General features: G+C 65.2%; 108 protein-coding genes, 3 tRNA genes, 1 other RNA gene and 1 pseudogene (2 of these 113 cut by a window edge). 68 read left to right on the top strand and 45 right to left on the bottom strand.

Annotation, left to right across the window (positions count from 1 at the left end; translation table 11 throughout):
• The 3 genes from lepA to ACTDXD_RS26895 all read left to right on the top strand — a co-directional run.
• A protein-coding gene (gene lepA / locus ACTDXD_RS26905) for a translation elongation factor 4 (RefSeq protein WP_440127820.1) crosses the window boundary here: on the top strand, positions 1-297 show its 3' portion. It extends 1,545 nt beyond the left edge of the window; the window shows 297 of its 1,842 coding nt (coding positions 1,546-1,842); its start codon lies off the left edge, out of view; its stop codon occupies positions 295-297.
• A gap of 22 nt (positions 298-319) precedes the next feature.
• A complete protein-coding gene (locus tag ACTDXD_RS26900) occupies positions 320-1,252 on the top strand; it encodes an NAD(P)H-dependent flavin oxidoreductase (RefSeq protein WP_440125169.1) in 933 nt (310 codons plus the stop codon).
• 66 nt (positions 1,253-1,318) lie between these two features.
• The gene (locus ACTDXD_RS26895) at positions 1,319-2,308 is read left to right on the top strand and encodes an ABC transporter substrate-binding protein (protein ID WP_440125168.1); all 990 of its coding nucleotides are present in this window, start codon (positions 1,319-1,321) and stop codon (positions 2,306-2,308) included.
• Between the two features lie 5 nt (positions 2,309-2,313).
• On the opposite strand, the gene ACTDXD_RS26890 is transcribed toward ACTDXD_RS26895, so the two are convergent.
• A complete protein-coding gene (locus ACTDXD_RS26890; RefSeq protein WP_440125167.1) occupies positions 2,314-4,254 on the bottom strand; it encodes a glycoside hydrolase family 15 protein in 1,941 nt (646 codons plus the stop codon).
• Between the two features lie 67 nt (positions 4,255-4,321).
• Here ACTDXD_RS26890 and ACTDXD_RS26885 point away from each other — a divergent pair, with 67 nt between their 5' ends.
• From ACTDXD_RS26885 to ACTDXD_RS26860, 6 genes are all read left to right on the top strand, one after another.
• The gene (locus ACTDXD_RS26885) at positions 4,322-4,555 is read left to right on the top strand and encodes a hypothetical protein (RefSeq protein WP_440125166.1); all 234 of its coding nucleotides are present in this window, start codon (positions 4,322-4,324) and stop codon (positions 4,553-4,555) included.
• A 139-nt stretch (positions 4,556-4,694) separates the two neighbouring features.
• On the top strand, positions 4,695-4,790 hold the full coding sequence (locus tag ACTDXD_RS26880; RefSeq protein WP_374229841.1) for an Ms4533A family Cys-rich leader peptide: 96 nt from the start codon (positions 4,695-4,697) through the stop codon (positions 4,788-4,790).
• A 235-nt stretch (positions 4,791-5,025) separates the two neighbouring features.
• The gene (locus ACTDXD_RS26875) at positions 5,026-6,060 is read left to right on the top strand and encodes a sulfate ABC transporter substrate-binding protein (protein ID WP_440125165.1); all 1,035 of its coding nucleotides are present in this window, start codon (positions 5,026-5,028) and stop codon (positions 6,058-6,060) included.
• A 24-nt stretch (positions 6,061-6,084) separates the two neighbouring features.
• Positions 6,085-6,936 carry a sulfate ABC transporter permease subunit CysT gene (gene cysT / locus ACTDXD_RS26870; protein ID WP_440125164.1) on the top strand — a complete coding sequence of 284 codons (852 nt, stop codon included), beginning with the start codon at positions 6,085-6,087 and terminating at the stop codon, positions 6,934-6,936.
• Entirely contained in the window at positions 6,933-7,742 is an 810-nt protein-coding gene (cysW, locus tag ACTDXD_RS26865; protein WP_440125163.1) for a sulfate ABC transporter permease subunit CysW, read from the top strand. Before cysT ends, cysW begins: the two co-directional genes overlap by 4 nt.
• Positions 7,739-8,743, top strand: coding sequence for a sulfate/molybdate ABC transporter ATP-binding protein (locus ACTDXD_RS26860; RefSeq protein ID WP_440125162.1), 1,005 nt, complete (start codon positions 7,739-7,741; stop codon positions 8,741-8,743). The genes cysW and ACTDXD_RS26860 overlap by 4 nt, the downstream gene beginning before the upstream one ends.
• Before the next feature lie 9 nt (positions 8,744-8,752).
• Here the strand turns inward: ACTDXD_RS26860 and ACTDXD_RS26855 are convergent, their stop codons facing one another.
• The 7 genes from ACTDXD_RS26855 to ACTDXD_RS26825 form a co-directional block, all read right to left on the bottom strand.
• Positions 8,753-9,610, bottom strand: coding sequence for a universal stress protein (locus ACTDXD_RS26855; protein ID WP_440125161.1), 858 nt, complete (start codon positions 9,608-9,610; stop codon positions 8,753-8,755).
• A 100-nt stretch (positions 9,611-9,710) separates the two neighbouring features.
• Positions 9,711-10,601, bottom strand: coding sequence for a polyphosphate kinase 2 (ppk2, locus tag ACTDXD_RS26850; RefSeq protein WP_440125160.1), 891 nt, complete (start codon positions 10,599-10,601; stop codon positions 9,711-9,713).
• Positions 10,602-10,733: 132 nt separating this feature from the next.
• The gene (locus ACTDXD_RS26845) at positions 10,734-11,480 is read right to left on the bottom strand and encodes a sirohydrochlorin chelatase (protein WP_440125159.1); all 747 of its coding nucleotides are present in this window, start codon (positions 11,478-11,480) and stop codon (positions 10,734-10,736) included.
• Entirely contained in the window at positions 11,477-12,775 is a 1,299-nt protein-coding gene (locus ACTDXD_RS26840; RefSeq protein WP_440125158.1) for a sulfate adenylyltransferase subunit 1, read from the bottom strand. The genes ACTDXD_RS26845 and ACTDXD_RS26840 overlap by 4 nt, the downstream gene beginning before the upstream one ends.
• 2 nt (positions 12,776-12,777) lie before the next feature.
• Positions 12,778-13,722: a sulfate adenylyltransferase subunit CysD gene (cysD, locus tag ACTDXD_RS26835; RefSeq protein ID WP_440125157.1), complete on the bottom strand. Its 945-nt coding sequence runs from the start codon at positions 13,720-13,722 to the stop codon at positions 12,778-12,780.
• The gene (locus ACTDXD_RS26830) at positions 13,719-14,426 is read right to left on the bottom strand and encodes a phosphoadenylyl-sulfate reductase (RefSeq protein WP_440125156.1); all 708 of its coding nucleotides are present in this window, start codon (positions 14,424-14,426) and stop codon (positions 13,719-13,721) included. The genes cysD and ACTDXD_RS26830 overlap by 4 nt, the downstream gene beginning before the upstream one ends.
• The gene (locus ACTDXD_RS26825) at positions 14,423-16,144 is read right to left on the bottom strand and encodes a nitrite/sulfite reductase (protein WP_440125155.1); all 1,722 of its coding nucleotides are present in this window, start codon (positions 16,142-16,144) and stop codon (positions 14,423-14,425) included. The genes ACTDXD_RS26830 and ACTDXD_RS26825 overlap by 4 nt, the downstream gene beginning before the upstream one ends.
• A 381-nt stretch (positions 16,145-16,525) precedes the next feature.
• Here ACTDXD_RS26825 and hemW point away from each other — a divergent pair, with 381 nt between their 5' ends.
• On the top strand, positions 16,526-17,767 hold the full coding sequence (gene hemW / locus ACTDXD_RS26820; RefSeq protein WP_440127819.1) for a radical SAM family heme chaperone HemW: 1,242 nt from the start codon (positions 16,526-16,528) through the stop codon (positions 17,765-17,767).
• Between the two features lies 1 nt (position 17,768).
• On the opposite strand, the gene ACTDXD_RS26815 is transcribed toward hemW, so the two are convergent.
• Complete coding sequence (locus ACTDXD_RS26815) at positions 17,769-18,146, bottom strand: type II toxin-antitoxin system VapB family antitoxin (protein ID WP_440125154.1); 378 nt, start codon at positions 18,144-18,146, stop codon at positions 17,769-17,771.
• Between the two features lie 144 nt (positions 18,147-18,290).
• Here ACTDXD_RS26815 and hrcA point away from each other — a divergent pair, with 144 nt between their 5' ends.
• The 4 genes from hrcA to ACTDXD_RS26795 are packed head-to-tail and all read left to right on the top strand — an operon-like array spanning position 18,291 to position 22,142.
• Entirely contained in the window at positions 18,291-19,334 is a 1,044-nt protein-coding gene (hrcA, locus tag ACTDXD_RS26810) for a heat-inducible transcriptional repressor HrcA (RefSeq protein WP_440125153.1), read from the top strand.
• Between the two features lie 44 nt (positions 19,335-19,378).
• Positions 19,379-20,527, top strand: coding sequence for a molecular chaperone DnaJ (gene dnaJ / locus ACTDXD_RS26805; protein ID WP_440125152.1), 1,149 nt, complete (start codon positions 19,379-19,381; stop codon positions 20,525-20,527).
• Between the two features lie 9 nt (positions 20,528-20,536).
• On the top strand, positions 20,537-21,295 hold the full coding sequence (locus tag ACTDXD_RS26800; protein WP_440125151.1) for a 16S rRNA (uracil(1498)-N(3))-methyltransferase: 759 nt from the start codon (positions 20,537-20,539) through the stop codon (positions 21,293-21,295).
• 46 nt (positions 21,296-21,341) lie between these two features.
• Positions 21,342-22,142 (top strand): alpha/beta hydrolase family protein, encoded by an 801-nt coding sequence (locus tag ACTDXD_RS26795; protein WP_440125150.1) that lies wholly within the window; start codon positions 21,342-21,344, stop codon positions 22,140-22,142.
• 17 nt (positions 22,143-22,159) lie between these two features.
• Here the strand turns inward: ACTDXD_RS26795 and ACTDXD_RS26790 are convergent, their stop codons facing one another.
• On the bottom strand, positions 22,160-23,776 hold the full coding sequence (locus ACTDXD_RS26790; RefSeq protein WP_440125149.1) for an MFS transporter: 1,617 nt from the start codon (positions 23,774-23,776) through the stop codon (positions 22,160-22,162).
• Positions 23,777-23,908: 132 nt separating this feature from the next.
• On the opposite strand from ACTDXD_RS26790, the gene ACTDXD_RS26785 reads away from it, so the two are divergent.
• The 6 genes from ACTDXD_RS26785 (at position 23,909) to ACTDXD_RS26760 (ending at position 29,163) form a co-directional block, all read left to right on the top strand.
• Complete coding sequence (locus tag ACTDXD_RS26785) at positions 23,909-24,532, top strand: TetR/AcrR family transcriptional regulator (protein ID WP_440127818.1); 624 nt, start codon at positions 23,909-23,911, stop codon at positions 24,530-24,532.
• Between the two features lie 138 nt (positions 24,533-24,670).
• A complete protein-coding gene (locus ACTDXD_RS26780; RefSeq protein ID WP_440125148.1) occupies positions 24,671-25,735 on the top strand; it encodes a PhoH family protein in 1,065 nt (354 codons plus the stop codon).
• A 49-nt stretch (positions 25,736-25,784) separates the two neighbouring features.
• Positions 25,785-26,327, top strand: coding sequence for an rRNA maturation RNase YbeY (ybeY, locus tag ACTDXD_RS26775; RefSeq protein ID WP_247273487.1), 543 nt, complete (start codon positions 25,785-25,787; stop codon positions 26,325-26,327).
• Between the two features lie 65 nt (positions 26,328-26,392).
• Positions 26,393-27,712, top strand: coding sequence for a hemolysin family protein (locus ACTDXD_RS26770; RefSeq protein ID WP_440125147.1), 1,320 nt, complete (start codon positions 26,393-26,395; stop codon positions 27,710-27,712).
• Positions 27,713-27,755: 43 nt separating this feature from the next.
• Positions 27,756-28,673, top strand: a complete 918-nt coding sequence (gene era / locus ACTDXD_RS26765; RefSeq protein ID WP_440125146.1) for a GTPase Era — start codon at positions 27,756-27,758, stop codon at positions 28,671-28,673.
• 106 nt (positions 28,674-28,779) lie between these two features.
• Complete coding sequence (locus ACTDXD_RS26760; protein ID WP_440125145.1) at positions 28,780-29,163, top strand: hypothetical protein; 384 nt, start codon at positions 28,780-28,782, stop codon at positions 29,161-29,163.
• Positions 29,164-29,188: 25 nt separating this feature from the next.
• Here ACTDXD_RS26760 and ACTDXD_RS26755 read toward each other — a convergent pair whose 3' ends face one another.
• Both ACTDXD_RS26755 and ACTDXD_RS26750 read right to left on the bottom strand, forming a co-directional pair.
• Positions 29,189-29,746: a TetR/AcrR family transcriptional regulator gene (locus ACTDXD_RS26755; protein ID WP_440125144.1), complete on the bottom strand. Its 558-nt coding sequence runs from the start codon at positions 29,744-29,746 to the stop codon at positions 29,189-29,191.
• 2 nt (positions 29,747-29,748) lie between these two features.
• The gene (locus tag ACTDXD_RS26750) at positions 29,749-31,167 is read right to left on the bottom strand and encodes an amidase (RefSeq protein ID WP_440125143.1); all 1,419 of its coding nucleotides are present in this window, start codon (positions 31,165-31,167) and stop codon (positions 29,749-29,751) included.
• 121 nt (positions 31,168-31,288) lie between these two features.
• On the opposite strand from ACTDXD_RS26750, the gene recO reads away from it, so the two are divergent.
• Genes recO through ACTDXD_RS26735 form a run of 3 tightly spaced genes read left to right on the top strand, consistent with a single transcriptional unit; the run spans position 31,289 to position 33,286 of the window.
• The gene (gene recO / locus ACTDXD_RS26745) at positions 31,289-32,104 is read left to right on the top strand and encodes a DNA repair protein RecO (RefSeq protein WP_440125142.1); all 816 of its coding nucleotides are present in this window, start codon (positions 31,289-31,291) and stop codon (positions 32,102-32,104) included.
• Positions 32,061-32,867 (top strand): isoprenyl transferase, encoded by an 807-nt coding sequence (locus ACTDXD_RS26740; protein ID WP_169686218.1) that lies wholly within the window; start codon positions 32,061-32,063, stop codon positions 32,865-32,867. Before recO ends, ACTDXD_RS26740 begins: the two co-directional genes overlap by 44 nt.
• Positions 32,864-33,286 (top strand): hypothetical protein, encoded by a 423-nt coding sequence (locus ACTDXD_RS26735; protein WP_440125141.1) that lies wholly within the window; start codon positions 32,864-32,866, stop codon positions 33,284-33,286. The genes ACTDXD_RS26740 and ACTDXD_RS26735 overlap by 4 nt, the downstream gene beginning before the upstream one ends.
• A gap of 4 nt (positions 33,287-33,290) precedes the next feature.
• Here ACTDXD_RS26735 and ACTDXD_RS26730 read toward each other — a convergent pair whose 3' ends face one another.
• Together ACTDXD_RS26730 and ACTDXD_RS26725 are read right to left on the bottom strand one after the other, a co-directional pair.
• A complete protein-coding gene (locus ACTDXD_RS26730; RefSeq protein ID WP_440127817.1) occupies positions 33,291-33,707 on the bottom strand; it encodes a Fur family transcriptional regulator in 417 nt (138 codons plus the stop codon).
• Positions 33,708-33,715: 8 nt separating this feature from the next.
• Positions 33,716-34,129 (bottom strand): ArsR/SmtB family transcription factor, encoded by a 414-nt coding sequence (locus tag ACTDXD_RS26725; RefSeq protein WP_440125140.1) that lies wholly within the window; start codon positions 34,127-34,129, stop codon positions 33,716-33,718.
• A gap of 164 nt (positions 34,130-34,293) precedes the next feature.
• Here ACTDXD_RS26725 and ACTDXD_RS26720 point away from each other — a divergent pair, with 164 nt between their 5' ends.
• Positions 34,294-35,685 carry a glycine--tRNA ligase gene (locus ACTDXD_RS26720; protein ID WP_440125139.1) on the top strand — a complete coding sequence of 464 codons (1,392 nt, stop codon included), beginning with the start codon at positions 34,294-34,296 and terminating at the stop codon, positions 35,683-35,685.
• An 84-nt stretch (positions 35,686-35,769) separates the two neighbouring features.
• Here the strand turns inward: ACTDXD_RS26720 and ACTDXD_RS26715 are convergent, their stop codons facing one another.
• Together ACTDXD_RS26715 and ACTDXD_RS26710 are read right to left on the bottom strand one after the other, a co-directional pair.
• Entirely contained in the window at positions 35,770-37,110 is a 1,341-nt protein-coding gene (locus ACTDXD_RS26715) for a cytochrome P450 (protein ID WP_440125138.1), read from the bottom strand.
• Between the two features lie 143 nt (positions 37,111-37,253).
• Positions 37,254-39,254 (bottom strand): TPM domain-containing protein, encoded by a 2,001-nt coding sequence (locus ACTDXD_RS26710; RefSeq protein WP_440125137.1) that lies wholly within the window; start codon positions 39,252-39,254, stop codon positions 37,254-37,256.
• An 88-nt stretch (positions 39,255-39,342) separates the two neighbouring features.
• On the opposite strand from ACTDXD_RS26710, the gene ACTDXD_RS26705 reads away from it, so the two are divergent.
• The 3 genes from ACTDXD_RS26705 to dnaG are packed head-to-tail and all read left to right on the top strand — an operon-like array spanning position 39,343 to position 43,304.
• Positions 39,343-40,035: a YdcF family protein gene (locus ACTDXD_RS26705; RefSeq protein ID WP_440125136.1), complete on the top strand. Its 693-nt coding sequence runs from the start codon at positions 39,343-39,345 to the stop codon at positions 40,033-40,035.
• A 29-nt stretch (positions 40,036-40,064) separates the two neighbouring features.
• Positions 40,065-41,336 carry a deoxyguanosinetriphosphate triphosphohydrolase gene (locus tag ACTDXD_RS26700; protein ID WP_440127816.1) on the top strand — a complete coding sequence of 424 codons (1,272 nt, stop codon included), beginning with the start codon at positions 40,065-40,067 and terminating at the stop codon, positions 41,334-41,336.
• A gap of 48 nt (positions 41,337-41,384) precedes the next feature.
• Positions 41,385-43,304, top strand: coding sequence for a DNA primase (gene dnaG, locus ACTDXD_RS26695; protein ID WP_440125135.1), 1,920 nt, complete (start codon positions 41,385-41,387; stop codon positions 43,302-43,304).
• Between the two features lie 2 nt (positions 43,305-43,306).
• Here the strand turns inward: dnaG and ACTDXD_RS26690 are convergent, their stop codons facing one another.
• A complete protein-coding gene (locus tag ACTDXD_RS26690; RefSeq protein WP_169686231.1) occupies positions 43,307-43,549 on the bottom strand; it encodes a hypothetical protein in 243 nt (80 codons plus the stop codon).
• Between the two features lie 153 nt (positions 43,550-43,702).
• Here ACTDXD_RS26690 and ACTDXD_RS26685 point away from each other — a divergent pair.
• From ACTDXD_RS26685 to ACTDXD_RS26675, 3 genes are all read left to right on the top strand, one after another.
• Positions 43,703-43,775, top strand: a tRNA-Asn gene (locus ACTDXD_RS26685).
• 273 nt (positions 43,776-44,048) lie between these two features.
• Positions 44,049-44,122: transfer RNA gene (locus tag ACTDXD_RS26680), tRNA-Ile, on the top strand.
• A gap of 40 nt (positions 44,123-44,162) precedes the next feature.
• Positions 44,163-45,119 (top strand): endonuclease/exonuclease/phosphatase family protein, encoded by a 957-nt coding sequence (locus tag ACTDXD_RS26675; RefSeq protein ID WP_440125134.1) that lies wholly within the window; start codon positions 44,163-44,165, stop codon positions 45,117-45,119.
• Between the two features lie 10 nt (positions 45,120-45,129).
• On the opposite strand, the gene ACTDXD_RS26670 is transcribed toward ACTDXD_RS26675, so the two are convergent.
• The 5 genes from ACTDXD_RS26670 to ACTDXD_RS26650 all read right to left on the bottom strand — a co-directional run bounded on the left by ACTDXD_RS26670 (position 45,130) and on the right by ACTDXD_RS26650 (position 51,241).
• A complete protein-coding gene (locus ACTDXD_RS26670; RefSeq protein ID WP_440125133.1) occupies positions 45,130-46,710 on the bottom strand; it encodes an ABC transporter substrate-binding protein in 1,581 nt (526 codons plus the stop codon).
• A 67-nt stretch (positions 46,711-46,777) separates the two neighbouring features.
• Positions 46,778-47,548: an SDR family NAD(P)-dependent oxidoreductase gene (locus tag ACTDXD_RS26665; RefSeq protein ID WP_440125132.1), complete on the bottom strand. Its 771-nt coding sequence runs from the start codon at positions 47,546-47,548 to the stop codon at positions 46,778-46,780.
• Between the two features lie 52 nt (positions 47,549-47,600).
• Positions 47,601-48,395 carry an SDR family NAD(P)-dependent oxidoreductase gene (locus tag ACTDXD_RS26660; protein ID WP_440125131.1) on the bottom strand — a complete coding sequence of 265 codons (795 nt, stop codon included), beginning with the start codon at positions 48,393-48,395 and terminating at the stop codon, positions 47,601-47,603.
• A 7-nt stretch (positions 48,396-48,402) separates the two neighbouring features.
• Positions 48,403-49,230, bottom strand: coding sequence for an SDR family NAD(P)-dependent oxidoreductase (locus ACTDXD_RS26655; protein WP_440125130.1), 828 nt, complete (start codon positions 49,228-49,230; stop codon positions 48,403-48,405).
• Between the two features lie 40 nt (positions 49,231-49,270).
• Positions 49,271-51,241 carry a flavin-containing monooxygenase gene (locus ACTDXD_RS26650; protein WP_440125129.1) on the bottom strand — a complete coding sequence of 657 codons (1,971 nt, stop codon included), beginning with the start codon at positions 51,239-51,241 and terminating at the stop codon, positions 49,271-49,273.
• Positions 51,242-51,342: 101 nt separating this feature from the next.
• Between ACTDXD_RS26650 and ACTDXD_RS26645 the strand changes: the two genes are divergently transcribed.
• The 3 genes from ACTDXD_RS26645 (at position 51,343) to ACTDXD_RS26635 (ending at position 54,095) form a co-directional block, all read left to right on the top strand.
• Entirely contained in the window at positions 51,343-52,239 is an 897-nt protein-coding gene (locus ACTDXD_RS26645; RefSeq protein WP_440125128.1) for an IclR family transcriptional regulator, read from the top strand.
• 22 nt (positions 52,240-52,261) lie between these two features.
• The gene (locus ACTDXD_RS26640) at positions 52,262-53,077 is read left to right on the top strand and encodes an alpha/beta hydrolase (RefSeq protein WP_440125127.1); all 816 of its coding nucleotides are present in this window, start codon (positions 52,262-52,264) and stop codon (positions 53,075-53,077) included.
• A gap of 82 nt (positions 53,078-53,159) precedes the next feature.
• On the top strand, positions 53,160-54,095 hold the full coding sequence (locus ACTDXD_RS26635; protein WP_440125126.1) for a cyclase family protein: 936 nt from the start codon (positions 53,160-53,162) through the stop codon (positions 54,093-54,095).
• 127 nt (positions 54,096-54,222) lie between these two features.
• On the opposite strand, the gene ACTDXD_RS26630 is transcribed toward ACTDXD_RS26635, so the two are convergent.
• Positions 54,223-55,371, bottom strand: a complete 1,149-nt coding sequence (locus ACTDXD_RS26630) for a thiolase family protein (protein WP_440125125.1) — start codon at positions 55,369-55,371, stop codon at positions 54,223-54,225.
• 34 nt (positions 55,372-55,405) lie between these two features.
• Positions 55,406-55,825 carry a Zn-ribbon domain-containing OB-fold protein gene (locus tag ACTDXD_RS26625; RefSeq protein WP_440125124.1) on the bottom strand — a complete coding sequence of 140 codons (420 nt, stop codon included), beginning with the start codon at positions 55,823-55,825 and terminating at the stop codon, positions 55,406-55,408.
• A gap of 130 nt (positions 55,826-55,955) precedes the next feature.
• Here ACTDXD_RS26625 and ACTDXD_RS26620 point away from each other — a divergent pair.
• From ACTDXD_RS26620 to ACTDXD_RS26605, 4 genes and pseudogenes are all read left to right on the top strand, one after another.
• Positions 55,956-56,470 (top strand): annotated as a pseudogene (locus ACTDXD_RS26620) (DinB family protein).
• Between the two features lie 90 nt (positions 56,471-56,560).
• Positions 56,561-57,688: an NDMA-dependent alcohol dehydrogenase gene (locus ACTDXD_RS26615; protein ID WP_440125123.1), complete on the top strand. Its 1,128-nt coding sequence runs from the start codon at positions 56,561-56,563 to the stop codon at positions 57,686-57,688.
• 58 nt (positions 57,689-57,746) lie between these two features.
• A complete protein-coding gene (locus tag ACTDXD_RS26610; protein WP_440125122.1) occupies positions 57,747-58,577 on the top strand; it encodes a serine hydrolase domain-containing protein in 831 nt (276 codons plus the stop codon).
• Positions 58,578-58,678: 101 nt separating this feature from the next.
• Positions 58,679-59,185, top strand: coding sequence for a DUF3145 domain-containing protein (locus ACTDXD_RS26605; RefSeq protein WP_440125121.1), 507 nt, complete (start codon positions 58,679-58,681; stop codon positions 59,183-59,185).
• A gap of 76 nt (positions 59,186-59,261) precedes the next feature.
• Here ACTDXD_RS26605 and ACTDXD_RS26600 read toward each other — a convergent pair whose 3' ends face one another.
• The 6 genes from ACTDXD_RS26600 to aceE form a co-directional block, all read right to left on the bottom strand.
• On the bottom strand, positions 59,262-60,695 hold the full coding sequence (locus ACTDXD_RS26600) for an acyl-CoA carboxylase subunit beta (RefSeq protein ID WP_440125120.1): 1,434 nt from the start codon (positions 60,693-60,695) through the stop codon (positions 59,262-59,264).
• A 93-nt stretch (positions 60,696-60,788) separates the two neighbouring features.
• Positions 60,789-62,042: a KasA/KasB family beta-ketoacyl-ACP synthase gene (locus ACTDXD_RS26595; RefSeq protein ID WP_440125119.1), complete on the bottom strand. Its 1,254-nt coding sequence runs from the start codon at positions 62,040-62,042 to the stop codon at positions 60,789-60,791.
• Entirely contained in the window at positions 62,039-62,317 is a 279-nt protein-coding gene (gene acpM / locus ACTDXD_RS26590) for a meromycolate extension acyl carrier protein AcpM (RefSeq protein WP_169686267.1), read from the bottom strand. Before acpM ends, ACTDXD_RS26595 begins: the two co-directional genes overlap by 4 nt.
• 153 nt (positions 62,318-62,470) lie before the next feature.
• On the bottom strand, positions 62,471-63,388 hold the full coding sequence (locus ACTDXD_RS26585; protein WP_169686269.1) for an acyltransferase domain-containing protein: 918 nt from the start codon (positions 63,386-63,388) through the stop codon (positions 62,471-62,473).
• 128 nt (positions 63,389-63,516) lie between these two features.
• Entirely contained in the window at positions 63,517-64,800 is a 1,284-nt protein-coding gene (locus ACTDXD_RS26580; protein WP_440127815.1) for a PucR family transcriptional regulator, read from the bottom strand.
• A 103-nt stretch (positions 64,801-64,903) separates the two neighbouring features.
• Positions 64,904-67,756, bottom strand: coding sequence for a pyruvate dehydrogenase (acetyl-transferring), homodimeric type (aceE, locus tag ACTDXD_RS26575; RefSeq protein ID WP_440125118.1), 2,853 nt, complete (start codon positions 67,754-67,756; stop codon positions 64,904-64,906).
• A 335-nt stretch (positions 67,757-68,091) separates the two neighbouring features.
• Between aceE and ACTDXD_RS26570 the strand changes: the two genes are divergently transcribed.
• From ACTDXD_RS26570 to ACTDXD_RS26560, 3 genes are all read left to right on the top strand, one after another.
• Positions 68,092-68,514: a DUF3052 family protein gene (locus ACTDXD_RS26570; protein ID WP_169686273.1), complete on the top strand. Its 423-nt coding sequence runs from the start codon at positions 68,092-68,094 to the stop codon at positions 68,512-68,514.
• 35 nt (positions 68,515-68,549) lie between these two features.
• Positions 68,550-69,014 carry a peroxiredoxin gene (locus ACTDXD_RS26565; RefSeq protein ID WP_440127814.1) on the top strand — a complete coding sequence of 155 codons (465 nt, stop codon included), beginning with the start codon at positions 68,550-68,552 and terminating at the stop codon, positions 69,012-69,014.
• A 33-nt stretch (positions 69,015-69,047) separates the two neighbouring features.
• A tRNA-Val gene (locus tag ACTDXD_RS26560) sits at positions 69,048-69,122 on the top strand.
• Positions 69,123-69,204: 82 nt separating this feature from the next.
• Here the strand turns inward: ACTDXD_RS26560 and ACTDXD_RS26555 are convergent.
• Positions 69,205-70,563, bottom strand: a complete 1,359-nt coding sequence (locus ACTDXD_RS26555) for a tyrosine-type recombinase/integrase (RefSeq protein ID WP_440125117.1) — start codon at positions 70,561-70,563, stop codon at positions 69,205-69,207.
• Positions 70,564-70,821: 258 nt separating this feature from the next.
• Here ACTDXD_RS26555 and ACTDXD_RS26550 point away from each other — a divergent pair, with 258 nt between their 5' ends.
• The 10 genes from ACTDXD_RS26550 to ACTDXD_RS26505 all read left to right on the top strand — a co-directional run bounded on the left by ACTDXD_RS26550 (position 70,822) and on the right by ACTDXD_RS26505 (position 79,747).
• The gene (locus ACTDXD_RS26550; protein ID WP_440125116.1) at positions 70,822-71,091 is read left to right on the top strand and encodes a hypothetical protein; all 270 of its coding nucleotides are present in this window, start codon (positions 70,822-70,824) and stop codon (positions 71,089-71,091) included.
• Positions 71,092-71,202: 111 nt separating this feature from the next.
• A complete protein-coding gene (locus tag ACTDXD_RS26545; RefSeq protein ID WP_440125115.1) occupies positions 71,203-73,620 on the top strand; it encodes a bifunctional DNA primase/polymerase in 2,418 nt (805 codons plus the stop codon).
• A gap of 251 nt (positions 73,621-73,871) precedes the next feature.
• Positions 73,872-74,663, top strand: a complete 792-nt coding sequence (locus tag ACTDXD_RS26540) for a hypothetical protein (protein WP_440125114.1) — start codon at positions 73,872-73,874, stop codon at positions 74,661-74,663.
• 113 nt (positions 74,664-74,776) lie between these two features.
• Entirely contained in the window at positions 74,777-75,346 is a 570-nt protein-coding gene (locus tag ACTDXD_RS26535) for a hypothetical protein (RefSeq protein WP_440125113.1), read from the top strand.
• Between the two features lie 244 nt (positions 75,347-75,590).
• Entirely contained in the window at positions 75,591-75,887 is a 297-nt protein-coding gene (locus tag ACTDXD_RS26530; protein ID WP_440125112.1) for a BRO family protein, read from the top strand.
• A 260-nt stretch (positions 75,888-76,147) separates the two neighbouring features.
• Positions 76,148-76,513 carry a hypothetical protein gene (locus tag ACTDXD_RS26525; RefSeq protein ID WP_440125111.1) on the top strand — a complete coding sequence of 122 codons (366 nt, stop codon included), beginning with the start codon at positions 76,148-76,150 and terminating at the stop codon, positions 76,511-76,513.
• Between the two features lie 15 nt (positions 76,514-76,528).
• A complete protein-coding gene (locus tag ACTDXD_RS26520; protein ID WP_440125110.1) occupies positions 76,529-77,269 on the top strand; it encodes a hypothetical protein in 741 nt (246 codons plus the stop codon).
• Positions 77,270-77,447: 178 nt separating this feature from the next.
• Positions 77,448-78,176: a hypothetical protein gene (locus tag ACTDXD_RS26515; RefSeq protein WP_440125109.1), complete on the top strand. Its 729-nt coding sequence runs from the start codon at positions 77,448-77,450 to the stop codon at positions 78,174-78,176.
• Positions 78,177-78,202: 26 nt separating this feature from the next.
• Positions 78,203-78,988: a hypothetical protein gene (locus ACTDXD_RS26510; RefSeq protein WP_440125108.1), complete on the top strand. Its 786-nt coding sequence runs from the start codon at positions 78,203-78,205 to the stop codon at positions 78,986-78,988.
• Between the two features lie 129 nt (positions 78,989-79,117).
• Positions 79,118-79,747 carry a hypothetical protein gene (locus ACTDXD_RS26505; RefSeq protein WP_440125107.1) on the top strand — a complete coding sequence of 210 codons (630 nt, stop codon included), beginning with the start codon at positions 79,118-79,120 and terminating at the stop codon, positions 79,745-79,747.
• A 368-nt stretch (positions 79,748-80,115) separates the two neighbouring features.
• Here ACTDXD_RS26505 and ACTDXD_RS26500 read toward each other — a convergent pair whose 3' ends face one another.
• Both ACTDXD_RS26500 and ACTDXD_RS26495 read right to left on the bottom strand, forming a co-directional pair.
• Positions 80,116-80,976 (bottom strand): ABC transporter permease, encoded by an 861-nt coding sequence (locus ACTDXD_RS26500; RefSeq protein ID WP_440125106.1) that lies wholly within the window; start codon positions 80,974-80,976, stop codon positions 80,116-80,118.
• Complete coding sequence (locus ACTDXD_RS26495; RefSeq protein WP_440125105.1) at positions 80,973-81,938, bottom strand: ATP-binding cassette domain-containing protein; 966 nt, start codon at positions 81,936-81,938, stop codon at positions 80,973-80,975. The genes ACTDXD_RS26500 and ACTDXD_RS26495 overlap by 4 nt, the downstream gene beginning before the upstream one ends.
• Before the next feature lie 107 nt (positions 81,939-82,045).
• Between ACTDXD_RS26495 and ACTDXD_RS26490 the strand changes: the two genes are divergently transcribed.
• Positions 82,046-82,780: a TetR/AcrR family transcriptional regulator gene (locus tag ACTDXD_RS26490; protein ID WP_440125104.1), complete on the top strand. Its 735-nt coding sequence runs from the start codon at positions 82,046-82,048 to the stop codon at positions 82,778-82,780.
• 37 nt (positions 82,781-82,817) lie between these two features.
• Here the strand turns inward: ACTDXD_RS26490 and ACTDXD_RS26485 are convergent, their stop codons facing one another.
• The 3 genes from ACTDXD_RS26485 to ACTDXD_RS26475 all read right to left on the bottom strand — a co-directional run bounded on the left by ACTDXD_RS26485 (position 82,818) and on the right by ACTDXD_RS26475 (position 84,997).
• Entirely contained in the window at positions 82,818-83,192 is a 375-nt protein-coding gene (locus ACTDXD_RS26485; RefSeq protein WP_440127813.1) for a DUF5655 domain-containing protein, read from the bottom strand.
• Positions 83,193-83,245: 53 nt separating this feature from the next.
• A complete protein-coding gene (locus ACTDXD_RS26480) occupies positions 83,246-84,130 on the bottom strand; it encodes an SURF1 family cytochrome oxidase biogenesis protein (RefSeq protein ID WP_440125103.1) in 885 nt (294 codons plus the stop codon).
• Between the two features lie 168 nt (positions 84,131-84,298).
• Positions 84,299-84,997 carry an HAD hydrolase-like protein gene (locus ACTDXD_RS26475; RefSeq protein ID WP_440125102.1) on the bottom strand — a complete coding sequence of 233 codons (699 nt, stop codon included), beginning with the start codon at positions 84,995-84,997 and terminating at the stop codon, positions 84,299-84,301.
• Between the two features lie 93 nt (positions 84,998-85,090).
• On the opposite strand from ACTDXD_RS26475, the gene ACTDXD_RS26470 reads away from it, so the two are divergent.
• From ACTDXD_RS26470 to ACTDXD_RS26455, 4 genes are all read left to right on the top strand, one after another.
• On the top strand, positions 85,091-86,230 hold the full coding sequence (locus ACTDXD_RS26470; RefSeq protein WP_440125101.1) for a Nif3-like dinuclear metal center hexameric protein: 1,140 nt from the start codon (positions 85,091-85,093) through the stop codon (positions 86,228-86,230).
• A 92-nt stretch (positions 86,231-86,322) separates the two neighbouring features.
• The gene (locus tag ACTDXD_RS26465; RefSeq protein WP_440125100.1) at positions 86,323-87,060 is read left to right on the top strand and encodes a zinc ribbon domain-containing protein; all 738 of its coding nucleotides are present in this window, start codon (positions 86,323-86,325) and stop codon (positions 87,058-87,060) included.
• Positions 87,018-88,136: a bifunctional RNase H/acid phosphatase gene (locus ACTDXD_RS26460; protein ID WP_440125099.1), complete on the top strand. Its 1,119-nt coding sequence runs from the start codon at positions 87,018-87,020 to the stop codon at positions 88,134-88,136. Before ACTDXD_RS26465 ends, ACTDXD_RS26460 begins: the two co-directional genes overlap by 43 nt.
• Before the next feature lie 257 nt (positions 88,137-88,393).
• Positions 88,394-88,909, top strand: coding sequence for a hypothetical protein (locus ACTDXD_RS26455; protein ID WP_440125098.1), 516 nt, complete (start codon positions 88,394-88,396; stop codon positions 88,907-88,909).
• 7 nt (positions 88,910-88,916) lie between these two features.
• On the opposite strand, the gene ACTDXD_RS26450 is transcribed toward ACTDXD_RS26455, so the two are convergent.
• A complete protein-coding gene (locus ACTDXD_RS26450) occupies positions 88,917-89,438 on the bottom strand; it encodes a DUF1697 domain-containing protein (protein WP_440125097.1) in 522 nt (173 codons plus the stop codon).
• Between the two features lie 57 nt (positions 89,439-89,495).
• Between ACTDXD_RS26450 and rnpB the strand changes: the two genes are divergently transcribed.
• The 4 genes from rnpB to ACTDXD_RS26430 all read left to right on the top strand — a co-directional run bounded on the left by rnpB (position 89,496) and on the right by ACTDXD_RS26430 (position 92,391).
• Positions 89,496-89,916: RNase P RNA component class A (rnpB, locus tag ACTDXD_RS26445), an RNA gene on the top strand.
• 228 nt (positions 89,917-90,144) lie between these two features.
• Positions 90,145-90,324 carry a hypothetical protein gene (locus tag ACTDXD_RS26440; RefSeq protein WP_054807486.1) on the top strand — a complete coding sequence of 60 codons (180 nt, stop codon included), beginning with the start codon at positions 90,145-90,147 and terminating at the stop codon, positions 90,322-90,324.
• A 46-nt stretch (positions 90,325-90,370) separates the two neighbouring features.
• Positions 90,371-91,789, top strand: coding sequence for an RNB domain-containing ribonuclease (locus ACTDXD_RS26435; protein ID WP_440125096.1), 1,419 nt, complete (start codon positions 90,371-90,373; stop codon positions 91,787-91,789).
• Positions 91,786-92,391, top strand: a complete 606-nt coding sequence (locus ACTDXD_RS26430) for a CHAP domain-containing protein (RefSeq protein ID WP_440125095.1) — start codon at positions 91,786-91,788, stop codon at positions 92,389-92,391. Before ACTDXD_RS26435 ends, ACTDXD_RS26430 begins: the two co-directional genes overlap by 4 nt.
• Positions 92,392-92,398: 7 nt before the next feature.
• Here the strand turns inward: ACTDXD_RS26430 and pip are convergent, their stop codons facing one another.
• From pip to panB, 3 genes are all read right to left on the bottom strand, one after another.
• Positions 92,399-93,361 carry a prolyl aminopeptidase gene (gene pip, locus ACTDXD_RS26425; RefSeq protein ID WP_440125094.1) on the bottom strand — a complete coding sequence of 321 codons (963 nt, stop codon included), beginning with the start codon at positions 93,359-93,361 and terminating at the stop codon, positions 92,399-92,401.
• A 3-nt stretch (positions 93,362-93,364) separates the two neighbouring features.
• Positions 93,365-93,784, bottom strand: a complete 420-nt coding sequence (locus ACTDXD_RS26420; protein ID WP_440125093.1) for a hypothetical protein — start codon at positions 93,782-93,784, stop codon at positions 93,365-93,367.
• Between the two features lie 227 nt (positions 93,785-94,011).
• Positions 94,012-94,863 (bottom strand): 3-methyl-2-oxobutanoate hydroxymethyltransferase, encoded by an 852-nt coding sequence (gene panB / locus ACTDXD_RS26415; protein WP_440125092.1) that lies wholly within the window; start codon positions 94,861-94,863, stop codon positions 94,012-94,014.
• A 174-nt stretch (positions 94,864-95,037) separates the two neighbouring features.
• Between panB and ACTDXD_RS26410 the strand changes: the two genes are divergently transcribed.
• From ACTDXD_RS26410 to ACTDXD_RS26400, 3 genes are all read left to right on the top strand, one after another.
• A complete protein-coding gene (locus tag ACTDXD_RS26410; RefSeq protein ID WP_440125091.1) occupies positions 95,038-96,588 on the top strand; it encodes an alpha/beta hydrolase in 1,551 nt (516 codons plus the stop codon).
• 84 nt (positions 96,589-96,672) lie between these two features.
• A complete protein-coding gene (locus tag ACTDXD_RS26405; RefSeq protein ID WP_169686308.1) occupies positions 96,673-98,010 on the top strand; it encodes a glutamine synthetase family protein in 1,338 nt (445 codons plus the stop codon).
• Positions 98,011-98,015: 5 nt separating this feature from the next.
• Entirely contained in the window at positions 98,016-101,045 is a 3,030-nt protein-coding gene (locus ACTDXD_RS26400) for a bifunctional [glutamine synthetase] adenylyltransferase/[glutamine synthetase]-adenylyl-L-tyrosine phosphorylase (RefSeq protein ID WP_440125090.1), read from the top strand.
• 18 nt (positions 101,046-101,063) lie between these two features.
• Here the strand turns inward: ACTDXD_RS26400 and ACTDXD_RS26395 are convergent, their stop codons facing one another.
• The gene (locus ACTDXD_RS26395) at positions 101,064-101,753 is read right to left on the bottom strand and encodes a GntR family transcriptional regulator (protein ID WP_440125089.1); all 690 of its coding nucleotides are present in this window, start codon (positions 101,751-101,753) and stop codon (positions 101,064-101,066) included.
• 97 nt (positions 101,754-101,850) lie between these two features.
• Here ACTDXD_RS26395 and ACTDXD_RS26390 point away from each other — a divergent pair, with 97 nt between their 5' ends.
• The 3 genes from ACTDXD_RS26390 to ACTDXD_RS26380 all read left to right on the top strand — a co-directional run bounded on the left by ACTDXD_RS26390 (position 101,851) and on the right by ACTDXD_RS26380 (position 104,829).
• Positions 101,851-102,777 (top strand): sulfurtransferase, encoded by a 927-nt coding sequence (locus ACTDXD_RS26390; RefSeq protein WP_440125088.1) that lies wholly within the window; start codon positions 101,851-101,853, stop codon positions 102,775-102,777.
• An 88-nt stretch (positions 102,778-102,865) separates the two neighbouring features.
• Positions 102,866-103,720, top strand: a complete 855-nt coding sequence (thiM, locus tag ACTDXD_RS26385; RefSeq protein WP_440125087.1) for a hydroxyethylthiazole kinase — start codon at positions 102,866-102,868, stop codon at positions 103,718-103,720.
• Positions 103,720-104,829, top strand: coding sequence for an LLM class flavin-dependent oxidoreductase (locus ACTDXD_RS26380; RefSeq protein ID WP_440125086.1), 1,110 nt, complete (start codon positions 103,720-103,722; stop codon positions 104,827-104,829). Before thiM ends, ACTDXD_RS26380 begins: the two co-directional genes overlap by 1 nt.
• Before the next feature lie 90 nt (positions 104,830-104,919).
• On the opposite strand, the gene ACTDXD_RS26375 is transcribed toward ACTDXD_RS26380, so the two are convergent.
• Positions 104,920-105,249 (bottom strand): hypothetical protein, encoded by a 330-nt coding sequence (locus tag ACTDXD_RS26375; RefSeq protein WP_440125085.1) that lies wholly within the window; start codon positions 105,247-105,249, stop codon positions 104,920-104,922.
• Positions 105,250-105,713: 464 nt separating this feature from the next.
• Between ACTDXD_RS26375 and ACTDXD_RS26370 the strand changes: the two genes are divergently transcribed.
• A complete protein-coding gene (locus tag ACTDXD_RS26370) occupies positions 105,714-109,172 on the top strand; it encodes an indolepyruvate ferredoxin oxidoreductase family protein (RefSeq protein WP_440125084.1) in 3,459 nt (1,152 codons plus the stop codon).
• Positions 109,173-109,219: 47 nt separating this feature from the next.
• Positions 109,220-110,311 (top strand): Glu/Leu/Phe/Val family dehydrogenase, encoded by a 1,092-nt coding sequence (locus ACTDXD_RS26365; protein WP_440125083.1) that lies wholly within the window; start codon positions 109,220-109,222, stop codon positions 110,309-110,311.
• A 74-nt stretch (positions 110,312-110,385) separates the two neighbouring features.
• Here the strand turns inward: ACTDXD_RS26365 and ACTDXD_RS26360 are convergent, their stop codons facing one another.
• Positions 110,386-110,892 (bottom strand): Lrp/AsnC family transcriptional regulator, encoded by a 507-nt coding sequence (locus ACTDXD_RS26360; protein ID WP_440125082.1) that lies wholly within the window; start codon positions 110,890-110,892, stop codon positions 110,386-110,388.
• Between the two features lie 221 nt (positions 110,893-111,113).
• On the opposite strand from ACTDXD_RS26360, the gene ACTDXD_RS26355 reads away from it, so the two are divergent.
• Positions 111,114-112,649, top strand: a complete 1,536-nt coding sequence (locus ACTDXD_RS26355) for an amino acid permease (RefSeq protein WP_440127812.1) — start codon at positions 111,114-111,116, stop codon at positions 112,647-112,649.
• 29 nt (positions 112,650-112,678) lie between these two features.
• On the opposite strand, the gene ACTDXD_RS26350 is transcribed toward ACTDXD_RS26355, so the two are convergent.
• On the bottom strand, positions 112,679-113,992 hold the full coding sequence (locus tag ACTDXD_RS26350) for a ClC family H(+)/Cl(-) exchange transporter (protein ID WP_440125081.1): 1,314 nt from the start codon (positions 113,990-113,992) through the stop codon (positions 112,679-112,681).
• Between the two features lie 120 nt (positions 113,993-114,112).
• Positions 114,113-114,505 carry the end of a type I glutamate--ammonia ligase gene (glnA, locus tag ACTDXD_RS26345; protein ID WP_440125080.1) on the bottom strand. Its footprint extends 1,044 nt past the window's final position, so 393 of the gene's 1,437 nt are visible here — the last part of the coding sequence; its start codon lies off the right edge, out of view; its stop codon occupies positions 114,113-114,115.

Raw genomic sequence — 114,505 nt, 5'->3', positions numbered from 1 at the left:
GCGTACGGCAACAAGATGACGACCAAGCTCAAGGAACTCATCCCACGCCAGCAGTTCGAGGTGCCCGTACAGGCCGCCATCGGATCGAAGATCATTGCGCGCGAGAACATTCGCGCTATCCGCAAGGATGTGCTCGCCAAGTGCTACGGCGGCGACATCAGCCGTAAGCGCAAGCTGCTCGAGAAGCAGAAGGAAGGCAAGAAGCGCATGAAGACGATCGGTCGCGTCGACGTGCCGCAGGAAGCATTCGTTGCGGCCTTGTCGTCGGAGGCGTCCTCGGACAAGCCCAAGAAGTAACCGCTCGGCGAAAGGACCCATCGTGCTCGAGACCTGGCTGACACGTGAATTCGGAATCACGATTCCGCTCGTGGGGGCGCCGATGGGTGGACGGGCCGGTGGAGCTCTCGCCGGTGAGGTCACCAAGGCCGGGGGCCTGGGACTGATCGGAGCGGCGAGATACAACAACGCCGAGTGGCTCGAGCAGCAAGCCCGGACGGCACGCGAGATCGGCGGCGGGCTTCTCGGCTTCGGTCTCATGACGTGGTCGCTGCACGACGACGATTCGCTTCTGGGCGCGGTCCTCGAGCACCGTCCCCAGGTGGTTGCTCTGTCGTTCGGGGACCCCGCTCCGTATGTGCAACGGGTTCACGACGCCGGTGCCACCGTGATCTCCCAGATCAACACCCTCGAGGATCTTCGAGTGGTCGAGGCCGCGGGAGTCGACGCGGTGGTGGCGCAAGGTCACGAGGCCGGTGGCCACACCGGGAGGATCGGGACATTGCCATTGCTGCAGGAAGTGCTCGAGTCCACCGGACTTCCGGTACTCGCCGCGGGGGGCATCGCGTCGGGTCGCGGGCTTGCCGCCGTGCTCGCGTCCGGGGGAGCAGGCGCCCTGGTGGGGACGGCTCTGCTTGCCAGCCCGGAAACTGTGGGACCGGATTATGCACGCGCTCGGTTGATCGCGGCCGGAAGCACCGACACCGTGTACACCGATGTGTTCGACAAGGCCCGCCACCAGCCGTGGCCCGCCCGGTGGGGCGGCCGCGCCCTGGTCAACAGCTTCACCGAGACATGGCATGGCCGTGGGGCGGACGAGCAGACCCTTGCCGACGAGTACGCAGGCGACGACCCTGATATCGGAGTCGTCTATGCAGGCGAAGCCGCAGGGCTCGTCCGAGCACAGCGGCCGGCCGGCGACGTCATCCGTGATATCGGCGCGCAGGCAGAAGAGTTGCTCGGCCGTTTCCGCTGACACTGTTCCCATTCGGAGCGCCGACGGGTTAAGGTGTGCCTCACCTAATATTGAGAGGCGTCTTCGATGCGTGTGCGTTCCCTGTCTGCGTGTGCCGTAGCTGTTCTTGTCGGATTCGGGGTGGCGGGGTGTTCGAGCGCCGACGACACCGAATCCGCCGAGGTCTCCGAAAGTGTCAGCATCGAGCATACTTTCGGAACAACGGTCGTGGAGGACACCCCGGAACGCATCGTTGCGACATCGACCCAATGGGTCGACGCACTCCTCGAACTCGGTGTCCAGCCTGTCGGCTACCTCAGCGCGGGGTCCGAGGGCGACGAGCGTGGCCTATACCCGTGGCAGAGCGAGGTCTCGGAGGATGCCGTCGACCTCACGGGCGGAAACTCGTCGTTGATGCAGGGGCCACTGCCGATCGAACCGATCGCAGCGCTCGAGCCCGACCTGATCCTCGGGAACTGGCAGATCGCCTCCGCCGATGCGTACGACACCCTCACCGAAGTGGCGCCCACGGTCGCCCCGCTCGGAGAGACGGGTGTCGACAACTGGGCCGACCAGCTCCGAGCCCTGGGGACACTGTTGGACCGCGCCGACGACGCCGAGCAGATCATCGCCGAGCGGAACGCCGAGATCGACGAGTACGCGCTCCCCGGGCTCGAAGGCAAGACCGCAGTCCTGGCCCAGTTCATGTTCGCGGAGCGGCAATTCGTTGCCGTCGCCGATCCATCCGACGGCGCGTCCGTGCTCTTCGAGCAACTGGGCATGACCCTGCCGCCGGCGCTCGTCGAGGAGGCCGGTGTTGCCTTCGGACGCGTGACGCTCAGCCCCGAACGCGTCGACGCACTTGTCGCAGACCTGCTGGTCATCCTTCCCAACGGCGGGACCGAAGCAGATCTCATGGCCCTGCCAGGGTTCGATCAGCTGCCGTCAGTGTCGAACGGCGGACTGGCTGTGGTCGATTATCCCACCGTCGTCGCGTTCAACCTTCCTTCGTCGTTGTCGATGCAGTACGCACTCGACGAACTCCGCCCGCAGCTCGAGGCCGTCGCCGCTTCGTGACGAGCTCAGTGCCGCGCGTGCGCGGGCTTGAATTCTCCTGACTCGGTGCGTTGTTCGGCACGGATGACGTGCACGATCGCATTGATCTGAGCGAGATGGGTGAAAGCCTGGGGGAAGTTGCCCAGGTGCTGCCCGGTCGCGGGGTCGATTTCCTCGGCATACAGCTTCAGCGGGCTCGCGAAATCGAGTAATCGTCCGCACAGCATCGACGCCCGTTCCACCTCACCGATCTCGACGAGTGCGGACACCAGCCAGAACGAGCAGATGGTGAACGTTCCCTCCTCTCCGGAAAGTCCGTCGTCGGTGTCTTCGACCCGATAGCGCAGCACGAGACCGTGCTCGGTCAGTTCGTCCGCGATCGCGAGTACCGTTGCGCGCACTCGCGGATCATCGGGCGGGAGGAATCGGAGCAACGGAATCAGCAGGTTCGACGCGTCGAGTGCCGGATCGCCGTACCGCTGAGTGAAAGCACCGCGTTCGTCGACACCGTGCTCGAGGATGTCCGATTTGATCTCGTCGGCGACTGCCGACCAGCGCGCCGCGTGGTCGGGTTGGCCGTGCATCTCGGCGAGCTTGGCGCCGCGGTCCAGTGCGACCCAGCACATCACCTTCGACGAGGTGAAATGCTGGGGCTCGCCGCGCACTTCCCATATCCCGCGATCGGGTTCCCGCCAGTGCGCGACCGCCTGCTCCACCTGGCTGCTGAGCAGCGGCCACAGAGATTCCGGTATCTGCTCACGCGACTTCACGTGTAGATACACCGAGTCGAGGAGGGCCCCCCACACGTCGTGCTGGCGTTGCCGGTATGCGTCGTTGCCGATACGTACGGGTCTGGCATTGTTGTAGCCGCTCAGATGGTCGAGTTGCGATTCCTCCAGTACGCGCTCGCCCCCGACCCCGTACATGACCTGTAGGGGATGGTGGTCCTTGCCGTCGGCGCCCTGGGACACCTCGAGGATGAACGAGAAGAAGTCGTCGGCCTCGCGATCGAGACCCAGTGTGTACAGGCCCCACAGGGCAAAGGTGGAGTCGCGCACCCAAGCGTATCTGTAGTCCCAATTGCGTTCACCTCCAGGTGTTTCCGGAAGAGAGGTGGTGGCGGCCGCGAGGAGAGCGCCGGTCGGGGAATACGTCAGCCCCTTGAGGGTCAGTGCGCTGCGTTCGAGGTAGGTGCGCCACGGGTGATCGGGGAACCTGCCGGTCGTGACCCACTCGCGCCAGTAGTCCTGCGTCGTGAGCATTTTCGTGGCGGCTTCCTCGAAGGTGCGCGGCGGCGCCGGATCGCCCCACGACAGGGCGACGAAGACGGTGTCACCTTTTCTCATGCGGGTCCGGGCACGCGCTTCCCGGCCCTCGATGCCGAGGCGCATATTGGAGGTCAGACGCAGGCGCGGGTGTTCGTCCGGTGCGTCCGCGCACACGGCCGTCGCCTCCTCGTACACGTCGCCGGTGTACTCCCACTGCGTGCCGCCGCGATGGTAATCGAACGCGGGTTCGCAACTCATGTTCAGTTCGACCGTGCCATTGACGCACCGAACGGTGCGCAGGAGAATGTGCTCGGCCTCCCAATCGGATGGAGTCCTCCGTTGGATGGCGGAGCGTCGGTGAAGGTCGTACCACGGTCCCATCGCCAGTGCGTCACGGACGACGATCCAACCGGTCTCGGTCTGCCACGTCGTCTCCAGCACGACACCACCTGGAAGATACCGGCGGGCCGCGGGCACCGACCGGTCGTGCGGCCCAATGCGGAAGTGACCTGCGCTCCGATCGAGCAGTGAGCCGAACACACTCGGTGAATCGGGACGCGGCACGCACAACCATTCGACCGAACCGTCGCGCGCAACCAGACATGACGTCTGGCAGTCCGACAGGAACCCGTAGTCGCCGATCGGAGGGAACGGTGTGCGGCTCGGCAGGGATGACGGTGTGTGCGCGGCGGAGGTCATCTCTCCATGATCGGTGCGGCGCGGGTGTGACGCAGGGCAAACGACCGGACGCACTACAGTGGACGGGATGGAACGGGCGGCATCGTGGTGGGACGGGCTCGAACTGTGGCTCACGGGCCTGTCGTTCGTGCCCCAGGCCGCTTTGGTGCTGATCGTGATGGTGCCGCTGGGTGGTGCGGTGGCCTGGATGCTCGACCGCGTGATCGCCACGGGTTTCGCTGCGGTGGGACGAGGCGAACCCGGACCGTCTCCACGGAACGGAGAAGCAGCACCATCGGCACCGAACACGGAGGATTGTTGACATGCCACGCTCGCGAGTGACCCTGGCGCTCATCGCGCTTCTCGTTCTCGTAGTCGTCGCGTGGTTGCTGACGCTGTAGAACTCCGGCGTCGAGAACTTCCTGCTGGACACCCGTTCATGCTCTGCTAAAGTCTCCCGAGTGTCTGCAAACGCATTGCCCAGCGCACGCCACGAATTGGCGTTGATTGCTGTGGGCATGCCGTCTGTTGCCGACATCGACTGTTGTTGTCGCTGATCCACCCGCGCCGATGTCAGCGGTTCCACCGCACCGGCAACCGGGTTCGCGACCCCGTGGTGTCGTCTGTCGTCGTTTCTCCAGTGGACTGGCTTCAGGCGAGTGCTGTGCCCTGCCCGATTCTGTGAGGCGGGCGACCGTTACTGCGGTCTCGCGATGACATCGACCCCGATTCCCCGAATCCCAGATCTGTCCGCTCTGTTCCGTCCGGAACAGCCTGCAGGAGGCACCCACGATGACGATTCGTTCCACATTTCTCGGACTGGCGGCGCTCGCCGTCGCGACGTCCACCTTCTTGACCGCGTGCTCGGGTGGCGGAGCCAGCGATACCGTCGGTGGTGATACGGGCGCCGACGGTTCCGGAGGCACCGTAAACCTGTATGCGTACGCGGTGCCGAAGACCGGTTTCGACCTGTTGATCCCGGCATTCCAGGAGACCGACGCAGGCGAAGGAGTCGTGTTCCAGCAGTCTTACGGCCCCTCAGGCGACCAGTCTCGCAAGGTGCGCGATGGCGCCGCCGCCGATTTCGTGAATTTTTCCGTCGAACCCGACATCACGCGACTCGTCGACGCGGGTCTCGTCGACGAGGGCTGGAATACCGGCGCAGACAAGGGCCTGCCGTTCGGTTCCGTGGTGACGATCGTGGTGCGTGAGGGCAATCCCAAGAACATCCGGACCTGGGACGACCTGCTGCGTGATGACGTCGAGGTCGTTACACCGAACCCGTTCAGCTCGGGATCGGCGAAGTGGAACCTGCTTGCCCCCTACGCTGCGAAGAGCAACGGCGGTCAGGACCAGCAGGCCGGGCTCGACTACGTGACGGCCCTCGTCCAGGACCACGTGAAAGTGCAGCCCAAGTCCGGTCGTGAGGCCACCGAAACGTTCCTGCAGGGCACCGGCGACGTGCTGCTCAGCTACGAGAACGAGGCACTGTTCATAGAGCGCAACGGCGATCCGGTCGAGCATGTGACGCCGCCGGTGACCTTCAAGATCGAGAACCCGGCTGCGGTGCTCAACGATTCAGCGAACGCGGAAAAGGCCCAGGCATTCCTCGACTTCCTCTATACAGAGGAAGCCCAGCGTCTGTGGGGTGAAGCCGGATTCCGGCCCGTCGATCCTGCCGTTGCAGAAGAATTCGCCGCGGACTTCCCGGAACCCGAAACGTTGTGGACGATCGACGACCTCGGTGGATGGAGTGCCGTCGATGACGAGCTCTTCGCCGAAGGCACCGGCGCCATCGCCGTGATCTACGACAACGCAACGAAATAGAGCCGGAAGCAGAAGAACCCGACCGTGAGTACTCCAGTAGAAGCGCCCGTCCCGAAGCAGCGTGGGCGAACCGCCGCGAAAGTAACCGGTGCCGTAGGCCCGCTCGGGATCGGCATCGCCACCCTGTGGCTGAGCATCATCGTCCTGCTGCCACTCGCGGCCCTGGCCACCGAAGCCTTCTCGGAAGGCTTCGGTGGCTTCTGGGACGCCGTAACCGCACCGAATGCGCTGGCCACCCTTCGCGTCACGGTCGCCGTGTCGATCGTGGTGGCGTTGATCAACGCGGTGATGGGCACATTGATCGCGTGGGTACTCGTACGGGACGAGTTTCCGGGCAAGAAGATCGTCAACGCACTGATCGACCTGCCGTTCGCTCTTCCCACGATCGTGGCGAGCATCGTGCTGCTCGCGCTGTACGGACCGCAGAGCCCCGTCGGTCTCCAGCTCAACGCGACACAGCCCGGTCTGGTCGTTGCGCTTGCGTTCGTTACGCTGCCGTTCGTGGTGCGATCGGTTCAACCCGTCCTGATCGAGGCAGACCGAGAGGTCGAGGAGGCCGCGGCATCACTCGGTGCCGACAACTTCACGACTTTCCGGACCGTGGTGCTGCCGACTCTGGCGCCCGCGGTCCTCGGCGGAGTCGGGCTCGCGTTCGCCCGCGCAATCGGGGAGTACGGCTCGATCGTGCTGATCGGAGGGAACATTCCCGGCCGGACTCAGGTGGCATCGCAGTACATTCAGCAGCAGATCGAGATCGACCGGCCCGTCAACGCCGCGGCGGTCTCGGTGGCACTGCTGCTCATCGCGTTCGTGGCACTGTTCGTGCTGCGGCTCGTCGCGAACCGCGGTCGTGTCCGTGAGGAGAACGACGCGTGAAACTCTCTCCGCTCTCGCGTATCTCGCTGCGTGTGATCGCTCTGGGCTATTTGGTGGTACTGCTGGTCGTACCGATCGGTATCATCCTCTACCGCACCTTCGAGAACGGTGTGATGGCGTTCGTCGACTCGATCTCGACGCCCGCAGCGATCTCCGCGCTCAACCTGTCGTTGCTCATCGTCGCGATCGTCGTCCCCGTCAATGTCGTGTTCGGCATCGTCGTTGCGCTCGCACTCGTGCGCGGACGATTCCCGGGACGCGGACTTCTGCAGTCCGTCGTGGATTTACCGTTCGCGGTGTCGCCGATCGTCGTCGGTGTCGCGCTGATCATGCTGTGGGGTGCGGGCGGCTGGTTCGGTGGGCTCGAATCCTTGGGATTCAGAGTGATTTTCGGACTGCCGGGCATGGTCATCGCGACGATCTTCGTCACTTTGCCGTTCGTGGTACGCGAGGTCGAACCTGTCCTCTACGAGATCGGTGAGGAACAGGAGCAGGCCGCCGCGACTCTGGGTGCAGGCAAGTGGCAGACGTTCCGGCGAATCACCCTGCCGGCAATCCGCTGGGGACTGACGTACGGCATCGTCCTCACCGTCGCCCGCGCGCTCGGTGAGTTCGGTGCGGTCATCATGGTTTCGTCCGGGTTTCCCGGGGTATCTCAGACCCTCACGTTGCTCGTCCATGCTCGCTACATCGACGACCACAACACTTTCGGCGCGTACAGCGCGGCCACCCTGCTCATGGCCATCGCAGTGCTGGTTCTGCTGCTGATGACATTGCTCGACCGCAAGAGGAGCACCAAAGCATGATCACCGTTACCGGGGCGTTCAAGAGTTACGGCGACTTCTCCGCGCTCGAGGACGTCTCACTCGACATCCCGCCCGGCTCGTTGACGGCCCTGCTCGGTCCGTCCGGCTCGGGTAAATCGACGCTGCTGCGATCGATCGCCGGGCTCGAATCCCTCGACGGCGGCACCGTCCGCATCGCGGGCAACGATGTCACGCACGTATCACCGCAGAAACGTGGGATCGGCTTCGTGTTCCAGCATTACGCTGCTTTCAAGCATATGACGGTTCGCGAGAACGTCGCGTTCGGTCCGAAGATCCGCAAGCTCCCGAAGCGGCAGATCACGGCGAAGGTCGACGAACTCCTCCAGGTCGTAGGCCTGGACGGATTCCAGCATCGGTACCCCGCTCAGCTCTCGGGCGGGCAGCGGCAGCGCATGGCGCTCGCCCGTGCTCTGGCGGTGGACCCTCAGGTGCTCCTACTCGATGAGCCGTTCGGCGCGCTCGACGCGAAGGTACGCGCCGACCTGCGGACCTGGCTGCGCCGACTCCATGACGAGGTTCACGTGACCACTGTTCTGGTCACGCACGACCAGGAGGAAGCGCTGGATGTCGCCGACCGCATCGCCGTGATGAACCGAGGACGGATCGAGCAGGTCGGCACGCCGGAGGATCTCTACGACCGCCCGGAGAACGACTTCGTGATGTCGTTTCTCGGGAACGTCTCGAAGTTCAACGGCAGGCTCGTGCGGCCGCACGACATCAGGCTCGGTCACGAACCCGGACTCGAGGTCGCGCAGGCGTCCGGCACGGAGGAGCTCGGTGTCGCACGCGCCACCGTCGAGCGGGTGGTGCATCTCGGATTCGAGGTGCGCGTCGAGCTGACGAACGCAGCCACCGGCGAACCCTTCATCGCACAGACCACGCGGGGCGATGCGCGTGCGCTCGGTCTGAAGGCCGGAGATACGGTGTACGCGCAGGTCACCGGCGCGCCCGGTGAGCCCGTTGTGGTGAGCGCCGACTAGCAGGGATTCTCAGCTACGGCAGATGAGGACTGGGCACATCGAGTGGTGGATCAGATTCTGGCTGGTCGAGCCGAGCAGCGCGGACGCGATGGTGCTGCGGCCGTGACTACCGACGACCACCAGCTGCGCGTGCGCGGAATGTTCGAGAAGCATCACGTCGGGTTTGCCGCGCTCGACGCTGTACGTGATCTCGACGTCGGGATGTTTCTCACGGTGGCCGGCCAGGCTCTCTGCAAGTTCCGCGGTCCGGTGCTCCTGGTAGGCGTCCCAGTCCGTGAACCGTGACCCCTCGCCGTAGGTGAGGGTGGACTGCTCCGTCCAGGTGTGCACCGCGGTCAGCGGTGCCCCGGTCTTGTCCGCGATCTCGAAAGCGTGGTCGATGGCTCCCGCGCTCAGTGAGCTGCCGTCGACCCCCAGCACGATAGGTTTGCCATCGAGTTCGCTTGGGCCCGGCTCGCCGCGCCATGATACGACCGGACAGTGTGCGTGGTTGGCTGTGTGCACCACATCGGATCGCGCGAACATGGACTGCAGCTCGCTCGTGGTGGTGTGGCCGAGCACGATCATGCGTGCGGTGTTCGACATCTCGACGAGGGCTTGTGCAGCCTTGCCCACCTCGACGGTGCGTTCGACGACGACCCCGGGTTGTGCGGCACGCACCGCAGCCTCCGCCGCGTCGAGCGCATTGTCACCTGCTCGGTCTGCGGCGGCACCGTTGCTCGATGGTCGTTCCGGCACGACGTGCGTCAGTTGAAGAGGTTCGCCGAAGCGGAGCGCAATCGATGCGGCCCAGCGCGCCGCACCGAGCGCACTGTCGGAACCGTCGATGCCGGCCACGATTCCCCGTCTGTTCGGTGTAGTGCCCATGGTGGTCTCTCCTTACTCTGCCACCAGTGTGGTACAGACCACATCGGGCCGCCAGCGATCGAGAATCTCGATTCCTGACCGACACCGCCGCGCACTGCGTTCAGTCGCCGACCGCATCCTTTCCGCGCTGCACGATCTTGGGGTCGGCCGCGAACACGACCTGACTGTCCTTGTCTTCGTAGTCGAACTGGTTGAGGAAGAAGCGCATGGCATTGATGCGGGCGCGCTTCTTGTCGTTGGACTTGATGGTGGTCCACGGCGCGTAGTCGGTATCGGTACGCCGGAACATCACTTCCTTCGCAGTGGTGTACAGATCCCACTTGTCGAGGGATTCGAGGTCCATTTCCGACAGCTTCCATCGACGGACGGGATCGAGCTGGCGGATTGCGAAGCGGGTGCGCTGCTCGTTCTGGGTCACCGAGAACCAGAACTTGGTCAAGGAGATTCCTGCGTCGATGATCAGCTGCTCGAACAACGGGACCTGCCGCAGGAACCGCTCGTACTCCTCGTCAGTGCAGAACCCCATCACACGCTCGACGCCAGCGCGGTTGTACCAGGAACGATCGAACATCACGAGCTCGCCTGCGGTGGGAAAATGCTCGATGTACCGCTGCATGTACCACTGACCGGACTCGCGGTCGGACGGCTTGTTCAAAGCGACCACACGCGCATGCCGAACATTGATGTACTCCTGGAAGCGCTTGATCGTGCCACCCTTGCCGGCAGCATCGCGGCCTTCGAACACGATGATGTGTTTCGACTTGTTGTCCTGCGCCCACGCCTGGAACTTCAGTAGCTCGATCTGAAGGAGGTACTTCTCGACCTCGTAGGTGGCGCGGTCCATCCGCTTCTTGTACGGGTAGTTCTCACGCCAGGTGTCGACCGCGCGTCCGTGCGTGTCGATGAGGTCGGGATCCTCGCCGTGATCGTCACGGACCGAATAGCCTTCGGTGCGGAGACGGTCGATGTAGTGCCGTAGCTCGTTCTGCACGCGTTCTCCTCGCGGATCGGGATTCCCGACGAACGGGTTGCCCACGGACGGGTAGCTACCGTTCTAGCCGAAGAAGGTGAATACCGCGCGAACACTCGCAGTGGCGGATGCCCGTGTCTCGTGTGACCTGCGTCAGGCGGCGACGAGCATGCGGGAAGCAGCGACGGCGGCTACGTAGCGGGCGACGATCACGTCGCCGACGGCCGCGTGATCGGTGAGGGTCGCGGCGATGTGCACGTCCCGCAGAGATTCGGCTGCGGCGCACGCCCGATCCCACAGCAGTCCGGGCGCCAGCATCCAGGGCACGAGCACGAGTGTTCGCGCACCCGCGCGGGAGAGTTCCGTCAGTGTCGCTTCCACGGACGGCTCGGTGGCCGTCGCGAAGCATGTTCGGCCCGAGCCCCACTCGGTCCCGGCCAATACGCGCGGTGTGACCATCGCGGTCGACGAATTCGCACCGGCCCGGCGCGAACCGACAGCACAGAGCGCGACTCCGACTGCCGGATCGTCCCGCGACACACCTGCGGCAACAATGTTGTCGCGCGCCGCCGACACGAGCAGTTCGTCGTCGCCCAGGATCTCGGAGGTCACGATGTCGAGGTGGGGGTTGCGGATCGCGGATTCCGCGAGCAGAGCCGGAAGATCGATACGCGCGTGGAACGCGCTGCCGAGCAGCAACGGAACGACGACAGCCTGTCGATGCCCTGCGGCGGCCACGGCATCGAGGACCTGCGGGACCGACGGGCTGTTCAGATCGAGGAACGCGAGCCGGACATCGAGTTCAGGATGCCGGTCGCGGACCGCTGCGAGCGCGGCAGCCACGGCCCGCGCAGAGCGCGGGTCACGGCTGCCGTGCGCGACAGCGATCAGCGGGATCATGCGGGAACGTGATCTCCGAGTTCGATGTCGGACAACCCGTTCCCGATCAGACCGGCCGCGAGAGTGTTGCCACCGGCCGGATCGATGAGCAGGAAGCTTCCGGTGCGGCGGTTGACCTTGTAGTCGTCGGCAGCGATCGGTTCAGCGACGCGCACCGAGATCCGTGCTATCTCGTTGAGTTCCAACGATTCCGGGTTGGGGACAGAGGTCAGGTTCTGCTCGTCGAAGCGCTCCTCGAGAGTGCCGACGATTGCCTGCGTTGTGCGCGTGCCGTGCTTGAGCAGCAGACGAGCACCGGGACGCAGAGGCTTCTCGGCAAGCCAGCACACGGTCGCCTCGAATTCGCCGATCGGCTCCGGTGCTCCAGGAGCAGCGATGACATCGCCACGGGAGACGTCGACATCATCGGCCAGGATGAGGGTCACCGACCGGCCGGCGTGCGCGACGTCGAGTTCGCCGTCCGCGGTGTCGATGCGTTCGACAGTCGTGCGGATTCCGGACGGCAGGATCACGACCTCATCGCCAGGACGCACCGAACCGGCGCCGATCTGACCGGCGTAGCCGCGATAGTCGGGGAACTGAGCAGTGCGGGGCCGGATCACGTACTGGACCGCGAACCGCAGGCCGACATCGTGCCGCCCGTGCGTATCGGCGTCGACCGGGACGGACTCGAGGTGTTCGATGAGGGTCGGACCGTCGTAGTACGGGGTGTTCTGCGAGCGGGTGGCGACGTTGTCTCCGTGCAACGCCGACACGGGAATCTCCTGCACGTCCTCGGCGGCCCAGCCGAGTGAGCGCGTGAGCGAGGTGAATTCGTCCCTGATGTCGGCGAAGACCTGTGCCGGGTCTTCGACGAGGTCGATCTTGTTGACGGCGAGAACAAGTTTGGGCACGCCGAGAAGTGCGAGTACCGCTGCGTGCTTGCGGGTCTGTTCGATCACACCCTTGCGTGCGTCGACGAGCAGGACGACGAGTTGCGCGGTGGAGGCGCCGGACACAGTGTTCCGCGTGTACTGCACGTGACCGGGGGTGTCGGCGAGCACGAAGCTGCGCTTCGGTGTGGCGAAGTACCGGTAGGCAACGTCGATGGTGATGCCCTGCTCCCGTTCGGCGCGCAGGCCGTCGACGAGGAGCGACAGGTCGGGTGTATCGAGGCCACGGTCGACGGATGCACGGGTCACGGCATCGATCTGGTCGGCCAGAACGGATTTCGTGTCGTACAGCAGACGGCCCACGAGGGTGGACTTGCCGTCGTCGACACTCCCGGCGGTAGCCAGGCGAAGGAGGTCGCTCATGATCAGAAGTAGCCCTCTCGCTTGCGGTCTTCCATGGCCGCTTCGGAAACTCGGTCGTCGCCGCGTGTTGCGCCGCGTTCGGTCAGGCGCGATGCCGCAACCTCGGCCAGGATGGCCTCGTTGTCGGCGGCGTCGGACAGCACGGCGCCGGTCGTGGATCCGTCGCCCACCGTGCGGTAACGCACAGAGAGGGTCTGCAGCTCTTCGTCGTCCTTCGGACCGCCCCACACACCGGGCGTCATCCACATGCCGTCGCGCTGGTAGACGGGGCGTTCGTGCGCGTAGTAGATGCTCGCGAGTTCTACGTTCTCGCGTGCGATGTAGCGCCAGATGTCCAGTTCCGTGAAATTGCTCAGCGGGAACACACGCACCTGTTCACCGGGGGCATGCTTGCCGTTGTAGAGGTTCCACAGCTCGGGGCGCTGGCGCTTGGGATCCCACTGGCCGAATGCGTTGCGCAGCGAAAAGATCCGCTCCTTTGCGCGTGCACGTTCCTCATCGCGACGGGCGCCGCCGAAGACGGCGTCGAAACGGTTCTCGGAGATCGCGTCGAGGAGAGGCACCGTCTGCAGGGGGTTACGGATTCCGTCGGGCCGCTCGGTGAGGCGGCCGTCGGAGATGTACTCTTCGACGCTCGCGACATGCAGCCGCAGGTTGTACTTCTCGACGACGTGGTCGCGGAATGCGAGCACCTCGGGGAGATTGTGGCCGGTGTCGACGTGCAACAGCGCGAAAGGCAGTGGTGCAGGCCAGAAGGCCTTGAGCGCGAGGTGCAGCAGAACGGTCGAATCCTTGCCCCCCGAGAACAGGATCACGGGACGCTCGAACTCGCCCGCAACTTCGCGGAAGATGTGGATCGCTTCGGACTCGAGGGCGTCGAGAGTATCGAACTTGTTGCCGTCGAGCTTGATTCGTTCTTCGTCGAACTTCGTATCGATGAGTGTCATGAGGAGTGCAACCCGCATTCGGTCTTGGCTTGGCCGGCCCAGCGTCCGCTGCGCGGATCGGCCCCGGGAAGTGGCTTGTTCGTGCACGGGGCGCACCCGATGGACGGGTAGCCCTCGTCGACGAGAGGATTGACGAGAATCCCGTGCTCGTCGATGTAGTTCTGCATGTCCTCATCGGACCATGCGGCGATCGGGTTGATCTTCACGAGTCCGAACGCTTCGTCGAACGAGATCAACGGCGCGTTGGCCCGCGTCGGCGATTCGACTCGCCGGATACCGGTGACCCACGCGCGATACCCGCTCAGGGTTTCCTTCAGAGGCACCACCTTGCGCAGCCGGCAGCACTCGTTGGGCTCACGGGCGAACAGATCCTTGCCCAGCAGTGCGTCCTGTTCGGCAACGGTCTGCTTCGCCGCGGCATTGATCACGTTGACCCCGTACACCTGCTCCACGGCGTCACGAGTGCCGAGCGTCTCGGCGAAGTGGTAGCCGGTTTCCAGGAACAGGACATCGACGCCGGGGTGGATCTGGGCGGCGAGGTGTACCAGCACCCCATCCTGCATGTTCGATGCGACGATGTACGAGTCGCCGAACGTGTCCTCGGTCCAGCGAAGCAATTCCTGAGCCGACGCACCTGCGAGGTTTGCCGCCCCCTGCGCGGCGAGCTCTCGTAGGTCGTCGGTGGTGTGTGTCGATGTGGTCATCGAAGATCCGCCTCATCTGCTCGTACGGCCCACTCGGCGAAGCGTTCGCCTGTGTTCCTGTGCTTGATGAAATTGCGCACGATGCGCTCGATGTAGTCGGTGGCCTCGTGCGCGAGGATGCGGTGCTGACGCAGCTTGCGACCGAATCCGATATCGAACCCGAGGCTGCCACCGAGGTGTACCTGGAACCCCTCGATCTGGTTGCCGTCACCATCGTCGACCAGCATTCCCTTGAACCCGATATCGGCGATCTGAATGCGCGCGCAGGAGTTGGGGCAGCCGTTGAAGTTGAGCGTGATCGGCACGTCGAGCTGGGAATTGAGCTCGGCGAGGCGCTTCTCGAGTTCCGGCACGAGGTTCTGAGACCGGCTCCGGGTCTCGGTGAACGACAGCTTGCAGTATTCGAGGCCGGTGCAGGCGATCAGGTTGCGGCGCCACCGCGACGGACGCGAGCTCAGACCCACGGCTTCGAGAGCACTGTCGAGACCGGCGATCTTGTCTTCCGGAACGTTGACGACGATCAGCTTCTGGTACGGGGTCAGCCGCAGCGAGTCTGTGCCCGCCTCGTCCATCGCGTCGGCGATCACGTCGAGGGTCGTGCCGGACACTCGGCCGGACACAGCCGAGAATCCGACCGCGTTGAGTCCGTTGGTCTGCTTGGTGAGACCGACATGGTCGATCGGATGGAGCGGTGTCTCGGGCGCAGGCCCGTCGATCAGCGGACGCTTCAGATACTCCGTCTCGAGTACCTCGCGGAACTTCTCGATGCCCCAGTCCTTGATGAGGAACTTCAGACGTGCCTTGGAACGCAGCCGACGGTAGCCGTAGTCGCGGAAGATCGCGACGACGCCCTCCCACACATCGGGGACCTCGTCCAGCGGGATCCACGCACCGGTGCGTTCGGCGAGCATCGGATTGGTCGACAGACCGCCGCCGACCCACAGGTCGAAGCCCGGGCCGTGCTCGGGATGGTTGACGCCGACGAAGGAGACGTCGTTGATCTCGTGCACGACATCGGGCTGGCCGGAGATCGCAGTCTTGAACTTGCGCGGGAGGTTCGAATACTCGGGGTTGCCGATATAGCGGCGCTTGATCTCGGCGAGCGCCGGGCTCGCGTCGATCACCTCGTTGGGGGACAAGCCGGCGAGGGGGGAACCGAGCATTCCGCGGGGGCAGTCGCCGCAGGCCTCGGTGGTCTCGAGCCCGACCTCCTCGAGGCGACGCCAGATCTCCGGCACGTTCTCGATCTCGATCCAATGGAACTGGATGTTCTGGCGGTCGGTGATGTCGGCGGTATCGCGCGCGAAATCCTTCGAGATACCTGCGATCGCGCGCACCTGCGCGGTGTTCAGCTCGCCCCCGTCGGTGCGGACTCGCATCATGAAGTACGGGGCCTCGAGGAGGTCGGCGTTGTCGTCGCCGGTCCACGTGCCGTCGTATCCTTCGGCCCGTTGTGTGTACAGGCCCATCCAGCGGAAGCGGCTGCGGAGATCCGCTTTGTCGATGTTGTCGAATCCGACGTGCTGGTAGGAGTCGATGATCCGCTGCCGAACGTTGAGCGGGTTGTCGTCCTTCTTGGTCTGCTCGTTCGGGTTGAGCGGCTCGCGGTAGCCCAGCGCCCATTGGCCTTCTGCGCGACGCTTGGCGGGCTTCGCCGAGCGCCGGCGGGCGGGGGGTGCCGTGTCGGCGGGGGGAGCGACGTCGGTGGTCGACGACATGCAGTTCTCCTGGATTCGAAGGACCGGATCGAGGGTGCGAGGGGGCTGACCTCATGCGAACACGCCTCGACCCGGCGGGATCTGGGATGTGCCGGGGATGGTGCCGAAAACTAGCGACAGGCGGCGCAGGGCAGACAGAAAGACGCACAGACACGCTTGAGGTCGACGTGGCGTCGCGCCACGAGTCGCACTCCGAGTCCGGTCATGGCGAACATTGTGCCATGTCACGGGGCTGTTTCCGAATCCGGAGGGTATTTCCACCAAAAATCGGGGAAATGTCGAGGTAGGCGCGCTGCGCCGATGGGAGCTCGCCGTCTCTCTGGAACACTGGAGGCTGTGAGTGAGACGAGAACCGGCGGTGTGCCCGGTGCTGAACGCAGTGTGCCCGGTGCTGAACACACCGCGCCCGGTGCGGGATACGGGTTCGAACTGCCGGCGAGCGCACTCGACGGCGTCGGCAGCAGACCGTTCGGCGTGTACGTGCATGTGCCGTTCTGCGCGACCCGCTGTGGTTACTGCGACTTCAACACCTATACCGCGGGTGAGCTCGGATCCGCGGCCTCGCCCGAGTCGTGGATGGAAGGACTCCGACGCGAACTCGACGCAGGCGCTGCAATGCTCGACCGCAGCGGCCGCGGTACTCCGGCCGCGGAGACCGTGTTCGTCGGTGGTGGTACGCCGTCCCTGCTCGGTGCCGACGGACTTGCCGACGTGCTGAGTGTGGTCCGATCGTCGTTCGGGCTCGCGCCCGGTGCCGAGGTGACCACCGAATCGAATCCCGAGTCGACGTCGCCCGAGTTCTTCGCTCGGATCCGCGACGCCGGCTACACCCGCATTTCCCTGGGTATGCAGTCGGCGGCCTCCCACGTGCTCGCGGTGCTCGACCGCACGCACACTCCGGGCCGACCCGTCGCCGCGGCGCGCGAGGCTCGCGAGGCCGGATTCGGACACGTCAACCTGGATCTGATCTACGGCACGCCGGGCGAGACCGATGCCGATCTCGATGCGTCGCTCGATGCCGTGCTCGACGCCGGTGTGGACCACGTGTCGGCCTATGCGCTGATCGTCGAGGACGGAACTGCACTGGCCCGTCGGGTCCGGCGCGGTGAACTTCCCGCGCCCGACGACGACGTACTCGCGTCTCGGTACGAACGCATCGACCGCCGGCTCGCGGAAGCCGGACTCACGTGGTACGAGGTCTCCAATTGGGCGCGCGCCGAGGACCATTCGGCACGATGCGGTCATAATCTCGGCTATTGGGACGGCGGAGACTGGTGGGGGGCAGGCCCGGGGGCGCACAGCCACGTCGGCGGGGTGCGCTGGTGGAACGTCAAACACCCCGGGCGCTACGCCGGTGTCCTCGCCGAAGGGCAGTTACCGGTTGCCGGTAGCGAAACCCTGACCGCTGCCGACATCCACACCGAATCGGTGATGCTCACCGTGCGCCTGCGCACCGGACTTCCACTGACAGAACTGGACGCCGGAGAACTCGTCGCGGTGGGGACGGTCGTCGACGACGGCCTCGCCGTCGTCGACGATGATCACCTGATTCTCACCGACCGCGGCCGGTTGCTCGCGGACGGGGTGGTGCGGACCATCCTGCTCGGCACCGACCGCGAATGAGCTAGAGAAACCGGGGCTCGCCGAGGATCTCGGGACCGGCCGGATCGGTTTGCTCGGGCGAGGCTGCTCCCGAGAGCGGGGCGAGTGCGTCGTAGTCGAAGACACGGGCGTGGAGTACCGGCCTGTTCCGCAGCGCGGACTGCACGGCCCGGTGCAGTCCGTCCTCGAGGTACAGCACCCCTTTCCACTGCACAGCGTGAGGAAACAGGTCGCCGTAGAACGTCGAGTCCTCCGACAGGAGTCGATCGAGTTCGAGAACCTTCGTGGTGGTGACGATCTCGTCGAGGCGAATCTGACGCGGAGGAATCCTCGACCAGTCGCGCAGCGACAGGCCGTGATCGGGATACGGCTTTCCGTCCCGGACGCCCTTGAAGATCATGCGCCCACACTACGCACGGGGTGGCGGATGGATCTGTTCGGTTCCCACACGATTAGACTGACCGGGTACGGCACACTGCGCCCGCGTGCATCGCGCGCGAGGTGCACGTGTTCGGGCATGCACGTGGGGAACGGAGGTGGGCAGATGTCGAGCACCGAGGAACGGAGATTCCAGGTTCTGCGGGCGATCGTGGCGGACTATGTGTCCACCAAGGAACCGATCGGGTCGAAGACACTTGTCGATCGTCACAATCTGGGTGTGTCGAGCGCAACGGTCCGGAACGACATGGCGGTCCTCGAAGCCGAGGGATACATAACGCAGACGCACACCAGTTCAGGACGGGTACCCACCGATAAAGGCTACCGGCAGTTCGTCGACCGGATCTCCGAGGTCAAGCCACTGTCTGCGGCCGAGCGTCGCGCGATTCTGCAGTTCCTCGAATCCGGTGTCGACCTCGACGATGTGCTGCGTCGTGGGGTCAGGCTGCTGGCGCAACTGACTCGGCAGGTCGCCGTGGTGCAGTACCCGACCCTGTCGTCGTCGTCCGTGCGACATCTCGAAGTGGTCGCCCTGACCCCCGCGCGTCTGCTCCTCGTGCTCATCACCGACTCCGGACGTGTCGATCAGCGGATCGTCGAACTCGGCGACGTCCTCGAAGAGGACGACCTCGTGCGGCTACGCGATCTGCTCGGCAACGCGCTGAGCGGCAAGCGGCTCGCCGCTGCATCGATCGCGGTCTCCGAACTTGCCGAGGACGCACCGGAAGACCTTCGTGACGTCGTGATCCGCTGCGCCACCGTGCTGGTGGAAACTCTCGTCGAGCACCCTGAGGACCGACTCGTACTCGGCGGTACCGTGAACTTGACTCGCAACGCCGCCGACTTCGAAGGCCTGCCCGGCATGCCGGGTTCGTTGCGGAACGTCCTCGAGGCACTCGAGGAGCAGGTGGTGGTCCTCAAACTGCTCGCTGCCAGCCAGGACGCCGGGCGGGTCACCGTCCGAATCGGCGAGGAGACCCAGGTCGCCGAGATGCGCAGCACCTCCGTGGTGTCCACCGGTTACGGTGCGGCAGGGACGGTGTTCGGTGGGCTCGGTGTACTCGGCCCCACCCGGATGGATTACCCGGGAACCATCGCGTCGGTCGCAACCGTTGCGAGATATATCGGTGAGGTGCTCGGCGAGCGCTGAGCATGCCCAATTCTGTGTAGATGAAGTAAGGACGAGAACCAAACGTGGACTACTACGGGACGCTCGGCGTGTCCAAGGATGCGACCGACCAGGAGATCAAGCGGGCGTATCGCAAGCTGGCACGCGAGCACCATCCTGACGTCAACCCGGACGAGTCGGCGCAGAAGCGTTTCCAGGAGATCTCTGCAGCTTACGAGGTGCTCTCCGACCCGGAGAAGCGGCGCATCGTCGATCTCGGAGGCGACCCGCTCGCTTCGGGTGGCGGTGCGGGTGCGGGCGGATTCGGCGGAGCAGGATTCGGTGGTCTCGGCGACGTGTTCGAGGCGTTCTTCGGCGGTGGCGGGGGAGGCGGAGCCCGAGGGCCTCGCGGCCGTGTCCAGCCGGGTGCGGACTCGTTGCTGCGTACGCGGCTGACACTGGACGAATGCGCTCGCGGGGTCACCAAAAGCGTGACCGTCGACACCGCCATTCTGTGCGACTCGTGCACAGGTTCCGGCACTCACGGCAATTCCAAGCCTGTGCGGTGTGAGACCTGCGGTGGCGCCGGTGAAGTGCAGTCCGTGCAGCGTTCGTTCCTCGGGCAGGTCATGACCTCGCGTCCGTGCCCCACATGTCGCGGTGTCGGCGAGACCATTCCCGACCCCTGCCACAAGTGCGGCGGCGACGGCCGCGTGCGCGCCCGCCGCGAGATCACGGTGAAGATCCCCGCCGGAGTCGGGAACGGAATGCGCATCCGGCTCGCGGCGCAGGGAGAGGTCGGTCCGGGCGGCGGTCCGGCAGGCGACCTGTACGTCGAGGTCCAGGAGCAACAGCACGACATCTTCGTCCGCGACGGCGACGACCTGCACTGCACCATTCGCGTGCCGATGGTCGATGCCGCCCTGGGAACCTCCGTGAGCCTCGACACGATCCTCGATGGAACCGTCGACATCACCGTCGACGCCGGAACCCAACCCGGCTCGGTGTCGGTCATCCGCGGGCACGGCATGCCGAAACTGCGCTCGGGGGCGCGCGGTGATCTGCACGCACACCTCGAAGTGGTGGTGCCGACCAAACTCGATCACAAGCAGACCAAAATCCTGGGTGAGTACCGGACGGTGAGCGACCGGGACCGCGTCGAGGTCGTGTCCAAGTCGTCTCAGCATTCGTCGGGGCTGTTCTCGCGTCTACGCGACGCGTTCAACGTCCGCTAGGCGACCACGGTGGCTGCGACGCTGTTCTATTTGGACCCGCTGCCGGAGGTCGGGGCGCTTGCCGTCCTCGACGGTAAGGAGGGCAGGCACGCGGCGACGGTGCGTCGCATCCCCGTCGGGGAACGGCTCGTGTTCTCCGACGGAAGGGGTGGCGTCGCCGACGTCGAAGTGACGGCCGTGGCCAAGGACCGACTCGAGGCCACCGTGCTCCGGCGCGGCATGATCGAACCGCCGCGCCCGGTAGTGACCGTGGTTCAGGCCCTTCCGAAATCCGACAGGTCGGAACTTGCCATAGAACTCGCGACGGAGGCGGGTGCCGACGGGTTCGTGCCGTGGCAGTCGTCACGGTGCGTCGCGCGATGGGATTCCAAGGCGGACAAGGGTTTGGCAAAGTGGAAGGCGGCGGCGACGGCCGCGGCGAAGCAGTCCCGTCGGGCCTACGTGCCCGAGGTGGGCCCGCTACACCGCACCGCCGAAGTCGTTTCCCGGGCGCGGGAGACCGTCGAACGCGGTGGTGTCGTCGCGGTGCTGCACGAATCGGCCACCGTCCCGTTCTCGTCGCTGCCCCTTGCGCAGGCCCCCGAACTCGTTCTCATCGTCGGCCCCGAAGGCGGGCTCGACGATGCGGAGGTCGAAGCGCTCGTCGCAGCAGGCGCGACGGCGGTGTCGCTCGGTCCGACGGTATTGCGTACCTCGTCCGCCGCTGCCGTTGCGCTCGGTGCGGTGGGTGTGCTCACCGATCGTTGGGGCAGGCAGCCCCTGAGTTGATCGATCCCCGAGTTGATCGACCCTGAGCTGATCGATAATGCTGGATATGCCACGCATCCGCATCGACTACGGTTCCGAGCCCGCCCAGTTCGGGCACTTGTACATCCCGCCCGGGACCGACGGCCCGGTCCCTGTGGTCATGCTGATTCACGGCGGCTATTGGAGCGCCGACTTCCACCTCAATCTGGCGACGACGTTGGGCGCGGAACTCGCTCGGCGAGGGGTGGCCGCGTGGAACGTCGAATACCGCCGGGTCGGCGCCGGCGGGGCCTGGCCGGAAACGAGCGCAGACATCGAGGCTGCGCTCGCCGCGACCCGGACGTTGCTGCCCGAAGCGTCGCCGATTCCGCTCGATACCGGCGATGTCCGGCTCGTCGGGCATTCCGCAGGTGCCCAACTCGCGCTGTGGGTGGCGGGGCAGCGGGAATGCCCAGTGCGGCCGAGCCGCGTGATCTCCCAGGCCGGGGCACTCGACCTCGCGTCCCGAGCCGCCACCCGCGGTGGGGGCGCCGCACTCGAAGCCCTCTTCGGAGTGTCCTATGCGGACGACCCGCAGGTCTATCGAGATGCTTCGCCGCTGCATCGGGTACCGACCTGCGTGCCCACGGTATGCATCCACGGCAGCGAGGACCTGCAGGTTCCGGTGGCTGCCAGCCGTGCCTACGCGACCGCCGCGGGCGCTGCCGGCGACCGGGTGGTGCTGTGGGAGGTGCCGGGGGAAGGGCATAATGCCTTCCTCGACCGCAGCACTCGTAGCTGGGATCTCACGATGAAGGCGGTGCTCGACGAGAATCCGTGGCTCGACGAAGACCCGTGGTTCGACGAAGACCCGTGGGCGGGTTCGTGAATCGGCCCGCTGAGCGACTACTTCCCGGAGATGAGGTCGATGTGATCGTGTGGCCTTCGGTCTGCTGACGGCAGGATCGTCGCGACCAGCAGAGTCCCGACCGCCAGTGCAATGCCCCCGACAAGGCTCGCCTGCCCGATGGCGTCGGAGAACGCGGAGCCCGCGGCCTCTCGCAACGGTTCCGCGTAGCGTGAGGCCAACGGATTCGTGGCGAGTTCTTCCGCGACGATCGAGGCGCCGCCCACGGAGTCGCCTGCTGCGGTAACGGCCAGTTCTGCCTGTTCGGCCATGGGCCCCGTCAGCTCTCCGAATGGCAGCTCCGACAGGAAGCCCGCGATCGACTGATGGTAGGCAGTGGCGAGAACCGAACCGAGCAAAGCTATTCCGAGTGAACCGCCGAATTCGACGGCGGTATCGTTGAGTCCGCCTGCTGCACCGAGTTCGTTCTCGGGAAAGCCGGCCATGATCAGGTCGGTGGCAGGCGGCGTCGAAATGCCGATGCCGATGCCCAGGAGCAGCAGGCACGCGAGGTAGATCCCGTACCCGGAATCGGAGTGGGACTGCGTGAGCACCAGTACCCCCGCCGTCGCCGCTGCCATCCCGGCGGTCACTGTCACGCGCGTACCGAACCTGGGTGCGAGTCGAGCGCTTGCCGCCGCGCCCGCGGAGACCGCCCCGGCGAGCGGAAGCAGGCGCAGGCCTGTTTCGAGCGGTCCGTAGTCGAGCACGAACTGGAACTGCTGTGCAACGAAGTAGATGACCCCGAAAGTTGCGAAGAACAAGAGCAACACGGAGATACACGCTGCCCCGACGGTCCTGTCGGTGACCCGCCTGAGATCGAGAAGTGGTTGTGGGTGCCTCGATTCCCACGCGACGAACGCCACCGCTGCAGCCACGGACACCGCGATTACGCCGAGAGTTGCTGTGCTCCAGCCGAAGTGGAATCCGTCGATAATCGCGTAGACGAGACCGCCGACGGTGAGGATCGACAGCAACCCCCCGGTCCAGTCGGTGCGGTCGAGGTTGTCTGCGCGGGACGGTGGGACGAGGATCAGGGAAGCGATTGCCGCTGCCACGGCAATCGGCACGTTGATCAGGAATGTCGAGCCCCACGCATGTGATTCGAGTAGCCATCCGGCAAGTAGCGGACCGAGTGCGATGGCGAGCCCGGAGGTTGCGGCCCATGCCGCGATCGCGCGGGTGCGCTCGTGTGCCGGGAACATTGCAACGAGGAGGGAGAGGGTGGCCGGCATGATCACCGCAGCGCCGACCCCCATCGCGATGCGTGCGGCGATCACCTCGGTGGCGCTGTCTGCCAGGCTTCCGTACACGGCTCCGGCGGCGAACACCATAAGTCCGGCGAGAAGTGCTCGTCGCCGACCGAACCGGTCGCCGAGAACGCCGCACAGGAGCATCAGCGCCGCGTACGGAACGGTGTATCCGTCGATGACCCACTGCATGTCGGTGCTCGTGAGCTGTAGATCACGAAGCATGTCCGGCGCCGCGACGATCAGCGCGGTGTTCGCCATCACCACGATGAGCAGACTCAGGCACAGGATCGCCAGACCGGCCCATCGCCGTGGGTAGGGGTCCGATTCGGCGGATCGCCGAACCTCCGGGGCAGTGTCGGTCATGCGGTTCTCCTCGATGAGAGCCCGGGCGCCGGGCCGTTGTTGCACAGTCGTGTGCAATCTAGTTAATTGCACAGTCGTGTGCAACTAGACTGGAACGTGAATCACATGTGCGGAGAAACGAGGATGAGCAGCGTGGAGGAATCGGTCCCCAGTCCGCGGAAGCGTGCCAATGCGAACCGCTCGCGGATCCTCGACGCGGCCATGCGCTGCTTCGCAGCGGACCCGGATGCGAGCATGGACGACGTCGCGAAAGCAGCGGGCGTGGTGCGACGTACCGTGTACGCGCACTTCCCCAACCGGGACGCGCTCGTCGAGGGGCTCGCGGACGAGGCGGGAACGGCGCTCGCGGCGTCCGTCGAGCAGCCCGAGCCCGAGGATGCTGCCGTGGCGCTTGCGGTCGGGGTGCTGCGCCTGAGCCCGGTCGGCGATCGATACCGGGTGTTGCTGTCGTTTGCCCGGAAGGAGGTCGGAGAGGAACGAATCGCTCAGCTGATCGCGCCGGTTCGCACTCACACGTTCGGTGTCGTCGAACGAGGGCGCGCAGCGGGCGTCTTCTCTCGCTATCTATCGACCGTTGTGCTCGTGGGGATGATGGAGGGCCTGACGATTGCCACGCTCGAACAAGCCAATCAGGGGGTCGTCGATGATGCGAGCCGTGCCATGGCACTCGGAGTGCTGGTCCTCGCCGGCGTGAGTCCCGATCGCGCCGCCGAAGTGGTCGCATCGGCGCGGCGGTGGCTGCAGGCGAGGGAGTGAATCCGGGGCCGCGATGCGGAGCCCGGGCACCGGCCGCAGCAATGCCGTGAAGGCGCGCACCGTACGGCGCTAGACTGGGCTACGGACACGACGCCCGTCGTGTCCGTATCTGACCCGAAAGCAGGCCGTTCCGTCCACGTGAGTGAACCAGACCGCACACGCGACCCCGACGACGCAGGCCGGATCCCGGTCCGATCGAGCCTGGATCTTCCGCCGGAGGCTGCAGCCCCCCTGGTCGGCGCAGCCGACGAAAACCTCATCGCACTCGAAGCGGCCCTTGCCGCCGACATCCACGTGCGAGGCAACACCGTCAGCCTCAGTGGTACGCCCGCTGATGTAGCCCTTGCCGAACGGGTGATCGGGGAACTGGTCACGCTGGTACGCCGAGGCCAGCAACTGGGTCCCGATGGCGTGCGCCGCACCGTCGGGATGCTCACGAACGGGCTGTCCGAGTCGCCGGCGGAGGTGCTCAGCCTCGACATCCTGTCGCGACGTGGAAAGACGATCCGTCCGAAGACGCTCAATCAGAAGCGGTACGTCGACGCGATCGACGCCAACACGATCGTGTTCGGCATCGGTCCGGCGGGCACCGGCAAGACGTACCTGGCAATGGCGAAGGCAGTGCAGGCTCTGCAGGCCAAGCAGGTCACCCGCATCATCCTCACCCGTCCCGCGGTCGAGGCAGGCGAACGGCTCGGATTCCTGCCGGGAACTCTCCACGAGAAGATCGACCCGTATCTGCGTCCCCTGCACGACGCCCTTCACGACATGATGGATCCCGAAGCGATTCCGAAGCTCATGCAGGCCGGGGTGATCGAGGTCGCGCCGCTGGCATACATGCGTGGTAGGAGTTTGAACGACGCCTTCATCATCCTCGACGAGGCGCAGAACACCACTGCTGAGCAGATGAAGATGTTCCTCACCCGACTGGGCTTCGGGTCGAAGATCGTCGTGACCGGCGACATCACCCAGGTCGACCTGCCCGGCGGCGCCCGGTCGGGTCTTGCTGCTGTTGCCGAGATCCTCGACAACATCGACGACATCCACTTCGCACGGCTCGACAGCAGCGACGTGGTGCGTCACCGGCTCGTCTCCGACATCGTCGACGCCTATGGGCGCTTCGAAGCCGAGCGAGACGGCGCAGCGGGCCTCGGCAATCGAGCCCAGCGTCGCGCCGCACAACACCGGGTCCAGCGCCGGTGAGCATGCCGCACAACCCGAATCCGTCAGAAGTGCAGAAGGAACGACAGTCATGAGCATCGAAATCTCGAACGAGTCCGGGATGGAGGTCGTCGAGGAAGAACTGCTCGACGTCGCCCGTTTCGTCATCGCCCGAATGGACGTGCATCCCGCTGCGGAACTGTCGATGGTGCTCGTGGATTCCGACACCATGGCCGATCTGCACGTGCGTTGGATGGATCTGCCCGGTCCCACCGACGTGATGTCGTTCCCGATGGACGAACTCGAGCCTGGAGGCCGACCGGACGCACCCGAGCCGGGCCCGTCCATGCTCGGCGACATCGTGTTGTGTCCGTCGTTCGCCGCAGACCAAGCGGAGAAGGCCGGTCATTCGCTCGACCACGAACTCGCTCTTCTCACGGTGCACGGAATGTTGCACCTACTCGGCTACGACCACGCCGAGCCGGAGGAAGAGAAGGAGATGTTCGGCCTCCAGAACCAGTTGCTCGCCGAGTGGTACGAGGAACTGCGCCTTGCCGAGCGTGACGCACGGCTTGCCGCGCGCGATCAGCAGCTGCTCGGAAAGGCCGGATTCGTCGACAATCCGGAGATCTGAGCCGTGTCGTCGGAAGATGGGACGCGATGTGAGACCACCGGCATCACCGCTGGAGTGAGGCCGGCGTGAGCACCGTGATCTCCTACGTCCTCGCGGTACTGCTCGTCGTGATCGGCGGGCTCTTCGCGGCCGTCGATTCAGCGCTCAACACGGTCTCGCCTGCGCGCGTGGACGACCTCGCGAAAGAAGGCCGTGCGGGTGCCCGCCGGCTCCGCGCAATCCTCGAAGACCGGCCTCGATACGTCAATCTTGCCGTGCTGCTTCGTATCCTGTGTGAGCTCACGGCGACAGTCGTGCTCGCCGGGGAGCTGCTCGGTCATTTGAATCGTACGGCGGCTCTCGTCATCAGTGCCGCGGTCATGGTCGTGATCGACTATGTCGTGATCGGTGTGGGGCCGCGGACACTCGGCAGGCAGCACGCCTACACGATCGCACTCACCGCTGCTGCACCGCTGCGCGTGCTGGGTGTGGTCCTCGGCCCGATCAGCAGGGTCCTGATCCTCGTGGGTAACGCCGTCACCCCCGGCCGAGGGTTCCGTAACGGTCCGTTCGCCAACGAGATCGAGCTGCGCGAGCTCGTCGACCTGGCGCAGGAACGCGGAGTGGTGGCCGATGACGAGAGACGGATGATCCAGTCGGTCTTCGATTTCGGCGACACCACCGCGCGCGAGATCATGGTGCCCCGACCGGAGATGGTCTGGATCGAGAGCACCAAGACCGCAGGGCAGGCGACTTCTCTCGCCGTGCGCAGCGGACATTCCCGCATCCCGGTGATCGGTGAGAACGTCGACGACATCTGCGGGGTCGTCTATCTGAAGGACCTCGTACAACAGACCTACGACGCGAGCGACGGCGGGCACAGTGTCTCGGTCGCCGAGGTGATGCGTCCGCCGGTGTTCGTGCCCGATTCTAAGCGTCTCGACGACCTCTTGTCCGATATGCAGCGCGACCGCAACCATATGGCCGTGCTCGTCGACGAATACGGCGGCATCGCGGGTCTGGTCACGATCGAGGATCTCATCGAGGAAATTGTGGGCGAGATCGCCGACGAGTACGACGTCGGGGAAATCCCCGATATCGAGGCTCTCGGTGATGAGACCTATCGTGTCTCCGCGCGCCTCCCGGTCGAGGATCTCGGCGAACTGTTCGGTATCGAGATCGACGACGACGAGGTCGACACCGTCGGCGGACTACTCGGCTACGAACTCGGGCGCGTTCCGCTGCCGGGGTCGCAGGTGCACACTCACGGACTCGTCCTGCGTGGCGAAGGCGGCCCCGATGTCCGCGGCCGCGTCCGCGTCAATACCGTGTTCGTCCGGCGCGTTCCGGAATCCGAAGACTCACCCACCTCACGAAAGGAGGACGGCGCGTGCTCTGCATCGTGAACGAGGACGTAGCAGCGTCGAACACCAGATGGCAGAACACAGAATGAGCGCCTCCGAATTCCGTTCCGGATTCATCTGTTTCGTAGGGCGTCCCAATACCGGCAAGTCGACGCTGACGAATGCGATGGTGGGCAGCAAGATCGCCATCACGTCGTCGCGACCGCAGACCACACGCCATACCATTCGCGGGATCGTCCACCGTGACCATACGCAGCTGATCCTCGTGGACACTCCGGGACTGCACCGGCCCCGGACCTTGCTCGGTCAGCGACTCAACGACCTCGTGCGCGACACATACTCCGAGGTCGACGCCATCGGCATGTGTTTTCCCGCAGATGAGAAGATCGGCCCCGGCGACCGCTGGATTCTCGAACAGCTCCGCACCGTGGCGCCGCGCACTCCGCTGATCGGCATCGTGACGAAGATCGACAAAGTGGGTAAGGAGCAGGTCGCAGCGCAGCTACTCGCGGTGTCGCAGTTGCTCGGCAGCGAGACCGACGTGGTTCCCGTATCGGCGACCTCGGGGGAGCAGGTCGAAGTCCTCGTCGACGTGATCGCCTCGCACATGGAGCCGGGGCCTGCCTTCTACCCCGATGGCGAACTCACCGACGAACCCGAAGAAACCCTCATGGCGGAGCTCATTCGCGAGGCGGCGCTCGAGGGCCTCGGCGACGAGCTTCCACATTCACTTGCCGTGGTGATCGAGGAGATTCGAGAGCGTGAGGGGCGCACCGAGAAACAGGGTGAGATGCTCGATGTGCATGCTCTGCTCTACGTGGAACGCCCGAGCCAGAAAGGCATCGTCATCGGCAAGGGTGGCGCGCGTCTGCGCGAGGTGGGCACGGCGGCGCGCACTCAGATCGAGAGGCTGCTCGGGGTGAAGATCTTCCTGGATCTGCATGTCAAGGTAGCGAAGGATTGGCAGCGGGATCCCAAGCAACTCGGTCGCCTCGGGTTCTGACCCCCGTCGCTGCTGCTTTCGGGTGATCCTCCCGATGGAAGACGTAGATGTCGGATATGTCCGATGGAGCTAGGGTCTCCGCATCGTTGTCGATGCGGAGGTCCGAATGCGTGTATATGCCCCTCTCGCGGTTGCCGCGGCGTCCCTGTTCTTCGTCGCCGGGTGTCTCGCGGAGGACGAAGTCGCGGTGGGTCCGGTCACGTTCCCTGCGGGAGAAGAGATTCTCGTCGACCTGTCGATGAAGCCGAGCAACGTCGGTGGACGCAGCAGCCCCTTCTTCTCCGGATATCGCCCACAGGTGTCCTTTGCGTCGGCGGACGCGATCACCTGCACGATCAAAGGGCCTGCGCATGGTGAGCCGTTCGCACCGGGGACGAGGTCGACCGTTCCGATCGTATGCACAGCCGAGATCACCGTCGATTCTGAGGACGTAGAAGTCGGTGTCCTCGAGGGCGGTAGGGAAGTGGGTAGCGGAACGGTGCAACTCTGAGGAAGACGTCGCGTAACGCGGTGGATCAGGGTTGCGTTGCTCCCTGGAGCAGGAGGAGTGTCGCGGCGGCAATATCCGCGCCGGACCCGGTCGACAGACGCCGCAGTTGCAGTCCGGCGATCGTCGCGACCAGGATCGGCCCGATCACCTCTGCGTTCGGGACGTCGAGGACGCGGAGGATCGTCACGGTCAGTGCGTCGTACGCGGACCAGCATTCGTCCGCGGTCGCACGCAGATCCGGATCCCGGCCCGCCTGGATCCACAGTTCGTACGGTGCGATCCGTTCGGCGGTGAATGCGAGATCCTCTGCGACCCGCTCGGTGAGGGCCGCGGCTTCCATGACCGACAGTGTCTGAGAACGATACGAGTCGGCGATCGTGCGCAGTCGTTCGGTCTCTTCGTCGACGAAGGTCGTGAGCGCCGCCTTCAGCAGATCGGATTGGCTGGGGAAGTGGTAGGTGATCGACCCCAGCGACACCTCGGCGCGGGACGCGATGCGCCGATTGGTGATTCCCGCGATTCCGTCCGTTCCGATGAGATGCAGTGTTGCCTCGATGATTCGGTGCCGGGCATCGGTGGTCACGACTACCACCACCCGACCGGGCTCTGTTCGTCCCAGCGCAATACCGATTCGAGTTGCGCTGCGAGTGAGACGAGCATCGGCTCGGAGTCGTCGTGCCCGAGAAGTTGTGCACCTACGGGCAATCCTTCGTCGGTGAAACCGGCAGGAACGTTCACTCCGGGCCATCCGAGTACGTTCCACGGCCACGCATACGGGCACGCTGCGGTGATCACCTTGTCGGTGGCCCAGCCACCGAGGCCGTCGATCGCACCGATCGGTGGCGGCGGTGTCGCGGTGGTAGGGGTGAGAACGACATCGACCCGGTCGAATATCCGGCCGACACGGCGCCGCAGCCTGGGTTCGGCGGCTCTCGCGGCGCGAAGCGGAAATCCGTGCAGGAGTTTGCCGGTGCGGGCATTGCCACGTGTGCGCGGGTCGGTCAGGGACGGGTCGGACAACGCGCTCACCCAGTCGTGGATTCCGGCCATCGACCGCGGAAGAAAATTCAGACCGAACATGATTCCGTAGTCCGGGTCGGCGAGGATCACCTCGTGTCCGAGATCGCGGAGGGTCGCGGCGAGTGCGGTGATGCGGACACGTACCCGAGGATCGAGCTGTCTCGGCGTGGCGGTGAACGGAAGCTTCAGTGACAACGCGATTCTCAGTCGTCCGGGGTCGCGTCCTACCGCGTCGGAGACGGCCATCGGCTCGCGGCGATGGAGATCGCCTGCGCGATTGCCGCTCACCACGTCGAGGAGAAGCGCAGCGTCGGCGACCGTGCGAGCGAGTGGTCCGTGCGTGGTCAGCCCATAGAACGCCTCGGGATGGGGCCACATCGAGATCCGACCGCGCTGCGGCTTGATGCCCACCAGATTGGTCCAGGCGGCCGGGATCCGAACCGAGCCGGCGCCGTCGGAGCCGAGTGCTGCGGGGACCAGTCCGGCGGCGACCGCCGCGGCGCTCCCGCCGGATGATCCGCCAGGTGTGTGCCCCCGTGACCAAGGGTTGCGTGTGTATCCGTAGGTGGAGTTCCCGGTCAGGGGCCACTGACCGACCTCGGAGGAATGGGTCTTGCCGACGATCACTGCACCGGCGTCGCGCAGACGGCGGACCATTTCGGCGTCGTCGTTGCGAACCGGGAATTCGCCCGGGCAGCCGAAGGCTGTGGTCTCACCGGTGACGTCGGTGTCGTCCTTGACTGCGATCGGGACGCCGAGCAGGGGACGGCGTTCGCCCGCGGCGCGGCGTCGATCGGCCTCGGCTGCCTCGGTCAGCGCTGCTTCCCGCCGTGCGACGCGGAAAGCGTTGAGTGTGGATCGGCTCGCGTCGATCCGGTCGAGTGCGACGCGGACGAGTTCGACCGAGGTGGCGGTGCCGGCGTCGAGGGCGGCAACCGTCTCGGTCAGCCCGGCGGATCGGGTGGTTACGTCGTGCGTGGTCATGCATCCCCCAAGTTGTTCGTTCGAACGAACAGTAACGCGTTTCAGTATCGGTGTCGAGGTTCCCGACGCGGGGTCGCGCACCGCGAAGGCGTTGTCGTTGCGACATGACACACTCGGATGCGTGAAGTTGTACAGGGACAACGCTGTGGTGCTGCGCCAGCACAAGCTGGGTGAGGCCGACCGCATCGTCACCCTGCTCACCCGCCGTCACGGGCTGGTCAGAGCCGTCGCGAAGGGGGTCCGCCGCACCCGCTCGAAGTTCGGTGCGCGCCTCGAACCTTTCGCTCACATCGATGTGCAGTTGCACCCCGGGCGCAATCTCGATGTCGTCACCCAGGTCCAGACGCTCGACGCGTTCGCAATCGGCATCGTGGACGACTACGGGCGCTATACCACCGCGTGTGCGATTCTCGAGACGGCCGAACGCCTTGCCGGCGAGGAACGCGCTCCCGTTCCCCGGCTCCACGCACTGACCGTCGGTGCCCTGCGTGCGGTGTGCGACCGCACGCGTCCTCCGGAGTTGGTGTTCGACGCCTACTTGCTGCGCGCCATGCTCTACGCCGGCTGGGCACCCGCGATCACACACTGCGCCCGTTGCGACCGTCCAGGACCACACACGGCGTTCCATGTAGGAGCGGGCGGTGCCGTCTGTGTCGAATGCAGGCCGCCGGGAGCGGCGACGCCCGCACCGGGAGTGCTGGAGCTGATGGATGCGCTCAACCGGGGGAACTGGGAGGTCAGCGAATCTGCATCGGCCTCGGTACTGAGTCAGACGAGCGGTCTGATCGCTGCGCATCTGCAATGGCACCTAGAGCGTCAACTACGGACGCTGCCGCTCATCGAACGTGGCGGTCCGCACGCGGGCGGGAGCTCGGAAGTCGGCGTCAGGCAGGATGGAGACCGTGATTCGACGACGCGAACCGCACCGACCGGCTGACCGCACCATCCGCCCACCAGACCCGCATCCGTCGGGGGCGCGTGCCCCGATCATCCAGCCCGAGCTGATTCCGCAGCATGTCGCGTTGGTCATGGACGGAAACGGTCGCTGGGCGCAGGAGCGCGGATTGCCGCGCACCGCCGGCCACGAACGAGGCGAAGCAGTTCTCATGGACGCCGTGTGCGGCAGCATCGAGGTGGGCGTCAAGTGGTTGTCCGCGTACGCGTTCTCCACCGAGAACTGGAAGCGCAGCCCCGATGAGGTCCGGTTCCTCATGGGCTTCAACCGTGACGTGATCCGCCGCCGCCGCGACGAGATGCACGAGATGGGTGTGCGCGTCAGGTGGGCCGGGCGTCGCCCGCGCCTGTGGCGCAGCGTGATCAAGGAACTCGAGATCGCCGAGGAGCTCACCAAGGACAACGACGTGATGACTCTCGTCATGTGCGTCAACTACGGTGGCCGAGCCGAGATCGCCGATGCGGCCCGCGAGATCGCACGTCGCGTCGCGGCCGGCGAGATCGATCCCGAGAAGGTGACCGAAGCGACGGTGGCCCGCTATCTCGACGAGCCGGATATGCCCGATGTCGATCTGTTCCTTCGGCCGTCAGGGGAACAGCGGACCTCGAACTTTCTGCTGTGGCAATCGGCTTACGCCGAAATGGTATTCCAGGACAAGAACTTTCCAGACTTCGACCGACGCGACCTCTGGTCGGCCTGCGTCGAGTACGCGTCCCGCGACCGCCGGTTCGGCGGTGTGAAATGACGGCTTTCCGGGAGCGGATTGCCGGTCTGCTCGCCCCGTTCGTCGATCTGCGCACCTCCGAGCCGAATGGCGACGACGCCCTCGGATTCGATTACGGTGCGGTCCCGTTCGCGGCACAGGTGGTCACCCTCACCGACGGGCTCGATGTCGTGTCGCTCACCGGGGTCCTAGGCTGGGACCTTCCCCTCGGCGACGACGTGCGCGCTCGGGTGGCCACGGCTGCCGACGCCGTGCAGTTCGGTTCGGTTCATCTGATCGAACGCGACGCCGAGGCCGACGTCGTCCTGCGTTACTCGTTCCCCATCACCGGCCTCGAAGACACCGCGCTGACGACGATGCTCCTGCTGGTGCTCGACGGTGCTGCGAGTGCTCGGGAGGCCGTGGGCGCAGGCGCCGACCCTGCAGACGAAACGACATGACCGATCAGTCCTCGGCGAGTGCGCAATCCTTGCACGTGCCGAAGATCTCGATGGTGTGACTGACGTCGACGAATCCGTTCGCGTCAGCCATCTCGTGTGCCCAGCGCTCGACCTCGGGTCCGTCCACCTCGACGGTGAATCCACAGCGGCGGCACACGAGATGGTGGTGATGACCCGAGGAGCAGCGTCGGAACATCGACTCCCCGGAATCGGTGCGGAGCACATCGACGCTGCCCGTCTCGGCGAGCGACTGCAGTGTTCGATACACGGTGGTCAGGCCGATCGCGTCTCCGCGCTTGCGGAGTTCGTCGTGGAGGTCCTGGGCCGTCCGGAACTCTTCGGTGTCGTCGAGCAGGGCGACGATCGCGCTGCGTTGTTTGGTCGAGCGAACCCCGACGAGGGGCTTGCGGGCGGAGGTCAAGGTGGACGTCAACCTTCCTGTTCAGGTGTTCCCAGGGCGATTGTTTCCTGGGCGGCAGGTTCCTGGGCATGGGCGACAGCGTCGACGACGATGTGGGCGAGGTGTTCGTCCGCGAGTCGGTAGAGGACTTCACGTCCGGATCGGTCTCCGCGGACGACGCCGGCGGTCTTCAGGACACGTAGGTGCTGGCTGATCAATGGCTGGGTGACGCCGAGTGCGCCGACGAGCTCGTGCACACATCGCGCGGATTCCCGCAATTGAAGGACGATCGCGATTCTTATAGGCGCGGACAGTGCGCGAAGCAATTCGCCCGCGGTGACCAAAGTGTCGGGGGGGATCGGCTGCCGGATCTCGCCGGGTTCGTGCGGTTCTGGAGTGCGAGCGCCCACCGTGCAGTCGTGATGACCGGAGTCGAGACTCAAGGGTGCTCCTTCGGGGGCGGACAGCGCACTAATGCAAACCGATCTCATTTTGATATGCATGGATGTGCATGTCAACCGCCGCGTGTTCGGTGCCCGGTCACCGAACGATAGTCTTGGAGATCGACGCATGCTGCGAACCCGCATCCGAGATGGAGAGAATCCGAGTGGCACCCAAATCCAAGATCGATACCGTTGCCAACCTCGCCAAGCGCCGTGGGCTGGTCTATCCCTGCGGTGAGATCTACGGCGGCACCAAGTCGGCCTGGGACTACGGCCCGCTCGGCGTGGAACTCAAGGACAACATCAAGAAGCAGTGGTGGCGCAATATGGTCACCAGCCGTGACGACGTCGTGGGCCTCGATTCGTCGGTGATCCTGCCCCGTCAGGTGTGGGTCGCCTCCGGCCATGTCGGCGTCTTCAACGACCCGCTCGTCGAGTGCCTGAGCTGTCACAAGCGCCACAGGCAGGACCACTTGCAGGAGGCGTACGCCGAGAAGAACAAGCTCGACGACCCGGACTCCGTCGCGATGACCGAGATCGCGTGCCCCGACTGTGGCACCAAGGGGCAATGGACCGAGCCCCGCGACTTCAACATGATGCTCAAGACGTACCTCGGCCCGATCGAGAGCGAAGAGGGTCTGCATTACCTGCGCCCCGAGACCGCTCAGGGCATCTTCGTGAACTTCGCAAACGTGCTCACCACGTCCCGCAAGAAGCCGCCGTTCGGCATCGGCCAGATCGGTAAGAGCTTCCGCAACGAGATCACCCCGGGCAACTTCATCTTCCGCACGCGTGAGTTCGAGCAGATGGAGATGGAGTTCTTCGTCAAACCGGGTGAAGACGAACAGTGGCACCAGTACTGGATCGACTACCGCATGGACTGGTACACCGGCCTCGGCATCAACAAGGACAACCTGCGCCTGTACGAGCACCCGCAGGACAAGCTGTCGCACTACTCGAAGCGCACCGTCGACATCGAGTACCGTTTCCACTTCCAAGGCAGCGAATGGGGTGAGCTCGAGGGCGTCGCGAACCGCACCGACTTCGATCTGTCCACCCACGCACAGCATTCGGGTGCCGACCTGAGCTTCTTCGACCAGACCACCAGCGAGCGCTACACGCCGTACGTGATCGAACCGGCTGCAGGCCTCACCCGGTCGCTGATGGCATTCCTCGTCGATGCCTACACCGAGGACGAAGCGCCGAACGCCAAGGGCGGCGTCGACAAGCGCACCGTGCTGCGCCTCGACCGCAGGCTCGCACCCGTCAAGGCGGCGGTGCTGCCGCTCTCGCGTAATGCGGATCTCAGCCCGAAGGCCAAGGATCTCGCCGCTCGTCTTCGTCAGAACTGGAACATCGAGTTCGACGACGCCGGTGCGATCGGTCGCCGCTACCGCCGCCAGGACGAGATCGGCACGCCGTTCTGCATCACCGTCGACTTCGACACTCTCGAAGATCAGGCCGTCACCGTCCGCGAGCGCGACACGATGGCGCAGGAGCGCGTGAGCCTCGATCAGGTCGAGGGCTACCTCGCGCAGCGTCTGATCGGGTGCTGATCGCCGGTACTCGAGCTGGTGATCCCAGGCACAACAGCAGAAGTCAGGCCCACCGCGTCGACGCGGTGGGCCTGACTTCTGCGTCTACTGCGACCTTCCGGTCTGCGCTGTGATGGGCTCGGCGAGTCCTCGCTCGTCGCACTCCGTCTGCAGTCGGGCGAGCGTCTCGTCGAGACCGGCGCCCAGTCGGGGGCCGGGGGTGAAGGTTGCGGGAAGGTTCCGCATTCCCTGGATGATCCCGATGGTCTCGTAATGCACGGCCTCGGTGGGGTCACAGTGGAAGTCCGGCATTCGGTCCAGCACCGCCACGAGCATCCGTTTGAACACCGTTCGCGCTACGTTGGATCCGATGCAGCGATGAATCCCGAGTCCGAAACTGAAGTGGCGGTTTCCTTTTCGTTCGAGATCGACGTTGTGAGGATCGTCGAACAGTGCGGGATCACGATTGGCCATCGCCCACGAGAGCCACAGTCGTTCGCCTTCTTGGAACTGTGCTCCTGCGTATTCGCAGTCGGCCGAGAAGGTGCGTCCGTCTCCGGGGGCGGGTGTGAAGAATCTCAGGAATTCCTCGGTTGCGGAGTCGAGCAAGGTCTCCCGCTCGCGGCTGAGTAGTTCTCGCTGGTCCGGGTTGTGTGACAGCCATTCGAGTGAGTGTGCGGTGAGTGCGGTCGTCGTATCGAATCCGCCGCCGATCAACAGCGACAACATACCGAGGACTTCCACATCGGGCGGGTTCTCGCCGTCGATATCCGCATGCACCACCGCATTCACCAGTCCGGGGCGTGGATCCACGCGAGCTTGCGCGACGGCGGCGTAGAGGTCGGCTCCCATCGCGCGTTGCAGGTCGGCCACGCGGGCTCGATCGGGAGAGTCGGGCGGCGTATACACCGACGCATGCACCGGTTCGTTGTAGATCGCCCATTTTGCGAGCGGGATGCCGAGCATCCCGAGGGTGAGCACCGCAGGCACGATATTGGCGAGATCGTCGACGAAGTCGATCCGTCCGGTGGTGATCTTCTCGTCGAGACATGCGCGGACCACCTCGTCGATGACCGGAATCCATCGTTTGACAGCCGCCGGTGAGAGGTAGGGGTTCAGCGTCTGGCGGTAATACCGATGCTCGGGCGGGTCCATCTCGAGCATGCCGCCGCGTGCGCCGTTCGGCAGCTCCCCGGTGGGAATCGTGATGCCACGGTAGCCGCGGCGGACGCCCTGGACGTCGTTGTCGTTGGAGATGTCCTCGGACCGGGCGAGGTGGAACACCTCATCGGCCCCGGCCGCGACCCAATGCCCACCGTGGGTGTCGGTCCACGCAATGGGACAACCCGCGTGCATGTCCTTGGTGATCGACTCGAACTGTTCTCGATACGCGGGGGCGTGTCGATCGAAGTGGATGCGATTTCTGCCGGAATCCGTCTGCGTCACGACAAGGAGCTCCTCACGTGGAATGTGGCATTCGTCACCTATTCGGGGGTTGACCGGCAAGCTACCAGGGTTCTCCGAAACAAGAAAGCAATTCGATGGCTGCGAGAGCGATATTCTCCGATACTGCGGGCTCGGCGTGTTCTCTAGAAGCGGCCCCCGCTCGACCCGCCGAAACCACCCCCGCCGCCGAAACCACCCCCGCCGCCGAAACCGCCGCCGAAGCCTCCGCCTCCGCGGCCGCTGTTCAGGACGCTGTTGATGAGGATGCCGCCGAGGATCGCGCCGGTCATGTTGCTGCCCGACGAGCCCCCACCCGGCGGTCGCTGCTGCCGGTCCCATTTCTGCACATCGTTCTGAGCCGATCGCAACGCCTGCGCGGCCAGGCTCGCGGCGGCGTGAGCGTGCTGCAGGGCGGCAGCAGAATCCGATTGCGCCAACTGCTGTGCCGCCTCCAGATGCCGCTCTGCCTCCGACAACCGGGTACGGGCCTGCGCTCCGACCGCACCGCGCCTCGTGCCGATGAAATCCGATGCGGCGGTGACCTGTGCTTGTGCCGCTGCCAGGTCCTGCTCGAGGCGTCGGCGGGCCTGTTCCGCGGCTTCCTGCGCTTCGCGGGTCTGCGCGCGCAACGCATCGAGTCGTGCATCCGTTTCCACCACGCGGGTGAAACTGCCCAGCGGGTCGTTGTGCTGCTCGGCTCGCGCACGATCGAGCGCGTCCTGTGCCGCCTTACGCGCTTCATCGAGGTCCGGGCCGCCCGCCGATGAAAGCTGGGCGGCGTCCGCGATGCCCTGCGCCGCATCCTCCATCGCTGCGGGAAGGGTCGCGATGGCCCGCCGAATGTCCTCGGCAGCATGGTCGACGGAGTCGAGTAGCGTCGTCGCATGGCCCAGGCCGCCCTCGGCTTCGCGGATGGCGCGTACCGCGTCGCCCTGCTCGCCTGCGGGTCGCGCGACCGCGGTCCGGCCCTCGTCGATCGCCTTCTCGGCGAACGAGATTTCCTCCCGCGCGAGCTCGACATTGTCGGCGACGGGCGTCAGCGCACCGGCAGGGAACTCGCCGCGCAGCTGGGTGAGGACCGTCTCGGACCGGGGGAGCCGAGCCCGCAGCCCGATCGCGCGCTGGGTCAGCGCGTCGAGGCGTTCCGGGGCATCGAGAAGCAGGTTGCGCATGGTGTCGAACGCCTCGACCTGCGCGTCGAGATCGTTGTTTGCCTTACCGCACGACGAGATCAACTGCACGAGCATGTCGCGCTGCTGCTGCGGGGTCTCCGGGATGTCGTCGTCGAGACGCTGCCTGATCTCGAACGCGGAAGTCAGAGCAGCTCTGGCCTGCTCGTAGGCCCGGTCGAACGGTTGCACCGCGGACGGCCCGAACTCACCACGCGCCAGTTCGAGTGCTTCAGAACTCGATCGCACCGCGTTGTCGGTCTCCACGAGCACTTCCTGCGCGTACAGTTCGAGACCCTCTAGCGGCAGCGAACGCAGGCTGTCCACGTCATTGGGGTCGATCTGGGCGGCCTGCGCGGCACCGGCCTCGGCGCGCTTGCTCTTCGACCGGCGTGAGTACAGGTACACCCCGCCGGCACCTGCGGCGATGACACCACCGCCGACCAGCAGCGTCGTCACGGGTGCGTTCGAGGGGGTCAGGGCGTTGCCGAGTCCTTCGGAGGCTGCCACTGCGGCTCCCGCCCAGTCGCTCGTGCGCAACGCTGGCGTGACGTCGTTCGTCGCGATCCGGTCGCGTTCGGACGAGGTGATCTCGGAGCCGTTCGGAGTCCACAGTGCGAAGTCGCGATCGTCGGTCGCGACAGCGAGCAGGGCGGTGTCCGAGCCGAATCCGCTGGCTCGCGCGGTCGTCTGGACCCAGCTATCGCGGTCGTACCCGTCGAACGTCGACACGTACGTGACCCAGAGTTGCAGCTGATGCTCGTCGTACAACACATTCGTCGCAGCCTGGATGCGGGAGGTGTCGTCATCGCTCAGCACACCCGCTGTGTCGGTGATCGGTTGCGGAAGCCGCGAGGGCGGCTCGGCGGAGGCCAGGGCCGGAGCCATCAACCAGGCTGCGACCGCGAGCAGGACGGGAATGAGGGCGAGTGCGGCAGGCGTGAGATGCCGTTGCGCGGCCGATGGGTGAGCCATGGGACGAATCTATCGGTTTCACGCGCCCGGATGGCTCCGTGGTGCGTGTCAGCACGGGCGCCCGGCGGGGCACTGGCAGAATCGGGGAGTGAGCACCGCATCCCGCCGCCCCGACATCGCCACGAGCGTCGCCGACGACCAGCGCAGTCTCGGGTCTCGACTCGCTCGGTGGTGCCGTCGTCTGATCGCAGGAGTGCTCCTCGCTGCGCTCCTGGTGGTGGGCGGCACGGCAGTGCGGGTGTGGCAGGTTGCGCGCATCGATGACTGGACACCAGCAGACGCCATCGTCGTACTCGGTGCCGCGCAGTACTCGGGAACTCCGTCGCCGGTGTTCGAGGCGCGCCTCGAACAGGCGCGCAAGCTCTACGAACACGGTGTATCCGACACGATCGTCACGGTCGGTGGCAAGCAGGAGGGCGATCTGTTCACCGAAGCGGCCGCGGGCAAGAACTACCTCATCGAGACCGGCGTGCCCGCGGATGCCATCGTGGCGGTCGAGGAGGGGTCCGACACCCTCCTGAGCATCAAGGCGGTCAGCGAGGAGATGAGCGATATGGGTCTGTCCTCCGCTGTCCTGGTGAGTGATCCATGGCACGGCCTGCGTACGCGGACGATGGCACGCGACGCCGGACTCGATGCATGGACCGCACCCACTCGGCAGGGGCCGGCAGTATTCACACGCGAGTCGCAGTTCCACGGCATTGCCCGGGAAACCGGGGCGCTCATCTGGTACCAGATCACGCACTACTCAGCGGATTTCGAATATACGGCCGACCAGTGACCGAGATCGCAACGACGAAGGGCGGTGGGATGCCGGGATACAGCGAACACGACCTCGCGCGACGTGCGGAGGAAGCGCCGAAACGATCGGGACTGGCCGGTGCGGGAGCCGCTGCAGCCGATCGCACCGCCTTCGCGCGCGACCGCGCCCGCGTCCAGCACTGCGCTGCTCTACGCCGCCTCGCGGACAAAACGCAGGTGGTGGGCCCCCGCGACGGCGACACCCCCCGCACCCGGCTCACCCACTCGATGGAAGTAGGCCAGATCGGTCGTAGCATCGCCGAAGGACTCGGGGCCGACCCCGACGTGGTCGACCTGGCAGGACTCGCCCACGACATCGGCCACCCGCCCTACGGGCACAATGGTGAACGCGCGCTCGACGAGGTTGCGGCGCCGTGCGGGGGCTTCGAAGGAAATGCCCAGAACCTGCGGATCCTCACGGCACTCGAACCGAAGATCCTCCATGCGGACGGCACGAGCGCGGGGTTGAATCTCACTCGTACCTCGTTGGACGCGACGCTCAAGTATCCGTGGATCCGCCCCGCACCGGGAGCGAAGTTCGGCGCTTACGACGACGACGCCGACGAACTGGACTGGATCCGCGACGGTGCTCCTGAGCGTCGCCGGTGCCTCGAAGCGCAGATCATGGATTGGTCCGACGACGTCGCGTATTCGGTGCACGACGTCGAAGACGGTGTGATCGACGGTCGCATCGACCTGCGGATCCTCGGCGACGCCGGATCCGTGGCCGATCTGATCGCACTGGGCATGAAAGAGTTCTCCGGCCTCGACCCGGCCGAGCTAGAGGAGGCCGCGCAGCGCCTGTTCACTCTGCCTGTCGTGGTCGGGGTGGGAACATACGACGGCACACTCACCAGCTCTGTCGCGCTCAAACGGCTCACCAGCGAACTCGTCGGCCGTTATGCGACGGCCGCGATCAGCGGTACCCGTGCCGCCACCGGCGACGCGCCGATCATCCGTTACGACGCCGACCTGGTGATTCCGTCGATAGTGGCGTCCGAGGTCGCGTTGCTCAAGACCATGGCTCTGCAGTTCGTGATGTCCGACAGTGCTCATCGAACGAGGCAGGCGGGCCAGCGCGAACGTATCCATCGGGTAGCCGAATGGTTGCTGCGGACGGCGCCGGTAGGCCTCGACCCGATCTACGTCGCCGAGTGGGAGGCTGCACCCGATGATGCAGCCAAGGTGCGTGTCATCGTCGATCAGATCGCGTCCTGTACCGAATCGCGACTGGAGCGGATCGACCGCGACAGTCTCGCCGCGCAGGCCAGTTGGGGCTAGCAGCGACCGCTGCCGGACGGGGCGCGATCACGGCCTAGACTCGTCGTCGTGGCCGGCAGAATTTCAGACAGAGACATCGCGGCCATTCGCGACCGCGTTCGGATCGAAGACATCGTGGGCGACTATGTCGCTCTCAAACGTGGGGGCGCCGACTCGATGAAGGGGTTGTGCCCCTTCCACGACGAGAAGTCGCCGTCGTTCCACGTCCGACCCAACCACGGGCATTTCCACTGCTTCGGTTGTGGTGAGGGTGGCGACGTGTACTCGTTCATTCAGAAGATCGAACACGTCAGCTTCGTGGAGGCCGTCGAGCAGCTCGCCGAACGTGTCGGCTACACCCTCAGCTACGAGGGCGGGGGTCCGTCCGTGCAGCGCGATCGCGGTACCCGTGCCCGTCTGGTCGCCGCGAACGCCGCCGCGCAGCAGTTCTACGCCGAACAGCTCCGCAGCCCCGACGCGCAGGCCGCGCGCGACTACCTCACCGAGCGCAGCTTCGACCAGACTGCCGCCGAGATGTTCGGCTGCGGATATGCGCCGGGGGGCTGGGATCAGCTCACCAAGCACCTTCTGGGCCGCGGATTCGAGTTTGCGGAACTCGAGGCGGCGGGATTGTCGCGGCAGGGGCGTCGCGGACCGATCGACCGGTTCCACCGCCGGTTGCTCTGGCCCATCCGCAATCTCGCAGGCGATGTCATCGGATTCGGTGCCCGCAGGCTCTACGACGACGACACCATCACCGCCAAGTACATGAATACGCCGGAAACGGTGCTGTACAAGAAGTCTCAGGTGCTGTTCGGTCTCGACCTCGCGAAACGGGAGATCGCCAAGTCGCATCAGGCGGTGATCGTCGAGGGCTATACCGATGTCATGGCCATGCACCTTGCCGGGGTGAAAACCGCTGTTGCGTCGTGCGGTACCGCGTTCGGCGATGAGCACCTCGCGATGCTGCGGCGTCTGCTCATGGACGACAGCTACTTCCGCGGCGAGGTCATCTACACCTTCGACGGTGACGCTGCCGGGCAGGCCGCAGCCATGAAGGCGTTCGAGGGCGACCAGAAGACGGCAGCGAAGACGTACGTCGCTATCGCACCGGAGGGAATGGATCCGTGCGAGCTCCGGCAGGCGTCCGGCGACACCGCTGTTCGTGATCTCGTTGCGCGGCGCACCCCGATGTTCGAGTTCGTCGTGAAGTCGATCCTGCTCGAACACGATCTCGACACGGCGGAAGGACGCGTCGAAGCGCTCCGTCGCTGTGTACCGGTTGTTGCCCAGATCAAGGACCGCTCCCTGCGGGACAATTATGCGGTGCAACTGGCCCACTGGGTGGGCTGGGACGACATCCCCATGGTTCGCCGCCGAGTCCAGGAAGACGCGCGTCGCGGGGGCAGCCGGACATCAGCGCCCAGATCTCGGGCCGTCGCGGTCGACAAGAGTTCCTCGTCGCAGGAGTCGGCGATGCGCCGTCCCCGGCCGGGTGATCCTGCGCTGTGGCCGCAACGTGACGGCCTCAAGGCTGCGCTGCAGTATCCGGGTATCGCGGGCACGGTGTTCGATTCGTTGCCCGCCGAGACGTTCACCGACCCTGCCTATTCTGCCGTGCGTGAGGCGATCGCTCGCGTCGGAGGCGTGGGTTCGGGAATGGGCGGTGCCGAATGGGTCGACGCGGTCGGTCGCGCCGCAACCGACCCGGTTGTGCACTCGCTGGTGACGGAACTCGCAGTCGAGCCGATCCCTGCGGAAGAGGACCGCATGCCCCGCTACATCGGGGGAGTACTCGCGCGTCTGCAGGAAGTGTGGGTAGGTGAGCAGGTCGCAGAGCTCAAATCGAAGCTGCAACGCATCTCGCCGGCCACGGAGTCGGACGAGTTCCATGCGCTGCTCGGCGACCTCGTCGCATTGGAACAGTATCGGCGTAGCCTGCTCGACCAGGCCATCGGAGATGCGGGCAGCGATGGCCTGGCCGGCTGACGCTACTTCTTGAGCTGATCTCGCGGGATCATGACCGTCGTCGTCTCGTCGATCGGCTTCATCGGTTCGAGCTTCGGCTGCGGGTTCAACGAGTCCGAGAGCTTCTGACGTCCCACCTCGATGGCTTTTTTGGTGACCGGACTGGCGGCCACCGCCTTGGCGGTCTTGCTGATCTGTTCGTATCGGGCTCGGCCTGCCCGGGTGCCGAGCACGTATCCCGCGGCAACCCCGACCAACAATCCCATCAATGTGTCGTCCTTCCACCCTGTGTGCGCGTCTTCTCCATCCTGCCCGATGACGCTCCGCATGCCCACACGCAGGCGATTTGGTGCTGCGGTGGGAGGGGCGCTATGGTTTTTCACGCACCGGGGGAAACGCCCCGGAGCGCCGCAGGTCAATCCCCTGTAGCTCAATTGGCAGAGCATTCGACTGTTAATCGAAGGGTTGCTGGTTCGAGTCCAGCCGGGGGAGCGCACAGAATCCTCCCACCCCACGCGGGGTGGGAGGATTTTCTGTTTCGGTGCCCTTCAGATATGACGTATCAGGCACAGCGGCCAGGTTCGCGACTTTCCCCCATGTTCTCGGGTTTCCTCGCGTCGACAACCTGAGGAGACCCGAGTAAGCGGAGGAAGGTTTCTCAGCGGGTCGCGACCCCCGATGCGTCGGAAGGTATCTGCTGCCGGGTACCATGCGTACGCGCTGTCCGGTACGGGATAGCGCTCTGCGGCGACGTGTCGCTGCAGAGGGGCGGTAGCTCAGTCGGTTAGAGCCGTGGACTCATAATCCATTGGTCGCGGGTTCGAGCCCCGCCCGCCCCACATCTTCTCCACATCTTCGCGTGCTTTGCTGTCGGATGTGATGGTGACGGCGTTTCGGTGGGCTGCGGCAGTTCTGGCGGGTCTCGCGACCCTGGTCGGCGCGGTAGGGGTTGCACTGCACTACAGCACCTCCTCGTCGCGGCTCCCGGTCTTGGCGGCATCCGCGGCGTCGTATCTCATGGTGGGTGCTGTAGTCGGCGCGGTGGTGTTCGCGCTACTGCGGTACCGCGTCGCTACTGCCGTCGCGCTGCTGATCGTCGTCGCCGCGGTGTGGATCCAGGCGCCCCGGTATGTGGGGGAATCGGCCGGTGGCGGGGGAGAGGTGCTCACCGTGATGCAGGCGAACGTCCTCTTCGGCGAAGCCGACCCGGCAACGGTGACCTACGAAGTCGAGGAGCGCCGCGTCGATCTGCTGACGGTCAGTGAGCTGACACCCGAAGCGGTCGATGCATTCGAGCGCGCGGGTCTCCATCGGATGTTGCCGTATCACTTCGTTGTTCCGGAGCCCGGTGCTGGCGGGACCGGCATCTGGAGCCGGTTCCCGTTGTCCGACGAAGCCGAGTACGACGGCTTCGTCATGAACCAGGTGTCGGCGACGGCAGACGTGCCCGGGACCGGCCCCGTCGCCGTCTACGCGTTCCATCCGGTGCCGCCGGTCTACGACACGCACGTGTGGGCCGACGAATTGTCACGTCTGCAAGCGATACTCGAATCCGCGCCGCCGGTTCCGGTGGTCGTAGGAGCGGACTTCAACGCAACCTATGATCATGCGCAGTACCGCGCGATGCTCACGGGCCGCCTGCGAGACACCGCAGAACAGGTGGGCGCAGGCCTCCTGTACACCTACCCGACAGACAAGCGTATTCCGCCGCTGGTGGGCATCGACCACATTCTTGTTGCCGGGGGACGTGCGACGTCCGTGGAGACCGTCACCCTACCCGGATCGGATCACCGGGCGGTGGTCGCGCAAATCGAACTCGACCGGCCGCCGCGGTGATTCCGTCGGATCACTCCGAGATCCACACGCCGTCGGGTAGCGGTGATCCCATCCCATAAAGACGGACACCGTGTGTCCCGGCGCTCGCGATGGTGGCGGGAGGGGACTGGATGAACCAGACTCCGGGGACGAGTTCGGTCAGCCGCTTCTGGAAGTCGTCGTACGCGGCCTTGCGCTCCTCGATCGTGGTGCCCACTCGACCGGCCTCCAGGGCGGCGTCGAGCTGATCGTCGTCGATACCCGTGGTGTTTCCCTGGGAACTGCTGTGGAAAGCGGACCACAGCGGGCCATCCGGATCCTGGATGTTCGCGGATGAGATGGTCATGTCGAAATCTCGCGAGTTGACTCGTGTCTGCGCCGCAGCGAAGTCGAGGGTTTCCACCTCGACCTCGACGTTGTCGAACGCGCGCAGCTGCGCTTGCAGTGCTTCTGCCGCCGCTCTGGACTCGACCAGGGAGTAGGTCGTGAAGGTGAAGGACAGCGGTTTGCCCTCTGCGGCCAGCTCGTCGAACAAGCGCTGCGCCTCTTCGGCATCGCTCTGCTGAAGTGAGATGTCCTCGTAGAAGGGTGCCCCCTCGGGGAAGAGGGTTTGCGGGACAACGCCGGCGCCTTCGAAAGCAACAAGGTTGACGCCCTCCATGTCGGCGGCCATGTTCACGGCTCGCCGGGCGCGTTCGTCGTCGAACGGAGCGCGGCGGGTGTTCATGGCGAAGTACTGGCCGCCGCCCATCGGAACGATCTCCGTGTCGAGGCCCATGTCTTCCGCTCTGGAAAGGTTCAGCCAATTCGATTCCGACGCGAGATCCGTGCTCCCGGTGGACAGTGTGTTGAGGCGTTGATCGGCGGCAGGAACCGTGCGCAGGGTGATGCCGTCCAGATAGGGTCGGGGTGCGTCCCAGTATCCGGGGTTCTTGACCAGCTGGATCACGTCTTGGCGGGCCCATTCGGTGAGGGTGAACGGACCTGCTCCCACCGGATTCTTGTCGAACGCCTCCCTGCCCTGTTCGAGGGCTGTCGGCGATGCGATCCAGTTTAGGGCGGACACGAGAAGGGAATTCGGGAAGTTCGGGTTCGGCGACACCAGCGTCACGGTCAACGTCTCTGCGTCGAGGGCTTTCACGTCGGCGATCTGTTCGGCCTGACGGAGCGACGCCGAGCCTCTGCTCGGGTCGCGTAGCCGATCCCAGTTGTACTCGACTGCGGCAGCATCGAGCGGGGTTCCGTCGGTGAACATCAGTCCAGGGCGCAGTTTCAGGGTGAACGTCTGCCCACCGTCGGCGGTCGAGAAATCGGTGGCCATCGAATACTCGATTTCCTGCGTCTCGACATTGTTGGTGATCAACGTGCCGTACAGGGCATTACCCAGCAGCGGGGAGTGCGTCCAGACGTTGGAGATATCCGACGGATCGAGGCTGATCGGCTCCCTGCCCTGGATCGCCTGCAGTGTGCCGCCGGCGACCGGATCGCCTACCGGAGCATCGCTACCACCGGAGCTGTTTCCGTTTTCGGGAGCACCGCAGGAGGTGAGAATCAACGTTGCTGAACACATCGCGGCGACTGCCGCGAAGATGAGACGCCTGTGTCTGATCATCGGTTACCTCTCAGGGGGCGGGCCGCGACGGACCTGGTTGCTGTGGGTGCTGCCGGCGATGTCCGGATCACATCGGATCCCGGTGCGGACCGGCGAGTTGGCCGCCGTCGACGACGAGGGACGTGCCTGTGCAGTACGAGCTCTCGTCCGACGCGAAGAACAGGACTGCGTTTGCGATGTCCTCCGGCGTGCCGAAGCGGGTGATCGGCTGTTTCTGGATCGCCGATTCGAGCCGTGCCTTCACCGCGCCGGTGTGTTTGGCCGTCATCGGTGTCCGGATGAATCCGGGGTGGACCGAGTTGATGCGCACGTTGTGGGGGCCGCCTTCGAAGGCCACGGTTCTGGTCAGGCCTGTGACCGCGAACTTCGATGCGGCATACGACGTCATCCCTTCGACACCGACGAGTCCGTCGATCGAAGAGATGTTGACGATGGACCCGCCACCATGCGCTCCCATGACCGGCAGTGCGGCGCGAATGCCCATCCACACCGACGAGAGATTGAGATCGAGGATCGCGCGATGCCCCTCGTAGACCTCGTCGACGATCTTGCCGACACCGCGTCCGCCTCCTGCATTGTTGACGAGCACATCGAGCGGCGCGAAATGCGCGCTCGTCGTCGCCAGTAGATGCTCCCAGTCGCCTTGGTCGGTGACGTCCGCGTGGACGAACAGGGCCTCCGAGCCCAATTCGTCGGCGACGGTCTTCCCCCGTTGATCGTCGACATCGGCGATGACGACACGCGCTCCCTCACCGATGAACCGCCGCACGGAGGCCTCGCCGATGCCGCTGGCGCCGCCCGTGACCACTGCAACCTTGCCGTGAAGCCTTCCGCTCATGTGAAATTCTCCTCGTCTGTGGGCCCTACGGATGCCGGGATCTGCTCGATGCTCATGCCATGAACGACCCGCCGTTGATCCGCACGACCTGACCGGTGACGAACGAGCCTGCCCCCGAAGCGAGTTGAAGAACGGACAACGCTATGTCGCGGGTAGTGCCGACGACCCCCAGCGGTGACGCCGAGGCCATCATCTGCACATATGCAGCCCGCTTCTCGTCGTCGACGGTGCCGTCGGTGTCGGTCCAGTGCTGGCTGGTCATACCCGTTTCGACCCACCCCGGTGCGATGGAGTTGACCCGGATGCCTGCGGGCGCGAGTTCCAGCGCGAAGGTGCGGGTGGCTTGGAGGACCGCGCCCTTGGACATCGCATAGGTGATCCGCCCGGGGCTCGTGCGGTCGATGATGCTCGAGGTGAGGTTGATGATGCTCCCACCGGACTTCATGACCCGGCCCGCGGCCTGGCATGCGTAGAAAGTGCCGCCCACATTGATCCGGAGGACGCGCTCGAGTTCGTCGGGAGTGACGTCGAGCGCATTTCGCATGACCATGACCCCCGCGGCGTTGACGAGGATGTCGAGTTGCCCGTACTCCGCGACGGTCTCGTCGACCACGCGCGACACCGCTACGGGGTCGGACACGTCCAGCCGGTGTGTGGCGACCGGGGTCTGCTGTTCCTCGCTGTGTGCGCGCGTCTCCGCAAGGCCGGCCTCGTTCACGTCGGTGGCGACGACGTGTGCGCCCGCCGCCGCAAGGACGAGCGCAGTCTCCTGGCCTATGCCACTACCGCCGCCGGTGACGAGTGCGACCTTCCTGGTTACGAGGAATGCGTCGGTGATCGAAGGCATGCCGTCCTCAGTCCTGCGTGGCATTGGAGAAGGCGACGTTCCGGCCGATGTGTTCTTCCTTCATGCCCCATGGGCTCAGTGCCAGCGCACCTCCGTCGACGACGAGGGTTTGGCCGGTGATCTTCGCGGACAGGCGTGACGCAAGGAACAGCACGGCGTCGGCGATGTCGCGGCCACGTGGCGGCGCGAGAGCATTGACGACGTCCTCGCCGAAGGGGACCTCGGGGAGATCCCAGTTTCCGCCTCCGACGTTGCCCGGTGCGACCGAGTTGACCCGCACGCCGTCCTTGCCGTACTCGTCCGCGAATGTCTTCACGAGCGACATGACGCCGGCCTTGGCGGCGCCGTATGCAGCGTGGAACCGCGACGAACCGATCCCGTCGACCGAGGTCAGCGCTATGAGCGACCCGCCTCGTTCGTTGGCTGCGAGGTGCGGGACGGCTGCTTTGAAGACGTAGAAGACCTGCGTGAGGTTGACCAGAAGTTGCGCGTTCCACTCGTCGTCGGAGAACTCGGCGGCCTTGCTCCACATGGCCTGACCGACGATGTCGACGCACACATCGAGGCCGCCCATCCGGGAGGCAGCCTCGTCGACCGCGCGACGAGCTCGTTCGGAGTCGAGCACGTCGGCGACGATCGCGAATGCCTTGCCGCCTTCCTCGTCGATCTCACGGACGATTTGCTCGGCCCGTTCGGCGTTCTTGTCGACACACGCCACAGTGGCGCCGGCGCGGGCCAGTTGCAGTGCCGAGCCGCGGCCGTGTCCGGCACGCATCGGCACGAACCCGGCGCCGATGACGATTGCCCGGGCGCCGTCCAAACCTAGATCGATCATGTGGGTGCAACTCTCTTGTCGGTGGAGGGGATGTGCAGGATCAGGACGCCGTGACGAACGATGTCTGTTCTTCTGCGGTGTTCGTGCCGGAACCGATTCGGGTGAACACGAAGTCGTCACGAGTGAAGCCGAGGAAGCGTGTCGCGAGGTCGAGGCCCGGCAGGGGGGTGCTCGTGCTGAGCCTGCCGTGCTCGTTGACGTAGTAGTTCTTCTCCGGGTTCGCGGCGGGATCGAGCCAGATGAGCCTGCTCGCTTCGTCGTCGACCGCGTCGTTGTACTCCCAGAACGCGGCATCGGTGACTTCGGCACAATGATGGCCGTCCTCGATGACGGCAATCATGACCCGGGCGATGTACCCGACCCACGACTCCATCCAGGCGGGAAGGCCGCCGAGTCCTATTCCACCACCCGTCGCCGGTTGCGCGTTGGGACCGTAGAGCACGAACATGTTCGGGAATTCCGGTATGGCCAGCCCCTGGAAGGCGCGGGGGCCCCCGTCCAGGTTCCACCGATCCTCGATGTGAACACCGTCGCGGCCGCGGAAGTCGATGGGCCAGAGCCACTTCGTGACTTCGAATCCGACGGCCGTCAGAACGAGGTCGACCTCGCGGACGGTGCCGTCGGAGGTGACGATACCGGTGTCGGTGAACTTCACGATCCCGTCCGTCACCAGTTCGACGTTGTCGCGGGTCAGGGACCGGTACCACTTGTTGTCCACGACCGGACGACGTGCTGCGGGGGTGTAGTCGGGGATGAGGCGCTCGACGAGATCCGGTCGATCGTCGACCTGAGTGCGGATGTACTGGGTCAGGTTCTCCCGGAGCTTGTCGTTGCTCTCGCTGAACTGACCGCCGGCGGCGCGCCATTCGGGATCGGGCGTGATTGTGCCGCGGGGGTCGGCGGGCTTGAGGGCGGTGGTGCGGGCCCAGTTCCAGTAGTGCGGAATATTGTCGAGCACCCAGCGCATCTCCTCGGTCACCGGTTCGCCGTAGCCTTCGCGCGGTGCGATCCACTGTGGAGTTCGCTGGAACACATAGACCTGGTCGGCGTCCTCGGCGATCCGAGCCAGTAGTTGGACGCCGGTGGAGCCGTTGCCGATGATCGCGGCGGTCTTGCCCTCGACGGTGTGCCCTTCGGTCCACGCGGTCGTATGGAGAATCTCGCCCCTGAAGTCGTCGATACCGTCCGTGTCCAGCCTTTTCGGGGTGGAGAACAGTCCGGTGGCCGTGACGGTGAAATTGCAGGTCACGGTTTCGGGCTCGCCGGTCGCGTCCGTCACGCGTAGAGACCACGTGGCGGTCTCCTGGTCGAAATCGGCCGACAGAACTTCATGTTCGAATCGAATGCGGTCGTATACGCCGTAGGTCTTTGCGACCGTCTCGATGTAGCGGCGCACTTCCGGTTGTCGCGCGTACTGCTCCGACCAGGGATAGTTCTTCACGAAGCTGTATTCGTAGGTGGTACTGGCAGTGTCGACGCGCGCATCCGGGTAGGTGTTGATCGCCCAGGTTCCTCCGACATCCGGACGTCGCTCGTAGATCACGTACGAGATCCCGAGTTGTTCGAGTTGTACGCCCATCGCAACGCCGCAGAGTCCGGCGCCGACGATGACGACGCTGAAGTCGTCCGCGCGCCGGGGACGCTCGCGGCTCCACTGCGAGAAGACCGGAAATTCCTCCAGGGCAGGCATCGTCCGTGCGACGAAGAATTCCTCGTCGGTGAGTTCCTGCCCGAGTGCGAGCTCCATCATCGTGCGTACCCGGTTCTCGTCCAGCCGCTCGGGGACATAGTCGGCAGCTTCCGTTGCCACGAACTTCTCGGCTCTTCGAAGCAGTTCTTCGCGGTGTTCCTCGGCGATGGTCATCTCGAAGGCGGCGCCGCTGCGAATCGGGACGAGTTCGAGTTTCATCGCGGCGAGGGCCGGGTCGCCGGTGGCGTGGAGCAGCGCCAACCGCAAGGCATGGAGATTCGAACTGGCCAGAGCGCGTCGAATGAATGTGTTTTCTTCCATCGGAGTCTCTTTTCAGTATTTCGAAAAGTGTTTCAGGACTTGGTGGAATACGCTAGCGTCAGCTGGTATCGACGTCAACGATCTTCAAGAAAAGGATGTGGATGGCTCTCTCGGCGCGGCGCGCACTCCAAGTGCTCGACTTCCTGACCGCGAATCAGCGGGGCACGTTCACGCTGAGCGAGCTCTCCCGGGCGCTGGATGTGAGTCCCGGATCGATGTTTGCTGTGCTCAAGGTGATGAACGATGAGGGATACGTCTCGCGGCATCCGCGTCACAAGACGTACACACTCGGTCCTGCCGCGGCGGCGGTCGGCCATGCGGCAGCCGACGCCCTCCCCGTCATCGACCTCGCGCGTATCGAGATGGTCAACCTGGCCGAAGCCACGGGTCTCGAATGCTCCGGCACGGTCCAAGTGGGCCGCGACGTGCTCTGCATTGCGGTGGAGGGAAAGCCGACAGGTCGATCGGTCGAGCTTGCGCCGGGGCAGCGCATTCCGCTTCAGCCACCGATCGGACAGCCGTTCCTGGCGTGGATGCCGCCTTCGGAGGGGCGTGAATGGATCGCCGAACTACCCGAGGAACTACAGGAACGCGTCGCCGAATATCTCCGAGCGTACGGTTCGGTGGTGCGGCAGCGGGGTTATTCGATCGGACTCGACGACCTGCGCCCTGGTCGGCCCTCGGTGTCGCAGAAGCTCGCGGAGCGTCCGAACGATCGCGATCTGCGAGAATCCCTGCTGGAGCAGTTCTTCGAGCAGCTACCCGACTATGCGGTGCTGGAATTCGAGCCGGACGCCGTGTACAACATAGGAAACATTGCGGTCCCCGTGTTCGATCCCGATGGGCGCGTTGCGTTCTGCCTCACGCTTCTTCACCTCGGTGAGATGGACGGCAGGTCGATTCCCGCTGCCGCGCAACCGGTGATTGCGTCGGCTCAGCTTCTGACTCGTCAGATCGGCGGCCGTGCGCCGAATCATGATTGGGGCGAGCCGCTCTGACGATGTGACAATGAGGATGGTTATGACCGACACAGAACCCGCTTCGACGAGTGGGCGCATGGGCGTCGAGATCGAGGCGCTCGATTCCGCGCCGGTGCCGATGCTGCGGGTGCGGCCCGCAGGCGCTCGACCGGATGCGGCGCTGCTGCATTTCCACGGCGGCGGCTACCGGAAGGGCTCGCCGCAGATCTTTGCCGACAGTATCGCCCGGATTGCGGCGAGGTGCGAGACCCAGGTGTTCGCGGTCGGCTACCGGCTCTCCGGCGAGTGCGCGTTCCCGGCAGCCCTGGACGACGCGGTCACGGCGTACCGGTGGGTGGCTGGATCGGTACCGGGCGATCGCCTCGCGTTGTGGGGCGATTCTGCGGGAGGTGGACTCGCGGCGGCACTGACACTGCGACTTCGGCAGCTCGAGATCCCACTACCTGCCTGCGCGTTCCTCTTCTCGCCGTGGGCTGATCTGCGCAACACCGCGAATAGCTTCCTGGAGAACGAGCACACTGATGAGCGGTTCTCACTGGAGCAGGCAACGGAGGCGGCGGCAGCGTACCTGGGTGGTCATCCTGCGGTGGATCCGATGGTCTCGCCGGTGCTCGGTGACTGGCAAGGTCAGCCGCGACTCATCGTGCAGTGCAGTGATTCCGAGGTTCTGAGGGATGACGCATTGTTGCTGGCGCGCACGGCGGAGGACGCCGGAGTCGATGTACGCGTCAAGGTGCACGAGGGTGTTCCGCACATCTGGAATCTGTCCTACCCCGCGACGACTGCTTCGGAGACTGCGATTTCGTACATGGCGGAACAGCTGGACGAGTTGTTCGGATCGAATATTCGACGCTGAAGGGTTGCCCATGGCCACCGAGAGAATTATGTTCTCGTTGTGCCGGATCTGAATTCTGGTAGGCGACGACGGGGAGGCCGGATTGGCGACGATCGACATGGACGGGGTCCGCGAGCTCGGGCGCGAGCTGAGCAACTGGGGTCGTTGGGGTACCGAGGACCAGCGCGGCACACTCAACCTGCTCACGCCAGCGAAGGTCCGGGAGGCCGCCGCGACGGTCCGGCGCGGGGCGTCGTTCTCGTTGTCGATGCCCGCCGACGAGCACGGTCCCCACGACATCCGGACCAGTGGGCGCTTCAATCCGATCCACACCATGACCCGATATCGCGGTGACATGCCGAAAGGTCAAGTCCTCGAGGTGTGTTCGTCCGAGGACATGCTGATTCTCGGAACCCATTCGACGACGCATTTCGATGCTCTGGCGCATGTCTGGTACGACGACCTGCTCTACAACGGCTTCCATCACGACACCGTCACTGCATGGGGTGCAGAGCGTCTCTCCATTCAGAATCTGGTGGCAGGGGTCGTGTCCCGCGGGATCCTCGCCGACGTACCGCGCCACCTCGGTGTCGATTATCTAGAGCCGGGAACCCGGGTCACGCCGGAGATCCTCGACGCCGTACTGGGCGACGCACGAATCACCGTGTCCGAGGGCGACATCCTGTTGTTGCGTACCGGCACGTATCCGCAGCATCGGCGCGGAGCCGACGTCGGACTGAGCGGATCGCCGGGCCTCACGTGGGAATGCGCCCGGTGGGCTCGTGACCGTGGCATTGCGGCCGTGTGTGCGGACAACCTCGCAGTGGAGGCGCTCGGCGTGAATTCGGGTGGGCCGATGATTCCGTTCCACATGGTCGCGCTCCGCGACATGGGCCTGCTCTTGGGTGAGATGTTCGACTTCGAAGCCCTTGCCGAGGACTGTGCCGCCGACGGCGTGTACGAGTGCATGTTCGTTGCCTGCCCGCTCAACATCCCGGGCGGTGTGGGCTCCCCGCTCAACCCGATCGCAGTCAAGTAGCAGCGCGCTACTCATGGCCGGGCCCGCCGTGAGGTGCCCGATCGGCCGACTCCGAAGCGAGCTGGGCGGGAGGGCCGCCCACGGAACACTCGTGGGCGGCCCTCCCGCTACCGGTCGGTGCTGGTGTTCAGAGCGACAGGATCGACGCAGCCGCGGTACCGGGCGCGCCGTAGACCTGCGCGAGTCCGACTCGCGGGTTACCGGGAACCTGACGTTCGCCTGCGGTGCCGCGGAGTTGGTGGACGAGCTCATGTACCTGGCGGATGCCCGAGGCGCCGATGGGCTCGCCGTTGGCGATGAGACCGCCATCGGTGTTCACAGGTAGCGATCCACCGATCTCGGTGGCGCCCTCGGCGATGAGCTTCTCCTGGTCGCCATCGGCGCACAGGCCCGTCTCGGCCATGTGGATGACCTCGGCACCCGCGTCGGTGTCCTGCAGTTGTGCGACGTCGACGTCCTCGGGACCGATTCCCGCGGCCTCGTACGCGGCCTTCGCTGCGTACACGGTGGGGGAGACATCCTCTTCGGTGGCGGCCCACGTCGCGTGTACTTCGTAGGCACCGTATGTACGGGTGCGGATCGCCGTCGACCGCAGGTATACGGGCTTGTTCGACGAGAACTTCGCCGCGAGATCCCCGCGGCACATGATGACCGCGGCAGCGCCCTCGTCGGGGGCGCAGAACATCTTGGCGGTCAGCGGGTAGTTGAGCATCGGCGACGAGAGGATCTCGTCCAGGCTGAACTCGGTGCGACGGAACGCCTTCGGATTCTTGCCACCGTTGCGGTAGTTCTTCGCGGCTACACGGGCCAAGGTCTCGTGCGAGATGTCGTGGTCGATGACGTACCGGTTGGCCTTCATGCCGAAGAACTTGGTGGTGACGAACTGTCCGTTCTCGGCATACCAGGCCGGAAGACCCAGCATCGCGGGGTCGGCGGTGAAAGCGCCGCGAGGGTGCTTGTCCGTGCCGACGGCGATACCGATGTCGTACTTGCCGGAGCGGATGCCGTCGGCGGTCTGCTCGATCGCGCTGGCCGATGTGGCGCATGCGTTGAACACGTTGGTGAAGGGGATTCCGGTCAGGCCGACCAGTCGGGTGACGGCATCGGTGTTGTCCACTTCGTAGCTGCCGCCGATACCGAACTGGATGTCTTTCCACGCCACGCCCGAGTCTTCGAGCGCGAGTTGGATTGCGTCAGCGGCCATCTCGATGGCCGACTTGGCGCCGAATCTGCCGAACGGGTGAAGGCCCACACCGATGATGGCAACGTCGTTCATAGTTCTTTGGACTCCTCGATCGGGTGTAGGTAGATCAGATCGGCGCGAACGCCCAGGTGACGATGTCGGTTCCCTCGGCGTCCGTGTAGAAGGGCACGAAGGTGAGTTCGAGTTCCATGCCGGGCTTCAGTTTCGATGGATCGTTCTCGGTGAGACGTGCCTCGACGCGGACCACGTCGCCGAGCTCGATGAGGCCGAACGCGAACGGTTCGAAATTCTCAGCGGTCTCACTGCCGGCATAGGGCTGTTTGGGGACGAATCCCTGAGTTGTCCACGCCACGAGAGTTCCGCGGCGGGGGAGCAGCAGCTCGGAGATGTTGGCGCCGCTGCAGCGGGCGCACCGGGGCTGTGCCGGCCACATCGTCGCCGCGCAGTCGTCGCAGCGACTGCCGATCAGCTGCGGGTCCTCCGCCGGCCATGTGGATACGTCGGGCGCGAGCGCCTTCGTCGTCATATGTCGTCCTCCGTTGTCCGATGCCGTCGCGTCGCTTCTTGCCGCATACCGGCATGGTGTTCACGTTAGACGGAAATGCCATTCTCTACAATGAGAGTGTGCTGTTCGTGTCGGCTACTGAGGTCGGAGCATGGTGATCCGGCCGGACGGCGAGGACTGGACCTGGGTGGTCGAGCGCGCGTGCGCCGACTGTGGGTTCGACCCGGGAGCGATGGTCTACGACCGCATCCTCGACCTCGTGCGCAGCAACTCGGAGCGGTGGCTTGCGGTCTTGTCGCGCGACGATGCCGCACTGCGGCCGAACGACGACTCCTGGTCGGCGCTCGAGTATGCAGCGCACCTGCGCGATGTTGCCCGGGTGTTTCAAGGCCGACTCGAATCGATGCTGCCCAGGACGATCCGCCATTCGAGGACTGGGATCAGGATGCCGCCGCGGTCGACGACGCGTACGGAGATCAGGACCCCGCGACCGTCGCTCGCGAGTTGACGGAATCGAACGGCAGAGCTGCCGAGGCCTTCGCGGGAGTGCCGGTGGCACTACGTTCGCGGAGCGGGCGACGAGGTGACGGAGCCACGTTCACCGTCGGCACACTTGCGCTGTATTTCGCTCACGAGCACGTCCATCATCTGTGGGATGTGCGGTAACGAAGAATTCCGGTAGAACCTGTTCCAATTCTGGCGTTTTGTGGTTAGTGTCACGTGCACAAGCTGCAATGTGATGGAGGGCGTAGCCAGATGAAGACCAAGGGTGCACTGCTGTGGGGACTCAACGAGCCGTGGTCGGTCGAGGAGATCGAGCTCGGTGATCCGGTTGCGGGGGAAGTGCAGATCCGCATGGAAGCTGCAGGCATGTGCCACTCGGATCACCACATCGTCACCGGCGCGACACCGATGCCGTCCTACCCGGTGATGGGTGGCCATGAGGGGTCGGGTGTCATCACCAAGGTCGGTGACGGCGTCGTCGGGCTCGCGGTGGGAGACCATGTCGTCCTGTCCTTCATCCCGGCGTGCGGACAGTGTCCGTCGTGTGCGGTCGGGCAATCGAACCTCTGCGATCTGGGAGCGGGACTCCTCAGTGGCCAGGCGATCTCCGACGGCAGCTACCGCATGCAGGCGCGCGGCGAGAACGTCATCCCGATGTGCCTCCTCGGCACATTCTCGCCGTACATGACGGTCAATCAGACCCAGGTCGTGAAGATCGGCGAGGACATCCCCTTCGAACTTGCCGCACTCGTGGGTTGCGGCGTTCCCACCGGCTGGGGCTCGGCGACGCACATCGCCGACGTGAAGGCGGGGGACTCCGTCGCAGTGATCGGCATCGGTGGTGTGGGTATGAGCGCCCTGCAGGGGGCGGTGGCCTCCGGTGCGCGCCACGTGTTCGCGATCGATCCGGTGCCGTGGAAGCGCGAACAGGCCCTGAAGTTCGGCGCCACTCACGCATACGCTTCCATCGAAGAAGCGATCGTGCCGATCATGGAGATCACGTGGGGCAGGATGTGCCACAAGACCATCATCACCGTCGGTGAAATGACCGGCGATCTCGTCGATCCCTCGCTGACCCTTACAGCGAAAGGCGGCAAGTGTGTCGTCACCGCGATGGGCTACATGGCAGACATGGACGTCAAGTTGAACTCGTTCTTGTTCTCGATGCTGCAGAAGGACCTCAAGGGCAACATTTTCGGCGGCTGCAACGCGCGGGTCGACATCCCGAATCTTTTGGATCTGTACCGCTCCGGTCAGCTCAACCTGGCCGACATGGTCACGCGTACGTACAACCTCGAGCAGATCAACGAAGGCTACAAGGACATGCTCGACGGAAAGAACATCCGCGGCGTCATCCGGTACACCGAAGCCGATTGGTGACCAAGCGAGTGTGCGGGTGATCTCCTGGTCTGACCGGGTGCCCCCGTAGGCTGTTCTGGTGCACAGCCTCTCTCTGATCTCCGGTTGGCCCGTCGATCACGCCGCCGGCGCGGTTCTCACTCGCGACGGCGGCGTTGTCGGCTCCGTGGGTGATGCAGCCGAGGTCTATCCCCTCGCGTCCGTGACCAAACCGCTGGTTGCCTACGCGCTTCTCGTCGCCGTCGAAGAGGGGGCAGTCGACCTCGACCAGCCTGCGGGCCCGCCGGGTTCCACGGTGCGGCACCTGCTCTCGCATGCCTCCGGGCTCGCATTCGGTGACCGGACCGTCCAGGCCGAGCCGGAACGCAAACGCATCTACTCGAGTGCCGGATTCGAGGTCCTTGCGGATCTCGTCGAGAGTGAGACCGAAATCCGGTTCGCCGACTATCTTCACCAGGCCGTGTTCGAGCCACTCGGCATGCGGTCGTCGACGTTGTCGGGGTCGGCGGGGCACGGTGCCAGTTCGTCGGTGGATGACCTGGTTCGATTCGCCGCGGAGCTGTTGAATCCGGTTCTCGTGTCCCCCTGGACCCTCGGCGAGGCGACTCGGGTGCAATTTCCTGGACTGAACGGACTCGTGCCGGGATACGGAATGTTCAAGCCGAACGATTGGGGTCTCGGTTTCGAATTGCGAGGGGAGAAGACTCCGCATTGGACCGGCACAGCGAATTCGCCGCGCACTTTCGGTCATTTCGGTCAGTCGGGAACCTTTCTCTGGGTCGACCCCGAAATCGACACAGCGTGCATAATACTCACAAACCGGGCATTCGGTGAGTGGGCGAAGCCGCTGTGGGCCGAGTTCAACGACGCCGTTCTGGGCGAGATCACAAAAACCTCTGCCGTTCGCTAGCGAAACAGGCGCAACACCGGCACACTGTCGATAGCCGCATTGCGTCGCCTTCAAGAAGAGGTCGTTGGGGAAGACGTCCTCGTCTGATCGGAGGTGAATGTATGCGCGCATCGAACCAGTTCGCGGATGCGACGACCGGGGTGGTCTACGTCCATTCGTCGCCGGCTGCGGTGTGTCCACACATCGAATGGGCATTGGCGTCCACGTTGGACAGCCGCCCCGATTTGACGTGGACAGGCCAGCCCGCGGGGGAAGGACTGCTGCGCACATCAGTGGATTGGACCGGGCCGGTCGGCACCGCAGCCAGGTTGGTCGAAGCATTGAGGGTATGGCCCATGCTCAGGTTCGAGATCACCGAGAACCCGAGCGAGGGAGTCGACGGTGAGCGGTACAGCCACGTACCGCATCTCGGACTGTGGCGCGGCAATACCAGTGCGAACGGCGATGTCGTGATCGGGGAGATGCGCCTGCGGGCGATGCTGGCCTCCTCGGATGTCGAGGGTGAGATCCACCGCTGCCTGGGCACCGCATGGGACGATGAACTCGAGCCCTACCGAAGCGGCGACGACGGCGCCGAAGTCACGTGGCTTCGCCGCGACGTCGGCTGATCGAGATCCACCGACGACACGCGTAGGGGTCAGGGCCTGTCATCTACGGATGACAGGCCCTGACCCCTACGCGGAACTACAGCGGAATGTTCTTGTGCCTGCCACGGCGCGCCGGTGCTGCGGCGAGCGCTGCTGCAAGTGTGCTGCGGGTCTTCGACGGTTCGATCATCTCGTCGACCACACCGATCGACATCGCTCGGCCGACCCCACCTGCCAGCGCCTCGTGCTCGGCTGCGAGACGGTCGTGCAATGCCTCACGCTCGTCGTCGGGCGCGGCGGCGAGCGCCTTCTTGTGCAGAATTCCTACCGCGGCCTTCGCTCCCATGACGGCGACCTCCGACTCCGGCCATGCGAACACCGCGGTGGCGCCGAGTGCGCGCGAATTCATGGCGATGTAGGCACCGCCGTAGATTTTGCGGGTCACGAGCGTAACGCGCGGCACGGTGGCTTCAGCGAAGGCATGCAGAAGCTTGGCTCCGCGCCGCACGACGCCCTCCCACTCCTGGCTCACGCCGGGCAGATAGCCGGGAACATCGACCACGACGACGAGGGGCACGCCGAAGGCATTGCACATGCGTACGAAACGGGCAGATTTCTCGGCACTCTCGGAGTTGAGGCAGCCGCCGAGGCGCAGGGGATTGTTGGCGATGACTCCGACGGTACGACCGCCGAGTCGCCCGAACCCCGTGACGATGCTGCGAGCCCAATTGCCCTGAAGTTCTTCGAAGCTCGATTCCCCATCGACGTTGTCGAGCAGTTCGTGGACGATCGGCCGCACGTCGTATGCGCGACGCGCGGACTCGGGCATCAACGCGCGGAGATCGGTGTCGCCACGTTCGGCGGTTGCAACATCGAATTGACCTTGCTCTGCGAGCATCGACACGAGGCGGCGGGCGCGATGAAGCGCGTCTTCCTGGTCGTGGGCTGCGATGTGTGCGACACCGGATTTCTTGGTGTGAGTGTCGGGTCCGCCGAGTGCCTCCATGTCGACCTGCTCCCCGGTGACGCTCCGCACCACGTCCGGTCCGGTGACGAAGACGCGGCCCTCCGGGGCCATGATGACGATGTCGGTGAGGGCCGGACCGTAGGCAGCGCCGCCTGCGGCGAAACCGAGGACGACAGAAATCTGGGGGATGTGGCCCGAGGCGCGGACCATTGCTTCGAAGACGAGGCCGACTGCATGGAGGGCCTCGACGCCCTCGGCGAGACGAGCACCGCCAGAATGGAACAGTCCGACGACGGGATGTTCGTTGTCGATCGCAGTGTCGATCGCGTGGACGATGTGCCGGCATCCTTCGACACCCATCGCGCCGCCCATCACGGTCGCGTCCGAACAGTAGGCGACGGTGCGCACACCGTCGATACGACCGATCGCAGCGAGGACGCCGGAGTTGTCGCGCGGGTGGAGCAGTTCCACCGATCCCGGATCGAACAGCTTCTCGAGGCGGGCCAGCGGATCGCGGGGGTCCACTGCGCTGTCGCGCTGGGTGACTGGATCCAGAATTGTCATCGGGTGCTCCTCGGGCGAAACGCGGTGGGGGTGGGTGCGGTGGAGGCTCCTAAACGGGACCTCCACCGCATGCGCGGCGTTGTGCCGGTCGGATCAGGCCCGACCGAACGCGATAGCGACGTTGTGCCCACCGAAACCGAACGAGTTGTTCAGCGCGAAATCGATCTGCCCGTAGCGCGGTTCACCGTGCACTACATCCAGGTCGATATCTGGATCCTGGTTTTCGAGATTGAGCGTGGGAGGAATGACTCCGTCACGCAGAGCCAAGACCGTGAGTACTGCCTCGAGTGCACCGACAGCGCCGATCGAGTGACCGAGCGCGGACTTCGGTGCGTAGATTGCGGCATGATTTCCCACCGCAGCGCCGATGGCCTTGGCCTCGGCGATGTCTCCGATCGGGGTGGACGTCGCATGAGCATTGACGTGCCCGATGTCGGACTTGGACAACCCGGCGGTCTCGATTGCACGGGTCATCGCACGAGCTGCGCCCGTACCTTCCGGATCGGGTGCCACGATGTGGAACCCGTCCGAGGTGATTCCGGAGCCGAGGACGCGAGCGTGAACGGTCGCGCCACGTGCCTTGGCGTGCTCCTCCGACTCGAGGACCATCAGTGCGCCGGCTTCGCCGAACACGAATCCGTCGCGGTCCTTGTCGAAGGGGCGCGAGGCGCCCTGGGGGTCGTCGTTGCGGGTGCTCAGCGCGCGCATCATGGCGAAACTGGCGGTGGCAACCGCATCGAGTCGTCCCTCGACACCGCCGGTGACGACGACATCGGCGTCGCCCATGGCGATCATCCGGTGGGCGTTCGCGATGGCCTCGGATCCCGAGGAGCATGCCGAGACGGGAGTCAGGACTCCCGCACGCGCACCGAGCTCGAGACCCACGGTGGCCGAAGGACCATTGGGCATGACCATCTGCACCACGAACGGGGACACCTTGCGGTATCCGCCGTCGCGGAGCTTGTCGACGGCGTCGATGAGAGCGTCGCCGCCACCGAGGCCGGTGCCGATGACGACACCGAGACGGTCCTGATCGACCTCCGGGCTACCGGCGTTCGACCACACTGTGCGTGACAGAGTCAGCGCGAGCCGTTCGACGAAACTCATCCGCCGGATCTCGACCCGCGACAATGAATCGTCGGGGTCGACCTTCAGCGTGCCGCCGATGCGGACGGGAAGGTCGAAGTCGTCGACGAACCCGCTGAGCGTGCCGATCCCGCTCTCGCCGGCGAGGAGGCCCTTCCATGTGGCATCCACATCACCTGCGATCGACGTCGTCGTCGCGAGAGCCGTGACGACGACGTTTCGTAGCGTCCGAGGAGAAGGGGAGGTCACGGCTGTGCTCATTCGCCGTCGTTGGTGGCCTGAACGCCCTCGGCCTCGAGCTTCTGGATGTACGAGACAGCGTCACCGACGGTGCGCAGGCTTGCGAGGTCCTCGTCGGGGATCTTCACGCCGTACTTGTCTTCGGTCTGGACGGCGATCTCGACCATGGAGAGCGAATCGATGTCGAGATCGTCGACGAAGGACTTCTCGATGGTCACCTCGGAGGGCTCAATACCGGTGACCTCTTCGATGATCTCCGCGAGACCGGTGATGATTTCTTCCTGGGTGGCGGCCACTTCGTGGCTCCCTTCTTGGGTTTGTCGACTGTGTCGTGTGAAACCGGGGGAACGGCGTCCGCCCCGGTGCCCGGGTTGTTCCGGGAGTCTTCGAGTGCTGGTACTGCGGTATTGCGCGCGCTGCGTTGTTGCGTGCACAGCGCGCGCAGCAACCTAACCGAGAACCAGCGTTTCGGCCAATGTGTCGATGTCGGCCGGTGTCTTCAGTGCGGTGTTGGGGGTGCCACGCATCTCGCGTTTTGCGATTCCCACCAGCGTTCCGGCCGGCGGCAATTCCACCACCGCGGAGACCTGAGCGGACTTCAAGTACGCGGTGCACAGGTCCCAGCGGACAGGCCGGGTGACCTGCGCTGCAATTCGCTCGAGGGCATCGGATCCTGAGGTAGCGAGTGCTCCGTCGAAGTTCGACAACAGCGGACGTACCGGATCGCTCGGTGTGATCTTCGCTGCTGCCGCGGTGACGGCGTCCTGCGCGGGAGCCATGAAACGGGTGTGGAAGGCACCGGCCACGGGGAGTGACCGAATACGTGCCTTCGCGGGCGGGTTCGCTGCGAGTTCCTCGAGCGCGTCGAGGCGTCCTGCAGCGACGATCTGTCCTGCCGCATTCATGTTGGCGGGTGTCAGGTCGAGTTCTTCGAGCCGGGCGAGCACTTCGTCCTCGGCGCCGCCGAGGACAGCAGACATCCCCGTCGGCTCGAGAGCGCACGCCTTGGCCATTTCCGCGCCGCGGATCGCGGCGAGGGAGACGGCTTCGTCGGCTGTGATGACGCCGGCGACCGCGGCTGCTGCGAGCTCACCGACCGAGTGGCCGGCAGAGATGGTGTCCGCAGCGATCGCGCCGCGTGCCTCCAAGGCCTCGAACGCGAGCAGCGCTGTCGCGACGACCAGCGGCTGGGTGACGGCGGTGTCGGTGATCTCCTCAGCGGTAGCGGTGGTGCCGAGACGCTCGAGGTCGAGCCCCGACGCCTTGGACCAGAGCTCGATTCGATCGCGAGCACCGGCCTGCTCCAACCACGGAGCAAGCATTCCTGGTGTCTGAGACCCCTGACCGGGGGAAAGCAGCGAAATCACGATGATCAGAGAACACCCTGAAGGTGCTCCTCCGAGATGTCGGTGGGAATGAAAGGTGGAAGCAGGATTTGTAGGGTTCCTACAAATTCCCACGTCGGCGTTCTCCATCGGTAGCTCGCCCGTAACCGTTACGTGTCCTGTTCGCGAATTGTGAATCGAGTGACTGGTGGTGTGGGGGATCGGAGTTCGTTATGACTTTGTGCCAGACGACCTACGGTTGCGGCGATTCGGAGCACGTATGCATCACGCGGATTTGTCGGGTCCCGACCCGTTACTTCGGTGATTCGCCTCAACCTGTACCGGACGGTATTTGGATGAACAAACAGCTTTCGCGAGCAGGACTCGACAGCACCACCACTGTCGAGGTATGCGTCCAAGGTGTCGGAAAGGGCCGAACCGGCGGCCGCGAGCGGGGCCACGACTTCGTCCTCGAGCGCCGTGATTGCTCCTGGATCGCCCAAGAGCGCGCGTTCGGGTAGCAACTCGGTTGCGTGCACCGGACGTGGAGCACCCGGCCAGCCGACGACTGCCTCCATCCCCGCCATCGCCTCGACCGCCGACGCGTGCGCCGACGCGAGCGACGGAGTCGTCGGGCCGATGACGACGGGATCACTCGAGAAGCTGTACATGAGCTCGTCCCGGAATGCGACGGCCTCGGGGCTGCCGAGTAGCTCCCCGCTGACGACCATCACCAGATGTTCGCCCTGCACGACCGCCAATGCCGCGCGGTCGTGTGCGCGCGCGATCGTGTGCACCGTGGTTACAGCGGACACCCCCTCTTCGGGCGGGGGCGAACCGATGAGCACGGTCGCGGGCGCGGTTGCGTCCCAGTTGAGCGTCGCGGCACGGGACTGCATGTCGGACCCCGTGTCGCCACGTACGACCGCGTCCACCACGAGCGCCTCTAGGCGTGTGTCCCAGGCTCCCCGCGACTCTGCAGCGCTCGCGTATACCGACGCGGCCGCGAAGCCGAGTTCACGGCCGTATCGGAGGATCGCCTCGGTCAACGCGATCAGCTGTTCTTCGTTCCGGGCCAAGGCAGGCAGCCACTGCTCGAAGAACTCCATCGCAGCGCGAACCATGTCGACGGTCTGACGGAAGGTGAGTCTGCGCGCGAGATCCTGCGGAATTGCCTGGAATGCGTCGAGGCTGAACGAGATGTCGCTCTCGGGGTCGCGCACCCATTCGAGGAAATCCACGACCGACGTCTGGATGATCAGCTGAACGTTCGAACGCTGCGACGCATCGAGGTCCGCGAAGAACGGCAACTGCTCCTGCATGACGTGCACGGCCTCGGTGGACATACGCCCCGAGAACTGCTTGACGCGCCGCAACAGAGCATCGGGCAGCGGTGCGCGCTCGGGGCGCTCCGGCGGCATCGGGCGTCCCGCGGGGACACCCGATGCGCGCATCGTTCGGCGCGGTTCCCGCTCGTCGACCATGCGAAGAACCTACCCGGACAGGGCCCGGGGAGGTTCACCGATGCTCGAGTCGCGGGAAACGAGTGGACGGACGTCAGGCGACACCCGGATCCGAGGTCGGCGCGGCAGCGGCAGCGACATCGTCGATCCGGTACTTCGCCGCTGCCTCGACCGCGCGAGCGGCGTCGATCGCACCTTCGCGGCCGAGCGCAGCGAGCACGGCCACGACCGTCGACTCCGCGTCGATGTTGAACACGCGGCGCGCTGCAGGCCGGGTATCGGAGAATCCGAACCCGTCGGCCCCGAGCACCGTGTAGTCGCCCGGCACCCACTGGCGGATCTGATCGGGAACCGCGCGCATCCAGTCGGACACCGCCACGAACGGTCCGGCAGCGTCGTCGAGCACCCGCTGGATGTACGGCGCGACGGGATCCTGGCCTGGGTTGAGCAGGGCCTGACGGTCGCACTCGATGCCCTCACGGCGGAGCTCACCCCAGGAGGTGACCGACCACACGTCGGCCGAGACGCCCCACTCGTCGGCAAGCATCAGCTGGGCGCGCAACGCCTCGGGCATGATCACGCCGGAGGCGAGGATCTGCGCCTTCGGGCCCGAGCCCGCACCCTGCTGGTACAGATAGATACCCTTGAGCAAGCCCTCGACGTCGAGGCTCTCCGGCTCTGCCGGCTGCGTGTACGGCTCGTTGTAGATGGTGATGTAGTAGAAGATGTTCTCGCCGCCGAAGCCTTCAACACCCTCGGTGCCGCCATACATGCGGCGAAGTCCGTCGCGCACGATGTGGGCTATCTCGTACGAGAACGCCGGGTCGTACGTGACAGCCGCCGGGTTGGTGGAGGCGAGCAGCAGTGAGTGCCCGTCCGCGTGCTGCAGGCCTTCACCGGTCAAGGTGGTGCGTCCGGCGGTGGCGCCGAGCACGAAACCGCGCGCCATCTGGTCTGCGGCGGCCCACAGGCCGTCGCCGGTGCGCTGGAAGCCGAACATCGAGTAGAAGATGTACACCGGGATCATCGGCTCGCCGTGGGTCGCGTAGGACGTGCCGACCGCGGTGAACGACGCCGTCGAACCGGCCTCGTTGATGCCCTCGTGCAGGATCTGACCGACCTCGCTCTCCTTGTAGGCGAGCATGAGTTCTGCGTCCACCGAGGTGTACAGCTGACCGTTGCGGTTGTAGATCTTCAGTGACGGGAACCACGAATCCATGCCGAAGGTACGGGCCTCGTCCGGGATGATCGGCACGATGCGCTTGCCGATCTCCTTGTCGCGGAGCAGCTCCTTGAGCACACGCACGACCGCCATGGTGGTGGCGACCTCTTGCTTACCCGAGCCCTTCCGGACCACGTCGTACGTCTTCTCTTCGGGCAGCTTCAGCGGCGCTGCCTTCGTGCGGCGCTCGGGAAGGAAGCCGCCGAGATTCCGGCGACGCTCGAGCATGTACTGGATCTCGGGCGCGTCGAAACCGGGGTGGTAGTACGGCGGCGCCTTCGGATCCTTCTCGAGCTCTGCGTCGGAGATCGGAATCCGTTGGACGTCGCGGAAGTACTTGAGGTCTTCGAGAGTGAGCTTCTTCATCTGGTGGGTCGCATTACGACCCTCGAAGTGCTTACCGAGCGTGTACCCCTTGATCGTGTGGGCAAGGATGACCGTCGGCTGGCCCTTGTGCTCCATCGCGGCCTTGTACGCAGCGTGGATCTTGCGGTAATCGTGCCCGCCGCGCTTGAGGTTCCAGATCTGCTGGTCGGTGAGATGCTTGACCAGTTCCTTGGTGCGCGGGTCGCGCCCGAAGAAGTGCTCGCGGACGAACGCGCCGTCGTTGGCCTTGTAGGTCTGGTAGTCGCCATCCGGGGTGACGTTCATCAGATTGACGAGCGCGCCGTCCTTGTCGGCGTGCAGCAACGCGTCCCACTCGCGCCCCCACACCACCTTGATGACATTCCAGCCGGCGCCGCGGAAGAACGATTCCAGTTCCTGGATGATCTTGCCGTTGCCGCGGACCGGACCGTCGAGACGCTGCAGGTTGCAGTTGATGACGAAGGTCAGATTGTCGAGGCCCTCGGTGGCGGCGACGTGTGCGAGGCCGCGAGATTCGGGTTCGTCCATCTCGCCGTCGCCGAGGAACGCCCACACGTGTTGCTGCGAGGTGTCCTTGATGCCGCGATCTTCCAGGTAATGGTTGAAACGTGCCTGGTAGATGGCGTTCATCGGGCCGAGGCCCATCGACACCGTCGGGAACTCCCAGAAGTCGGGGAGAAGTCGCGGGTGCGGATACGACGGCAGGGCTCCGCCCTTTGCCAGGTGGCTGTGTTCCTGACGGAATCCGTCCATCTGCTCCGCGGGTATGCGGCCCTCGAGGAAGGCGCGAGCGTAGATGCCGGGAGAGGCGTGGCCCTGGATGAAGATCTGGTCGCCACCACCGGGGTGATCCTTGCCGCGGAAGAAGTGGTTGAAGCCGACCTCGTACAGGGCGGCGGACGAGGCGTAGGTGGAGATATGGCCACCGACCCCGATTCCGGGCCGCTGCGCGCGGGTCACCATGATCGCGGCGTTCCAGCGGATGTAGGCGCGGAATCGGCGCTCGACCTCTTCGTCACCGGGGAACCACGGTTCGCTCTCGGTGGGAATGGTGTTGACGTAGTCGGTCGAGGTCAAGGCAGGAATCGACACGTGGCGCTCACCGGCGCGCTCGAGCATGCGCAACATCAGGTAGCGAGCTCGGGAAGGTCCGGCCGCTTCGAGCATGCCGTCGAACGACTCGAGCCACTCGGCGGTTTCCGCCGGATCGATATCCGGCAGGTAGGAAGCCACGCCCTCGCGGATGACCCGAACCCGGTTGCCTGTGGTGGGGGCGGGGGTGTCGGTCGAGGGGCCCGTACCCGAAACGCCCGGTGTGGCGTTCGCACGGGAATCGGGTCCGTGGATCAGGTCTGTCAACGTCAGCTCCTCATCGTGGTGGGGCGCGCAGGTGTAGCGCCCACTCCGTAGGCCGGCCCTTGTGGGGGCCGACTCATCGACATCTGAACATGATGCACCCCTCATCTTCCCCCATCGTGCCGGGTCGGGCACGATGCGGCCCGGCAAATCGGGCCAGGGTTGCGGCTGGATGCATCTCTTCGGAAGAGTGCGCGTAGCGTCGTTCTCGAAGATTCTCTTGGAAATCGCAGCGTTTCGGGTTGCGTTCAGGCGCCCGACCATGTTCGCTTTGATCAATCGCACGTCACACCGGTCCGCGGAAACCTCCGCGACCACAACCTTGAGGAGGAACCACCGTGGTCGCCGCGGCGGATGCCAAGAACTACGTTTCGAAGCTCGGTATCAAGCACGACCACGTGGTGCAAGAACTTGGCTGGGACGAGGATACCGACGACGAGTTGCGTGCAGCGATCGAGGAGGTCACCGGCACGGAGCTACTCGACGAGGACTCCGACGAGGTCGTCGATACCGTGCTGTTGTGGTGGCGGGAAAGCGACGGTGATCTCGTGGACGCCCTCATGGATGTCGTGAGCCCCCTCGCCGAGGACGGTGTCGTGTGGGTGCTGACCCCGAAGACGGGTCGCCCCGATCATGTCGAGCCCAGTGAGATTGCCGAGTCGGCGACTACGGCCGGCCTGACTCAGACCTCGGCGACCAATCTCGGCGATTGGATCGGTAGCCGGCTGGTGCAGCCGAAGACCGGCCGTCCGCGTCGCTGAGCCGCCACTTCCTCCGAATGAAGGACACCACCTCCATGGCGATCGCCGTGGGCGCCGAGGCGCCCGATTTCACGCTCAAGGACCAGAACAACCAGGAAGTGACGCTGTCGAGCTTCCGGGGCGTCAAGAATGTACTGCTGGTGTTCTACCCGCTCGCGTTCACCGGCGTCTGCCAGGGCGAACTGTGCGCGGTGCGCGACGACCTGCCGACGTTCGAGAACGACGACACCGCGATCCTTGCTGTGTCGGTGGGTGCGTCCCCGACCCACAAGATCTGGTCGGCGGAGCAGGGTTACACCTTCCCGTTGCTGTCGGATTTCTGGCCGCACGGTGAGGTGGCCCAGGCGTACGGCGTGTTCAACGACAAGCTCGGCTTCGCGAACCGCGGAACGTTCGTGATCGACAAGGCCGGGATCGTGCGATTCGCGGAGGAGAACGGCCCCGGAGAGCCCCGTGACCAGCAGGCTTGGGTCCGGGCGCTCGCCGCGCTAAAGTCCTGATGTGAAATCGGCAGCCTCCGGTTGCCGATTTTCGGGCGTGTAGCTCAGTGGTAGAGCTCTGGTTTTACACACCAGCGGTCGGGGGTTCGAAACCCTCCGCGCCCACCAGTGTTAGTGCAGGTCAGGCGATTTTCCAGGGTTCGGAGTGGGACCGCAGTACCCTCCTAGACCGCAGTGAGACCGCAGCGCTTCAGCTCGAGCCTGTTTCGAGGGGGTCAGCCGCGGGTTGTGCGGCCGAAGAATCGTCGGTGTCGTCATCGACGTCGTCACCTGAGTCTGCATCGTCCTGCCCCCCGGTGTCGAGCGCAGCGAATGCGGCATCGAGCCGATCCGCCGCCGACGTGAGGTCTTCCTCGAACAGATAGCCGTAAATGTCGAGGGTGATAGACGGCCGCGCGTGCCCTAGTTGGCGCTGCACCACATAGATGCTCGCGCCCTGTCCGATGGCTGTCGCCGCGTAGCAGTGCCGCAAGTCGTGCACGGTAAGCGGACCGAGCCCGGCTTTCCTCACGGAGGGGGAGAAGACCCGTTTGGACCAATTGGTGCGGCGGGTGGGCTGTGATGGTCCCGACGCGTCCACGCCGCCCTGCTGGAACACGTAGGCATCTGCCGGGCGATCGGCGGTCAGCGTCTGGAGGCGTTCGGCGAGCGACTTGGGGAATGTGACCGTGCGCGGCTTCCCGGACTTGGGGGAGCCGACGTGCACGTGACCGTCCACCTCGGTAGCGCTGCGGACGATCCGCATGGTGCGCTTTGCGAAGTCGATGTCACCGACCCGCAGGCCGGCGAGCTCACCGAACCGCAGCCCGACCATGCCGAGCGTGAGGATCATGGTCCCGTCCTGCTCCGACCTGTCGTCGGCGATCTGAGTGAGGGTCCGCAGGTCGGCGAGCGAGATGATCCGCAGGTCCTTGTGCTCGGCGTGCGTGGCCTTGGGCAGGCGGACGTCGGCGGCGGGGTTGCGCAGCAGCCGCCCGTCCCGTGTGGCGATTTTCAGGATCTGGTTGAGGACACCCCAGCATTCGGCGATCGATGATGCGGACTGTTCGCCCTGGCGGAGTTCGGCGACCCACTGCACGATGTCGGCGTGTTCGACGTCGGCGAGGCGTACGGCGCCCCAGCGGGGTTCTACGTGCTTTCTCCAGCGGTTCAGGTAGCTGCCGCGCGTTGAGGGCTTCAACTGCTCGATGTGGGCTTTCCAGGTCTCGGCGATGGCACCCACGGTGATGGACTGCCGGTCGTTGTGGATGAACTCACCGCGGGTGACGTCGGCGGTCTGCTCGTCGAGCCAACGTTGAGCGTCTGCTTTCTTGGCGAACGATTTGCCGACCTCGCGGCCGTCGCGGGTGACGAAGCGGGCCTGCCAGCGCATGCCTTTACCGTGCCGCGAGGTGGGGGTGCGTTGTTCGCGGCCGTTGCTGTCGAGGATCGGGTTGCCGTCGGCGTCTCGGAGGATCTGGTGGGAGTACCACCGGTCGACGATGCCGGAGCGGACGTTGCGACGCGTGGGTGTGCGGGTGGGTGATGTGTTGGGTTGTGGTGCGTTCACGTGGCACACAATAGCGCGTTCGACTACTGGTCTGACTGCGGTCGCTACAACTAGCAGATAGTGTTTGCGCAGGTAATGGGGTCGGTGGCTAGGTCGGCCTGTCGCGAATTAGCGAAAGTACCCTCTGAACTGCGGTGTTGTCGTCTCTGGCACTTGTTAGCGCAACTTTTACTGACGGATTGAGTGATGTTGACACCGCTATTCTCGACGGTCTAGAAATATCCGCATTACTCCTCCAAGCAGAAACGAGAAGCCATCATGAGCACCCCCTCGGCGACCAGCGCGCACCACCGCCTCATCACCGACATCCACCTCATCAACTCCAACACCCCCGACGACGCCCTCGTGAACCTTCACGTCGCCGCCGAATACGTCGGCCACACGGTGCCCTACATGCGGAACATGCGCGCCGACGGCCGCGGCCCCGTCAGCCACCTCCGCGCGCGGCGCATCGTCTACCGCCTCGGCGACCTCCGCGCCTACAACGACCGATACGCGCAGGCCACCACCGCGGGCGGCAACTACTAGCCGCAACCCGAGCACCACCCACCACGCCGAGCACCACCCACCAGCACGCCCCGCCACCCACACCGAAGCGGGAAGGAGACCACCACACACACAGAAGCGAGAAAGAGCGCCGTGACCGACACGCAAATGCCGCTGTTCCCCCTCGACAGCGACGACACCGCCCGCCCGGCCTTCCGCGTCGGCGACATCAACCCCACACTCACCGCGGCGCACGCACGCGGCGAGAGAATCGCAGAAGCCTTCCGCGTCGCCACAAAAGGATGGACCGACCACGAGACGTACGGCGCCGCCGTCGAAGCCCTCACCGCCGCCGGACTGCACCTCTGCCTCGTCTACCCACCCGACACGCTGCCCGGAAACGAGAAAACCCCCGTATCCCGGCGCCACTGCCTCACCACCGAACAGCAGACCTCGAGCGACTACACCGCCCACGGCCGCAACCTCGACGCCGTCCACCTCGCTACCGACGACCCGCAGCGCATCGCCGAGATGACCGCCGAGTTTCTCCGCCACTACCCCGGAAAACTTCCCAACCTCGGTGTCCACCTGCACCCGTCCCGGCTCATCGTCGCCGACTACGACACCCCCACCCAGACCGCCGCGTTCGACAACGCCCGCCGGTTCGGAGACCGCGACGCCCACACCGACCATCCCGGCCCTACCGTCACCACACCCGGTAGACGCAACGACAGCGGGGCATGGACACACTCGGATGGCGGGCACAGTTACTACGTCCTGCCCGACGATGTCGACGGAGACAACGCCGACGTCCCCATCAACGGCAGCACCGAAAAGTGGTCGATCCTCGGCGGACCCGGCAAATACGTGATGCTGCCCGGCTCACGACGCACCGAAGGCCCTTACGAATACACCGGCAGCCCCATCGACGTCGCCGCCCCGTGGCTCACCAGCAAACTCGCACACGCCACACCACGCAGTACCCGCAGCCCGCGCAGCGCCGGGACTCGCGGCGCGCGCACCGCCTCCCCGACGACGTCCGGCGGCGGGGGAGACACCCCCCTCGACCATTGGAGTCGCGCGCACCCGTGGCACGAACTGCTCTCCGCCGACGGATGGACCGACACCGGACCGAGCGGATGCGGCCCCCACTGCACCCAGTGGCAGCACCCCGACGCCTCCTCGCCGCGCTCCGCCATCACCCACGGCGACGGCTGCACAGAGGGATACACCCCCGGCGACGACGGCGCATACCCCCTCTACATGTTCAGCGGCTCCCACCCCGCCCTCGAAGCGGGCCGCGCCTACACCCGCGCGCAATACGCACTCACCGCCCGCTACGGCGGCGACTGGGCGACGTTCCACCGGGAAGAGGACACCGCCAGCTACGAAGACCCCGCCACCCATACCGCCGCTGGCGCTCTCATGCGATCCCTGTCGTCCTCGGTGCCCGCAGTCGGCACTCCCACTCCGCCCACCACGGTTTCGCCGGCCGCCGTCCCCACGGCGTCCACATCCGATCCCAGCACTCCCACGTCGCCCGTCCTACCGACGGAGTTCGTGCTCGGCGGTGATGCAATCCTCCGTGCCCCCGCCGTCCCGCCCGCCTGGTGGGGGGAAGGGTCCCTCGTCCTCGCCGCACGCGGCGAAGCGCTCATGCTGTGCGGCACCTCCGGCCTCGGAAAGACCACCATCGCCGCCCAACTCGTCCGGGCATCCATCGGACTCGATACGCACGTGCTCGGCCAGCCTGTAGTCCCTGCACGGCGGGTTCTCGTTCTCGCGATGGACCGCCCCCAGCAGATCACCCGCGCCTACGGCCGCATCTTCACCGAGCCCGACCACCCGACCATGCAGGAACGCCTCATCCTCCGGTTCGGACCGCCGTCCGTCGACATCGCACAGAACCCCGAAGAACTCCTCAACGTCTGCTACGCGGCGGGACTGAAAGCGGGGGACCGCCTCATCGTCGACTCCATAAAAGACGCCGCCATCGGCCTATCCGAGGACGCAGTCGGCGCGGGATACAACCGCGCGCGGCAGATCGTTCTGGCAGCGGGAATCGACATGCTCGAACTGCACCACATGACGAAACGGTCCGGCGACGGCTCCGGCACCCCACCCAAATCCCTCGCCGACGTGTTCGGCTCCGCCTGGCTCACCAACGGCGCAGGGTCCGTTCTCGTCCTCACCGGCGACGCAGGCGACACATACGTGACACTCAGCCACCTGAAACAGCCCATGTACGAGTTCGGCCCCCACACGCTCCGCCATGACCACGACACCGGACGCACCACCATCGATGGCGCGACCGACGTCACCGAGATCGTGCGGACGGCGGGGGTGATGGGGGCGACCGCCAAAGACGTCGCCACCGTCATGTTCGGCACCTCCGCCCCCACCCGCAACCAAGTCGACAAGGCACGCCGCAAACTCGCCGCACTCACCACCAAAGGGGTGCTGCTCGAGCACAAGGGCGCACCCGGCGGGGGAGGCGGCGGGGGACGCAGCCCGAGCACATGGACGGTCGCACTCGTCGCCGTTCCCGGCGGGGGCACGACAAGCACATAACGACGACGGCGGGGCATGTGCGTACCCCGACCCAAGTGCGGACCCATGTGCGGGGCTTTTTCGTGCCATTTCGCGCGACCAAGTGCGCGTCTCGCATTTCCGCTGGTCAAGCAAGTGCGCGACCAAGTGCGGGCAAGTGCGCACCCAAGTGCGTTTTCTCTCCCCCCTATAGGGGGGAGAAACGCACAAACCCCGGAGAAATGTCCGGCAACCACCCCCGCAGTCCTCGAACACACATACCGAAAGGCGCGATGATGAAGAAGATCGGAACGGGTAGGGCCACGGCGGGCACTGCTCCCCAAGCGTGGTGGGGAAGCGAGTCAATCCCTCTTGCCCGACGGGCACCGGAAACCCCCTTGCAGGGCAGCATTACTGCCATCTGCGGCCCGGCGGGCATCGGGAAAGCGATCCTCGCCGCCCGCCTCATGCGAGCCTCGCTCGGGCTCCCAAACCCCGACGCCCTCGGGCAACCCGTCACCGCAGCGAACCGCGTCGTCGTCCTCATGGCCTACTACTCGCTGCACTACGGAAAGTCAGATGACGTGTACCGTCGCGCGCTCTCACCCATCGAACGCGCAGACGTCGACCACCGTCTCACCATCGACATCAGAGGCGCCGCTGTGCTGCCGCCCAGCGAAGGAGAACTGCGCCACGCCATCACCACACAGACCCTCTACGACGCCTGCACAGCCGCAGGGCTACGGGCAGGGGACCGACTCATCATCGACACGGTCAACTGGCTCCTCGACTTCCTCAGCAACCCCCAGAACCTTGCCTACTGGAACGCCGCACGACAGAGAGTCCTTGCCGCCGGAATCGACATCATCGAGCTTCACGACCGCGGTACAGGTATCAACCCCTACCCGTTCGCCGTAGGCGCGAACTCCATCCTCGAGCTGTCGGGCACGCCGGGCGCCCCACATGTGGAAATAACTCACGTGCAGCCGATCGATAAGCCGTTCGGTCCCTGCACGCTTCGCTACGACCACAGGAATGGCCGCGTAGAGACCGCTGTCGACTGGAGTGACATCACCGGACCGTAGACGCCGTGCGCATGAGCAGGACCACAACCCACGGAGCGGCTTCCGCCCTCAAATCCCCAGGGTCAACCCTCACGCACGCCTACGAGCCGCACAGCGCCAGAAAGGACCACACCGTGCGCATCATCGACGAACACCAGTCCCCGGATGCACGCGCAAACCAACAGCGCATCCACGACGTCCTCGCCGACGGGAAGTGGCACAGCCTCGCCGAGATCCGCCGCCACCTACCGCACCTCACCAACCGAGAAGTCGGCAATCTCCTCGCCGGCGGTGCCCAGAAACACCCACCCCTATGGCAGCGCGCCAACCTCGGCGATCGCAGCATGTACGCCGCACTCCCTCCGGAACCACCACGGCACAGGCAACGGCGTCATCCGAAGTGGCCTCCGATGAACCTGCGGATACTGCCCGAGGAAATCCACCGCCGCGCTCAACAGGTAGCCCCACGCCACCTCAGTGACCGCACGCGCGACAAATGGGAACGCATGCAAGCCGCGGACCCCCACTTCACGCCACCCCTCCCGCTGGACACGCCACCGCCTCCGACGCCCCCTCCACCCCTCCGGCTGCCACCGCCTATCCCGCGCACCGGTACGGCAAGGCAGGGCGGCCGACGCACTCGCGCCGCACGGCGCGCGCGGCACTACCGCAAACGCAATCGCGACAGCTACGGCCCCGACTGAGCCACTGCTTAGAAACCGGTCAGACGCCAAGTTCGGTCGTCTGACAATGCTCGGCAGCCGGTGTGAATACCCCAGCGCCACAGCAAAGTTGCGCTAAATCGCGTCACATCCCAGACGTGCGCCCATGCCGCCCCCGCCGTGCTCCACGTAGCGGGCAGCGCCGAAAGTGGTTGTGCTAGTTGCGGACACACGCAAAATCGCCGCAGGTCAGGATCAATCCCGCGGGGCCGCGAAAATGGTCGCAGTGGGTAGGCGCCACGTCGACGACCAGGGCCGTGAATACTGGTCCGCCCGCGAGCTACAGGACGTCCTTGGCTACTCGCGCTGGGAGTACTTCGCCAGGTCGGTGAACCGAGCCCGTAGCGCAGCGGAGAACGCCCTTGGAGAATCCGCAGCTCAGGACCAATTTCGGGAGGCCCCGAAAATGGTCACGCTCGGCTCCGGTGCCGAACGCGAAGTCACCGACTGGCGCCTCACCCGCTACGCGGCGTACCTCGTCGCCATGAACGGTGACCCGAGCAAGCCGGAGATCGCGCCGTGACCAGCTAGTTTGCTGTCGCCGGTAACCTGTCGACCGCCTGCAAGGCAGCCCGTATGAGTCGGCCTGCTGCTGGAGAAACCGCAGGTCAGGACCAATTCATCCTCACGGATAAGATGGTCTACCCCGCCGGCCACCCCCCGCCCAGCGTTCCGTCGTTGGCCGAAGATTTGACGGTGAGATCCGGATCTTGCAGGAAAAAATCCTGCCTATCTGGCGAAGTGCTGTAGATTACGCGCGCGCACGCCGTTATCGTGCGGGCTATGCCCAAAGCTCTCAGAACTGAGCGCCGCCCGCTCATGTCCAAGGTGCCGCGCGTCGCCGGCGGCTACCTCTCACCCCCGCTGCCCGACAGTCACGTCCTCGTCTGGCTCGCCCGAGCCGCCGCCTCCCGCACCGGATTCACGGCCGGGCACCACCAGGTCCTCACCGACCCCACCCTCGCCAAGTTCCGGGACACCCTCGAACGCCTGCACCGCAACGCGCGCGGCGTCCACGCCAAACACGACGCCCCCGCCGCACCCGCAGACGACCGCCTCGAGTGGCTCATCGACGCTGCCCTCGTCGACCTCACCGACCTGTGCACCACACAGGAACGCCGCCGTCTCACCGTCAACCGCTACCTCTGACAGACAGGACACCTCATGACCACTACGCAGAACTCTCGCTACGACGCCACCGAAGCCGCGAGCATCCTCACCGCACTGCTCACCGAATCCGGCATCGACGCACCCACGGTGACCAAAGTCCGCGACGAAATCAACGACATCGCCACCCAACGCAACGCGGCCCTCGCCGAGCTCGCCGACGCACTCCGGCCCACCGACGTCGACACCCTCGCCGAAGCTATCGCCAACGGTGACCGCGCCGTCATGCAGACCATCGCCCGTGCCCTCACCCGCAAAGACGAGAAGGACTACAAGCGGCTGGTCAACCGCGTGTCCTGGATCTACGACCGCCGCGCACACGACCGGCTCCGCAAACTCGGAGACCACCTCATCGCCGAGCTCCTCGCCCCCTGGATGGACCGCACCATCACCGAGTTGGCGCCCCATGCCCATGTAGTCGTCGAACACGGCCACCGCTCCGGGCGCCTCGAATCCGACCCGTACCAGCCCGCGTATGACGAAGCTGAGCGTCTCACCGCTCAGGCGCACGCGATCTGGCGGCACGCTGCAAGTCTCCGCAGTCGGGGAGTGCTGTCCGATCTGCAAGAGCAGTCGGACCCCCGCTGGCTCGCGTTCGGGGCGCCGCACCGGCTCGCGGACGAAAGCAAGGCACACCGTGAGGTGTGGTGGCTGGCCTACGCCGTCACCAACGGCGCCAAGCCTGGCATCTACAGCGGCATCCTCTCCGCAACGATGCAACGGTCGGTGCCTGCGTGAGCATTGAACTCGTCAGACGCAGACCTTCGCAACGCGCCCCTTGTTCCTGCGTCCTCTGCGGACGATGCAGCCGGCGGATCACCGGCTCGATACCATCGCAGATTCTTGGCGCTGTACAGTCTCGTCATTTCGTGCCGACTACTCGGCACACCGACGGACATACAGGTAAGGGGCACCGGTGATTCTTGCTCAGTCGATCGAAACGGCGACCGCCATGTCGGCGTGGGCAATGGTAGCGACCGCCGTCATAGCTTTCCTTGCGGGTTGCATCGCGCTTTGGCAAGTGCGCGAAGCGCGCAAAGCGCGAGCCCTGCAGAAGCGCCTCGCATACGAGCAAGCACGTCCCTACGTCTCGGTCTTTATGGAGCCCAGCCAAGCAACCGAACAGTTCATTGACCTCGTCATCAAGAACTTTGGATTGACAGGCGCGTCGAATATTCATGTCCGGGTCACACCCTCTCTGAAGCAGAGCGCACAGCCGAAAAAAGACCTACCGGAACAAGACGTAGTCCTGCCAGCCAAGATTCATCATCTTGGTCCAGGTCAAGAATGGCGCGTCTTTTGGGATTCATCCTTCGCTCGCAAGAACTCCAATCTCCCGAATGGGCACGTCGTCCACGTCGCCTACAACAGCTCCGAGGGGCGCCTGCACTGCGAAAGCTTCTACCTCGACTGGAGCATCTACAAAGGCCGCACATGGACCAACGTCCTTAGCGTCCACGACGTTGCGCAGAGACTACTCACGATCAATAACACGCTGGAGAAGTTCTCGTCACTCACAAAGCGCACCTTGGATGTGCGGGTTACAGATGTAGGAGTCCAGACACTCGTTGAGGTCGCGACTGCGAATGCAGAAGTCGACGAGGCGTTGAAGAACCTCGGGACCGAGACCAACAAGGGGGAGTAGTCCGGCCGAGCCGCTACGGTGCGCACGTGACTACAACAACGAGCCGGGACGAAGCTGAGGACGCCGCGTTTCGGTCGGTAACCGCTAATCTGCGCTTCGCTGGCACGCTTCACGGCAAGCTGGAGCAGGGCCGCTACACGATCGAACCCCTCAGTGACCTCGCCGCCGATCACGAACGACTGCCCGACCTACGGCTCGTAGACAGCGTCAATCGATCTCTGCACCATAGCTTCGACAATCTTTGGGCGCTGAACGTCCTCCTGCGGAAAGACGGACCTCAACATTTCGCGCCGTACACACTAATCCGCGCAGCGTTAGAAACTGCCTCCACCGCGGTGTGGTTGTTGGCGCCGAGTGATCAGGGCGAGCGGCTTGCGCGTCGAATCCGCCTTGAGATCGACGACGCGTCCGAAGCGAAGAAGGTTGCCAACGCCGCCGGGCGCGCAGGCAACTCCGAGTGGGAGCGTCGCAAGGCTGACTTGGATGCCGCTCTCGAACGCGCGGAATTGTCACGCCCGGACGGCGACCGCTTGTCCTATGTGACGATCGTTCAGGGCATCGACGAAGCAGCAGGCACGCAGCTCTCCACCGAGGTTGCTTGGCGCGTCAGTTCGGGAATGACGCACGGCAAGCTGTACGCCTTCCAAGCCCTTGCGGTCGAGGGAAGCCGACGCCGTACCGAAGACGGACTCATCGAGGCGGACTACACGCCGAGTTGGCACAGCCTTGCTGTCGTCTTAGGGATCACCGTGAAGACCCTGCATCGAGCGGATCGGCTCTATGACGTGCGCCGAGTTGCGCAATCGACCTAGTCTGACCGGACCTGTTTGCCTCGCCGCGCGTTTGGCTCTACACGCGCGCGCATACCCGCGCGTGTAGGCGCACGAGGCATCGATCAGGCATGGAGTTGTCGTGTCGGAAGACGCCGCTATGGTCCCCGCATGTCATCCGCTGTCTCGTTTGTCGCCCTTACCGTCGCTCTCATCGCTCTGTTGCGGGACACCTGGGAACATCGACAAAGCCGATCTGCCGGTGTCCAGGGTTTGAGTTTCGACGCCGGGAGGTCGATCGTTCGCAACCTGAACTATCAAGAGCGACCGCGACGAAAGTTCGAGCCCTCCGTTGCAGCAGTTGGCCCCGGCACGCGCTATGACGTGCGCACCTACGTTTGGGTGGACGACCAGGTCGAGCTGAAGTGGAAGCACTTGAGGCAGGACGTAGACCGATGCGACAACACGACTCCAAGGTTCGGTCTCAAGGACGCGATCGAAATCTATGAGGACGAGGCAGAACGTGTGTGGTTCGGAATCAGCTTCATAGAGACTTCGGTCTCGGCGGTGACCAACACGAACCGAGTTCGGACGCAGTACGTCAGGACGAATCTCGGACGCATCGAGGTGCAGGTGTGGAAGTGGTATCGCTTCTCCGAGCTGCGCAAGTGGTGGCACCGGCAGCAGCGATTCAAGTTCTGGGGAGGGGGCACCCCTGCCCCGCTTGGGCGCTGGAAGTGTGTAGCGACGGATGGCACTCGTCCTGAGCACTTTCCCGTCTGGGACGGGCTGCCCAGCTGACACCGGTCTCGGCAGGGATTACCTGCCCGACGTTATCCCGCTGGCACTCCTACGCCGTACTTCAGACCGCAATGAGACCGCAGTACCGGGCTACATCGGACTCGACGCAGGTGATCGTGGCATACAGGTGGAGGGCTAAAAATAGCCCTCCACCTGTGTATCTATCTACTACGGTGTGAACCCGACCGAATCCAACAAATAGCGAGACCGCACGTTTTACACACCAGCGGTCGGGGGTTCGAAACCCTCCGCGCCCACCAGTGTCAATACAGGGGAAGGGCACCATCCGGGAAACCGGGAGGTGCCCTCCCTGCATTCGTGGACACATTTCGGATGCACTCTTCGCAAAGGCCACGCTCGTCAGTGGCCTACCTGCTCAGCGCCTTGAACTGGCGGACCGCCAACGGCCCGAAGATCAACATGATCACCACAGGCCAGATGATGGCCGCAGGCAGAGCGTGGCCGTCGATCCAATAGGCCGGCTCCCGGTAGTCGATACCCGGGGTCTGGAACAGCTCGCGGATCGCCGTCGCCGTCGACGAAACCGGATTCCACGCCGCGATCGCGCCCAGCCAGCCGGGCATCATTTCCGGCGGGGTGAAGACCGATGAGATGAAACCCAGGGGGAATGCCACTGCGAAGAGCATTCCGGCGGTTTCGGTATTGGTGATGCAGAGCCCCAGGAAGATGCCCACGAGTATCAGAGCCAGCCTCAGCCAGAGGAGCAGAGCGAAGGCCAGCAACGTTGCGCCGAGACCGCCGCCCGATCGCCAGCCGATCAGCAAAGCCACTCCGGCGATGACCACCAGGTCCAGCGCCGCTCGGATGACATCGGACAGTGCACGCCCGGTCACCGGGGCGGAAGGGGACATCGGCATCGATCGGAATCGATCCATGAATCCCTTCTCTTTGTTGTGGGTGACTGCATAGGCGGTGTCCATGAACCCCAGTGCCATCGTCATGGCGAACATTCCGGGCATGGCGAAATCCACGTAGCCTTCGCCGGCGCCTTGGCCGGTGACGTCCATCGCCGACCCGAAGACGTAGACGAACATCAGCACCATCACCACGGGGAAGCCGATCTGCCAGGCGAACGTGCTGGGCTGGCGGACCAGGTGAGTGAATTCTTGGAGCACGATGGTCCAGCAGTCGCGTGCGGCCCAGATCAGACGTGAACCGGAGGTTTCCGGAGCTGCGGTTTCGGTGAGCGCGGGTGTCGAAGTGGTCATCGCGTCTCCTCGAGAGTGCTGTTCGTAGCGGAGGTCAGGTACAGAAATGCCTCGTCGAGAGTCGGGCGGCGCAGTCCGATGTCGGCGATGTCGATGTCTTCGACCTGGATGGCGGCAGCCACTGATGTCAGCGCTGCTACGCCGTCCGGCACAGGGATGCTCAGGCGCGCCTCGGCCTCCTCCACGTCCGGCTCGGCGTCGAGGACACGGACGACGACCGTGGCGGCTCTGGCCAGTTCGATCGGGTCGTGGGCGACCAGCTCCAGCCTTTCGTCCCCGATCCGCCGTTTCAGCGCGGCGGGTGTGTCCTCGATGAAGTTCCGGCCCCGATCGATCACGCTGATCCGGTCGCACAGCTTGTCGGCCTCATCCAGATAGTGGGTGGTCAGCAGCACGGTCGTGCCCGCGTCCGCCAGGTTCCGCACTGCCTCCCACACCTCCCGGCGTCCCGCGGGGTCGAGGCCGGTGGTCGGTTCGTCGAGGAACAGGACCTGGGGTGCCAGGATCATCGAGGCTGCGAGGTCGAGTCGGCGGCGCATGCCACCGGAGAACTTCTTGGGGGATCGGCAGGCGGCGTCTGTGAGCCCGAAGATCTCCAGCAGTTCGTCGGCGCGGCGCTGGGCGTCCGTCTTGCCGAGCCGGAAAAGTCTGCCGAACATAGTGAGGTTCTGGCGCGCCGTCATCAGGTCGTCCACGGCGGTCTGCTGGCCTGTCAACCCGATTCTGCGGCGGACTTCACGGGGCTGGTTCGCTACGTCGAACCCTGCCACGCTGGCGGCACCGCCGTCGGGGTCGGTCAGAGTGGCCAGGATTCGCACCGCCGTGGTCTTGCCCGCGCCATTGGGTCCGAGTAGACCGTGGACGGTTCCACGGGGTACGAGGAGGTCGACTCCATCGAGCGCGACCTTGTCTTTGTATCGCTTGATCAGGCCGGTGGCCTCGACGGCCGGTCCTGAACTCATCTCCGCATCTCCCCTCGTTGTTGCGTACGGAGTACGCCGTGCGATGCACGCAGCACGATAGCGTACGGTGTGCGCAGTAGGCAAGGTATTCAACGCTAGGAGCGTTCATGACCGATAGGAATCCACTGGCCAGGAGCCTCCAACTGTTGTGGCAAGGCCTTCCTGAGCGGACGAAGGGTCCGAAGTCCAAGCTCACGCTGCGGCAGATCGTCACCGCAGGCATCGAACTCGCGGATACCGACGGGATCGACGCGCTGTCGATGCGGAACCTGGCACAGAAGCTCGGCGTGGGCACCATGTCGCTGTATCGCTACGTGCCCGCGAAGGCGGAACTGCTGGACCTCATGCTCGATGCAGTGGTCGGTCCTTCGCAAGCGAGGAGGGCTGCCGCTGAGCAGGGGTGGCGGAAGTTCTTGGCCACAACCGCCCGCGAGGCACGAAAGCTCTACATCACTCACCCGTGGGCGCTCCAAGCGAACTGGAGCCGGCCGGTATTGGGACCCAACAGTGTCGCGGACCTGAACCTGTTCTTGGCCGGAGTGAAGGACTTGTCCTCGAGTGACCAGGAGAAGATGAATCTTGCGACGGCGATCGACTCCTACGTCACTGGCACCGTGCGGCAGGAACTCCTATGGCTCAACGCCTCGTCGGAGTCGGGAATGTCGGACGACGAGTTCTGGACCTACCAGCTCCCCACTTTGAACCGAGTGATGAGTTCGGGACGATTCCCGGCAATGGCAGAGCTCTCCGAGAACGCGTTCGATTCCACCTGGGAGGAGAACTTCGAATTCGGGCTCGCATTGATCCTGGACGGACTCGAGAGGCGGCTGGGGCACCCGTAACAGCGGAGGATGTCGCCAGGCACGCAGATCTCCCGACCTACCCGGAGATTGTCGAGGCAGTGTGGTACGCCTCTGCCAGCAGTGCGCAGAACCCGTCGTCCAAGTCGTCTGCCGACGAGAGACTCAAGCGATGGGTGGTGACAGGGCCCGTCGTGGGGTACGCCTCGCGCAACGTCGGGTGGTGGACGCGCCGCGAGAGATCCAGCGCCACTTCGAGGCGTGTGGCGTACAGGAATGCCGCAGCGAATCCTCTCGGCTTCGTCGAGGACGCCCGAGCCCACGAGATCTCCGAGGTGTGCACCGTCTCCTCGACGTCGTCGCCGAGTGCGAGGACGAGGGCGCGGAACTTCCGGAACGCGTCGACGGCCGCGGGGTCCTTGTCGGCCAGGTAGTCGTCGACGGTCGAATACATCGGGAACTCCTCGTTCGGTGAAACACCGGGCAGAGACGTGTCGTAGTGCGTGGTCACCTGTGTCCGCCATAGCGGTCGGCCAGCTTGTCGCTGGTGGTACGAGATGTCGAGGTGGAACGTACTGAACCGGAACGCACGATCGTAGCCTCGTTCGAGGTGGGCTTCGGCTCGGACGGGATGACCTCATCGGAGTTGCGCGCCTTGGCTTTGCGGCGTTCCCGAATCTCGGCCCAGACGAAGTATGCGAGCCCGAGTGGTGCCATGATGCCGAATGCGAGCCACTGCAATCCGTAGGACAGGTATGGGCCGGCATCGAGCTGAGGCAGTGCCTTCGCCTCGAGGACACCGGGCTGCTCCGGATCGAGCTGAAGGTAGCCGTCCGCGAGATCGAGTCCGAAAGCCTTGGCGATCTGGCCGGAGTCGATGAAGTAAACCTGCAGATACCCGGCGTCGGTGAACGGCTCCTTACCTTCGACCGTGCCCTCCGACATGCGGATTCTGGCTTCGAGAGTGACCGGCCCGGTCGGAGCAGCGAGAATCTCGGGCACCGCAGTGCCCTCGACCGGACGCACATAGCCGCGGTCGACGAGGATGGTGTTTCCGTTGTCGAGTACGAACGGAGTGAGCACCTCGTAGGCGGGCTTCGACTCGGTGCTCCGCAGCCGCACCAGGACATCCGAATCCGGAAGATAGCTGCCGTCGGCGATCACTCGCCGCCATTCTGTGTCGGTCGTCGCGCCACCATCGCCGAACAGGTCGTCCACGGGGAGCGGGTCCTGCGACACGGACTCCGCGATGCGGTCGTTGCGCTCTTCGGTGCTCGTGTTCTTGCCGAGCTGCCACGGCGCCAGCACGGTGAAGCATGCGTAGGCGAAGCCCACCACTACCAGAGCGAGGACCAGCCAGCTCGGGCGGAGGAGAAATGACAGTCGGCGCACACGTCCACGGTAGACCGTGATGCGTATCTCACTGCTGTCGCACCCGGTCGAGCAGGCCCGGTGCGCAGACTTCGATCCCATCCCGTACCTGCTCGAATGCGTCCCGTCCGCCCGTAATACGGGTCGGGAGCCGAGTCGCCGTCGGAGCCGTCGCTTGCTTCCGCTGGGTCATCGCCCGCCGGTCAGGAGACGCTGGAGTTCAACCACGGCGGTGACTGTCCTCGCTGCGACGGCACCCTCGGCCCCGGTGCCGTAGCCCCACTCGACGAAGAGGGTGGGAATACCGAACCGGCCGGCTCCGTGGATGTCGTGTTCGCGGTCGCCGACCATCACGACATCGGACGTACCGCCGTGCGCGGCGTCGACGACCTCGATGCCGAGCGCGGCGAGGCTGTGCGCGACGACGTCGGCCTTCGCGCGCCGGACGCCGTCCTCGCTCGCTCCTCCGATGAACTCGAAATGATCCGCGATCCCGAAATGCTCGAGAATCCGCACAGCGGCGGACTCGTTCTTCGATGTCGCCACGGCGAGGCGACTGCCGGTATCGCGGACGGCGGCGAGCATCGTGCCGACGCCGTCGAACAGGGCATTTTCGGACCAACCTGTATCCATGTAGTACTCACGGTATGCCGTCAACCCACGCTCGACCTCGTCGTCGCCGAGGCCGAAAGAGCGCAACGTGTCGCGCATCGGAGGGCCGAGGAGCCACTCGAGGTTGCCGTCGGGCACGCCGAAACCGACGGCTGCGGCTGCATGGAGGAAACCGTTGATCACGCCCCTCGCGGAATCGGTCAGGGTGCCGTCGAGATCGAACAGGACGACCGGGGCAGGCAGTGTCAGCGGGTGCGGATCGACGAGAAGAGTCACCCGGACATTGTCCCCGGTCGTCGGAGAACCTCAGCGTAGGGTCGTCGGCGGAGATCGGAACTGTGAGGAGCACGACCGAGTGCAGGAGGATTCGTGACGGCCACGCTTCGTGAGGTGATCAAGGTGCTCGACACGGCGTATCCGCCGTCGTTGGCGGAATCGTGGGACTCGGTGGGTCTGGTCGCGGGCGATCCCGACGACCCGGTAAGCAAGGTGCTACTCGCCGTCGACGCTACCGCCGCCGTCGTCGATCAAGCTCTCGAATGGGGCGCCGACCTTCTGCTCGTGCACCATCCGCTGTTGCTCCGCGGCGTCGACACCGTCGGCGCGCACACACCCAAAGGAGCGCTCATCCACCGGTTGATACGGGGCGGCTGCGCACTGTTCACCGCACACACCAACGCTGACCGCGCCGACCCGGGCGTATCCGACGCGTTGGCGAACGCGCTCGGACTGACCGATTTGAGGCCGATCGAGCCGAAGCCGGAACCGGCCACCGACAAGTGGGTGGTGATGGTACCCGCCGAGGCATCCGCCACCGTGCGTGACGCGTTGTTCGAGGCCGGTGCCGGCGCCCTGGGCAACTACCGGCAGTGCTGCTGGACGACGTCGGGGACCGGCCAGTTCCGTCCTGTCGACGGCGCCGATCCGGCGATCGGGGCGGTCGGTGAACTCGAGCAGGTCGCCGAGGACCGCATCGAGGTGATCGCCCCTCGTCGAGCCCGCCCCGCGGTGCTGGCGGCGCTGCGCAGCGCCCACCCGTATGAGGAGCCCGCGTTCGACGTGTTCGAGCTCGCCGAACTGCCGAGCAACCGGGGTCTCGGTCGGGTGGGGGAGTTGCCTCGGACTCAGACACTGCGCGAGTTCACCGAGGCGGTCGCTGCGGTGCTTCCACCCACCGAGTGGGGTGTACGCGGCGCGGGCGATCCCGAACGTCCGATCCGGACGGTGGCAGTGTGCGGCGGATCCGGCGACTCGTTCCTCGCACGTGTTTCTGCCCTTGGTGTCGATGCATATGTGACGGCCGACCTGAGACATCACCCCGTAGACGAGCACTTGCGAACCGGTGGTCCCGCTCTTGTCGACGTCGCACACTGGGCCAGTGAGCAGCCGTGGTGCGCGCAAGCGAGTGCGATCCTCGACGAAGCATTCGGTGATCACGACGGGTGGTGCTCCCGCGTTACCGACCTGCGCACCGACCCCTGGACGACAGCAGCCCGCGCGGTACGGTAATCAGCTACGAGACCGTCGTCGCGGTCCGGCCGCGACCAGTGCCGTCGTACGGCCACTTCCGAGTCGAGAACCCGAAAGCAGGAACCACCCGAGTGAACGTCGAACCCGCAGTGCAGGCAAGGCTCCTTTCCATCGCCTCAGTGGACAACGAGCTCAACCGTCTCGCGCACCGTCGCCGCACCCTGCCGGAACAGCAGGAAGTGGATCGGCTCCAGGCCGAGCGGGCGTCCCGGAAGGACGCGGCCGTTGCCGTCGAGATCGTGATCGACGACCTCGACCGTGACATCCGCAAGGTCGAAGGCGAGATCGAGGCCGTACGCCAGCGCGCGCAGCGCGACCGCAACCTGCTCGAAGGCGGCACCATCGGCTCGAAGCAGCTGACCGAGCTGCAGCACGAGCTCGGCAGCCTCGAACGCCGCCAGGCCGCGCTAGAGGACGACCAGCTCGAGATCATGGAACGGCGCGAGGCGTCGAAGGCCGATCATGATCACGCCGGCGCGCAAGTGTCGCAGATCGACGAGCAGCTCGGCGACGCGACACGCGCTCGGGACGAGGCTCTCGCCGACATCGAGGTGGCCGAAGACCGGTGCCGAAATGATCGCGAAACGCTGGTCGGCTCGTTGCCTGCGGAGCTGGTGGCCGTTTATGAGAAGCAGCGTGAGCGATCGGGAATCGGCGCGGCACTGCTGCAGGCCCGCCGGTGCGGCGCGTGCCGAATCGAACTGGACCGCGGCGAGATCGCCCGCATCACTGCCGCACCTGCCGACGCGGTCGTGCACTGCCCGGAATGCAACGCGATCATGGTGCGTACCAAGGAATCGGGTCTGTGAGTCGGGTCGTCGTCGAGGCCGACGGCGGTTCGCGCGGAAATCCTGGACCTGCGGGCTACGGTGCCGTCGTCTTCGACGCCGGGCACCGGGCAGTGCTGGCCGAACGCAAGGCGAGTATCGGCCGTGCCACCAACAACGTCGCGGAGTACCGAGGATTGATCGCAGGGCTGACCGCAGCGGCCGAGCTCGGTGCCGACGAAGTCGATGTGCGGATGGATTCGAAGCTGGTCGTCGAACAGATGTCGGGTCGCTGGAAGGTCAAGCATCCCGACATGTTCCCGCTCGCGGCGCAGGTGCAGGCGTTGGCGTCGAAGTTCTCGCGCGTGAACTACACCTGGATACCGCGCGCGGAGAACGGATACGCCGACCGGCTCGCGAACGAAGCCATGGACGCCGCCGTGGTCCCGGCCGCGGGTACGGAGATGGTCGAGGCGCCGAAGGCGCCCGGATGGACCGGTGCGACCGGCGCTCCGACACGAATGCTGCTCCTGCGTCACGGCCAGACCCCGCTGTCGGTGGAACGCCGCTACTCGGGGCGCGGAAATCCTGAGCTCACCGAACTGGGTCGCGGCCAGGCGTCGGCGGCCGCGGACATGCTCGCGGGTCGCGGTGACATTTCCGCCGTGGTGTCGTCGCCGCTCGGGCGGGCACGTGAGACCGCTGCTGCTGCCGCCGCCGCGTTGAATCTCCCGGTGACCGTGCACGACGGTCTGATCGAGACGGACTTCGGCGAGTGGGAGGGGCTTACCTTCGCGGAAGCTGCCGAGCGCGACGTCGATGTGCACAAGAAGTGGCTCACCGACACCTCGGTGCGGCCGCCAGGGGGTGAGAGCTTCGATGACGTGCGCATCCGCATCGCGGGCGTCCGGGCAGACCTGACGGCAGAGCATCCGGGCTCGACCGTGCTCGTGGTCTCGCACGTGACACCGATCAAGACGCTGCTGCAGTTCGCGCTGGATTCCGGTCCGTCCCTGCTGTACCGCCTGCATCTGGATCTGGCGTCGTTGAGCATCGCGGAGTTCTATCCGGACGGTGGATCGTCGGTGCGCTTGGTCAACGACACGTCGTATCTGTGACGTCGTCCCGGCCCTGAAAGCCGGGGTTCTTCAGCACCAGCCCACCCGAGAGTCGAAAAGTGGCCGCGCAGGCATGTCGGGGGTGTGCCTGCGCGGCCACTCATGAGGTCTATCGGGAACCTGCTCGACTTGTTACACACTTTCCGAGAATCTTTGTCGGCGGTTTTCGGGCCCAGCGTGTGCCGACGTCGTTGTGGCAGGAAGCGGACGAATTCTGCAAAAATGTGTTCATCACGCGAGCCCCGGGAGGAACAGCGATGAGCGGATACCGGATTCACGCACATGCGCCGCATCCTGCTGCTGCGGCGTCGTTCGCTGTCGCGCCCGCGCCGGAATTCGTCGTGGATCGGCGGCCCTGGTGGAGGCGCCACCCGATTCTCACCACTTTGGGGGTGCTGTGGCTCGTCGGGTTCGCGCAGGAGGAACCCGCGGTGGCTACGGTGCTGCTCGTTCTCGTACTGGCCGTGGTCGGCGCGGGAGCCCGTCGCCGTTCCCGAGATGAGCGTCGCAGGGAGGAAGCGGCCATTGTCGCTCGCGCTGATGCGCAGCATCAGGCGTACCTCAGCGGTGATCCTCGGGGCATCTACGGATTCCCCGCCGAACCGGCACCTCTCCCAGAGCCGATTCCGTATTACCGTCCTGCCGCACAGCAGCCTTGGGCTGTGCCCTACCCTCAGCAGCAGCCGTACGCACCGCGTATGCAACCCTGGCCCGCTCATGCACATCACGGGCAGTACCGTCGATACCACCGCTGGAGCAACAACTCACGGTGACTCGACGTCACAGCAGTTTGCGCACGGTCCGAAGGTTGCGGTTGGTGGTCACCGTCTTGAATCGTGACGCGCCGATCTTCTTCCCGAAGGCGCTACCGATCGTCTCGCCCTTCACGACTTCCCAATAGACGACGCCGTCACCGACGGCGATCTGCTCGACCGCGGGATCCAAGGTGGCGCCGATGCCCGCCAGTTCGTCGAGCACCGAGTTGTCGGCGACGAACACGGCATACGCGTGTCGGCCATCGACCTCCTCGTCGAACGGGTACGCATCGACAACAGCAGACAGGTACGACTGAGGATGGACGAACACGTACGCGTCGTACACGAAGGTGTCGGAGAGCGCACGTTCGAGACGCGCTTTCAGGTCGGGAGCAGTGCCGTCCGCGTCGAACAGCACATTTCCCGAAGCGAGGACTGTCCGGACATTGCCGAAACCGAGGTCGGTGAACAGCGCGCCCAGGTCGGCCATCTTGATCCTCACCCCACCGACATTGATTCCGCGCAGCAGCGCCACAAATCGAGTCATGTCTTCCGACCGTAGTTCGCGTCGGCGGTGTTCGGCGGGCTACTCTGTTCGAGCGGATGAGTCGGCCGGGCGACCGCGGAGCAGGGAACCGGCACCGAACGGTGCCAGGCCTTGAATCGAGGAAAGTCCGGACTCCACAGAGCAGGGCGGTTGCTAACGGCAACCCGAGGTGACTCGCGGGACAGTGCCACAGAGAACAGACTGCCTGCCCTCCGGGGCAGGTGAGGGTGAAACGGTGCGGTAAGAGCGCACCAGCACCCCGGGTGACCGGGGTGGCTAGGTAAACCCCGCCCGGAGCAAGGTCGAAGGCCGCACCGCTCCCCTCGGGGAACCGGTGCGGCTGCGTAGGTGTTCGAGGGCTGCTCGCCCGAGCCTGCGGGTGGACCGCTCGAGGCACCCGGCAACGGTGTGTCCAGATGGATGGTCGTCACCCTGTTTCGACGGGGGACAGGATCCGGCTTACAGGCCGACTCGTCCGCACAGCCCGAAGTATTGCGATTTGTCGCTCACAGGGGGCCGACGACCAGCAGATGTGCCCAGTACGAGGCAGCTTCCGGCCCGATATACGGAAGAAGGGCGTCGAAGAGAATGTACGACATATGTGGCTCCTCATGGATGACGGTCTGTGATGCCGGGCCGACGGTACCAGCCACGCCGGACCGCGTGTAGCGGCAAAAAGTCGACCTTGTTCGGGCACACTTGAACCATGAGCGATGAGGGCTGGTACTACGACGTGAGCACAGGCAAGGTCAGCCAGGGCAAGGATCCGGGCGCCCTCAACCGAATGGGTCCCTACCCGGACAAGGACACTGCCGAGCGCGCCCTGCAGATTGCCGCCGAGCGGACCAAAGCGGCCGACAAGGCCGACGACGAGTGGAACAACTGACTCAGCGGCACGCACGACGGCTACGGCGTGCAGGAGAACTACAACAGTGGTGAGAGCACCCTTCGTCGTTGCACCCGCGATCGACTTCGCATCAGTACGTTCCGAGTTCGGACTCGACGACGGATATCCGGCGGATGCGCTCGCGGAGGCCCGCGCCGGCACGGACCGGTACGGGGGCGATCGTGAGGACCGCACCGATTTGCCTCTGGTGACCATCGACCCTCCGGGGTCGATGGACTTGGATCAGGCGCTCCACCTCGAACGCACGACCGAGGGCTTCATCCTTCACTATGCGATCGCCGACGTGTACGCCGTCGTCGAACTCGGCGGTGCGCTTGAAGCAGAAACCCATCGCCGAGGCCAGACGTTCTACCTACCGGACAGGTCCGTTCCGCTGCATCCGCGGGAGCTATCGGAGGGCACGGCCAGTCTCCTCCCCGAGACCATTCGTCCCGCCGTGCTGTGGCGGATCGAGACGGACGAACGCGCTGAGCCCGTGGCAGTCACGGTGCGCCGTGCATCGGTCCGTTCCGTCGCGCGACTCGACTACGCAGGCGTGCAACGCGACTTCGATGCCGGGACACTGCATCCGTCCATCGCAGCGCTACCCGAGTTCGGGCGTCTGCGTGCGGCGGCGGCACTCGGCAGGGGGGCTATCGAACTGCGCCTGCCCGAACAGGACGTGGCTCCCCGTGGCGACGGGTGGACGCTGACGGTGCAACCTCGGACAGATGCCGACGACTGGAACTCTCAGGTGTCGCTGCTGACCGGAATGTGCGCGGCCGATCTCATGCTCGACGCGAAGGTGGGCCTGCTCCGTACGCTGCCGCCTGCCGACGCGGAGATTGTCGAGGCGCTTCGAAGAAAAGCATCCGCGTTGGGGGTGCCGTGGCCAGACGATGTGCCGGTCGGCGCATTCCTCGCAGGCCTCGACGCGAACGAACCCTCGACGCTCGTGCTCATGAGCGAGGCTCCGACCCTGTTGCGCGGTGCGTCGTATGCCGCGTTCGACGGTGCGCCTCCCGAGTCGGGTCTGCACGGTGCGATCGGTGCGCCGTATGCGCATGTGACCGCTCCGCTGCGTCGTCTCTCCGACAGGTACACGACCGAGGTGTGCCTAGCGGTGTCGGCAGGCACCGCGGTGCCGTCGCACGTCCGCGGCACCCTGCCTGCACTGCCGAAGATCATGTCGGCGTCGGACTCGCTGGCGGGAAAGATCGGGCGCGCCTGCATCGACCTGACCGAGGCCGTCGTGCTCTCCCCCCGGGTGGGCGAGCATTTCGAGGCGACCGTGCTCGAAGGCGCCACCGATCGGCGCGACGCCGAGGTATTCGTGGCTTCCGAAACCGTCATTGCGCCGTGTGAGGGGCGGCCGCGCGAAGGGGAACGCATCACGGTGCGCCTCATCCGGGCAGACACTGCCGCTCGCAAGGTGAAGTTCGCCTACGAGTCCGGCCGAATATGAGTACCGAGACCCGGAGTGCGGGTCGGGGCAGGCGAGCGACGACGGTGATCGCCGCCGCGGTGGCCGCGGTCGTGCTGTTGTTCGTGGCAGTTGTGTGGTGGTGGGCACCGAGCAGGTATCTGCCCTGGGACACCGCGTCGTTCCCCGCAGCCGACACCGCCTCGTTGTCGACGGAACAGGTGGCGGTCGTGGACCTGCTCGAAGACGAGCACCGGACACAGCGGCCCGGCACCTTCTACTCGGAAGGGGTCGAAGAGCAGTGGTGTGCAGACTTCGTCAGCTGGATCATGCGGGAAGCCGGTATGCCTCTGTCGAATCCGCACTCGGGACACTGGCGGATCCCCGGCGTGTACACGCTGCAGGAGTACTACGAACAGCACGATCGCTTCGAACCGGTGGAGTCGGGCTATCAACCCGAGGTGGGCGACGTCGTCCTGTATGAGAACACCGCCGGTTTCGGGCAGCACACCAACATCGTCGTAGCGGTCGATGGTGACGAGGCGATCACCGTGGGCGGAAACGAGTTCGGCCGAATCCGTGTCCACACGCTCGAGTGGTCGGACGACTCGGCAGTGGTCGGATTCGGCCGGCTCCCGAAATGACGGGATGTCATCGGAACAAATCGGTCGCTTCCACAAGGCGATGAGTGATGCCGGGTTCGTGCGCGGAGTGTCCGGCGTCGTCGACAATGTGCAACGTCGAGTCGGGCCAGGAACGATGGAGGTCCCATGCGCTCGTCGCGGGGCACACCACGTCGTAGCGACCCTGCACGATCACGCCCGGGATGCCGTGCAGGAGATGCGCGTCCCGCAGCAGCTGTCCTTCGGTGAGGAATCCGCGATGGTAGAAGTAGTGATTCTCGATCCGTGCGAAGGCGAGCGCGAAGCGGGGTTCCGCGGTGTCTGCGACGTGGTCGGGCTGCGGTAGCAGTGAACTCGTTCCACCCTCCCATGTCGACCACGCGACCGCTGCGCGCAACGCGATGTCCGGGTCGGGGGAATGCAGCAACCGGTGGTAGGTGTCGACCGGGTGCGCCCCGGGTTCGGTGCCTGCCAGAGGCGAGAGGAAGGCTTCCCACAGGTCGGGGAACAGTGCCCCGGCGCCACCGTTGTAATACCAGTCGATCTCGCTGCGGCGCAGTAGGAAGATCCCGCGCAACACCAATTCGGTCACGCGGTCGCGGTGGCGCTGCGCGTAGGCCAGGGCGAGCGTCGACCCCCACGATCCGCCGAACACCATCCATCGTTCGATGTTCAGGAATGTGCGTAGATGTTCGACGTCGGCGAGCAGGTGGTCGATCGTGTTGACAGACAGGTCGGCCCCGTCGGCGACGTGCGGCCGCGACCGGCCGCAGCCCCGCTGGTCGAACATCACGATCCGGTAGGCGGAGGGGTCGAAGAATCGACGTTGCCGTGGTGATGTGCCGCCACCGGGCCCGCCGTGCAGGAACACGACGGGTTTACCGTCCGGATTTCCGCTGACCTCCCAGTACACCTCCTGATCGTCGCCGACGGCGAGAAAGCCGTGGTCGTACGGTGCGATCGGAGGGTAGAGCTCGCGACGGTCGGTCATCACCTAGAACCCGACGAGGGCCGATGCGAGATCGGGAATCTGCAGGGCCGTCAACGTCTCGTCACGCACGGATGAGCACTGCTCGGTGGTGATGATGTCGACGCGTGCGCGATCGCCTGCAAGCGCAATCAAGTCGATTCCGTTTGCCGCGCCCCATTCGCCGACGAGGATGTTCAGGCCGCCCTTCCCGACCGAGGGCGTGTAGGTGCGCCAGCTCTGCAACTGACCCTCGATGCGGGTGCACAGGTCGGCGGCCTGGGCTTCGGTGACGCCCCCCGGTGCCTGTGTGGATTCCGCTGCGGAGGGCGCCGGGGTATTCGACGGCGTCGGATCCGAGGTGGTTCCGGAGGCGCACGCGCCGAGCAGGCCGATCATGGCTGCAGCTGCGGTAGCAGCGACGGGAATGCGTCGGAATCGGGTCATGGGGGAGCGCACCTCGCGGTTCGGTGGTCGTGGTCGCCGTCGAGTGTGCCATCGAATCCTGAAACGCCGATGGGCGCCCTACTTCCTGGGCTCGACGTGTGCGCGGTGGAGGCCTCGAGTCGGGTGAAAACCTCACCCGACTCGAGGGTGTGCCACGGCCCTGTTCAGCAACTACATTCGCTCGGAGAGCCTTCGATGCCTGGGCGGCAGCGGAAGAACGAAGAACCTCAGAAAGAATGCTCGGGTCCGGGGAAGCTCCCGCCGGCTACCTCGGAGGCGTATTGTGCTGCAGCATTGCGCAATTCGTCGCCGACAGCCCCGAACTTCTTCACGAACTTCGCGGTCTTGCCGCTCGTGTATCCGGCCATGTCCTGCCAGACGAGAACTTGCGCATCGCATTCGTTTCCGGCGCCGATGCCGACGGTGGGAATGGTCAGCTTCCGGGTGACCTGGCCGGCGAGTTCTGCGGGAACCATCTCCATCACGACGGAGAATGCGCCGGCTTCCTGGACGGCGATGGCATCGGCGATGAGTTGCTCGGCGCCGTCGCCGCGTCCCTGCACTCGGAATCCGCCGAGGGTGTTGACGGATTGCGGGGTGAAGCCGATGTGGGCCTGCACGGGAATGCCTGCCGCAGTGAGCGCGGCGATCTGGGGTGCGATGCGTTCGCCGCCTTCGAGTTTGACTGCGTGCGCGCCCCCCTCTTTCATGAACCGGATGGCGGTGGCGAGAGCCTGCTCGGGAGATGCCTCATAGGTACCGAACGGGAGGTCCGCGATCACGAGTGCGTGCGGGGCCCCGCGAACGACGCCGCGGACCAGCGGAAGCAACTCGTCGACGGTGACCGGCACCGTGGTGTCGTAACCGTAGACGACGTTGGCCGCGGAGTCGCCGACCAGGAGCACCGGGATCCCGGCCTCTTCGAAAATGCGGGCGGTGGAGTAGTCGTACGCGGTCAGCTCTGCCCAGCGCACGCCTTCGGCCTTCATTGCCTGCAGATGGTGGACCCGCGTCTTACGCTTCGGAGTGTCTGCCGGGGCGGAGCCGCCACCGTACACGGACGTCATATTTTCCGACATCGTTGTCTCTTTCTTCCTCGAGGCCCTTCTGCGGGTCCCCGGGCGGGTGATGACAGTCTCAGTGTGCCACCGGGCTCGGCCACAGCTAACCCTCGGAGGTGGTGGGGTTGGTCACATGAGGACGCCGCGTGATCACACCACGAGGCCGGATGGCGGGCATGGCACGATCCACAGGTGCCGGTTTCCGCGCGTGTGCGCTCCCGTCGTCTGTTCGCTGCCCTTCTCGCTGTGAGCGCTCTGGTGCTGGCAGGATGTGCCGACACCGCGACCGAGGAGCGCGAGCCGTCGACCGTCGCAGTGCCCGGGGAACTCGCGCAGTTCTATCGACAGGGCGTCGACTGGGGCGACTGCGGTGGCTACGGCATCGACGGCCCGCTTCTGGCTCGCAGCGGTGCGCAATGCGGCCGGATCTCGGTCCCGCTCGACTACGACGCCCCGGACGGACAGACGGTGACCCTGGCGGTGTCGCGGATCGAGGCGGACGGCGATCGGATCGGATCGATTCTGGTCAATCCCGGCGGGCCCGGTGCCTCGGGGCTGTCCACCGTGCTCGCCGCGGCAGGTACCGAACTGGCCGGGCGGTTCGACATCGTGGGATTCGATCCGCGCGGCATCGGTTCGTCCGATCCGCAGGTCCGGTGCTTCACCGCCGCGGAGACCGACGCCGATCGTGCCATCGACGACGGCGATCGAAGTCCGGAAGGAATCGAGGCATCCGAGAAACGCAACCGCGAGTACGCGCAGTTGTGTGCCGAACGCACCGGAGAGGATCTCCTCGCTCATGTCGGCACCGCCGACGTGGTGCGTGACATGGATGTCCTCCGAGGGGTGCTCGGCGACGACTCCCTGAACTTCCTCGGATATTCGTACGGAACCAGGCTCGGCACCGTCTATGCGGAAGCCTTCCCGGACCGGGTTCGCGCGATGGTCCTGGACGGCGCCATCGACCCCGAACAGGACCCGGTCGAGGAGATAGTGCTGCAGGCCGAGGGATTCCAGAAGGCGTTCGACGAGTTCGCGGCCGACTGCGCGACCCGCAGCGACTGCCCGCTGGGCAACGAGCCCGGGCAGGCGTCGGCCCGGTTCCGCGGGCTCGTCGCCCCCTTGATCGCGACGCCCGCCCAAACCACCGATCCGCGTCGCCTGAGCTACCGCGACGCGATCACCGGAGTGCAGCAGGGCCTGTATTCGTCCGCGTTGTGGGGGTCGCTTCGCGGTGGCCTGGCCTCCCTCGCCGACGGCAACGGGGACACTCTGCTTCGACTCGCCGACCTGTACGAGGGGCGCGAGGACGACGGCACCTACAGCAACATCAACGATGCGTTCAACGCCGTCCGATGCATCGATGACCAGCCGATCACCGAACGCGCGGTTGCCGGTGAACTCGATACGCGTTTCCGGCAGGCGGCACCGTTCCTCGACGACGGACGCGGAACCGGTGAGGCGCCCCTCGACGTGTGTGCATTCTGGCCTGTCCCCGCCACGGGGGAACCGCACACCCCGGACGTGCCGGGGCTTCCGCCGGTCCTCGTGGTGTCGACGACCGGTGATCCCGCCACGCCGTACCAGGCGGGGGCAGACCTGGCGCGTCAGCTCGGGGGTGCGCTGGTGACCTTCGACGGAAACCAGCACACTGTCGTGCTGGACGGAAATCCCTGTGTCGACGACGCTGTGACCAGGTACTTCCTCGATCTCGAGGTGCCCGAGACCGACCCTCATTGCTGACTCGGCGCCGGTGTGATCGACACGCCACAGATGGGAACGGCGGATGTAACACGGAATTAACGGATCATGCCTACGCTCGCCGATATGGATCGCCAGAAGGAGTTCGTGCTCCGCACCCTCGAAGAGCGCGACATTCGGTTCGTGCGCCTGTGGTTCACCGACGTCGTCGGGACCCTCAAATCCGTGGCGATCGCCCCAGCCGAACTCGAGGGTGCCTTCGAAGAGGGCATCGGCTTCGACGGTTCGGCCATCGAGGGTTTCTCCCGCATTTCCGAGGCGGACATGGTCGCGCGCCCCGATGCCACGACATTCCAGGTGCTGCCGTGGACCGACGACCGGGGTCACCAATACTCGGCTCGCATGTTCTGCGACATCACCATGCCGGGTGGCACCCCGAGCTGGGCCGACCCGCGCCACGTGCTGCGTCGTCAGCTCAACAAGGCCGGCGATCTGGGTTTCAGCTGCTACGTGCATCCCGAGATCGAGTTCTTCCTCGTCGAGAACGGCGAACCGGGCGCACCGCCTGTTCCGGCCGACGACGGCGGCTACTTCGACCAGTCGGTGCACCGTTCCGCGCCGCATTTCCGCCGCCATGCCATCGACGCCCTCGAATCGATGGGAATCTCCGTCGAGTTCAGTCATCACGAGACCGCGCCCGGGCAGCAGGAGATCGACCTGCGGTACGCCGACGCGTTGTCGATGGCCGACAACGTGATGACCTTCCGCTATGTGGTCAAGGAGATCGCTATGGCGGAAGGCGTGCGAGCAACGTTCATGCCCAAGCCTTTCCAGCAGCACGCGGGATCGGCCATGCACACCCACATGTCGCTGTTCGAGGGCGAGACCAATGCATTCCACGATCCCGACGACCCGTTGCAGCTCTCGGCGACGGGCAAGGCGTTCATCGCGGGCATTCTCGAGCATGCTCCCGAGATCAGTGCGGTGACCAATCAGTGGGTCAACTCCTACAAGCGCATCGTGCACGGCGGTGAAGCGCCCACCGCGGCATGCTGGGGACCGTCCAACCGGTCGGCGCTCGTCCGCGTTCCGATGTACACCCCGAACAAGGCGTCATCGCGCCGAGTCGAGATCCGCACTCCCGACTCGGCCTGCAATCCGTACCTTGCGTTCGCTGTGCTCGTCGCGGCAGGTCTGCGTGGTATCGAGAAGGGCTACACTCTCGCTCCCGAGGCCGAGGACGACGTGTGGGCCTTGACCGGTGCCGAGCGCCGTGCCATGGGATACAAGGAACTGCCGACCGATCTCGACATCGCGTTGCGTGAGATGGAGAATTCGGAGCTGGTCGCCGAGACGCTCGGTGAGCACGTGTTCGACTATTTCTTGCGCAACAAGTGGCGGGAATGGGAGAACTACCGGAGTCAAGTGACCCCGTTCGAACTCGAGCAGTACCTGGGGCTGTAGGCGCCATGGTGAAGCCGCCTCCTGCGCGCTCTGCCGTACCCGGTCCCGGCCGACTCGGTCTGGTCGAACCCACCGCTGCCGACGAGCTGGCGCAATTGGGATGGACGGACGTCGAAAGCATCGAATTGATGTGGGCGTTGTCGCGGGCCCCCAACGCCGACCTCGCGCTGCGGACGATGAGCCGTCTCGCCGACGTACTCGGAACTCAGGGATGGGCAGAACTCGACGCGACGTTGCGCACCGACAAGAGCTTGCGGGGGCGACTGCTCGCCCTTTTCGGGTCCTCGGCGGCATTCGGCGACCACGTGGTCGCGCATCCCGATCGGTGGCGGATGCTTGCCGGTCCTCTCGAGCTGCCGGACCGGCACACCTTCACGGTCCGGATGCTCGACTGTGTCGAGTCGGTCCCCGAGACCGGTGGACGTACCAACCGACTCGTCCACCGAGCCGGAATCACAGGCCCGGACGCGGTTGCTGCACTGCGCACGACGTATCGCGATCAGCTGATGCTCATTGCCGCAGCGGATCTCGCTGCGACGGTCGAGAACGAACCAGTCGTGCCGTATCTCGAGGTGGGGGAGAGGCTCGCCGACCTCGCCGATGCCGCATTGACTGCTGCGCTTGCGGTGGCGTTCGCCACTGTCGTCCCGGACGGACCGTGCCCCAATGACATCGCGGTCATCGCGATGGGCAAATGTGGTGCGCGCGAACTCAATTACGTCAGCGACGTCGACGTGATCTTCGTCGCCGAACCTGCCGACGCGCGGGCCAGCCGTATCGCAGGCGAGATGATGCGTATCGGAACGTCGGCGTTCTTCGAAGTCGATGCCGCGCTGCGGCCGGAGGGTAAACGCGGCGAATTGGTGCGCACCCTCGAATCCCATGTGGCCTACTACAACAGGTGGGCCAAGACATGGGAGTTCCAGGCACTCCTCAAAGCCAGGCCGATGACCGGCGACCTCGACCTGGGCCGCCGTTACGTCGAAGCCTTGAGCCCATTGGTATGGACGGCATCGGAGCGCGACGCATTCGTGCCGGAGGTGCAGGCCATGCGCAGGCGGGTCGAGGAACTCGTCCCCGCCGATCTGCGGGAGCGCGAACTCAAACTCGGAAAGGGCAGCCTGCGCGACGTCGAATTCGCCGTGCAACTGCTGCAGATGGTCCACGGACGCACCGACGAATCGTTGCGCGTGCCCAACACTGTGGAGGCATTGTCCGCGCTCGCCGACGGCGGATACGTCGGGCGTGATGACGCCGCGAATCTGCGCGCGTCGTACGAGTTCCTCCGGTTGCTCGAGCACCGCCTTCAGCTGCAGCGGCTCAAGCGCACTCACACACTGCCCCCTCCCGATGACCGTGAGAACCTGCGCTGGCTCGCACGGGCGGCGCACATGCGGCCGGACGGACGGAACGATTCGCTCGGCGTCCTCCAATCAGAGATCAAACGCAACTCCGCACGGATCCGCAGGCTCCATGCGCGATTGTTCTATCGTCCGCTGCTCGAGTCGGTGACCCGGCTCGACAAGGACGCGGTGCGTTTGTCGCCGGATGCGGCTGTGCGGCAGCTCGCGGCGCTGGGTTACACAGCACCGGAGCACGCCCTGGAACACCTCACCGCGCTGTCCGGGGGAGCTTCACGCAAGGCAAGGATTCAAGCTCTCCTTCTTCCTCAACTGCTCGAATCTCTCGGTGAGACAGTCGATCCGGATGGTGGTCTGCTCGCCTACCGGCGACTGTCCGACGCGTTGTATGAAACAGTGTGGTTCCTGCGGGTGCTGAGAGACGAGCCGTCGGTCGCGGAACGTCTGATGAAGGTGCTGGGTACGTCGGCGTATGTACCCGAGCTGCTCATCAAGTCACCGGATGTCATCCGCCTCTACGCTGACGCCTCCACGGGGCCGCGCCTTCTCGAGGCCAAACCCGCCGAGGTAGGGAGAGCGATCGTCACGTCATCGTCCCGATACGACGATCCGGCGCGGGCGATCGCGGCGGCACGGTCACTGCGTCGGGCGGAGCTCGCGCGGATCGCGAGCGCCGATCTCCTCGGGATGCTCTCGGTTCCGGAGGTGTGTGAAGCGCTCTCGTCCGTATGGTCGGCAGTCCTGGAGGCGGCACTGGCCGCGGTGATCCGCGGATCCGTGCGCACGAAGGGACCGGCTCCGGCACGCATCGCGGTGATCGGTATGGGCCGGCTCGGCGGTGCCGAACTCGGCTATGGATCCGATGCCGACGTGCTGTTCGTTTGCGAACCGCTGCCCGATGCCGACGAGACCGTCGCAGTGAAATGGGCGGTCTCCGTCGCCGAGCAGGTCCGCAAACTTCTGGGGGCGCCGAGCACCGACCCGCCGCTCGAAGTCGATCTGGACCTTCGTCCCGAGGGTCGCAGCGGCGCGCTGGTGCGCACCTTCAAATCCTACGAGGCCTACTACGCGCAGTGGGCAGAGGCGTGGGAGGTCCAAGCGTTGCTGCGTGCGCACACGGTCGCGGGCGATTCCGATCTCGGGCTCCGATTCCTCCACATGATCGACCGTGTGCGCTACCCCGAAGGTGGGGTCACTCAGGAAGCGGTACGGGAGATCCGCCGGATCAAGGCTCGGATGGATTCCGAGCGCCTTCCGCGCGGCGCCGACCCCGCGACCCATACGAAACTGGGTCGCGGCGGACTGTCCGACGTCGAATGGACCGTGCAATTGCTGCAGCTCCAGCATGCGCACGAGATCGGTTCGTTGCGCAACACGTCGACACTGGAGACGCTCGATGCGATCGGTGCCGCCGAACTCATCAGCGCAGCCGACGTGGATCTGCTCCGCGACGCGTGGATCACCGCGACCCGCGCCCGCAATGCGCTCGTCCTGGTGCGGGGGAAGCCGAGCGATCAGCTTCCCGGGCCGGGGCGGCAACTCGCGGCGGTGGCGAGTGCCGTGGGCGAACACAGCGACGACGCATCCGAATTCCTCGACAACTACCTGAGAGTCACGCGTCGTGCGCGTGGTGTCGTCGAGCGGGTGTTCGGCGGGGAAACGAACGGGCACTGACTCTTTCGTTTTTCGTCCTCACCCGCCGGCGAACATCTTGATGCGAAGTTCTCGGCTGCGTTCGAGGTGTGCGCGCATGTGCTCGCGGGCGGCCGCCTCGTCGCGCGCTCGTAGCGCGGTCAGGATGAGGTCGTGTTCGCCGTTGAGTACGTCGGGTTCGCCGTAGGTCGACGGCGGGCCCGAATCATAGATCCGCAGTTGCGTGGTCAGCCGGATGAGAAGCGCAGTGATGGTGGCATTGTGCGCGGCCTGCCACAGTGCTTCGTGGAATCGGAAGTTACCGGCTCGGACGTCGGTGTCGTCGGAGGCCGAGCAGCAGAAGGCGTGGAGCTGTTCGAGCCTCGCGAGGTCGAGCTCGGTGTGACGGATCGCGGCTGCTCCCGCGGCTTCGGACTCGAGTGCGACGCGGGCGGCGTAGATCTCTATGACGTCCTCGGGGGTTCCCGACCGGACTCGGAACCCGCGTGTGGCGCGCTCGAGCAACCCGTCGTGGGCGAGCCAGTTCAGGGCTTCCCGAATCGGGGTGCGCGAGGCACCGTAGGTCTCACTGAGCTGGGTTTCGTGCAGTGCAGCGCCACTGGGAAATTTGCCCGCGAGAATGTCGGCGCGCAGCCGCAGATACTGCTTCGATGTCTGATCGTCGCGTCCGGTGGGAAGCTCGCCGAGCAATGAGCCGATCAGGTCGGTTGTGGTGTCCCGGTCGGGCATCGCACTCCTGTCCTCAGGTTCGGTGTCTCCGGAGATTATGCCATCGTCAACGAGCGCATACTTGCGTATACGTTATTCGTCGTTTAGCGTCGCGGGGGTGATCGAGGAGAAACCGAGGGCGGCGAGGGACGGTGAGTCCCGAACCGGTGAGGTCCCGGGCGAGGATGTGATGATCGCCGCCGAGGACCTCGCGCGCGAGTTGGCGACCGTGGCGGTTCTCGATGCGACCGTGTCGTTTCCGAAACCGCGATTCGACGGCGACTACCGCCCCGAATCCGGGTACGCCACCTGGGCGGATGCGCACATCCCGAATTCCGTGCACATCGATCTGCTCGGCGAGTTCAGTGCGTCGGGGGCTCCGCTGCACTTCACGCGACCGGAACCCGAGCATCTGGCTGCCGCACTCGCCCGCATCGGTGTCGGTGCAGGCACCGACATCGTGGTGTACGACGCGGGGGAGATGACCTGGGCGTCACGGGTGTGGTGGATGCTGCGCAACATCGGTGTTCCCGCGCGGGTCCTCGACGGTGGGCTCGCCCGGTGGACCGCCCTCGGACTTCCGCTCTCCTCGGACCTGTCGGCGCCGCCTGCGGCGGTGAACCCGGTGAACATCACCGACCACGGCCTGTGGCGAGACCGAGACGACGTTCTCGAAGTCAGTGCGGGCCGGGCGGCGGGAACGTTGCTCTGCGCGCTCGATCCCGAGCACTTCGCGGGCACCGCAACGACTCGTTACTCGCGGCGCGGACGGATTCCCGGCAGTCGGAACCTGCCTGCCAAGAGTCTCCTCGGCGGCGGAGTGCTGCGTCCTCGCGGGGAACTGACCGCCCTGTCGGAAACTGTGTCGGCCGAGTCGGAACGCCCCCTGATCGTCTACTGCGGCGGTGGTGTGTCCGCGTGCCTGGTGGCGCTCGCTCTGGTGCGGGCAGGTCGCGACGACGTCGCCGTGTACGACGGCTCGCTCGCAGAGTGGACTGCAGATCCGGCACTGCCGATGATCTCGGATGAGCGAGGAAACACCTGATGAGATATCTCGACCCGCGATGTCCCGCCTACCGTACGTGCCCACCCGGACCTCCAGCCGGAACCGACACTTCTGTGACAGGAACCTCATGACCTCCCCGACGAACGCGCCGACGATCGATGACCTCGCTGACGCCCTCGACATGCTCCGTGCACGCACCCCGCTCGTGCAGTCGTTGACCAACATCGTGTCCGCGAACTTCCTGACCAATGTTCTGCTCGCGGCGGGTGCCAGCAACGCGCACATCGACAACGTCCACGAGGCGGGTGGCTTCGCGCGGATTGCGGGCGGAGTACTGGTCAACCTCGGCACACCCGATGACGGAACCGCCGTTGCGTTCACCGCCGCTGCCGAGGCGGCGCACGACGCGGGGACCCCCTGGGTGCTCGACCCGGTCGGTGTCGGAGGGTTGCCATGGCGTACCGGACTCGCCGCGGATCTGCTCACCTATCGACCCACTGCGATCCGTGGCAATGCCTCGGAGATCATCGCGCTGGCAGGTCAGGGCAGCGACACTCGTGGTGTCGACAGCGCGGACGAAGCGGCGGCGGCGATCCCGGCGGCGCTCGCCCTGCTCGGGCACTCGGACGCGGTGTCCGCGTCCGGACCGATCGACTACCTTGTGGGTCGCGGTAGCGACGGTGCTGTCACCGGACTGCGCATTGCAGGCGGAAGTGCGATGTTGCCCCGCGTGACCTCCACCGGATGCTCGCTCGGCGGCCTCGTTGCCGCTTACCTCGCGGTCGCGCCGACCTCACTGATCGGACTGGCGGCGGCGCATACGCACGTCGCCGTCGCGGCCGAGATTGCCGAGGAGAATTCGAGCGGTCCGGGTTCGTTCGCTGTGGCTTATCTCGACGCGCTCTACACAGTCGACGCAGACACTCTGCGCCGACGCGCCCGTATCGAGGCATTCGAACTGCCGAAGAAGGACGAGAGCTGATGGGCATCAAAACTTTCTGGTACCTCACCCAGGCCGACGGCGACTATCCGTGGAGCCCTGACGGGCTGTTTCCCGTAGACGGGCAACGACAGATCGCGCTCGCCAAGGCCATCGACGAAGGCGGTTTCGACGGGGCGCTCGTCGCTACGTGGCCGAACGATCCGTTCATCTCCGCTACCTGGGCTGCCGCGCACACCAGCCGGATGAAGTTCCTCGTCGCGGTGTACGCCAATATGACACCTGCCCGGCTACTCGCCGAAAAGGCACTCACCTTCGACGCATTCAGCGGCGGCCGCCTGATGATCAACTCCGTCAATGGACGCGAGAACATCCTGACGAAATACGACATGTTCGTCGAGCACGATCGACGCTACGAACTCGGTGAGCAGTATTGGTCCGACTTCCACCGCATCTACGCGGAGGGGACGGAATCCAACTTCCCGAACACGCCGCTGCGCATCGAGCCGCCCGCGGGAGGGCATACGGTACCGCTGTGGGGTACCGGTGATTCGCAGGCCGGACTGGAGAACGCCGGTAAGGTGCTCGACGCCTATCTGATCATGTTGCGCGAAACGCCCTTCGTCGATGCCAAATTCACTGCGGCTCGCGAATCCGCGGCTGCGGCAGGCCGTGAATACACCGACTTCGGTGCGCTGTCAGGCGTCATCGTGCGGCCGACGCGGTCCGAAGCGCTCGATCGATTCCGGTCGTTGTTCGAAGACGCCGGGATCGATCGGATCAGCGAAGTGCTGAACAACGCGGTTCGTCGCCGTACGCACGGACAACAGGATCTGAGGACCTTCACCGCCCGCGACGCGCAGCGTCAGGGCTGGGTGGACGCCCTCAACGCGGGCAAGTTGCCCGAGCCGAAAGACCTGGACCTCGGCGACGGGCTGTACGCAGGTATCACCGCGTGGTCGCCGCTCGACATCTTCGCGACAGGGTCGTCGGCGGTCTACTACGCGGGCACACCCGACGAGATCACCGGACACGTGCGTGCCCTACGTGACAAGACGGGACTGACCAGCCTCATCCTTGCCGGCTGGCCGCTCATCGACGAGGCGAAGCACGTTGCCGAGCATCTGATTCCGAGGTTCCGCGAACTCTGAGTGCTCCGCGGAACCGCTTCGTCACCGACCTCCGTCCGTGCTTCTGCTCGAGCACGCACGGAGGTCGTTCTCGTCTCAGGTGCAGAGGTCTCAATTGCAGAGGATGATCAGTCCGACACCCCGCCAGACGTCGACCGTCACGTCCTTCCACTCCTGTTTATCGGAATCCCATTCGCTCTCGGTCTCGGTGTAGTAACCGAGGTCGCGTTGTTCGGTCACTGTGCATTCCTGGAGTGTGCTGCCTGCTCGACTGACGACGTGCCAGGGCACACCCGCCTCGTCCAATGTGGTGGCCGCTTGGCTCTGTGACATTCCCACAGTGTTCGGGGCTGATTGTGCCGTCGCGATTCCCGCGGCAAGCGGACTCAGAAGCAGGGCGCCGGCGGCTGCACATGCCGCGGCCGAGATGGTCGTACGCATGACGGCCTCCTTTCGGAGACAGGTCGGTATGAAATGCTCTGCCCGGGCGTGCCCGGTGATCGGCGGACGGCGGGTGCCATAGCGCCCGTCGGCCGGATGCGCGGCGTTCCTCCCGGCACGTTCGTGCCCCGACTCATCGTCCGCAGCAGGCGGGTGATCAGCGCATCGTCGACAGTTGTGTCGCAATGTCGGCAAACTGTGTCATACATCACCAACTATACGCGCGTGTGCAAGATGCTTCGGGGCGCGCGGTTCTGGCGACGGCCGAGCCTGGCGCGCGGGCTTGCGGCTGATCAGAGTGCGCATCTCATCCTGTGGTGTACATCACTACATAATCAAATTGATGAGTTCAAAATATTCTTGTTGACACTTTCCATCAGCAGTAGTGAATATTGCTGCACCAATTGACGTGATCGAAGCGACGCTGTCATTCGAGTGTCGCAGCGAAGGAACGGTGGTGCGCGATGACCGAGACTGTGATCCGCGAAGGCGAGAGATCTCCTTACGACCTCGACGACCGATTCCGGTCCGGATCGGGCACGGTGTTGCTCACCGGTGTACAGGCGATCGCACGGCAACTCGTGGAGCAGCATGTGCGCGACATCCGCGACGGACGTCGGGTGGCAACATTCGTCTCCGGCTACCAGGGCAGTCCGCTCGGTGGCCTCGACAAGATGCTGCACGGTATGCCGAGGGTGCTTGCCGAACACGACATCACCTTCACTCCAGGCTTCAATGAAGAACTCGCAGCCACCGCCGTGTGGGGGAGCCAGGGGCAGCTCGGAACCGGTACGCGGACCCACGACGGAGTGGTCGGCGTGTGGTACGGCAAGGGCCCCGGGCTCGACCGGGCCACCGATGCTCTGCGCCACGCCAACATGTATGGGGTCGATCCGAACGGCGGTATGCTCCTGATGGTCGGCGACGATCCGGCCTCGAAGTCTTCCACTGTCCCCGCGGTGAGCGAACGGTCCCTCGCCGCACTCGGCATCCCGGTCCTGTTCCCGAGGAACGCTGCCGAGATCATCACCATGGGACTGCACGGTGTTGCGTTATCGCGGGCCTCCGGATGCCTGGTTGCGCTCAAGATCGTCGCCGATGTGGCCGACGGTGCCTGGTCGGTCGACGGGTCGGTTGCGGATGTTCCCATCGCCGTTCCCGAAATCGATTGGGAAGGAAGGAGGTTCATCTACCGTCAGCGTCCGATGGCAGCGCCGGGTGACAGTGTGGCCGCCGAAGCCGACCTGTACGGGCCGCGATGGAAGACCGTCCTGGCCTACGGCAAGGCCAACGCACTCGATGTCATCGAAGTAGACCCAGCGGGCGCCCGGATCGGTTTGGCGTCCACTGGAACCACCTTCGACGCGATGCGGCAGGCGCTGCTCGACCTCGGCGTCGACGACGCGGGTCTGCACCGCGCGGGAATCCGATTGCTGCGCATCGGGATGCCCTATCCCATCGAACCGGATCTCATCCGCGATTTCGCGCGCGGACTCGACGAGCTGATCGTCGTCGAGGACAAGACGGCCTTCGTCGAAACCCAGGTCCGTGAGATCCTCTACGGAACGGACTCCGCGCCACGCATCCTCGGGAAGAGGGATGCCGAAGGACGCCCGCTCGTACCATTCGACGGTGAACTGACCGCGGGTCGGATCCGTGGGCCGCTGCGTCGTGTGCTGCGCAACTACATCGAACTCGGGCCGGGCGCCCTTCCACAACTGCCACTCGAAGTTCTCTCCACCGCGCGCACTCCGTATTTCTGCAGCGGGTGCCCGCACAACCGCTCCACCGCCCTGCCCGAGGGTTCGATCGGCGGCGGCGGAATCGGCTGCCACACCCTCGTCACGCTGTCGGGTCGCACGGACAGCGCGGTCACCGGCCTGACCCAGATGGGTGGAGAGGGCGCGCAGTGGATCGGGCAGGCACCGTTCACCGACATCGGCCACATGTTCCAGAACGTCGGTGACGGAACGTTCTTCCATTCCGGTCAGCTCGCGGTCCAGGCGTGCGTCGCAGCCGGGGTGAACATCACCTACAAGCTGCTCTACAACGACGTCGTGGCGATGACCGGCGCGCAGGATGCCGAAGGCGCCCTGAAAATCCCCGCCCTGACCCACAAGCTCACCACGGAAGGCGTCCGCAAGATCATCATCTGTTCGGACGACCCCAAGCAGCATCGCAAGCGATCTCTGGCGCGCGGCACCGTGGTGTGGCATCGGGACAGGCTCGACGAAGCACAGAAACTGCTGCGCGAGGTTCCAGGTGTCACCGTGCTCATCTACGACCAGCACTGCGCGGCCGACGCACGTCGTCAGCGTAAACGCGGCACCCTGCCTGCCCGTACCACCCGCGTGATCGTCAACGAGGCGGTCTGTGAAGGATGCGGCGATTGCGGCGTCAAGAGCAACTGCCTGTCGGTCCGACCCGTCGACACGGAGTTCGGATCCAAGACTCGCATCGACCAGACGTCGTGCAACACCGACTACTCCTGCCTCGATGGGGACTGCCCGTCGTTCGTGACGGTCGAGGCAGCACCGGATCGCAAACGCGAGCGGCGCGCCCCGACGCCGCCTGTCGTGCCGGACATCGTCGGTGACGGTCCGGCAGGGACCACCAACGTTCTTCTCGCAGGAATCGGTGGCACCGGCATAGTCACTGTGAACCAGGTACTCGCCACCGCGGCGCTGCGTGCCGGATTCGAGGTCGAATCGCTCGACCAGATCGGGATGAGCCAGAAGGCGGGCCCGGTGGTCTCCCACCTGCGTTTCGCGGTGGGCGACCTCGAACCGGGAAACCGCGTCGGCACCGGCGGGGCAACGTGCCTGGTCGCGTTCGACCTGCTCACCGCCACCGATCCGAAGAACCTTGCCTACGCCGACACCGCCGCGACCATCGCCGTCGCGTCGACCAGTCGCACGCCCACCGGAGACATGGTGTACGACCGGTCGATCCGTCACCCCGACGAGGACGATCTGCTCGCGCGGCTCGACGCGACCACCCGCGAATCGGTCTCGTTCGACGCGCTCGCCGCGTCACAGGCACTGTTCGGGGAGACGGCGTCGGCGAACTTCCTGCTCGTCGGAGCAGCGCACCAACTCGGCGGACTGCGAATCCCGGCCGCCGCCATCGAGGAAGCGATCGAGATCAACGGCGTCGCAGTGGAAACCAACATCGCTGCCTTCCGGTGGGGGCGCGCAGCGATCGCCGACCCTGAGGTGTTTCGCCGGGCCACCGAGCCGGCACCCCACGCCCGCCCCGCGACCGTAGCTCCCGACAGATTGTTCGACGGCACCACATTCGCCGGTGAAGTGCAGCGATTGGTGAAAATCCGTGCCGCTGCCCTGATCGATTTCCAAGATGAGGCGCTCGCCGCACGCTACATCGATCGGGTGCACTCCGTGTGGACGGCCGAACGTCGGCTCACCCACCGCACCGACCTCAGCGAGGCCGTCGCCCGGGGTCTGTTCAAGCTGACCGCCTACAAGGACGAGTACGAAGTCGCACGCATGCTCGTCGACCCCGCGTTCGTCGACGACGTGCAGGCCCAGGTGCCCGGGGGATACCAGCTGACCTACCGCTTGCATCCGCCGGTGCTGCGGGCGCTCGGCCGCAGTAGGAAGATCGGATTCGGGCCGAGGTCGCATTCGACGCTGCGGATGCTGGCGAAAGCGAAGCGCTTGCGCGGTACCCGCTTCGACCCGTTCGGTTACGCCCACGTCCGGCGGACCGAGCGTGCGTTACTCGCGCATTACACCGCCGTGATCGAGCAGTCCGTCGCGGCTCTGACCACCGACTCGTACGACCGTGCCGTGCAGATCGCGGAACTTCCGGACATGGTGCGCGGCTACGAGCACATCAAACTGCGCTCGGTCGAACAATACCGCGCTCGACTCGAGGAACTCGGCGTCGATGCCGAGTTCTGAGTTCCTCTCTCCCGCCCGCCGATTCAACGCCCCGAAGGGAATCGCACGTGACCACCTCCACCATCGTCAGCCCGACCGCCACCGATCCTGCTCTCGGCGTCTTCGACCGCTCTCGGCGCTTGACCGACCGGCCACACGAACAGGTCGTCTTCCACGAGGACGCCGCGACCGGCCTTCGCGCGATCATCGCGATCCATTCGACGGTTCTCGGGCCCGCCCTCGGTGGAACCCGCTTCTATCCCTACGCCGACGAGTCGGCAGCGCTCGAGGACGTGTTGCGGCTCTCGTGGGGAATGACCTACAAGGCCGCGGTGGCCGGTGTGGATCTCGGCGGTGGCAAGGCGGTTATCCTGGGGGATCCGGCCACCGACAAGAATGACGAGTTGCTCGTCGCGTACGGCCGGTTCGTCGATTCGCTCGGGGGACGCTACATCACCGCCGCCGATGTGGGAACGCAGGCGGGGGATCTCGACGTGATCGGAACCCGCACCGCGCATGCGGTCGGCCGGACCGCCGGGGCGGGAGGGTCCGGCGACAGCTCACCACTGACTGCCCTCGGGGTGTTCCAGGCGATGCGGGCAGGCGCCCGAACGGTCTGGGGGCAAGACACATTTGCCGGACGTCGGGTGGGCGTCGAAGGATTGGGGAAGGTCGGTTACCAACTCGTCGAACTGCTCACCCGAGACGACGCCGAGGTCGTCGTATCCGATGTGAACCCCGTTGTGCTGGCGCGGGTCGCAGCAGACTTCCCGTCGGTGCAGGTGGCCGACGACATCCTCGGGGCATCGCTGGATGTGTACGCCCCGTGTGCACTCGGCGGGACGCTGACATCGGCGACCGGGCGGTTGATCGACGCTCGATTGGTATGCGGCGCAGCCAACAATCAACTGGCCGACCCGACCGTCGAAGAGATCCTGCGATCCCGGGGCATCACCTGGGTTCCCGACTACGTGGCGAATGCCGGTGGGCTGATCCAGGTGGCCGGTGAAGTCGACGGTTCGGACGAAGTCACGGTCCGCGGCCGTGTGGATGCGATCTTCGATCGCACCCTCGAGATCTTCGATGTGTCGCAGGCGCTGGATATCGCGCCGGGTGCTGCCGCCAACCGAATTGCCGAGCAGCGCATCGACTCTGCCTGATAGGTGAAACGTCGGGGGAGGCGCTCGTGGCGGCTCCCCCGAAGTCGTGTCCGAGTTCGGCGGAGCGAGGAACTTCAAGGCCGGCCGGACGGGGCCGAGCGTCCGTGTCCCGCATCCCGGGTGAGATGTTCGAGGAGCGGCTGCGTGCGATATGCCACGGGAGTGGTGAGCGCCAGTGTCGTGGTGGTGTGTGCGACCCCCTCGATGCTGTGAATCCGTTCGAGAACCTGTAGCAGGTCTTCCTGCGATTGGGCCGCCATTCTGATCAGCAAGTCTTCGCGTCCCGTCGTGGCGTGCACCTCGAGGACCTCGGGGAATCGCTCGAGTTCGGCGATCACCTGGCCCATTCGTGCCTGGACGAGTTCGGCGCCGATGAATGCTTGGAGGGGTAGTCCCAAAGCGGGAAGGTCGACGACGGGGCGGTATCCGGTTACCGCTCCGGACTCTTCGAGCTTCTTGATCCGTGATTGGACGGTGTTGCGCGCGACGCCCAGCTTCGCCGAGAGATCGACGATGCCCGCTCTGGGGTTGTGCGTGAGCTCTGCGAGCAGAGCTGTGTCGAGCCGGTCGAGACTGAACACGATGACACCCTTTCCGTTGTGATGCGAATCACTACTTGACCATAATGATCAGCTGAATTGAAAGTTCTTGACAGGGATCACTGTAGTGCCATGATTGCTGCATTGAAATGCTCACACAAATGCAGCGCGTCGAAAATGTGCGCGCATTCCCCGAGCTGTTTCGCCCACCGATCACCCACAAGGTTCTTGCGGGCACCACAACCCATCCCGAGGAGCACACCATGCCCGGAGTCGGCATATGGCGCACCAAATCCGTCGAACAATCGATCGCAGATACCGACGAACCCTGCTCGAGGTTGCGAAAAGAGCTGACTGCCAGGGATTTGACGATCTTCGGAGTCGCCGTCGTCGTCGGCGCCGGCATCTTCACCCTCACTGCCCGCACCGCCGGTAACGTCGCCGGGCCTTCGATCTCGCTGGCATTCGTCCTTGCTGCAATCGCGTGCGGGCTTGCCGCGTTGTGCTACGCGGAGTTCGCGTCGGCCGTACCGGTTGCAGGGAGCGCATACACCTTCTCCTACGCCACCTTCGGTGAGTTCGTCGCCTGGATCATCGGGTGGGATCTGATTCTCGAGTTCGCACTGGCTTCCGCTGTGGTGGCGAAGGGATGGTCGCTGTATCTCGGTGGCATGTTCGGTGGAAGTTCCACGGTCGATCTGGGGCCGATCTCCGTCGACTGGGGCGCGCTGCTGATCGTCGGTGCGATCACGATTGTGCTCGCAATCGGTACGAAGGTGTCGTCGCGGGTGTCGGCGGTCGTCACGGCGATCAAGGTCGCTGTGGTACTCCTCGTCATCGTCGTCGGCATCTTCTACATCGACAAGAGCAATTACTCACCGTACGTCCCGCCGGCAGAAGAATCTCGGGACGTCGCGCACGGTGTGCACCAGTCGCTGTTCTCCGCGCTCACCGGAGCCAATGGCAGCAGCTACGGTTGGTACGGACTCCTCGCCGCCGCGAGCCTGGTGTTCTTCGCCTTCATCGGATTCGATGTAGTCGCGACAACTGCCGAAGAAACGAAGAATCCCCAGAAAGCGCTCCCGCGTGGAATTCTCGGATCGCTCGCCATCGTGACTGTTCTCTATGTCGGGGTCACACTCGTGCTGACCGGAATGGTCGAGTACACCGATCTCCGAACGGGGAGCGCGCTCGTCGGGAATGGAAGTGCCACTCTTGCCACCGCATTCGAGGCGCACGGTATCGGCTGGGCGCAGATGGTCATCAATATCGGTGGTCTCGCAGGACTCACCACGGTCGTGATGGTGATGATGCTGGGCCAGACACGAGTGTTGTTCGCGATGTCGCGCGACGGACTGGTGACACGCAAGCTCGCCAAGACGAACAACAAGGGTGTGCCGGTGCGCATCACGCTGATCGTCGGCGGTGTGGTCGCGGTCCTCGCAGCAGTGTTCCCGATGGGGGTGCTGGAGGAGATGGTCAACATCGGCACACTGTTCGCATTTGTGCTCGTCTGTGTCGGAGTGATGGTGCTCCGCCGTATCCGCCCCGACCTGCCCCGCGGCTTTCGGGTTCCGCTCATGCCGTGGGTGCCGATCCTGGCTGTCATCGCATGCAGCTGGCTGATGTTGAACCTGTCTGTGGAGACGTGGATCCGGTTCGCGGTGTGGATGGCGCTGGGAGTGGTCGTCTACTTCGCCTACGGCCACCGCAAGTCGGTGCTGGGGCAGCGGCTCGCAGCGGAAGCTGATGACCGGGACACGGCCCGAGTGCCGGTGCCCGACCCCGAACCTGTGTAACCGAGGCGTGGAAGAACGCAACTGCGTTCTCACCCGGGCGTTGTAGGGGTTGCGAGCATCCGCTCGCGTAAGCTGTCGTAGATCGGAGCGACCCCGGCGAGATGCGCAACGACCACTGCTGCCGCCGACGCAACAAGCATGGGGACGGTGACGCTCGTGGTAGCGGTCATCTCGACAACGAGGGCGATTCCGGTGAGCGGTGCCCGCACGGACGCGCTGAACAGCGCCGACATCCCCACAATCGCCATCGGAATCACGATCGATGAATCCACCGCGGGGACAACTGCTTCCACGACACGCGCGTACAGAAACCCCCACAGCGCGCCGAGTGCGAGCAGTGGCGCGAACAGTCCGCCCGGGGTCCCTGCCGCGTACGACAGCGGACCGGCGAAGAACCGCATCACGACATACCAGCATAGGAGCGGAAGTGTGAGGACGCCGCCGGCCAGCACGTGCTGTGAAACGGCATCGCCACCGCCTGCAGCGAGCGGTGCGAGTGAGGCGAGCAACCCTACCCCGGCGCCGATCAGCGCGGCCTTCCATACCGGCGGCAGAGCGTGCACCGCGTCGACGAGATCGAGTGATCCGACCACCACGCGGTTGTAGGCCGCTCCGAGTACCCCGGTCAGAAGACCGAAGACCAAGAACACCGGCAGCAACGTGATCGACGGTGTACCGAGCGTCTCGACATCGAAGTCCGGTCGATCCCCGAGTATCAGACGCGAGCACGCAACCCCGGCGCCCACCGAGAGCAGGACGGGGACGACCGTCCGGAACCGGAACACTCGGGTCACCTCTTCGAAAACGAACAATGCACCCCCGACCGGGGCGTTGAAAGCGACTGCCAGTCCGGCGCCCGCCACAGCGTTGTGCATCGACCGGATGTGAGCGTCATCCATGCGCGCCCGTCGCGCCGTCTCGGAACCGACCGCCGCACCCATGTGCACAATCGGACCTTCTCGGCCGAGAACGAGTCCGGAACCGATCGAGAGCACGCCTCCGACGAATCTGGCGGGCACCACCCGAAGCGGTGGCGGCACAGCCTCGTCGCGTTCCACTGCCTCCACGTGCTGGATGCCGCTTCCAGAAGCGAGAGGGACACGCCCGACGATGAGCGCGGCGGTCGCTGCGCACAGAGCGGTGACGGCCATGGGAATCAGCCAATCGGGCCCGGGCAGCGAGGCGGACCAGTCGAGAACGTCGCCCCGCCATCGGTCCGCGACCCGCAGGCACCACCGGAAGGCTCCTCCGACGAACCCGATCACTGCGCCGGCGATCGTCGCCACTACGCAGATCACGAGCAGTTCGCGGCACTCCGCGGAACGCGCCTCGGGGTTCTCCATCGAGAGCCATTCAACCCGCTCGATCGAGTTGGTGGAGCCGAAATCGGCAGGCCACGAAACGAAACCGGTCCGCTCACCCGATCAAGGGCGCGCGGACCGGCTTCGGAGCAGTGACGAGACTCAGCAGTCGAAGTACAGCTGGAACTCGTACGGGTGCGGACGCAGGTTGACCGGAGCGATCTCCTGCTCACGCTTGAGCGAGATCCAGGTCTCGATCAGGTCGGTGGTGAATACGCCGCCCTCGGTGAGGTACTCGTGGTCTGCCTCGAGACGGTCGATGACCGCGGGGAGCGACGTAGGCGCCTGCGGGATGTTCTTGGCCTCCTCCGGCGGAAGCTCGTAGAGATCCTTGTCGACCGGCGCCAACGGCTCGATCTTGTTCTTGATGCCGTCGAGACCGGCCATCATCTGAGCGGCGAAGTTCAGGTACGGGTTACCCGAGGAGTCGGGAGCCCGGAACTCCAGGCGCTTGGCCTTCGGGTTGTTGCCAGTGATCGGGATACGCACCGCGGC

The organism is Rhodococcus sp. SJ-3 (assembly GCF_051918125.1).
Classification (GTDB): Bacteria; Actinomycetota; Actinomycetes; order Mycobacteriales; family Mycobacteriaceae; genus Rhodococcus.
The sequence above is the reverse complement of the archived record's forward strand: the minus strand, read 5'-3'. Positions and strand labels throughout refer to the sequence as shown.

Bases quoted from the DNA above. Each gene is read 5' to 3' on its own strand.
- ACTDXD_RS26735 (WP_440125141.1), top strand. From the start codon at position 32,864: ATGACGGCTTTCCGGGAGCGGATTGCCGGTCTGCTCGCCCCGTTCGTC.
- ACTDXD_RS26650 (WP_440125129.1), bottom strand. From the start codon at position 51,241: ATGGAAGAAAACACATTCATTCGACGCGCTCTGGCCAGTTCGAATCTC.
- ACTDXD_RS26840 (WP_440125158.1), bottom strand. From the start codon at position 12,775: ATGAGCGACCTCCTTCGCCTGGCTACCGCCGGGAGTGTCGACGACGGC.
- era (WP_440125146.1), top strand. From the start codon at position 27,756: ATGAGCGCCTCCGAATTCCGTTCCGGATTCATCTGTTTCGTAGGGCGT.
- cysD (WP_440125157.1), bottom strand. From the start codon at position 13,722: ATGACACTCATCGATACGAAGTTCGACGAAGAACGAATCAAGCTCGAC.
- ACTDXD_RS26855 (WP_440125161.1), bottom strand. From the start codon at position 9,610: ATGGGCACTACACCGAACAGACGGGGAATCGTGGCCGGCATCGACGGT.
- ACTDXD_RS26490 (WP_440125104.1), top strand. From the start codon at position 82,046: ATGACCGATAGGAATCCACTGGCCAGGAGCCTCCAACTGTTGTGGCAA.
- ACTDXD_RS26860 (WP_440125162.1), top strand. From the start codon at position 7,739: ATGATCACCGTTACCGGGGCGTTCAAGAGTTACGGCGACTTCTCCGCG.
- ACTDXD_RS26830 (WP_440125156.1), bottom strand. From the start codon at position 14,426: ATGACCACATCGACACACACCACCGACGACCTACGAGAGCTCGCCGCG.
- ACTDXD_RS26350 (WP_440125081.1), bottom strand. From the start codon at position 113,992: ATGGAGAACCCCGAGGCGCGTTCCGCGGAGTGCCGCGAACTGCTCGTG.
- ACTDXD_RS26630 (WP_440125125.1), bottom strand. From the start codon at position 55,371: ATGAACGACGTTGCCATCATCGGTGTGGGCCTTCACCCGTTCGGCAGA.
- ACTDXD_RS26655 (WP_440125130.1), bottom strand. From the start codon at position 49,230: ATGATCGATCTAGGTTTGGACGGCGCCCGGGCAATCGTCATCGGCGCC.
- ACTDXD_RS26520 (WP_440125110.1), top strand. From the start codon at position 76,529: ATGACCACTACGCAGAACTCTCGCTACGACGCCACCGAAGCCGCGAGC.
- ACTDXD_RS26550 (WP_440125116.1), top strand. From the start codon at position 70,822: ATGAGCACCCCCTCGGCGACCAGCGCGCACCACCGCCTCATCACCGAC.
- ACTDXD_RS26740 (WP_169686218.1), top strand. From the start codon at position 32,061: ATGGAGACCGTGATTCGACGACGCGAACCGCACCGACCGGCTGACCGC.
- ACTDXD_RS26825 (WP_440125155.1), bottom strand. From the start codon at position 16,144: ATGTCGTCGACCACCGACGTCGCTCCCCCCGCCGACACGGCACCCCCC.
- ACTDXD_RS26795 (WP_440125150.1), top strand. From the start codon at position 21,342: ATGCCACGCATCCGCATCGACTACGGTTCCGAGCCCGCCCAGTTCGGG.
- ACTDXD_RS26375 (WP_440125085.1), bottom strand. From the start codon at position 105,249: ATGCGTACGACCATCTCGGCCGCGGCATGTGCAGCCGCCGGCGCCCTG.
- ACTDXD_RS26500 (WP_440125106.1), bottom strand. From the start codon at position 80,976: ATGACCACTTCGACACCCGCGCTCACCGAAACCGCAGCTCCGGAAACC.
- ACTDXD_RS26455 (WP_440125098.1), top strand. From the start codon at position 88,394: ATGAGCGGATACCGGATTCACGCACATGCGCCGCATCCTGCTGCTGCG.
- ACTDXD_RS26665 (WP_440125132.1), bottom strand. From the start codon at position 47,548: ATGAGCGGAAGGCTTCACGGCAAGGTTGCAGTGGTCACGGGCGGCGCC.
- ACTDXD_RS26690 (WP_169686231.1), bottom strand. From the start codon at position 43,549: ATGGGATTGTTGGTCGGGGTTGCCGCGGGATACGTGCTCGGCACCCGG.
- ACTDXD_RS26405 (WP_169686308.1), top strand. From the start codon at position 96,673: ATGGATCGCCAGAAGGAGTTCGTGCTCCGCACCCTCGAAGAGCGCGAC.
- ACTDXD_RS26625 (WP_440125124.1), bottom strand. From the start codon at position 55,825: ATGACGACGAAGGCGCTCGCGCCCGACGTATCCACATGGCCGGCGGAG.
- ACTDXD_RS26370 (WP_440125084.1), top strand. From the start codon at position 105,714: ATGACCGAGACTGTGATCCGCGAAGGCGAGAGATCTCCTTACGACCTC.
- ACTDXD_RS26845 (WP_440125159.1), bottom strand. From the start codon at position 11,480: ATGATCCCGCTGATCGCTGTCGCGCACGGCAGCCGTGACCCGCGCTCT.
- ACTDXD_RS26485 (WP_440127813.1), bottom strand. From the start codon at position 83,192: ATGTATTCGACCGTCGACGACTACCTGGCCGACAAGGACCCCGCGGCC.
- ACTDXD_RS26450 (WP_440125097.1), bottom strand. From the start codon at position 89,438: ATGACTCGATTTGTGGCGCTGCTGCGCGGAATCAATGTCGGTGGGGTG.
- ACTDXD_RS26495 (WP_440125105.1), bottom strand. From the start codon at position 81,938: ATGAGTTCAGGACCGGCCGTCGAGGCCACCGGCCTGATCAAGCGATAC.
- ACTDXD_RS26615 (WP_440125123.1), top strand. From the start codon at position 56,561: ATGAAGACCAAGGGTGCACTGCTGTGGGGACTCAACGAGCCGTGGTCG.
- ACTDXD_RS26645 (WP_440125128.1), top strand. From the start codon at position 51,343: ATGGCTCTCTCGGCGCGGCGCGCACTCCAAGTGCTCGACTTCCTGACC.
- ACTDXD_RS26430 (WP_440125095.1), top strand. From the start codon at position 91,786: ATGAGTACCGAGACCCGGAGTGCGGGTCGGGGCAGGCGAGCGACGACG.
- ACTDXD_RS26790 (WP_440125149.1), bottom strand. From the start codon at position 23,776: ATGACCGACACTGCCCCGGAGGTTCGGCGATCCGCCGAATCGGACCCC.
- panB (WP_440125092.1), bottom strand. From the start codon at position 94,863: ATGTCGGAAAATATGACGTCCGTGTACGGTGGCGGCTCCGCCCCGGCA.
- ACTDXD_RS26595 (WP_440125119.1), bottom strand. From the start codon at position 62,042: ATGAGCACAGCCGTGACCTCCCCTTCTCCTCGGACGCTACGAAACGTC.
- ACTDXD_RS26675 (WP_440125134.1), top strand. From the start codon at position 44,163: ATGGTGACGGCGTTTCGGTGGGCTGCGGCAGTTCTGGCGGGTCTCGCG.
- ACTDXD_RS26540 (WP_440125114.1), top strand. From the start codon at position 73,872: ATGATGAAGAAGATCGGAACGGGTAGGGCCACGGCGGGCACTGCTCCC.
- ACTDXD_RS26710 (WP_440125137.1), bottom strand. From the start codon at position 39,254: ATGGCTCACCCATCGGCCGCGCAACGGCATCTCACGCCTGCCGCACTC.
- ACTDXD_RS26815 (WP_440125154.1), bottom strand. From the start codon at position 18,146: ATGATCTTCAAGGGCGTCCGGGACGGAAAGCCGTATCCCGATCACGGC.
- ACTDXD_RS26640 (WP_440125127.1), top strand. From the start codon at position 52,262: ATGACCGACACAGAACCCGCTTCGACGAGTGGGCGCATGGGCGTCGAG.
- ACTDXD_RS26355 (WP_440127812.1), top strand. From the start codon at position 111,114: ATGCCCGGAGTCGGCATATGGCGCACCAAATCCGTCGAACAATCGATC.
- ACTDXD_RS26525 (WP_440125111.1), top strand. From the start codon at position 76,148: ATGCCCAAAGCTCTCAGAACTGAGCGCCGCCCGCTCATGTCCAAGGTG.
- ACTDXD_RS26580 (WP_440127815.1), bottom strand. From the start codon at position 64,800: ATGCGCGCATCGGGTGTCCCCGCGGGACGCCCGATGCCGCCGGAGCGC.
- ACTDXD_RS26565 (WP_440127814.1), top strand. From the start codon at position 68,550: ATGGCGATCGCCGTGGGCGCCGAGGCGCCCGATTTCACGCTCAAGGAC.
- thiM (WP_440125087.1), top strand. From the start codon at position 102,866: ATGACCTCCCCGACGAACGCGCCGACGATCGATGACCTCGCTGACGCC.
- ACTDXD_RS26670 (WP_440125133.1), bottom strand. From the start codon at position 46,710: ATGATCAGACACAGGCGTCTCATCTTCGCGGCAGTCGCCGCGATGTGT.
- ACTDXD_RS26440 (WP_054807486.1), top strand. From the start codon at position 90,145: ATGAGCGATGAGGGCTGGTACTACGACGTGAGCACAGGCAAGGTCAGC.
- ACTDXD_RS26760 (WP_440125145.1), top strand. From the start codon at position 28,780: ATGCGTGTATATGCCCCTCTCGCGGTTGCCGCGGCGTCCCTGTTCTTC.
- ACTDXD_RS26420 (WP_440125093.1), bottom strand. From the start codon at position 93,784: ATGACCCGATTCCGACGCATTCCCGTCGCTGCTACCGCAGCTGCAGCC.
- ACTDXD_RS26460 (WP_440125099.1), top strand. From the start codon at position 87,018: ATGCAACGCGATCATGGTGCGTACCAAGGAATCGGGTCTGTGAGTCGG.
- ybeY (WP_247273487.1), top strand. From the start codon at position 25,785: ATGAGCATCGAAATCTCGAACGAGTCCGGGATGGAGGTCGTCGAGGAA.
- ACTDXD_RS26380 (WP_440125086.1), top strand. From the start codon at position 103,720: ATGGGCATCAAAACTTTCTGGTACCTCACCCAGGCCGACGGCGACTAT.
- ACTDXD_RS26505 (WP_440125107.1), top strand. From the start codon at position 79,118: ATGTCATCCGCTGTCTCGTTTGTCGCCCTTACCGTCGCTCTCATCGCT.
- ACTDXD_RS26605 (WP_440125121.1), top strand. From the start codon at position 58,679: ATGCGCGCATCGAACCAGTTCGCGGATGCGACGACCGGGGTGGTCTAC.
- ACTDXD_RS26600 (WP_440125120.1), bottom strand. From the start codon at position 60,695: ATGACAATTCTGGATCCAGTCACCCAGCGCGACAGCGCAGTGGACCCC.
- pip (WP_440125094.1), bottom strand. From the start codon at position 93,361: ATGACCGACCGTCGCGAGCTCTACCCTCCGATCGCACCGTACGACCAC.
- ACTDXD_RS26700 (WP_440127816.1), top strand. From the start codon at position 40,065: ATGCCGGGATACAGCGAACACGACCTCGCGCGACGTGCGGAGGAAGCG.
- ACTDXD_RS26895 (WP_440125168.1), top strand. From the start codon at position 1,319: ATGCGTGTGCGTTCCCTGTCTGCGTGTGCCGTAGCTGTTCTTGTCGGA.
- ACTDXD_RS26400 (WP_440125090.1), top strand. From the start codon at position 98,016: ATGGTGAAGCCGCCTCCTGCGCGCTCTGCCGTACCCGGTCCCGGCCGA.
- hrcA (WP_440125153.1), top strand. From the start codon at position 18,291: ATGTCGAGCACCGAGGAACGGAGATTCCAGGTTCTGCGGGCGATCGTG.
- ACTDXD_RS26660 (WP_440125131.1), bottom strand. From the start codon at position 48,395: ATGCCTTCGATCACCGACGCATTCCTCGTAACCAGGAAGGTCGCACTC.
- ACTDXD_RS26885 (WP_440125166.1), top strand. From the start codon at position 4,322: ATGGAACGGGCGGCATCGTGGTGGGACGGGCTCGAACTGTGGCTCACG.
- ACTDXD_RS26890 (WP_440125167.1), bottom strand. From the start codon at position 4,254: ATGACCTCCGCCGCGCACACACCGTCATCCCTGCCGAGCCGCACACCG.
- ACTDXD_RS26875 (WP_440125165.1), top strand. From the start codon at position 5,026: ATGACGATTCGTTCCACATTTCTCGGACTGGCGGCGCTCGCCGTCGCG.
- ACTDXD_RS26395 (WP_440125089.1), bottom strand. From the start codon at position 101,753: ATGCCCGACCGGGACACCACAACCGACCTGATCGGCTCATTGCTCGGC.
- ACTDXD_RS26750 (WP_440125143.1), bottom strand. From the start codon at position 31,167: ATGACCACGCACGACGTAACCACCCGATCCGCCGGGCTGACCGAGACG.